The organism is Chitinophaga arvensicola (assembly GCF_900110835.1).
GTDB lineage: Bacteria > Bacteroidota > Bacteroidia > Chitinophagales > Chitinophagaceae > Chitinophaga > Chitinophaga arvensicola.
On sequence record NZ_FOJG01000001.1, the window covers coordinates 2,556,184 to 2,671,526 of the forward strand.

Sequence of the window (115,343 nt, forward strand, 5' to 3'; positions counted from 1 at the left end):
TTAGCAACTGGCCCTTTTGTCTTTCTGCATCTACGGTGCCCTTCAGTGTAATCTGTCCGTTGTTGGCGAATGCCGTATCCCGGCGGGCACCTTTGCTCAGGGTAAAATGGATCAGTTCCGCTTTTTCTGCGGATTCATTTCCACAGGCAATTTTAACGGTAAAAGGTTTTTCTGCCTGTGCCATCAGTTGTATGGGCGCCAGCGCCGTGATGGCGATGAGAATATGTTTTAACATGTTGCTGTTTTAATGAGTGGTGGTAACAGGTTGTACAAGTCGCGCCAGGTCCCAGAAAGCATTGAGGCCCCTGATATTGACGGCAATGACTTTACCCTGCGGATCGAGCAGGAAGTTGGAGGGAATAGAAGCTACGCCCCAGTCTTTCACTGTCTGGCTATCAAATCCTTTCAGATCGGATACCTGTGTCCAGGTAAGACCATCTTTCTGAATGGCTGCCAGCCACGCTTTCTGAGAGGCGGGTATATCCAGGGAGATACCGAGAATTTCAAAGCCACGGTCTTTCAGTTTGCGGTACGCAGCGGAGAGATTCGGGCTTTCTGCGCGGCAGGGAGCGCACCAGCTGGCCCAGAAATCTACCAGTACATATTTTCCCCGGTAGGATGACAGGGAGATGGATTTGCCGGTAGTATCCTGCATGATGAAATCCGGTGCTGTTTGCCCGATGCCTACATTGGCGGCGCCATGCAATAATGTACCCAGTTGTTGTACTTCTTCGTATTTGGTCAATGAAGGGGCGAGTGTTTTATACAGGCTGTCGGACAGGATGCCACCGAGTGTTTTGGCACGGTCTTTCAGTAACAGGTAACTCAGCCATGATGCGGGATGCGACAGAATTGTTCTTTTTACGGCGCCGTCGATGTCGTTGTTGGCGCTTACATCTGCCTTTACTGCTTCCATTTCGGCCTGCATATGCGAGCCGGTTACTTTCCCTTTGGAGAAAGGCAGGGGGTGGGTAATGGTGACGTGGGACGGTTCCAGGAAGAAACCCATGCTGCGGTCTTTCCAATCGGTAGAGCCACTTTTTATCAATTGCTCCAATGGAATATCATACCATTCTACATAGGCTTGTAAGCCGGGTTGTTCCATGGTTCCTTCGAAGTGATACCTGTTGTTGACCAGTTTTACACTGTCTTTTTTGATGCCTTTGCCGATGATGTATACGGTTCCTTTCAGCACGGAATCAGTTGCTATTGTTCCATCCAGTGTATATGTCATCTGCTGGCTGTAACCCTGTATAGAAAAGCCGATAGACAGCAGGGTGGGTAAGATGATTTTATAGTTCATGGTTTGTTTTTTATTTTATTTGCCGGAAGAGTCGGGTGATGGCATACCGTCGATGATGGTTTTAACCTGTATGCCCTGTTTACTTTTTTGTGCAGCGTTATCCATCAGGTTGTAGACAGCCAGTAGTGCTGGCGGGTTTTTGTATACACGTGCTACGTTGACCATCTGGTCAATACCAATCACGCTATGAGGATGCTTTTCCATATATTTCCTGATTACATGGAGTATGGTGGGCTGTGCATCCGGGTGGTAGATGGTGAGTGCTGCTGTTGGTTTCCGGTTTGCGTTCAGGGTGTCCAGCGCGGCGTTTTCCATCTTCACAAATTCCTGTAGTTCTTTGTTGAGTGGTGTACCTGCACGCTGGTCTTTCACTTTATCGCCCATTATATCCAGTTGGATATTGCCGGGTTCCAGGTAGAACAGCAGGGAGTAATCGCGGGGCTGGGCAAATACGATCACCTGGGCCATGATCCGTTCATCGAAGGCCGTGCCGCTGAAAGTGAAGTGACCGTTTTTTACGAAACCGGTATCTTTTTTTACCTGGTTGTCGGGGCCAATATAGTTGAATAGTACGCCGCAGTTTTCGGCCTGGGTGGTATTACCTGACAGGGTAAATTTTTTGCCCTGTGCCATCAGTGTCATGGGAAATAAGCCCAGTAACACGATCCAGTTTTTTTTCATCTGATGGGTGCTTTAAAGTATTTTAGATAGTTGTTGTTGCAGTGCTTCTCCCCGTAGATTGGAGGCGATGATCGTTCCATCTGGTCCGATGAGGAAATTTGCGGGAACGGAAGAGATGTTATACAGCAGGGCTGCTTTACTGTTCCACCATTTCAGATCGCTTACCTGTGGCCAGGTAAGTTGATCCCTGCTGATTACTTTCAGCCACAATGCTTTTGAATCGGGGCGATCCAGTGATACGCCGATGATTTCAAAATTTTTATCGTGGAATTTTTCATAGGCTGTTTTCAGGTTGGGCATTTCTGCCATGCAAGGGCCGCACCAGGTAGCCCAGAAATCGACCAGTACATATTTACCTTTGAAGTCGGAGAGGGAAACCATTTTGCCATTGGTGTCCGGCAAACGGAATGCCGGTGCAGGATTGCCTACAGTAGCGGTTTGCATGCCTTTCATCCGGTCGGCAATCTGCTGGCCTGTGGAAGATGATCTGAGTTTTGCCGATAAGAGGGAATATACGGAGTCGATAGATGCCGGCTTTTTATTGTGTACAGCATATTCATCCAGTGCGTCGAGTGCTACTGCACTACCCGGATGTTGTTTCGCAAAGCGGCGGATGACTTCCAGTCGCCGGTCTTCCATCACTATCTGTCCTGGTTCCTGCCCCGGCATATGCGCTCCGATCAGGCTGTTGAACACTTGGTTATAGCTGTTCAGATCGCGGTTCAGCGGGGTGCCGGATAGCGTGTAACCGTTACCAATCGTATCTTTTGTAATGATGATATTACCGGGTTCGAGATAGAAGATGACATTGGCCATCATATTGTTAGTGGCATCATAGGTGATGAGCTGCGCTTTTTGTCGTTCGTTGTTCACCTGGCCGCTGAAAGTCATTACCCCGTTTTTTGCATACAGGGAGTCCTTGTTTTGCCCGGCCGAGAGGCTATACCTGACGAGTAATGCCCGGTCTGTTTTATTGCCCATACCGGCCCGCAGGGTAAACGGTTTATCCTGTGCGTGGAGTGCCGAAAGGCCGAAGCAGCAGATGGCAAAGGCGCGCAATGTTTTTGTTGTGTGAAGTATCATAACAGGTTATTTTAAAGAATTAGTTTGTGAAAAGGCATGGCAATGGCGATATGGCCATAGCCATGCACTTTAGCTCATCTGTATATGGATATTGTTTATCTGTCCCTGTAGCCTACACTCACAATTTTACCAAAGCCTGTCCAGGAGTTGGTTTTAACCAGTGGTGCATTAATATCAGAGATGGTGAATAATTCAAGTTTTCCGTTACTGTCTTTCGCACCGGCAGGGTCATAGGAACCTACCAGCAATGATTTACTCCAGGTGATATAATTGGGTTTTCCATAGCGGGAGGAAATATGCGGGAAGGAGAGGTGGGTGATCAGGCTGTTGCCATAATCTGCCATCAGGATGCTCTTCTTCAGGTACATATCATATTCATACAATTTACCGCCCACACTGTAGAAGATGTAATTATGATCCGGGCTGGCGGCGAAGTTCGTAGCCTGGCCGATATCTGTTGCTGTCATCTCCTGGTAATAAGTCTGCGCCTGCCGCATCAGGAAGTTAAGCAGGTATACCTTTTGGGTGGCCGGGTCTTTCAATACCGCATAGGTATTAGGTTTAATACCTGCTTCCGCATAGTAGATACATTCCATATACAGCAGATCCAGGCCTGTCGGATAACCCAGTGCGGGGATGGCATCTGTTACAGTAACGGCGGATGGATTGGACACGGTCACAAATGTTTTCTTATCCATATTGTACAACAGGGAACTGGTACCATCGGTGGCTACATAGGGCGACACCCGGAAAGGCGTACCGGCTGTTTCGTATACATTTACCGGTGAATAACGGAAAGCATAACCGGCATTGGTAGAATAGCTATACATGTTTTTATCGGGTCCGTACATGTAGATCAGGTAGCTGTAAGCGCCGGTGGTGATGCCTGTTAACCTTGTAGCCACGAGGTTGGACGGAATATTTCCTACTACCAGGTAGCGGATATTGTAGGTATTATTCCAGGCAAATGTTTCCTGGTTCACGCGATTGGTGCCAGCAGCATTCAACACGAAAATACCGTAGTTCTGTGCCGCCACATTGGAGCCCACGTATGGCATACAGAGCACCTGGTAAGGCGTACCGTTCATGGGTACAGTGGAATTAACCCTGTTGAACACATCTGTATACTGGTTAAAAGTATTGGTCTTTTTTACGTAAGATAACATGTCCATCCGCGACTGGTTATTCACGTCACTCAATACCATGAAGCCTTCATATACTTCGGTGGAAACGGTAAGCGTGGTTTTCATGTGTACCATTACCCCGGTTTTTTTGTCGGTCACTTTATACATCAGCACATAGTTGCCGGGTGGCATGGTCACTTTCGCTGCCAGGTTCCGGGTGGTTGCCAGCAGGGAATCGTCGATGGTAGATACAGAGGAACTTTTGTGGTAACTCCACAGGTACGTATAAGCATCCTCTGCGGTTACGTTCTGCGTTGATCTGATATCAGGTGTTACCTTCAGGGTGTCATTGAAGAATACCGTATAGCCGTTTGCGGTATCAATATTTCCCAGCTGCACATTGTTGATATCGTGATAGCTATAGTTGCCGATATCCTTGTAGCAGGAGGATAAGAACAGGATAATGATGGCCAGGATCCCTGTATATTTAAATAGTTTGTTTGTCATAATGAACCATTTGGAAAATCAGGAAATTGATTATTGATAACTCGGCGCCATAACCATGAGCGTTCCGTCTTCGTCGTATACCGGGGTGCCGGCATTCTGTTGATCTTTCAGGTACCGGCTCATGCTGATGGCCCAGAATGCGCAGCGGGCGTTCAGGTTGAGATCATAGATGCCATTAATCACATAGTCTAAAGGCATACCGGCCACCTGGTTGAGCAGGCGGAGTTTTTTCACACTGAAAGTGCCGAAGTAGGTGCTATAGACGCCTGACCAGAAGCTTCCCTGGTTGAGTACATCTGAAATATTGATCTTGAAAGACAGGGCGTTGACGCCGGGAGCGCTGGCGATGTCTTTGAGCGCTATCTGAAAATTATTGTTGGCGTTGAGATTCAGTCTGAGCGACAGGGTATTGGTTTGTAAATCTTTGGTGCGGATCAGCTTTATGGAAAAGCTATCCACCAGTTTACCTGCACTCAGTACAAATTTGTCTGGTAATACAAAGTTTACGCCTGGTTTCGCCGTACTGGAAGGATCTACCGTCACCACAAATTCGCGGTCATTGTTTACCGGCACGCCTGTGATGGTAAACGGAATTTTAACGATGCTGTCGGTAACGCTGAGCGGACTGTAAGCGAAGGAGAAGTCCATGGTATCCAGTCGTACGTTGTTGCGTTTATAGAAGAAATAAATATTATCAGGCGCATTATAGGTCATTAATTGCTGCTTTTTGCAGGCGGCAAAAACGCCGGCTATCGCGAACAATATCAATATGTATATCGGCTTTTTCATTTGTCAGGTTTTAATTGTTAACGCGGAGAAGTTTCCGAAAGTGGCAGTGGTACTACATATACCGGCACAACGGTGGCGGTGGCACTGGTGCCGCTGGGTACCCTGGCGGCGTTGGTGCGTTTGTAGTAGAAAAATAGCTGTCCTTCTCCCCAGAATTCTTTCTGGTATTCCTTTGCTATTTCGGTGGATACATTTGCAGAAGATGCCAGTATGGGTAAACCACGATGGGTTCTTACGGTATCGAGCAAAGGAATGGCCAGTGCGGCATCGGTTTCCGCCAGGATATAATACAGTTCTGTTTTCCGGACCAGGGGCTGCACAAAACGCCAGGTTTTGGCAGGATCCGGAATATCCTTGAATTTATCGAACGACAGGAAGCCATTGGGGCTGCTGTTGAACCAGTAGTTATACCGGTAGTCATTTTTATTCGACTCAAAGATTTTATCCACTCCATTCGTATTCACGGTCATTACCTGTGTTGCCAGCAGGGTAGAACTGAAGATGGCGTTGTAGGTGGTATACATATTCTGGTTGTAGGAACCGAAAAGGATTTCTGGTGAGTATACCCTGTCAGGCGTATTGGCGGAAGTGATGGCGGCGTTGCTGGTCCACGGGAACCATTTTTCTCCCTGTGTCAGTACTGCCTGTGCAGCGTCATGTGCGGCGGCGTTATTTCCGGCCCACAGGTAGGCACGTGCCATCAGTGCTTTTACCGCATAGTAGTTCAGTCGTTGGTTCCGGAAACCGCTGTAAAAGTCCTGGGTATTATTAATGCCCTGGGTAATGACCGGATCGGCCGACAGCAATTGTTCTGCCCTGGTAAAATCTGCCAGCACACTATCCATGATCTGGTTGGCAGGGAGGATAGGCTGAGAAAGCCCGTTGGCTGTTGAGTAGTATGGGATGGCAATAGCGGTGGGTGATGCACTGTATACCGGGCCGAAAAGCCGCAGCAGGTCCAGGTGTACCATTGCACGGATGGCCAGTGCTTCCCCTTTCATCTGGCTGGCATGTGCAGCCGTCAGGGTACCTTCTTTCACCATACGGTCCATCTGCGGAATAAACTCATTCGCATAGAGAATGGTGCCGTAGGCTTTTTGCCATAATTGATCAAATGTAGGCTGTACGAGGCTGTTGGTATAGTTGTACTGACGCAGGTAAGTATAGTTGCTGGTACCGCCCAGGCTGGGCGGGGAGTAACGCTGTCCCAGTATTTCGATGGTGATGGTACTTAAATTACTGCCATATAAATTGGCGTCTGCGAGGTAATTGTAGATACCGTTCAATGCCTGTTGTGCTGCCCGTTCGTTGGTAAATACCTGGTCGCTCGTAAAAGAAGACTCCGGCTGCACGCTGAGATATTTCTTGCATCCTGTCATCAGTACGCCGGCAGTAAAGGCTGCAGTTAATATCGTGATTGACTTTATATTCATGTCAGGAACTTTTTAATTAAAAGGAAGCATTAACACTGAAAGAGGCTGTTCTGGCGAACGGATAGCTGGTACCTCTTTCTGTTTTGATACTTTCCAGCCAGAAGATATTGTTCAGGTAGCAATTCATACTTAGCGACTGCATCTTTATTTTCCTGATCCATCCTTTGCTTACGCGGTAGCCGAGGTTGAAGGATTCTCCGTTGAAATAGTTATCCTTTTCCACAAACCTGGACGACATCGGTGTGCTTGTGGTAGACGAGATCGCTTTGAACTGGCTGACATCACCGGGCTTCTGCCAGCGGTCATAAAGTGCGCGTTTGTCCTGGTTGTCGAGCAGGTTAGCCACATTTTCTACTTTCGTATATACGGCGCTGTTCAGTTTATATCCGCCCATGCTGTACCGGATGGCGGCGCCGAACAGGAAGTTTTTATAATTGAAGCTGGTGTTGATCACGCCCTGGATGGTGGGTCTGGTATTACCTACTCTTACTACCTGTGTGGGATCGTAGTTGAAGGTGAGCGAGCCATCTTTTTTCTGGAAGATTTCGCTTCCGGTGGCGGGGTCAATACCTCTTGATACTACGGCCCAGATATCATCCGGACTATAGCCATCTGCATACCTGGTGAGGCTGTTCAATGCGGCTTTGCCACCCCGGTTGCTTAAGCTGTCGCTTTTATTGTTCAGCAGGGCGAGGGAGTTGCCAAGTCCGCCGTAAGTACTTTTGTAAGCACTACCGGTTACGCCTATTGTCCACACGATATTCTTTTTCATGTTGTAAACAGGGGAGAAGCGGACATTGAATTCCCAGCCGTTGGTATTGAGATGACCGAGATTGATCACATAGTTGGAATTAACGCCGGCAGAGGAAGGCAGGGTACCGCTGGTACCGATGGCCATCGGATCGGTGAGTTTGGTGAAGTAGTCGACCGTACCACTGATCCGGCTATGAAAAAATCCGAAGTCGATACCATAACTTTCCTGGCGTGTTTTCTGCCATTCCAGGTTTGGGTTGCCGAGTGAAAGCATATTCAGTCCCTGTCCGAAATTGTTTTGTCCCTGTTGAAAAGAGAAGGTAGATACGGAGGTGAACTGGCCGAGATTTTCGTTGCCCGTAATACCGATGTTGCCTCTTATTTTCAGGAGACTGATCCAGCGTACTTCTTTCAGGAAGTTTTCGCGGTGCAGGTTCCAGCCGATACCACCGGAAGCAAAAGGTTTGAAGAGTTTATTGGAGCCGAATACGGAGGCGCCATCGAGGCGGTAGGTAGCATCCACCATGAAGCGGTTATCATATACATAGTTCACACTACCGAGGAAACCAACACTACGGGAGGTGGTAGTGAGCGCACTGGGGCGGCTGAAAGGTGTATACTGGAAAGCATAGGAAGGATTACCATTGGTGCCGTAGGGAAACCCTACTGCGGTGAATCCGGTACTCTCCGACCTGTTCTGCTGCATTTCCGTACGTCCGTTGGCGTTAATCTGGTGTTTTCCGGTCACTTTGGCCCAGGTAAGCATGAGGTTCATGCTGTAGGAAGTATTGGAGGTATGGGAGTTGGCATAGCTTCCTTTCTGCATGGCATCGGCGCCGTTGAACTGCGTGTTATCCGGCGGTATGAAAGTGATTTGATCTGAGGTGCCTTTTGCCAGTTGTAAGCCGCCTTGTATCCGGAAGTTGTTGTTGATCGTATAAATAGCCGCTACGTTATCATAGAAATTGAAATTGGGCGATTTATTGATACTGAACAGCGAGGCGTTATACAGTGGGTTTACCAGAGTGAGGCCGGTAGTGTCCAGGTATTTGGGAATGCTGCCGTCGTTGAGTCTTTTCAGGTAATACGGGCTGGCATTTACAAAGTCGGAGAAGTTGCCATAGGGGGAGGCCACGCCGTTTCCGCCGGATACGTTCATCTGGTTGGATACATTGATGCGGCTTTTGCGGTAGGTGAGATTGAAATTTCCGTTCCAGGCATTCCTGGAAGAGCCTTTCATGACGCCTTCCTGTGTGCCGTAAGAGGCGCCGGCGCTGAACATGAGATCGTTGTTTCCGCCGCTCAGCTGCATAGAGTGACGGTTGTTGAATCCCAGTCGCACCGGTTCACTGAGCCAGTAGGTATTCACGCCGGATTGTACGGCGGTCATTCTGGTGGCATAGCGTTGATCAGTATTCCATTGATCGTTTGGTTGCACGTATACGCCGGACAGTCTTTCAAATTCGAGCTTTTCTGCGGCGTTCATCATGTTATAGCTTCTCAGGTCGGGCATATCGAGGGAGAGATCTGCCGTATAGCTGACGCGTAACTGGCCGGCTACGGGGCGTTTGGTCTCTACCACTACCACACCATTCGATGCCTTGGCGCCATACAGGGCCGTGGAAGCTGCATCTTTCAGGATGGTAACAGAAGCCACACGATTCATGTCGAGGTCGTAAATGGCCTGTAAGGTACTTTCAAAGCCATCCAGGATAAAGAGCGGCTGATTGGGATCGGAACTGAACTGGCTGTTCAGGTCAGTATTGCTGACGCTGGTGCGTCCCCTGATTTCAAAGGAGGGCAGGGCGTTCGGATTGGAGCCCTGGGCGTTGTTGGGCACCTGTACAAAAGAAGGATCCAGTGTTTTCAGGCTTTCCAGGATATTCCTGTTGCCGATGGTTTTTAACTGGTCGCCGGTGAATACGGAAGCGGAGCCGGTGAAATCTTCTTTTCTGCGGGTGAACATACCGTTACGTATTTCCACATGTCCGAGTTCTGTTATTTTTCTTCTGAGCCTGGCGGCAAATTGGGTCTGGTTTGATTTTACGCTCACTTCTTCATTTTCAAATCCCAGGCTGCTGATGACGACGGTAAAGGGAGGGGATACATTTTCGAGGGTGACCATTCCTTTCTCGTTGGTGAGGGCGCCGCGTCTGCCGCCTTTGATAGCCACGGTGGCGCCTGGAACGGGGTATCCATCTTCCGACATCACGTTACCTGCCACGTTGGTCAGGTTGGCTGGTGGTGTATCCGCTGCCGGTTTACTGCGTGCGAAAAAGATGATATTCTGTCCATCCAGCCGGTAGTTCAGTGGCTGGCCGTCCATTACTTTCCGGAGGAAGTCTGCCAGCGTCATGTTGGTGGCTTTGATGGTAACGGGTTTGGTATCCTTTAGCAGGTTGTCGTTACCGAATACCGTATAGTTTGTCTGTTTTTTTATTTCCGCAAAAACTGTTTTCAGCGATGCTTCTTTTGCCGACCAGGTGATGGTTTGTGCGCCGGCCTGTTGTGTCCATCCCAGTAATGCTATTACCAGCAGTATGGCGAAGCGTTTCATCATTGGTTGAAATTTGTCCGGATTCCCTAAACGTTTGCGTAGGTACGGCAATAATTCGGCCCCGGCCTTCAGCCGGTTCACGGGAGGAATCATGTCCATTTACATAGCTTTTAAAAGCCGCCACTTTCTTTTCAGTGATGGCGGAGGTTCAGTTGATAAAAAAGGATACCTGCGTCCCCGCGGAGGACATATGTTCTCGAGATACTTTCCGTAAAAAAATGGATGTGGCGGATACCGGTATTATGGTAACACAATAAGTTTGTTGCCTTCTACTCTAAAATGCACGCCAGAATCGCTCAGAGCCGCTATAATGCCCGATAGATTCAAATCCCTGCGCAGTTCACCATAAAATGATACATCAGGTATAGCACCTTCGTACACGACCTCTATGTTGTACCATCTTTCCAGTTGCTGCATCACTTCTTCCAAACGCATATTTTCAAAATTGAAAAAGCCGTTTTTCCAGGCAACTACCTGGTTGATATTCACATTGTTGATCACATTGATGGAGGCGCCAACCTGGGCCTGTTGTCCCGGGCGTAAGGTGGCTTTCTGTGCGCCTTTACTTACCCGTACCGCTCCTTCGAGCAAGGTGGTTTTTATCTGCTGAGATCCGCTGCCATAGGCATTTACATCGAAATGTGTGCCCAGTACTTCTACTTCGGCGCGGTGATCTACGTCTACGATGAATGGCATTTCCGCCTGTTGGGCAACTTCAAAGTATACCTCTCCTGTTACGCTTACTTTACGTTGGTGGTCGTAAAAATAGTTAGGATAACGGATAGAACTACCCGCATTCATCCATACTTTGGTGCCGTCTGGTAAGGTTAGTTGAAACTGCCTGCCATTGGGCGTATTAACGGTATTATACACTACTGATCCCTGTGCCGCATTGGATGCATCATAACTGAGTTCCCCTTTTTTCAGGGTGAGCTTTGTACCGTTTTGTGAAGCAATTTCGCCATGCTTCACGGTATCGAGTACCAGTTGACTGCCATCTGCCAGGGTCAGGATAGCGCCCTGTTGTCCGGGGGGCATATCCAGCTTTGGTGTGGCAGACTGTGCAAGCCCGTTGCTCCGTGTAGCAGGATGGTTTTTAATAAAGGTGTAGGTGCCTGCTGTAATGAGTAAAGCTGCTGCAGCGGCGGCGGCCCAGTACCACCTGCGTTTTGCATGAATGGAAACCACCTGTTGCTGCGTGTTTCCGGAGCCGGTGATTTTGTCGGCCGATAAAATGGCGGCCAGGTGCTGACGGACAACAGGATCATCTTCCCGGATCTCCATGACCGGCAGGTTTTCCTGTAACCAGGCGTCCACGCCGGTTTCGGCGAGTGTAGTTTCGTCTTCTGTCTGCAATAATTCCAGTAATGCCGCTTTTTCCTCCGGCGTAATGGTTTTATTGACAAAACGATCTATTAAATATGTCAGTTGTTCATGCTTCATGTAAAAGAGAAACTAGTCCGGGTGCCTGTTCCAGGCGTCCTGTAATAATAAGATGCCTTCAAAAAGAAGTAGTACTATCAAATCGTTAAATTATTTTTAAAAGCACGATTACCGTCAGTGGTCCATACCCGGCGGCGACCAGGTGCTCCCGGATCATTTTCATTACCAGGAACAAAACATTTTTTACCGTTTGGGTAGACAGGGAAAGCTTTTCAGCGATTTCGGCAATTTTTAAGCCTTCATTCCGGCTTAGTTCATAAATCATTCGCCGTTGAGGAGAAAGATTGCTGACCACCGCACCGATGTGTTTCCGGATGTCTTCCAGGTGTGCGGCATCTGTAGGTAATTCCTGTGAGTGATCGGCGTGCAGGGTATCGGAATACCTGTTCAGACGGGCTTCGTAGCTGAGTTTTTTCCGGAGGCCCATGAGGTATTCGCGGTAGGCCACTTTATAGATCCAGGCATGGATGTTTTCAATTTCCGGCAAAGTTTCCCGGTTGAGCCAGACCTTTAAAAAAGCCTGCTGGAGGATATCATCTGCATCTACCTGGTCGCCCATATATTTCCCGACAATGGGTTTAAGGCGTCCATAATAATGCCGGTACAACGCTTCAAAGGCTTTTTCATCACCCTCCGAAATCCGCATCAGCAGCTCTTGTTCATTATGTAATTCGTTATTCAACGTATCAACTGATATTAGGCATAAACATTAAAAAGTGCGGCCATGTTCTTAAATAAAAACGGCATATGTTCTTTTTGTAATTGGTGTATATACGCTGGTGTATGATAATGGTTGCTGATGCCTAAATATAGGAATAGTAAATGATCCAAACAAAGAATGCAGGAGCGGAGGCCCCGCCGGAACGATGGAAGTCTTGTACTACAACCGTTTCCGGTAGGTAATGAAATAATAGGTCAGCGGTAGCAGGAAAGATATAAACACCACCGCCCATAGCCTTATTTCCTGTATGTCAAAAGAAGTGAGGCCTATGGCTATCCATACCGACAAAGGGAGGAAAAAAAACGATAAGCCGGAAAGCACGGCATTATTTCTTACGGTGTCCAACCTGTTGATAAAAATGGTGAGCGTGCACAGCGACATGATAAATGAACAAAATATTATCATAATATGTGCTAATCCGTAAAAGTCGCTTTTCCTGGCCTTCGGTGTCAGTTCTACTGCTTCCAGCCAGATAAGGGAGACGACGATGCTACAGATCAGGGTGGAGAGGAAAGTTTTGAAGACAATGTTTCTTAATGGACGCATATACAGTGGATAAGTTAACAGGAACAAAGGTAATCTGACTGACATTTATTTACACAGATAATTTTTCCTGGCAGATACGTTTTTTATTTTCCGTGCGGTGCTGATCATGGTTTGTCATAATACGATCTTTTCACTGCATTGCACTATCTCCCAAAAAAATCTTTTAAACATCTGAAAGAAAACAGATTATCTTTAGGGGACCAACCATTGTATCTATTATTATGTCCCAGTATGATATATACACAGATGAGCAATTGATTGCGCTGCTGAATGGCAGTGACGAAGCTGCTTTTACTGAAATCTATGATCGCTACTGGAACCAGCTTTATAAATCCGCCTGCCGCAAACAGGCAGATAAGGAGCAAGCCAAAGAAATTGTACACGATGTATTCCTGGATATATGGAAACGCCGGGAATCCTTAACCATCAGTCATTTACCTGCTTACCTGGAACAGGCCGTACGTTTCAGGTTAATCAATTATATCAACCGTAATAAGGTGCCGGCCTTTTTCGATTTATTCGAAACATTGCTCTTTTCCCCCTATGAGGCCGACCAGCTTTTAAAACAAAAGGATTTTGTAAAGCTGCTGGAAGGGTGGATAGACACCCTGCCGGAAACACAGCGCAGGATCTTTATCCAGTATTACCTGAAAGAACTGTCCGTAAAGGAAATAGCGGTGGAGATGAACCTTTCTCCCAAAACCGTCCAGAATAATTTAAGTCTTTCTCTCCGTCATTTGCGTACCCGCTTTGGTACTATCCTCACCATTTTGCATGTTTTTATAGGCTAAGAAAAAAAATATGGATTTTCCCGGGAAGATGCGTCCTTTTTTGTGACTATAGTAAAAAGGCGTTTTATGCAGCTTTCTGACTGGCACCAGAAATATTTGCTATCCATACTCAAGAAATACGAGGCAGGGCAGGCGAGCCCGGCTGAAGTGCGCTTTGTTGAAATGTATATGGATAGCCTGGATGATCTCAATAAAGAGGTACACAGTGGTGTGGACACCAGGGAGTTGCAGGCCGAAATAAAAGAACGGCTGTTGAAAAACATTCATCAGCCGGAGGAGAAAAGTCCGGAAATACCTGTTGTGAAAATAGTGCAGCAGCGCCCGCGTTCATCAAGGACGTGGATGGCAGCAGCAGCCATTTTTTTACTGTTGGCCGGTGCAGGCATGTATTGGTGGATGGAACACAGCAGCAACGTTGTTTCCCCGGTACTGGCCGCGAAACAGGACATTGCTCCGGGCAGCAATGGAGCGGTGCTGCATTTGTCGGATGGCAGTACCCTGGAGCTGGACAGTGCCGGCAACGGCACCGTGGCGGTACAGGGACAAGTGAAAGTGATAAAGGAAAACGGGATGATCAAATATGAGGGAAGCGCAAAGGAGACATTGTATAATGAGGTGACCACCGCCAATGGCAAACAGTGGCGGATGGTATTGCCCGATGGTAGCAATGTGTGGCTGAATGCAGCCAGTTCTATCAGGTATCCGCTCAGCTTTAACGGCAAAGAACGGGTAGTGGATATTACCGGTGAAGTGTATTTTGAAGTAGTGCATAACGACAAGCAACCTTTTAAAGTGCGTGCCGGCAAACAGGTGATTGAAGATATCGGTACCGCTTTTAACGTGAATGCCTATAGCGACGAACCTGTGCTGAAAACGACACTGATAGAAGGATTAATAAGAATTAACGGTACGCTCATGAAGCCCGGTGAACAGGCACAGACCAACGCCGGTCAGGAGCAGGTAACCGTAAGCAAAGTGGACAATGCCGCCGACGCCATGGCCTGGGTAAACGGGCAGCTATCATTGGAAAGTAACAACCTGCAGGCGTTGCTGAGAAAAATTGCACGATGGTATAATGTAGACATAAAAGTAGAGGGAGTACTACCGGAAACCGGCTTTATAGGTATGATAGACCGGAATGTATATTTATCTGATGTATTAAAAGCATTAACTGTTTACGGCGTGAACGCACGCCTGGAAAACCGGACACTGATCGTTTCCGCCAGGTAATTTTATTTATCAACCAAAAACTACTTCATATGACAACAGGATAGTTGTTAGGCCACCGGTATGCCTGTAAAAAAAGGCCGGAAGTGATTACGACTCACCCCCGGCTTGTTATTCAGGGTACCTTATCAACCAAATCTGCTAAAGGACTTCGTTTTCAAAAACCACCCGAACAAATCAAATTTATGAAACTTATTGGGAATGCCCCTGCGGGCAGGGGCGAATTATTGTCTCTTTTAATCTGGAAGATCATGCGGTTGACTATATTATTACTCATCGTCGCACTGCATCTGAGCGCTAAAACCTACTCTCAGTACATTACTATCAAAAAGGAAAACCTGACGATCAAGTATGTTCTTGGTGAAATAAAAAACCAGACCGGCTATTCCTTTATAGCCGATAATACTTTGCTGGAGAATAATATGGTACGTCATCTCGAACTGAAAAACGTTACCATGAGAGAAGCGCTGGATGCATGTTTCAATGGATTGCCTTACACTTATAGTATAGAAGATCACCTGATCGTTATCAGGCGCACACCAAGAACTATTTTCCCCTCCTTACCGCTGGAAATGCTGGCAGCGAGTATTATCCGTGGCCGTATTACCGACGAAAGCGGGAAAGCGCTGGCAGGTGTGAGCGTACGTGTGGAAGGACGTGCCATGGGTACCATTACCAATGAGAATGGAGAGTTTACACTTACAGGAGTAGCTGAAAACGCGGTATTAACCATTGGAAGCGTAGGCTATGAAACCCGTAGAATAAAACCGGAAGGCAAAACTTTTCTCAACATTTCTTTAAAAACAAAAACCAACCTGCTGGAGTCCGTGTCAGTAGTATCAACAGGCTATCAGACCATCTCAAAAGAACGCGCAACCGGTTCATTTGATGTGATCAGCAAATCGCAGCTCGAAAAACCAGCGGTGAATATTGCCCAACGCCTCATTGGTACTACCGCCGGCATGCAGGCAAAACTGGATGTAGACGGAAACCCTACTTTTGAAATCAGGGGAAAAACCAGTTTATATGCCAGCGCTGCGCCACTGGTGGTAGTAGATGGTTTTCCGCTCCAGGGCGATTTCAATTCGGTGAACCCTAACGATATAGAAAGCATCACCATCCTGAAGGATGCAGCGGCTGCCTCTATCTGGGGCGCACGCTCGGCCAACGGGGTGATTGTTGTTACCACCAAAAAATCAGCGCGCGGCGTTCCGCTTCGTGTGGAAGTAAATGCGTTTACCCGTATAGGTAGTAAATTCGACCTGGATTATGTAAATCCGCTGGCATCTTCTGCGGAGACGGTAGAATACGAGAAACTCACTTTTAACCGCTGGGGCGCCCAGGTTAATTCCGGTGACCTGGTTTCCAACTATGGAAAACAATGGTCGCAGGCCAGTATAGCGTTGAGTGAAAACTATCTCGGTTACCTGTCGAATGCCGACCGCGATGCCGTGCTGGAGAAACTGAAAACCCAGGATAACCGCTCCCAGATTTCAAAGCACCTGCTGGCAAATCCACTGGATCAGCAGTACAACCTGACCCTCTATGGAGGTACCCAACGGATGAGCAATGTGCTGTCGCTTTTATTCGGGAAAAAACAATCGAACTTTAAAGGGACAGAAGCCAATAACTACCTGTTTAATTACCGCACCAATGCCAGTGTATTTAAATGGCTGGACTTCAACGCCACTGCCATGGTACAGTACAATGATGCGCGTAACAACGGGGTATCACTGAGCGATATCCAGGGATTATCACCCTATGATATGCTGCTGAACCCCGATGGCTCCTATACCAATATCAGTCAGTATTACTGGCCTATACTTACCCGGTCGGTACCGATGAATAAATTTCCTTATGCCGACTGGAGCTACAACCCGATCCAGGAAGTAGCCAACCGGGATATCACCGCCAAACAGTTGAATGCCCGCATTCAGGCAGGGCTCACTTTCCGCCTGATGAAGGGGTTGTCGTTCGACAGTAAAATCCAGTATGAACTGTTTAATACCTTTAACCGTGGCTTGTATAACGACCAGACGTTTTATGTGAGAAGCAGGGTAAATACGGCTGCCAGCTGGAATCAGACTACGGGCGTTATCACGCCTAACCTGTCGAAAGGCAGCATCCTGACACAAAGCCGGAGCAAAACAGAATCGTATAATTTGCGGAACCAGTTGAATTTCAACCGCAGGTTCGGAAAACAGCATGAAATAAATGTGATTGCCGGTTCTGAGATTACCAACTTCGTTTCACAGACTTTTGGTAATCCTACTACCTATGGGTATAACGACCAGACCCTTACACTGGGCACCTTTCCTAACGGGCCCGGGGGTACGTTTTTCCCTATCAAAAACTGGCTCGGTAATAACCAGACATTTGCTTATTCCAATACCTTCACTTACCTGACTGACCGGTATTTTTCGCTGTATGCCAATGGCGCCTATACTTTCGCGAACAAATACACAGTGTCGGGAAGCTATCGTACCGATGCGTCCAACCTGATCACAGATGATCCGCAATATCGTTACGCGCCGTTCTGGTCGGCCGGTTTAGCCTGGCAGATACAGAAAGAACGTTTTATGTCGGGCATTTCCTGGATCGACTGGCTGAATGTACGACTGACCTACGGCTTTAATGGCAACGTAGACAGATCTACCGCTTTCCGTCCGCTGATCTCCACTACGGCTACGCCGGATCTGTATACGCAGGACTTTAAGGCATCTGTGTCCAGTTATGGTAATCCTACCTTGCGCTGGGAAAAAACGGGCACCTGGAATATCGGCGCCGACTATGCACTTTTTAATAATCAGCTGCACGGTAAAGTGGATGTGTACAATAAAATGGGAAGAGATCTGATCGCGGTATTGTCTATTCCTGCCGTGAATGGTACCACCTCCCAGCGGTTAAATAATGCAGAGATGAACAACCGTGGCATTGAGCTCACGGTAGGTACTAATCTCCGTATCAAAGGCAACGACATTGTATGGAGAGGAGACGTGAATTTTGCCTACAACAGGAATAAGATCACCAAGCTGTTTGTGGCTAACTATGCCGCCTCTACGCTTTATTCAGGTGGTAGCGGTGCCTACGTGGAAGGGAAAAATGCCAATACCCTCTGGAGCTTCGACTATGCAGGCGTGTACAATAAACAGCCTTATGTAAAGGGAGCCGGTAAAGATAAGTATGATTTCACCGGCTGGACGCCCGGCGACGGCCGCGATTATATGCTGGACATGGGCACACAGGTAGCGCCCTATACACTCGGCATGGTGAACTCCTTCAAGCTGTATGATTTTGATGTATCATTTATTGTGACGGGTAAATTCGGGCATGTGTTTAACCGCATGTCGTTTAATTATCCCGTACTCTGGGGATCCAGGGTGCTGCCGAATAATAAGCTGGGCGAAGTAATGAAAGGCGATCCTATGAAGATCGTACCGTTGCCCCAGAATGATGATGAACCTAAATTCTATTTCTGGGACCGCTTTTATCCCTACATGAGTTACCTGGCTGAAAATGCTTCGCATATACGCATGCAGGAAGTAAATGTTACCTATAACCTGAAACGCAGGCTGGCGTCGGCGCTGCACATCGGCGGACTGCAATTGTATGCGCAGGGCAACGACTTGTTTACCATTCTTGCCAACAACACCGGCGAAGATCCGGAATACCCGCTGGGAGGAATGAAACCGCAGCCCAAATTTACGTTCGGACTTAAATTAACGCTTTAAATCTGCCATCATGTTGATCAATAAAATATACCGCTTGTTGCCGGGCATGGCCATATTGACTTTCATTACTTCCTGTGATAAATACCTGGATCAGCAGCCCAGTAAAACTTCATCGCTGGTAGTAACTACTACCGCGCAATTAAGTGCGCTGCTGAATAATTATAACACCTTTTACCAGGAGGGCAACAGAACAGCTATTTACAGCACCGATGATGCAGATCTTCCCCTGGACCTGTATAATGCGCGTCCTTCCACATTCTCCATGGCACAGGTAGAATTTACCTTATGGGATATCAATTATCTGCCGGACGATGGCCGTGAATCTTTTTGGAGTGGAGAATACAGGAAGATCTTCAATGCCAACATGGCCCTTTCCTATGCAGATAAAGTAACAGGGACCGATGAAGAAAAGGCGGTGATAAAGGCAGATGCGCACTTTATAAGGGCCTATAGTTACTGGGAACTCGCCAATACCTATTGTTTGCCTTACACGGCCGCCAATAAGCAGGAAACCGGTTTGCCTTTAAAAGTGGGTACCGGCTTTGAAGAGCCGGTAGTGCGTCAGCCATTGGAGAAAGTATACGAGCTGATAGAATCAGACCTGGCCGAAGCGCTGAAAACACCTGTTATTTTATCGGCCACCGGAACACCCCGCCACTGGCGGGCCAGCAAAGCAGGCGTGAACGGTTTTGCCGCCCGCTATTACCTGAACCGGAATAACTACACAGAGGCACTCAAGTATGCCAACGCCGCTTTAGCAGAGTACAGCCAGCTGGTGGATTACAACACAGAAATGAAATATGGTATTGATGGGAAGGTGACGATCAATGCAGGTACCCCCACAGCTCAAACGGTGACCATCAAATACCCGTATACCCACAATAATCAGTCTGATATGACAGATATGATTGGCTGGAAGGAATTCCTGTACTTCAGGATGCTGTATCATGAGTCCTGGTGGTATATCCCCAGCAAGGCATTGCTGGATCTGTATGATCATGATCACGACCTGCGTTATGAGTATCATATCGTGGAAGACTACTCCTACGACCGTGGCCTGATCAAACCGGCGTATAGCTACCCGGGATACATTTTCTTTTATAAAGACAGGATCCCTTCCGGTCCTACCGTTGCTGAAATGTTGCTGATCAAGGCAGAATGCCTGGCGCGTAATGGTAGCGTGAGCGAGGCACTGACTGCCGTGAACACGTTGCGGGCAAAACGCCTGAAACCCGGTCCCTGGGTAAACCTGGTAGCTGCCGGTAAAGATGCTGTTATCAAAGTAATCCTGGAAGAGCGCCGTCGTGAATTGCCTTTTACACAACGCTGGTTCGACATCAGGCGGTTTAATAATAATGAGGATCCAAATGATGATGTAGTGCTCACGAGGAACTTCTACTCCTATACCAGTTCACAGGTATCCTCCGGGGAGCCCGCGAAAACGTACACCCTGCCGAAGAACAGCCGTCGTTTTGCCGCACCGCTTCCCCGCACGGAAATTATCTCCAGTAACGGTTTAATTGAACAAAATAAATACTAAACACGCATCCATATGATCTGTAAAAGAATAATAGCCATCCTGATCGGCGGACTTCCCGTTGTTCCGCTGGCAGCGCAGCAAAGTACACCCGGTTTGAATGAATTGAAAGCAGTGATCACAAAGTACCCGGATAGCCTGGGAGCGCATCAGGAGTATATCAAGGCATTCCGTAAAAGTATTCCCAATGCCTCTTTCCGGAATGGCGACTCTGTTGTTTCCCTGTTGAAAGGACAATATGCCCAATGGGCCAAACAATTTCCCCGGTCGGCCACGGTGCCTTTTGCTATAGGGGAAGCCTATGCAGACGCGGAAAGTCCGAAGGCCAAACCTTACCTGCTGAAGGCGGTGGAGTTGAATCCAAAACTGGCGGCGGCATGGAAAGACCTGTCGATCGATGCCGACCGCTGGGGAGATCAGACCGGCGCCAGGGAATACATGGGCAAAGCGTCTGCTGCTGATCCATCAGATCCGGGTTATGCTTTTTATTATGCCATGGATTTTGAACATATCGACGGGCAGAAATGGCGGTCCATGTTATACGACCTGGCTAAAAAGTTTCCGCAAAGTGAACGTGGCGCCCAGGGCTTATACTGGCTGGGAGCCAGGAGCCGGGATACTACGGAAAAGGTAAAAGTATATGAGCAACTGCGCAGTCTGTATCCGCCGGCCAAATTCAGCTGGTCGTCCGGCGGTATGGATGACCTCTTCAGTATTTACCTGAAAACAGCACCTGAGAAAGCAGCTGCACTGGCTACCGCGCTGAAAGGCCAGGAAGGCTGGGGCGCCAAGGATACGCTGGCAGGGAAGATCATTTCCGTCAATGCCTTTATACAACAAGGAAAATTCAAAGAAGCGGCAGATCTGCTGACAGGAATTAAATTGTCGCGCTACTCCCGTTTAAACACTTTCATTGCCTCGCTGAAAGCGCGTGCTGCTCATGGTTTGGGTAATACTGATGAAGCTTACAACAGTCTCGCCGCTATTTATGCAAAAGACCCTACCGATGATCTCTGGAAAGAACTGGAAGTATATGGCAAAGCGCAGGGTAAAGATGCGCAACAGATCGACAAAGATATCTGGCAGGTAAGGCAGCAGACGATTAAACCGGCTCCTCCTTTTGACCTGGGTTTGTATACTTCTTCCGGTACCGCTTCTCTGGAAAGCTATAAAGGGAAAGTAATACTGCTTACCTTCTGGTTTCCGGGTTGTGGCCCCTGCCGTGGTGAGTTCCCGTATTTCCAGAACGTGATCAATAAATTTAAAGGCCAGGATGTAGCTTATATCGGCATCAACGTATCGCCGGATCAGGATGATTATGTACTGCCGTTTATGAAAGGAACGGGCTATTCCTTCACGCCGTTGCGTGCTACCGACGATTGGGCCGCAAAGGTGTATAAAGTGCGGGGAGAGCCTACTAATTTCCTCATTGATCAGAACGGACAGCTGGTATTCACCGATTTCCGGATTGATGGCAGTAATGAGCGGACGCTGGAACTGATGATCAGTTCCGTGTTGAAGAGAAAATAAAAAAGCAAGCCGGCAACACAGGATGTTGCCGGCGCTGATAAAATGTTATTTCGCAGATAAGGCCGTTCCTTCAAAAACGATGCCCGGCCAGCCATGGAGCATAAACTGCCTGATATTCTGGTGATCGGTTCCGGTGGGTGTATTTAACACCGCCTGGTAGTGTTCCGCAAATAAGTAGAGGGTATCCTCCGCACTGAGTCGCTGCAGTTGTGCAAAAGAAAACACTTTGGCACTACCCTGGTTTTGTGATGCTTCATTGTAAGCATCTCCGTTTTTAAAGGCAGTGGGCTGATGTTGATAGTACGTTTCTATAAATTCAATCACATCTTTGAATGGGAGGGAGTTGTCTTTTAACTTTGCCATCAAAGTAATTACTTGTTCTTTCATCCGGCTATTATATGTTTGATATCAATAGAAGCGGGGCGGATATTATCTGCCCCGCTTTGTTTTACGCTGCAAAAATAGAGATTTAATCTTCCGGATAAACTTTAATCATATGATTGACAAAATGGGCTGCCTATAAAAAGGCAGCCCATTCTTTTAGTGCCGGGTATTTTTATGGTAATACGCGGTAGCCTCACTGATAAAAACAGCCATTTGCCGGCTAGGCAGGCCATCGGCTGTAACATCCGGTTTATCTGCTGCGTATAATTCACCCAGGGTTCTGAAGTATTCCAGTTTACCGGGTGCTATTTTTCCACCGGTTAGCCGGGTGATAATTTCATAACGCCGGGCAATACATTGTTGTACTTTTTCATGCTGAGGATCACCTATCAGCGTGGTGAGCCGGTTGGTGATGTTATTGAGTTCTGTCTGCATGGCTGCCATTTCCTGACTGCCCAGTGCCCGTAAGGTATCTTCTACTTCCAGGATCATATCTTTTCCCCATTTGGACATGGCTGCTGTGCGGCATTCCGCCACTTTTTCGACAGGCAGGCCTTCGTATAAATCCGCTGCTTGTAACATAGTGTTGTTTTTAAGTGTTACCAATGTTTTTTCAATGGTACCAATCAATGTGTTTATTCTTTCCTTCCGGGCCAACAGCGCTACCTTGTGTTCTTCCAGCGCCTGCATCAGATCAAATGCAGGATCGTCCAGTATGTCGCAGATCTCTTTCAATGGGAAATCCAGTTCCCGGTAGAAGAGGATCTGTTGCAAACGCAGCAGTTCTTTTTCGCCATACAGCCGATACCCGGCCCCGGTACGGACGGAAGGTTTGAGTAAGTCCATCTTGTCGTACAGGTGTAAGGTGCGCACGCTGACACCTGCCAGTTGAGACAGCTTTTTTACAGAATACTTGTTCATCGTTTGGATTTATACCTTATCGGAACAAATATAGGGTATGACCTAAGGTAAGAGTCAAGAGAAATGTCGGATTTTTTTTAAGATTTGTTGGAAAGCCTGTCTGCACGGCCTTACGAAGGCCACTGATCAAATAGCTCTTCCCGTCCGTTGAACTGTTGTTTAATAAACGTCAGCAGTGCTTCCCCTGCAAAGGTAACGGTACTTTCATAAGACCCGTAAATGATCCATTCATAATTGCGGTCGCAATAAACAGTTTCGTAACAATCGGGGTGAAACAGATTGATGTCAATCTCCGCATCCGTGCCATCTTCTGTGAGTTCCAGGAGGAGCGGGGCGGCATAGCTGCTGATAAAACTGATAATGGCCTGGTAGTCGTTTGCAGTAATATTCTTTTTGGCCAGGTATATTGTTTCCGTAGGGCACCTGTAATCCAGCGGGTCCCAGTAATCGCCGTCGTAGTTCCAGCGTTCCAGCAGCACCTGCCGTACTGCTGCCTGTTCGGCAGAGGGCAGTCGCCGGCGCCAGGGAAGTGGCGCTACCAATGCCAGTTCTGATGGCGTAATGGTGCTGATAAAGTGAATAAATTTGTCCCTTTCTTCCCGAATCGCATTTTGTTCAATATTATTTTCGTTGACCGTAAACGGGGAGGAGGCCGTATCGCCGATGTGGATCAGTGTTTCGCGGCATTGCTCCAGGTCCGGCCAGGTTTTGCCGGTCAGCATTTCCACTTCTCCCAGGATAGCTGACAGTACATTATACCGGGGGAACAGGTTATAATCATTATCGGTGTAGCTGTATTCCGGAAAGCTTTTTCCGGTGCGTTCCTTCACATACCGGGCAGACCAGTAATCGAAATGTTCTTTGCAGTATGTACGTGCGGCAGTAGTAAGCGCTTCAGCAGGACTCATGTAACTTTTTTTCTCAGAATAATGTTCCTGCGAAAATAGCATATTTGAAAATCCGGTGAATTATTTTTTGTCTATAATGCCGCGTTACGCATCCTGATCAGCGAAAAATTCAGGGTAGATCCTTTTACCGCTTCTGCCAGTTCTGTGATAGAAGGCATGAACCTTAATTCCACGTTCCGTTTCAGCATTTCCTCCATCACATTGTAAATGGGTCGTACGCGAAGGGGTGTTACGGGCATCATGGATACATAGTATCCTGCGCATTTATCAAAGAGAAAGAAGGTATCCGGTGGAAATTCATAACAGTAGATAATGGCCTGCTGGATAGTTTTTAACCAGGCAGATTCTACTGCTACTACATAGGTGGCGGTGCTGTTTCCCAGGAATTGCTCGCGGTCGGCCGGTGTGGTATCCGGGCCCGCATAAAAGGTAACCCTTGGGCAATTACGGGGTAGGAGATAATTGTGCAGCAATGTTTCCGATATGGCAAATACGGCTTTTCGAAGAATATGTCCCGGATAAAAGGTAGCGGGCCGGGGTTCAAATATTTTTATCTTCGGGTCATCGCTGATATGATATAGTCTTTCCATGTGCTACTACAATAAAAGATGGCAAACCATGCGGTTTGCCATCTTTCTAAAACTAAAATATTATTTAATCAGCCACATTTTTCCGTTTACATCGTCATTACCACCGTACTGGCTGCTGATAGCGGAGTTGTAATTGTCCTTGTTGTAGGTAATTTCATCCTGTGGGTATTCCCAGCGCAGCGGGATCTGGTTGCTGGCGGTACCAATACCTACGCCACCCTGACTGAATGCCGGGATGCCGGTTCTGCGCCAGTTGTAATAGGCTTCAAATCCGGAGTTCATAAAGAAGGATACATATTTCTGTGTTAGGATCTGTGTTAATCCTTTGGCAGGATCATAAGCTACATTAGGACCGGCGAGGAAAGCATTGATGTCTGCGGTAGCAGTACCCATGCTTGGTTTGGAGCCATCTACGTTACCGATGGTGAGCACCTGTCCCTGTTTTAAGCCGTACCAGTCCATAGAGGCATTGATGCCTTTTAAGTACCAGTCGGATGCACTTGCACCGGTGATCCATCCACGGTTGGCGGCTTCTGCAATATTGAAGCACATTTCGGAATAACCGATGAGGATATACGGTTCTGCGTTGGCGCCTGAAGAAGAAGACATATAACGGTTGTAGCTCAGGGAAGAATATTTACCGTCGGCAGAGAAGTTGGACATCAACCCTTGTGATTTGCCGTTGTCTTCTCCAACATAAGCGGTAAAGTCGCTCACCTGTTTGCCGGCAGTTAACTGGGCAGGGGCAGGAATGGCCAGCGTAAATACGCGTGGATCCTGGTAAGCAGCTGTTACGTTAAAGAAAGTCTGACTGATATTTTCACAGTTGTTGTAAGGTGCATTTCCGGAACGGTTCGGCGGATACAGGGTAATAGTGGTATAACGGTACACCATGTTATCACTGTTAGCCGTCATGATAGGGTATTTCACCGGATCGCCGATAATGGTGGCAAACTGTTGTTTGATGTTCAGGTCTGCATTGTCATCAGCTCTTTTGCTCATGCTGATCAGCACCCGTAAACGGTAGGTGTTGATCACTTTGCGCCACTGGAGGTAGGTAAGGCCAAAGATATCTCCGGTAGCATCTACTTTGGTAGCGCTATTGGCAGGAGAGATCAGGTTACCGAGCATGGTGTTGGCAGAGTCGAGCAAAATCAGGCTGTTCTTGTACACATCGTGCTGCTTGTCGTAGGTAGGTGTCAGTTTGTTGACATCGCCGGCGTCTGACATCGGGATATCGCCTACACGTTGCGACAACCAGATGAACGCATATGCTTTGAAAAATTTGCTTAATGCAAAGTATACGTTGGTATTGTTACCGTATTGTTTCAGCGCCTGTCCTTCCATCTGGGTACAATAGCGGATCATATCATAGGTATGATTGGTATTGGACCAGTTATAGGCATTGCTGCCGAAATAATAGGAATAGTTGGAAACGATATTCTGATTGAAGCGGTAAACAGGAGAAATTACCGGTTCTTCTTCCCGCATCAGGTTGGCCGTGAGGTGATTGAGCAACAGGGCCACCGGTATGGTGGAGTTTTCCGCAGATACGTTAGGATTGGACAGCAGGTCTCCTTTCTGACAGCCACTGATAGCAAGGACTATTACCAGTAAAGTGATAGTGATATATCTCATACAAATAAATTGAATAATTAGAAACTAAGGTTCACATTAAAGCCCATTCTTCTGGCTGTCATACTTTGCAGTACGCCGCCGTTACCCAGGGAGCGATCGGTATCGTTGTAACCGGAGGCAAACTGGTCCAGGTCGATGTCTTTGCTTTTAGAGAAATACAGCAGGTTTCTGCCTACCAGCGAGAAAGAAGCTGCCTTGATGAAGCGGTTACGCTGCAGGAATTTAGAAGGTAAACTATAACCGAGGGTTACTTCACGTAGTTTGGCAAAAGAGCGGTCTACCATCCAGTATTCATTTACGTTACCGATACCGGAAGAAACGAATGTTTGTACGGTAGTAGCTACGTCGTTGGGTGCAAACTGGATATCTTTCATGTTTACAATCTCGCCATTCTGATACACGGGAGTACCGGAAACGATTTTCACGCCTGGCGCAATGTAATGCCCGGTAGGCGCTACGGTACCGTTGTTGGTAGATTGCCAGTCGGCCAGTCTTGCCTTACCGAAATCACCGCTGGCACTTGCCAGTGCAGTACCACCGTTCATACCATCTTTGTATACTTCGTTGAAGATTTTACCACCAATGCGGCCATCTACCTGGAAGCTTAAAGAGAAGTTTTTGTAGGAGAACCTGTTAGTAAAACCGAAAGAGAAATCAGGGTTGGCGTATCCGAGCAATTTGTTGTTACCGATGTCTGATGGCGCTCTTAACGGCAAGCCACCGCTGTATACGATGTTACCGGAACCATCGTGTACAAAGCCGGGACCATAGATCGCATCGAGACGTTCGCCTTTTTTGTAGTTGTGGTTATTCAGGGTTACTGCCTGTTCATCGCCATAGATATCGTTGAGTGTTTCTTTGTAAGTGGCGTAGTTTACGGACAGATCCCAGTTCAGGCCTTTAGGATTTCTTAATGGCGCTGCATTCAGGGCAATTTCAAAACCTTTCTTTTTGGAAGTGATGGCATTTACGTTGTGCGCGCTGTAGCTGGTAGACGGCGCTACACCCAGTGCGAAGATCTGCGGACCATTCAGACTGGTGAAATAGGTGAAGTCGGCGCCTAAGCGGTTATTGAATAATCTCAGATCCAGACCGGCTTCGTAAGAAGAAACGGTGAAAGGTTTCAACGTAGGGTTGCTGATGGTGCTGGAGAAATCTGCCGAAGGCTGGTTATTATAATAGTTGGCCAGGCTGTATGCCATCTGGTTATTATAGGTAGGTCCGTCGTAAGAAGTATACAGATCAGTACCATAACCCAGCAAACCACTGTTGGTGCTTTTACCGGTGATCTGCGTAAACGCAGAAGCAGCAGTAGGAGAGGTAAGGGCTCCCTTCACGTTGGCGTAGGAACCGCGTACTTTCAGCAGGGAAATGAATTTTGGCAGGCTTACATAATCATTGATCACAGAACTCAGGGACACAGATGGGTAGTAGAAGGTATTATAACCATCTGCCAGTGTTGATACGTGATCTACACGACCGGTATGGGATAAGGTGAGGTAAGGACCATAAGTGACGTCAAAGGAGTAGAATCCGCTGTATACCTGCATTTTGGAATCCCAGGTATAGGAAGAATACTGCTCTTTTGAGTTGGTCAGCACATATACATTCGGAATGGCCAGTGCCTTGGTGGTACCCCATAATGAGTTATAGTTGAAAGAACGCATGCTACCACCGGCGAGTGCAGAGATATTGAATTTACCTACTTTTTTATCATAGTTAAGGATCAGGTCTGTGTTATTTTCAAACAGGTTACGACGATCTTCACGGTAGTCGCCGTACCAGCCGAAGTAGTACCATGGCGTGTAGGTGTTCAGGTTAGTACCGGCAGGTACCTGTTCTGTTCTCAGCTGGTTCCAGGTGGTGATCTGTGTGCGGAGGTTCAGGTTTAAGGCGTCATTGAATTTATAGGATGCTTTGATATAGCCGTTGATATCGGTTTTATCGTGGGAGCGCAACCATTTTTTTGCAATGAACCAGGCGCTGTTTTCACGTCCGTATTCCTGAGCGTAGGGGATCAGGTTAGGCACACCCTGTGGTCCTTTATAGATATCTTTCAGGTCGTTGATGTCGTAATCAGCGGAGCCATACACCTGGAACATATAGATGTAGGAGTTAGGACCGTAGTTTACATCGGGGATATTGGGAGAATATTGTTTGTTGATGTTGGCGCTGGCTTCGATCTTCAGTTTATCGGTGATCTTGTAACCGGCGTTGATGGCCAAAGTATAGGTATGCAGTTTGGTGTTGGGGTTCATCCCTTTCTGGTTCATGTTCGACAGCGAGATACGGATATCGGAGCGGTCGGTGGCGGTAGACAGGGAGATGTTGTTGTTATTGATTACACCGTCTTCCATGAATTTCTGGAAGTTGTCTTTACCGCGTGCAGTCCATGGCGTAGCGGTTCTTACATGCGAAACCGGATCGTAGGGACTGTCGTACTGTTTGATAGGCTGGCCTTCGAAACGTGGACCCCATTCCGGTAAGCGCTGCCCGTTGTCGTACAGCTGGTCGCCGTAGCTATATTTGAAAGTGGTACCACGGCCATATTCTTCCTGGATTTTAGGAAGGGCGAGAAATCCTTTTTCGAGCATGGTGCTGCTGTTTACATCTACCTGCCATCCTTTGCTGTCTTTCGTACCTCTTTTGGTAGTAATAACGATAGCACCGTTGATACCACGGAAGCCATATAAAGCGGCTGCATTGGCTCCTTTCAGGACGGAATAGGATTCAATATCATCGGGGTTGATATTCCAGGTATCGGAGTTGATGGGGGCGCCATCTACTACGAACAGGAGATCTTTACTGCCACGGAGCACGATTTCAGGACGGCCCAGCATTTCCGGGTTGGCGCCTACGGTCAAACCGGCTACTTTACCTGCGAGGGAGTTGATCGGGTTGGGATCACGGGCTTTTACGAGGTCGGCTCCTTTTACTTCCTGAACGGAGTAGCCTAGTCTTTTTGCTTCTTTACGGATACCCATTGCAGTTACCACTACTTCATCGAGGCGTTTGTTGTCTTCTTTTAATGTGATACTGAAGGAAGATTCACTTCCTGTATTTACCTCCTGGGGTAAATAGCCGACATAGGAAAAAACGAGGGTAGCGAAAGAGCCGCTTGTTTTGATAGAAAATTCTCCTCCTTCGTTGGTAAAGGCGCCGCCGGACTTTCCTTTCTCACGTACGCTTACCCCGGGAATAGCCACACCATCGGTGCCGGATACTTTCCCTTTTATTATTCTCTCCTGGGCAATGGCATTGCCTGCAATCAGGATAAGGGGCAGCCATAGCAAGAAAAGTGCCCTGCATTGAGTAAATAATCTCATTGTCATTTTGGTTTTTGGTAATAGTTTTTTTTAGGTACCGGCAGCAAAATTCAGAAGGCCGGAAAACTATTACGACAGTGCCAGATGGGAAGGACTACAATTCGTGCAAGCCATGCGGCGAAGACGTGTAGTACTTTCTGAGATATTTATAATCAATGAGTTAGGAAAAATAATCGTTGTTACGTAATTCTTACTGAATTGTTACCGGAATGTTTTGTTGGATTTCCTTACGATAGGCGGAAGGGGTAAGGCCGGTTATTTTTTTGAAATAACTATTGAAAGATGATTTGGAATTGAATCCACAATCATACGCCAATGATAAGATGTTCAGATCCAGGCCGGGCGCTTTCAGTTTGCTGATCGCTTCCTGGATCCTGTATTCATTAATAAAAGTGTAGAAGTTTTTATTGAAACGTTCGCTTAATAACTGGGTGATATGATGTTTGGGGATAGCTACCCGCTCAGAAAGATCTTCCAGGGAGATTTCGGGTTCCAGGTAGATCTTGCTTTTTTCCATAAAGCCACGGATAACGGCTTCATATTCATCCATCCGCTTTTCGTCGAGTGCTGATTTTTTGTATTGCTTATTGATGGTTAACTCAACAGTCGCGTTGGTTGACGAAATTTCCGGCGTATTCCGGAAAATATTCACTGTTTCCATCTTATAACGGAGAATCAGTACCAGGAAAACAATAAAGCAGCCGTAAGGTAATATCCACAAATTAAGATCCGATCTGCCTGTTTTCAGATAGTAAACGGCAACCCCTGCAAGACCCAGCGCCATAGCGGAAAGCAGCATCCTGATGATCACGGTCAGCAGCTTTTTTTTGAGAACGGCCGTGGGATCATCGGCGGCGTGTTTTTTTAACAGCCGCCACGATACCATGGGATAAATAATCAGCGATACAATGCTGAACCACTGATAGATATAGGAATAAGTATCGATAAAACGGGGCGAAATAGCACCCCGCAGATAGCCAAAGCTGTTGACGAAAAACACAAGCGTAAATAAAGGCAGCGGCGCCATATGCAACGCAATGGTTCTCCGGCTTACTTCAGGAGAAATAAGCATCCGCGTAAGCAGATAAAGTAATGGACCATATGCCGTACTAAAACCAGAGGCATTATTATTATAAAGGAAATTACTTTTTAAGACAACCAGCAGCGACAGCTTTATTCCGAGGTGAATCAGCAGAATAAACAGAAACGCATTGAGGGTTTTCTCAAAATTATCTTTTGGTCTCAGTATATTAAATAAATAGATCGCAACACAGGTCTGAAAGTTGACGCAAGACAGAATGACTATGCTCATCATACACAAAGAGAGTTGATGCGCTAATATAGGATTGCAATGTTACCGGCATCTTAAATAAAGATTAGAATTAGCACTATCGCCGTCCATTACCCACCGGGTAAACGATAGGGTAATGATTTCCAATACAATGAATGCTGCCGTGTCAGATCTGGTGATCTTTTGGAAGAATCATCAGCCGGGGAATCCTCACATGGGGAGGTTGTGACAGGATGAATTTTATGGTAGCTACAATGTCATCTGTGGTCAGTGGTTCGTGAATACCCATGGCTTCCCTTGGATGTACTTCCCAGTCTTTATGCAATTCCGTCATTACCAGTCCGGGTTCAATACAGGATACCTGTATATTACTTCCGGCGAGTTCCATACGCAGCGCTTCTGATAATGCTTCCATGGCATATTTGGTGGCAGCGTAGGCGCCTGCGGTGGGCCTTACTTTGGTACCGAGGATACTGGAGATATTAATGACATGTCCTGAGCCCTGTTGGCGGAAACGTTTCAGCAGTTTATACGTGAGGCGGAAGGTGGCGGTTACGTTTAGCTGGATCATTGCTGTTACCTGGTCTATATCGATGGCTTCAATGGCGCCGGTGGCAATAGTGCCGGCGCAGTTAAACAGGTAATCGCAGCGACCGAATGTTTCGTAAGTAAAGTTGTCTATGTGATCCTGGAAGGTGGGGTCGGTAAGATCCCCGGTGAGGATATGCACATTTTCTGCGGACAATTCCCGTAGCCGCTCTTCCCGCCGGGCGGTGGCGATAACGGTATATCCTTCTTTGCTCAGCGCCTGTGCAATGGCATAGCCAATTCCGCTGCTGGCGCCCGTTACCAGGCATATTTTATTGCTGTTGCTCATGAGTCATCTATTTGCAACAAGATAGTTATTTGCCGGAAAAAAGATGGCCCTTTCCATTTACGGAAAAGGCCATACTGATATGCCAGGGAGGATTATTTCTTTTCCGGTAAGGATACAAACCGTACACTGTTCTGACCACCCAGGTAAGTTTTTGAAGCTGCCTGTACGGAGGTGGTATTCACCGCGTCCAGTAACTTATTCATATCTGGTAATGCTTTCAGTGCTTCGTTGTTTTCCACTTTGCCGGTAATATATTGTAACCAGAATTCATTGCTTTCTATCTGTAATTCATATTGTTTCAGGTAGCCTGCTTTGAATTTCTGCAGTTCGTCGGTGGTAGCGCCTTTTGCGTGTAAGGCATCAATGTCCTGCTGTACGAGTCCTGCGAGGTGCTCCACGTGTTCAGGGGCACATCCGAAGGAAACGTTGATAGAATAACGCTGATCCGGTTCTTTTGACATGCTGCCCTGTACAGATGGGGTATATACTTCTCCGGCGTTTTCGCGGAGACTTGTCAGCAACCGGTATTCCAGGATTTCAGATAATGCCTGCAGTTGTAATTTATTATTGGTGTTGTAAACGCAGTCGCCGCTATACACCAGTAATACGGTGGCTTTATCTTCTTTTCCTTTGGCTACGGTTTTTATCAGGTTACCTTTTGGAAGCTGGGTATGGATTTTCACGGCTTTCTCGTTGCGGTGCAGCGATGGCAGTGCGCCCAGGTATTTTTCCAGCAGGGGGGTAATGCTATCAGTATTGAAGTTACCTACAAACACAAAGTTGGTCTGGGAGGCATCGGCAAACCGGTCGCGGTAAATATCGTAGGCTTTTTCCAGGCTGATGCTGTCGAGGCGGGCCAGTGTTGCCGGGCTGGTACGGTAGTGATATCCGCTCAGCACTGCGCCAACGGTATCTTTAAATACATTTCCCGGGTCGGTGTAGCGGTTAGTGATCTGTTGCCTGGATTGGGCCATGGCATTTTCAAACAGTACCGTGTCTTTACGGGGAGCAGTATAGCGCAGGTACACCAGTTGCAGGGCTGTTTCCAGGTCCTTGCTGCTGCTGCCGCCATTCACGCCTTGTCCGCGTCCGCCGATGTAGGCGCCTACGGCTACGGATTTACCATTCAGCATTTTTGACAGCTGAAGCGGGGAGAAGCCGGCCAGACCGGAGCCACCGATAATACCGGAGGCACTGGAGGCAGTAGGGAAATCTTCGTTCGGGTATTTATTGATACCACCCGGAGCGAAGGAGATAAACTGGATCTGGTCGTTTTTATAGGTAGTAGGTTTGAGCCATACTTTCACGCCATTGCTGAGGGTGAGTTGCTGTATGCCGAGTTCCGCGATTTTCTTACGGGCGACTACCTTTCCTGGTGCAGGTAAATTTTTCAGCAGTACCTGGTCGGTAGCGCTTTCCTTGTAGGGCTCGAAGTTGGTAGCGGCTACCTGTTTGAACCAGCTTTGAATGGTGGCGGAGTCAGGGAGACTGCCTTTATCTTTTTCTGGTGCTACGAGGAAAATATCACGGTTGTTATCCTGGATGTAGTCGTTGGCCACTTCTTTCAGGTCGTCCAGGCTGATACCCGGTAACGCATTTTTTACGAAATTGTATTCCCACTGGAATCCGGGAGCGGGTGTTCCCTGGAGGAACAGCTGCTGGTATTCAGATACATAACTGTTGGAAGGCACTTTGCTTTGTTCGCGGGAAGCGGCATCCAGGGAGGTCATGAAGCTGGTTTTGGCGCGGTCCAGTTCCGGTTGTGTAAATCCGAGACGTTTTACTTTTTCCACCTGTGACCAGCCGGCAGCAAAAGCTTCGGATAATTTACCCGGTTTAGCGGTAACGGAGAAAGAGAACTGGTCCAGGCCACCGAGCAGGTTACCGATACCGGCGTTCACACCCAGAAAAGGGGGATTGGCCTGCTGGCTTAACTCTCCGAGGCGGAAGGCGAGCATCTGGTTAAACAGTGACCGCTTCATGGAATTGAGGTAATCGGTAGTGGTTTGCAGCTTATCGGCGTTGTGCTTGATCAGCATCTCCAGTGCCACATTACTCACTTCCGCATCCGTAACGGTGAGGAACTGATTTTTGCCGGTGAGGGCTATTTTGTATTCAGGTCTGGGTCTTTCGTTGGCTGGATTTTTCAGGTCGGCAAATTGTTTGCGGATCTGTTGTTCCACTTTATTCACATCCACATCTCCCACAACGATGAGGGCCTGCAGGTTTGGACGGTACCAGTCCTGGTGAAAGCGGCGGATGGCCGAGGCGGGGAAGTGGTTCAGGATGCTATCGGTACCGATAGGATTCCGTTTGGTGTACCGGGAATAGTTCAGCGTCAGCGGAAAGGTTTGTTGCTGTAAACGCTCTCCAACACCTTTACGCAGACGTTTCTCTTCCAGGATCACTCCTCTTTCCTTATCGATATCATCTGTTTCCAGTAAGGCTTCATGTGCCCAGTCGCGCATAATATCCAGCCCACGGCTTACCATGGCGGGATCGTCGGTAGGGATGGGCAGCTGGTATACGGTTTCATCGAATCCCGTATAGGCGTTCAGGTCAGCCCCGAAGCGTACGCCTGCTTTCTGCAGGTAATCGATCAGTTCATTTTTTGGAAAATGAGTGGTGCCATTGAAGTTCATGTGTTCCATGAAGTGAGCCAGTCCCTGCTGGTCATCATCTTCGAGGATAGAACCTACTTTGTTGACCAGGTAAAACAATACCCGTTTGGCAGGTTCATTATTTTTGCGGATGTAGTAGGTGAAACCATTTGATAATTTACCGGTACGAACGGCAGTATCCAATGGGATCGGCTGGCCCGTACTTTGTGCCTGTGCGGTGCTTCCGGCTAAAGAAAGGCATAGTAACCCTGCCGTAGCCAGGTGACGATAATGCATGCTGGTTGGTTTTTTGTTGTAACAAGATTTGTCTGCGAATATATGCACTTATAGCATATCCAGTATTCCTTCATTTTCAATAATAATCATTCCCTGCCTATCCTGCGTAATACCTTTTTGCAGTAGATAAGTATACCGGGGTACGGTACCTTCCATGACGGTAGGCAGGAACTGGAACTGAATATGATCTCCTTCTGCTTTTAAGGCATCTCCCACTTCGAAAATATGTGTGGAAATAATGAAGAAACACTCCCTGAAAGCCGTGAATGCAGCGGTTACAGCCAGCGTGGCATCATAAGCGTCTTTTACATTGGTACCTTTAAATAATTCATCAAAGATGACGAAAAGCGATTTGCCGGCATCTACTTCCTCAGCTACTTTTTTTACCCTTAATACTTCCGCGTAAAAATGGCTGTATCCTTTATCAAGATCATCGGGCACGTTTACAGAAGAATAGATACCATCCAGTACGGAGAATTGCATTTCCGTGGCAGCAACGGGGAAACCCATATGTGCCAGGTACAGGAGGATACCGGACGCTTTCATCAGGGTAGATTTACCCGCCATGTTGGCGCCGGTGAGGAACAGTACATTACTGTTGCCGCTGAAGGAAAGGGAATTGGCTACTGCTTTGTCGAGCCCCGGGTGCCGTACACCGTGGGCGATCAGCAGGTTCTTTTCTTTAGGCAGGGCCGTGGCATAACAAAACCCTTTCTCCCTGCCTACATTCGCTACGGTGATGTATACTTCCATCTCGTAGGTATGTGCCAGCAAGGTTTTCAGCTGTTCCTGGAATACCTGTGCCAGCAGGTAATGCAGCCGGGCATTCTGGGTGAAGGTCCGGTTGCTTGTGTGGAGATGTTCCAGGCGTTTATCCCTGGTGATCTGCCGGGCGCTGTCGGCCCATTTCTGCCAGGGAGAGTTTTTATCCCGTCCTTCTTTTTCCAGCTGATGCAGCAAGGTAGTGCAGGTTTTCAATACCCCGATACAGGCATCGATGCTTTGCAACTGCAGGGAAAGTGAATCGTCTTTAACGGCGAGTGCGGTGAATTTTTTCCTGCTCATCTGCCAGAGGGCCATCGGGAAATTGCCGGCGCAGCCTTCGTCCAGGTAAGCTTCCATGTTCCCCAGTGCTTCTTCCTCAAAAGGAAAGCTTGCACGGTGGTCGCTGAAATAGCGGAAAGCGGCACTTCTGCTGTTGATCTGATCTGCGTCTGTCAGCGGATGCTGGAACATCTGGTCCAGCAGTTTTTGTCCTCCCCGGGTTTTTACCTGGTTAAAGAGACTGAAAACGGAGTAAGGATTGTATTTCCCCAACAGCGATAAATCATCGAGTGTCTGTTTGTCGGCAATAAAGCTCATGTGGTCTTCTTTACTGATTTTTTCCTGGTTAATATATCCAGGATACCTTCATTTTTTATAATTACCATTCCGTGCCTGTCGGAGGTGATACCGGTGGCCAGTTTATGCGTATACACCGGTTTGTTGCCTTCCATTAACGTTGGCAGATATACGAAGTTGATGTTGTTACATTTTTCCTTGAGTACGTCGCCGGCCTCAATGATGTGTGTAGAAACAATGAACATGCAGTTCTGCCTGCGTGCAATGGCGGATGTAATGGCAATGGTAGCTTCATATGCATCTTTTACATTGGTACCACGGAACAGTTCATCAAAAATAACGAACAGGTATTTGTCCCGGCTAAGTTCCCTGGCAATGGTTTTTATGCGCAATACTTCTGCATAAAAATGGCTGGCTCCCTGTGTGAGGTTGTCCGGCAGGTTGATGGTGGTAAAGATGCCGTCTCTCGTGGAGAATTCCATCTTTGCTGCCGGTACCGGAAACCCCATTTGTCCGAGGTACATGGCGATGCCCAGGGACTTCATGAAGGTAGATTTACCGGCCATGTTGGCGCCGGTGAGAAAAATGATATTGCTGGCGGGCGTAATGTTCAGGGTATTGACTACCGGCTTTGAGAGCGCGGGGTGGTAGAAATCTTCCAGTATTACCGTCTGTGCTTCTTTTTTCAGGGCTACCGGGAAACAGAATTTTTTCTCCCGCGCGGTGCGGGCAACAGACAGGTATACATCGGCCAGGTAGATGTGCCGCAACAGTTGCAGCACGATCTCCCGTTGCCGGAAGCGAAGTACTTTATCGTACTCCGCTACCTTGGCAAAGGAAAATTTCTGTTTGGTATGTTCCTGCAACAGGGGTTGTAGTTCCTGTGTGCGCAGTAACTGGTCAATAGCGGCCAGTTCTTTGCTGTAGGGAAGATCTGCCACCTGTTGACGGATACTGTCTGCAAATGACCGGGTGGCCTGCAATATATTGATCAGGCTGTGTACACCTTTTTCAATGGTTTTGAATTCCGTATCTGCGGCAATGAACTGATTGAGTTTTCTGCCCAGCGTGTGTTCCTCTTCATTCAGCCGGGTGCGCTCATCGGTATTCTGAAGATGCTGTTCGGCTGCATCAAACCATTCGCCTTCATAAGGGAAAGGAATTTCTTTCACTGAAAAGGCGCGGATGGTGGTGCTGCGTGCGTTGATCGCTGCTTCGTCCGACAGCGGATTCCGGAACATCTCTTCCAGTAGCTCAGATCCGCCACGGGTAAAGGTGCGGTTGAAGATGGTATACACAGAATCGCTTCCACCTTTTCCGAAAATGTTCAGATCATTCAGTGTTTGTTTATCGGTCATCAGACTCATACCTATACTGTTTTATTTTCTTCTTCTCCTGATGAGTAAAATGGTGCTTCCAATTAATAACAGTCCTGGGATGACACCTAATAATCCGTATCTCACCACTTTCAGACTTTCTTTGGTGATGTGGATTTCGTTGTCAGATCCGATCGGACGGTTTACGTCTACCGGTACATTGCCATAAGACAACCAGTGGAACATACCCGGGATCAGGGTGAAGTTGGCAGATCCGTAGTAACGGATAGGAGGCTTCATACCACCGTTGCTGATACAGTCGGCGTCGCCGATGATCATGATACGTTGTTCCTTGTTGCCTACTTTTTTAGATAATGCATAGGCCGTCACAAAGCTGTCTACTTTTTCTCCGGCAGCCATATCTACGGTAGCAGAATCATTTACGAAATCGATGGTCTTTGTTTCGTTCCATGTTTTCATGGTATCGGTTTGCAATACCGGAACAGCTTTAAAGCCTTTGTCTTCCGCAATCACAAGACCGGCAGATTTTACCATACCTACGTACTGGTGCTGGCGGATCATGTTACCAAAGAACGGAGCAATTTCTTTCGATGCTTCGGTAGGGCGGCAGATCACGGCGTTGGCAGCTACGTCCTGTTTAGGTTGTACCAGCTGACCAGGAACGGTTTTTACACCAAACTGAGAGATGAAGGATTCCATGATTTCAGAACCAGGCTTCAGGGTGATGACCAGGTTACCGCCATTGGCGATATAGGTATCCAGTTTCTTCCTGGAATTGGAATCCAGTGCCTGTTGCATATCGGAGATCACGATGATATCTACTTCTTTCGGGATCTGGTTGTTACCGGAGAGGTCCAGATCTTCTACATCACAGCCCTGGTTGGTCAGTGCATAGCGGAAAGTTTTAACGGAAGAAAACAGGGTGTAGTCCTTGATCCTGTCGCCTTCTATTTTCCTTTCACCTTGTCCCTGCAGGAAAGCAATTCTTGGCAGTTTCATGACCATGCGTTTGAACATGGCGGACACTTCTCCTTCGCTTGGGAATTTCACCATATCGTCGTAGATCCTCAGGAAAGCTTTCTGACCGTTGGCTCTTTCCACTACACGTACAAACACGTTGCCTTCGTCGGTAAGATTGATTTTCTTTTTGATTTCTGCAGGTGTCAGGAACATATCCAGATCCAGTTCTTTCAGTTCTGCTTCTTTCTTGGCTACTTCGGCGAGTGGAAGGTCTTTATAGATATTTTTAAGACGCGGGTTGTTGCTGGGTTCATCGTAGTAATAAACGTATTCCAGTTTTGTTTCCGGTTTGAAGCGGATGAATTGTTTCAGGCGCTGTTTGTCTTCGTTTACCTGTGAAGGGATACCGTTGTAGTATTCCCTGTCGAGCAGGTTTACGTAGGTGGTGATCGTCATACCGCCGTCCAGTTTGGCCATGATAGCCTGGCTGTTGGGGGTGAGGGTATTCCTTTTTGTTTCGGTGGCATCGTAGTAGGCCATGAAGATAGGGCGGGAAGTAGCGTATCCCAGCGCCATAGCGGCGATTACTACAAGGGCGTATTTGCTCCATACGGCAGAGAAGGAAGCATGGGTGCGGTTAGCCTGTAGTTTCTGCACACTCAGCGAGAGGAATAATACTACAACGATTAAGAAGTAGAGTACATCTTCGCTGCAGATGAGGCCCATGATCATTTCATTACAACGGCCGGAAATAGAGAGCCAGTAGGTGATGTCGCGTACAAAGGCGATATCCTGCCATACTTTGTCCATGTAGCTGAGGGTACCGAGTAATACCAGGGTGCCCAGTGCGGCTACTACCTGGTAGGAGGTAAGACTGGACATGAACAGTCCGATAGCAGAGTAGGCGCACATGAGCAGGTAAATACCCAGGAGGCCGGAGGCTACGGAAGACAGTTCAAAATGGTCCACGGTGATTAAGCCTACTACTACATATACCAGTAATACGCCGATCAGCAGGAAGCTGTAGATCATCATGGCAAGGAACTTACCACGGATAATCTGGGAGGAGGTAACGGGAGAGGAGTATAATAATTTGATAGAGCCGCTGCTCAGTTCACGGCTCATCAGTCCCATGGTGAGCAGTGGCATATAGAGATACAGGTAGCTTTGCACGGATGCGAGCAGCCCGCGTTGTCCGGAGAAGATACCGGCAGTGATAAACATGTTACCCCAACCTGTACGCTGTGCCTGCAGTACTTCTTTCAGGTGGTCTGCAAAAACCATCCCTGTCTGAAAGGCAAATACGACAAGGATCATCCAGGCGATGGGTGAATAGAACAAGGTGAATAATTCTGCCTTGGCGATCTTATAAATTCGTCTCATTTGATATTTTTTATCAGCTTTTTATTTGGTGTTTTTTTTCGACAACCGCGCAAATACGGCATCCAGAGAGCTTTTCTCAATGATCAGCTCCATGAGTCCCCAGCCTTTGCCTACGCTTATTTCAGCGATGCGTTGTGCTGTTTTCTTTTCTCCGTCGTAACCGAGTCTGAAGCGGGTAGGTGCAATCTGTTCGAGGGATCTGATACCTTCCTGTTTCAGGATTTCGTCGTGTGCAGGCGGGTTGTCCAGTTGTACCACCAGTGTATTGGGTTCGATGTAGTTGTCGAACATTTCCAGGGTGCCGGAGAAAACCATCTGACCTTCTTCGATCATTTTGATTTCTTTGCAGGTAGCCTGTACTTCGGTGAGGATGTGGGTAGACAATAATACGGAGCGGTCTGTGGCAATCTGTTTGATCAGGTTGCGTACTTCCACGATCTGGTTGGGATCGAGTCCGTTGGTAGGTTCATCCAGTACCACAAATTTCGGGTTATGAACAATGGCCTGGGCAATACCCACGCGTTGCTGATAACCACCCGACAGGTTGCGGAGCAGGCGATCGCGGAAGTGTGCCACGCCGCATCTTTCCAGTGCGTCCTGAACGGCATGTTTTACCTGTTTTTTTTCCACCATGCGTAGGTCGGCGCAGTAGGTGAGGTATTCTTCCACGGTGAAATCCTGGTACAGCGGCAGTTTCTGCGGCATGAAGCCGATATTGCGCTTTGCTTCTACGGGATTGTCTTTCAGGTTGATACCGTTGATAAAGACTTCTCCTTTCGACTGCTTTAATACCCCACAGATGATGTTCATGGTGGTAGATTTACCGGCGCCGTTGGAACCCAGCAGGCCAACAACACCCTGGCTGTGGATTTCAAGATTTATATCTCTGACCGCCCACTGGGAAGCGTAACGGTGAGACAGGTTTTCAACTTTTACGATGGCGTTTTCCATTCATTACAGATTGTTTAATAAAATAAAATAGCAGGTGTAAGCTTTGGCTTACACAATTATTGTTAGCGTGATGTGAGATGAAGAAGCGCTACTGATATACCTTTCGCCGGGGACAGGGCCCCGTGCGAAAGGTAAGGTCAAATGGAATCAGTAGGTGGCGTTGGCGATGGCGCGCACGTCGATGTTGTATTTCGTTTTGTAGTAATTTACCAGCAGATCAAATTTCTGTTTGATGAGCGGGTATTTCAGGAATGGTTCCATCTGGGCATCCGTTCTCATGGTAAGATTAGCCACAAAGCTGTTGAGATCATTTGTTTTTGCTGTTTGCCAGGAATAGGCGCCGTTGTACCATTCGTTGGTAGTAAGGTAAACCGGATCAAAGCCTGGTATAAATCCTCTCTGGCGGTAAGCTTCCTTATTATCTGCGTTGGACAAAGGCAAGGTAGGCGCTGCAGTGGGTGCGTAGTTGCTCAGTGTATAAAACGAAGCAGGTACGTCCAGTATTTTAGCGCTGACATAGTAATTCCAGATAGCAGATATAAAAATATTCTTTTTCGCTGTTTTCTGGGCGCCGGTCATCGTGCGCAGGGAGCTGTTCATGCCCGCAAAAGCGATGGCTTTACCAGTTACCTTATAGTCTGAGTACAGATACTCCCTGCCCGGAGGAAAACCTGGGCGGTATTGTTTGATGGTATCTGCCATCATTACGCGGTAGGGAATGCCCTGATTTTTCTTGAAATCATCCGGCAGGAATTTCAGCCAGATATCATCCAGGAAGTTGAGCATATCTCCTGCATAAGCGGGATTTCCCAATACGGCGGTATCCACTTTAGAAGCGCTGGAACCGGTGCTTTGTACCCATATAAAATCTTTCTGGGTAAATGAATAGAGGAAATAAGATCCGTATTTATTGTACAGCTGTTGAATTTTATCGTTTGCCTCCTGGGAAGCATTTCCTTGCGGTAATTTATAGTCTGCTTCAATTGGCACGGGAGCGCCAATGCTCACATCTTTTTTACAAGAGAATAACAATATGCTGGAAATACAGCCAATGAAAAGTATGTGCTTCATGTTATTGTTGTGTTATTGGTTTGATATTTACTGTCCGATTCTATCTCCTCCTTCTCCTGACGGATTTTGTGTCAGCTGAGGATTTCTCAGTAACAGGCTGGTCGGGAAAGGCAGGGTGTATGCCGGGTCGTTGTGCTGCAGGGTATATTGTAGCACAGCTTCTCCTACATCATTCTGGTAACGGTGAGAAATGGCGGGCATACCATAACGGCGCAGATCGAACCAACGGAACGCTTCGTAGCAGAACTCCTTCCGGCGTTCATCTCTTACCGCCTGCAACAGGATTGCTTTATCGGAGATGTTCACATCGGTGTACCCGATGATACGGTTACGGCGCAGTGTATTCAGGTCTGTCAGCGCATCGCCGAGTTTGCCCAGCTGCACGTTTGCTTCTGCCCTGTTGAGCAGTGCTTCGGATGAACGCATGGTTTGTGCCAGATCGGTACCAATCGTGAGTTTGGTAGCAAGCATTACGCCGCCATTCACCATTGAAAAGCCATATTTCAGCCTGATATCATTCGGATCAAATGTACTCAGGAAAGCAGCAGCAGGGGTATAGGTACTCTGGTTAGGCTGTGCGTTACCACCGTATATCCATTCCACTTCCTGGTTGTTGTAGTTGAGCCAGCGGCCGGTGGTGATGCTGGGCATGTTGGTCATGTCGATGATCACACCACCCTGGTCAAATACTTTATTGGCTTCTGCAGCCGCTTCCTGCCATTTTTCCATGAAGAGATATACTCTCGACAGCAGGATGTGAATAGCTGGCTGATTGATGTGGTAGTCTTTGCGTACAATCGGCAGTGGATCCATCAGCTGGGAAGCTTTATTCAGATCTGCTACGATGGTTTCATACACTTTGGCTACTGTTTCCCGCTGCATATATTCAGCAGAAACGCTGGAGTTCAGTTTTAACGGAACACCTAAGGCCTGTGGGTTATGGTTGTAAGGCTCTCCGTAAAGATTTACCAGTCTGAAATAATACAGGGCACGTACGGCCAATGCTTCTGCTTTCACCCTGTCTTTGTCGGGCTGGCTACCGATGGAGTTGTCCACATGATCCAATACCGCGTTGCATCCCATGATCCACTTATAAAATTTGGCATACGGACTGCTTCCGGGATCTTCATTGACCTTGTCGCCCATACCGTCTATGTCGGCTTGTCTGGGTTGCCAGGTGTAGCTCAGGAAATTGCGCCGGGCATCTGGTGTGCCTGCGATAGGTGAGTTACCATTGTCATATTCCAGGAACAGGTCCACATCATCGTCCATGTAATATACCATGCTGGCCGGTTCTTCGCTGGGCATGTAACCTGATCCCATCAGCAACTCCCGGAAATCGGTGGTTGTTTTAGGAATGATGTCTGTCTGTGATTTTTCTTCGAGCAGTTTCGAGCAGCTGCTGAAGCCAAGGAGGCCGGCAAGTGCGTATATCGGGAGTGTTTTAAATTTCATGCGCTTCAATGTTAGAATGTCATATTAAAAGATAATGACGCCATCCTGCGGGCAGGCCAGCCACCGGTTTCCGGATCGTATCCTCTCCATTTTTTGTCGAAGGCGATCAGGAATGGATTAGTCAGACTGGCAGATGTGCTCAAACGTTTTACATGTAAAGCTTTCAGCAGTTCTGGCTTGAATTCGTAGTTCAGAGACAGTTGGCGGCAACGGATAAATCCTGCGTCAGCTACCATGATATCCGATTGATTAAACAGGGAGTACGGCGTAACTGACGGTGAGTTCAGACCAGGCAGTTTAATGAGCATGGTGCTGTAATTTCCCGGAGGGATAGACGGGATATTGGTATTCTTTTCATCTCCTGGTTGTTTCCAGCGGTCGTTCAGCAGTCTTGGCACATTTTGCTCCGGTGTGGGAGCGCCTGTGTTGTTGTAGTATACCGGTATTCTTTTCTGGTTGCCGAATGCGGTGGCAAACTGTGCATACAGGGAGAAATTCTTATACCGGAACATGGTATTGAAACCTCCGGAAAAGTCAGGCTCCAGTTTACCTGATTTTACGAGATAATCCAGGTCGTTGGCGGTTGTTTTGATATCCAGTTTATTGAAAGTAGGACGTCCGTTTGTTTTGTCGAGACCAGCAAATGAATAGGAGTAGAAGGTAGAATAAGCCTGTCCGTTTACAATGGCGGAACCAGCCAGGTAGTCGTCCAGTGTGTTGATCCTTTGGTTTTGTTCTACCCTGTTGATGGCCTTTCCACCGTTTACAGAAAACTGCCAGGTGAAATTCTGGGTCCGGATCGGAATAACGCTGATCATCAGGTCGTAGCCGGAGTTTTCCATCAGGGATCCGAATACGGTAGCGGAGTTCATACCGGTTTCAAGTGGCACCTGCCTGGAGGCCAGTACGTTACTGCTTTTCTTAAACCAGTTGGCAGTAGCGCTCAGGCGGCCGTTCCACATGGAATAGTCCAGTCCGAGGTTCCAGGTTTTTGTTTTTTCCCAGCCCAGATCCGGGTAAGGCAGTGATTTGATACTGAGTATATATTGTTTGTACAGGTTGCTCAGACCGCCATCGGAGGCAATCAGGTAAGGAGATACAGCTTCCACTGCGTTTCCCTGGTAGCCATAGGAAGCGGATAAGTTAAATGAATTGAGCCATTTTACGGAGCTCAGAAATTTTTCGTTGGCTATGTTCCATCTCACACCGGCAGACCAGGTAGGCTGGAAGCGTTTGTTCTGATCCTGGCCAAAACGGTTGGAAGCGTCGAGTCTTCCGTTAAAGTTGACAATATAGCGGGAGTCAAATGCATATACTGCGGTGAAGTATTCACTGAGGTAGTTGCTCTCCTGGTTTACGATACGGGAGTTGATACGCATGTCTTCATACAGGTTACCGGTGGTACCCGCGATCACTGCAGGATTGGCAGGCACAGGTGCATAGCTTTCACCCCTGTAACGGAGATAGCCATACTGTGTATTGGCATTACCTTGCGACAGGGAGGATCTTGCTTCAATACCACCCTGGAGCGTCATGGAGTGACGCTGCTGGAACAGGTGGTTGTACACGAGGCTGTTCCGGAAGGTATAACCTTTATTGGTGGCATTTTCCAGTTGTGCGAGGCCACCGAAAGGCAGCTTGCTGGCCTGTTCTTCGATAGAGTTGGGTAATACGGAACCAAATTCATATCCTCTTTTCTGTGTGATGAAGTAGGATAATTCAGTAGCATATGACTTTACATTCGAAGAAGCGGTATTATAGGATAAGAGACCCTGGTATTCCAGTCCTCTCAGTAGTTTCAATTGTACATCCACTGTAGAGGAGAGGGTGGTAGTGGTGTTTTTACTACCGGTGTTGTTCAGCTCATTCTGAATATTGTACAGGTAGGTATTTTTACCGATAATGGCGTTGCTGCTTTCTCCTCTTTTGGAATGATAAAAGAGAGAGCCATCATCGTTATACATCGGGATGGTTCTGGCGGTGTTGTAGGCATAATCAAATGGATTTACGCCATAGGCAAAACCGTCTGTTTCGCGGATACTTCCATTCAACAATACGTTCACCGTTAAACGGTTACCAAAACGCAGGCTGGTATTGGAGGCAGCGGAAAAAGTACTGAGGTCATTTCCTTTCGCTTCGCCTTTCTGCTGTTGCATGTTAAAAGAGGTACGGTTGGAAATTTTATCTGTTCCGCCTGTGATGCTTACGCTATGGTTCTGGTTGAAGCTGTTACGGAAAAGTAATTTGAACCAGTCGGTGTTCTGATTTTCCAGTTTCCGGTATTTCTGCTGGTAGGTAGCGTAGTCGATCTGTTTGTTCTGCAGCTGTTGAATCAGGCCACCATAACCGATGGGCAGAATGTCTGACGTATAGCTTTCGCGACTTTGATATATGTCTTTGGAAAACTGCATCAGCTCCTGGGAGTTCATCAGGTCAAACATGCCATAGGTAGGCCTTTGACCAACCGAAAGGTTGGAGGTATAGGAAACGGACAACTGGCCGGCTTTGGCTTTCTTGGTAGTCAGTACAATAACACCGTTGGCCGCCTGTGAACCATAGATCGCCGTAGCGGAAGCATCTTTCAATACGGTGATGGTTTCAATGTCGTTTGGATTCAGCCAGGAAATAGCGTTGGAGGCAATCAACCGGAGTTCGGTCATATCGCCTGCCAGGGAACCGTTTCCATTTGGAATAGGCAGTGGATCACGTTGGATGATACCATCTACCACCCATACCGGTTCCTGGTTACCCAGGATGGTGGAAGTACCACGGATACGGATTTTAGGGGTAGAACCCACCTGGCCGGATTGTGTGATCACAGACATGCCCGGTACCACACCCTGCAGCATCTGGTCGATGCTGGTTTCGCCGGCTACCTTGATATCATCGGCTTTTACGGTGAAAATGGAACCTACATAGTTCTTTTTATTCATATTCATGTACCCGGTTACCACCACGTCGGTCATTTCCAGATCGCGTTTGTACAGGGTGATATTCATCACCAGGTTGTTGCCGTCGGATACCATCAGTGACCTGGACTGTGCTTTGTCGGGCGTAAAGGCGCTGTAGCCATTGTCGCTTTTCCGCACCACCACTTCCAGGGTTTCGTAGCCCAGCATGGAGATCAGGAGCACGGTATTTTCCGGCAGGTGATTGAAGTAAAAGGAACCATTCGCCAGTGTAATAGTACCATTCACGGTGTTTTTGATACGAACGGATACACCAGGCAGCGGTTCACCTGTAACCGACCTCACCATACCGGTAATGGAGTTGGGAGGGGCCGGAACAGCGCTGGTAGCCTTACGGGACAGTACGATGGTTTTGTCTTTGATCAGGTAAGTTACCGGCATGTCTTTCAGAACAATGTCCAGCAAGTCTTTCAACGGCATGTTGTTCGCAGACAGGGATACGCTGCGGGCATCGTTGATGGTATTGGTGTTGCTGAAAACGACGTACCCGGTTTGCTGTTTAATCTCAGCAAAAACTTTTTTAATAGGTATAGTTGTACCCGATAGCGTAACGTTTTGTGCATTTCCGGAGGCGCTTGCCTGCAAAATGGCGACAGTTAATAATACGGCGGTTAGTCTCATTGCCCGATAGATTTTGGTTAGGCGCTTGCATGTTCCCGTACGATCGGGAGGCCAATAGCATTTTTTTTGCATAAATTGCATGAGATTTGGTTGTGAATAAATGTGAATTGCAATAAAACCGTTTAGGAACCAACTGAGTCCAGTACACCGTCACGGCCGCAATCCGTGACGGTTTTTTAATGGTTGGTTACTGTTTATATATAGTTATAGCCGGACTGATTTTACAGCCCATCTTTCTTGTATTCCGGTGTGGTGTTGTTACTTATTTAATACAATCAGTTTACGTCCTTCTACTCTAAAGTCTACTTCTGTCCTTCTTAATATTTCCAGTAGATCTGTCAATGGGATCTGTCGGCTCATTTCTCCCATGAATTGTATGTTTGGTATACCGTTTTCGTATACCACGTCTATATTATACCAGCGTTCGAGCTGTCGCATTACCTCCTCCAGGTTAGCGCCTTCAAAGTTGAACAGGCCATTTTTCCAGGCCATTATTTTTTCAATTTCCGGGTCATTTAAGACCGTTATTTTTTCTTCTGGTGTATGAACGCCTATAGCGTTGCGGATCACCGCCTGTTGCCCCGGTTTAAGAATAACTCCGGCAGTATGCGTGGGCGATGGTATCCCTACTCTTACGCTTCCGTTCAGCAAAGTGGTTTGGATGGCGTTTTCATTTTCATAGGCATTTACGTTAAACAACGTGCCCAATACTTCTATAGAAGCTTTATTGTTATTGATAGTTACGCGGAAAGGAACGTCGACATCTTTTACTACGTCGAAACATACTTCTCCTGAAATTTCCACCCGGCGTTCATTGCCTGTAAAGGTAATAGGGTAGCGGATGGAGCTGGCTGCGTTTAACCATACGCGGGTACCATCAGGCAAAGTAAGCTGGAACTGGCGCCCTTTAGGCGTGGTCATTTTATTGTATTGTATTTCTGCTGTATTTTCTCCGGCCCCATCATATACCAGGTTACCATTGGATAACACTACGGAGGTACCGCTCTGGTGAGCCACTACGCCGCTGGCCATACTGTCGAGTACCACTTCCCGGCCATCTGCCAGGGTAAGAATGGCGCCCTGACTGCCGGGAGCAATGTTCATGGTTTGGGAGGCAACAATAGCAGGCTGCGTTTTTTTGTTATGTTTCATCCACAGCGAAACGCTTCCCCCGATAAGGAAGGCGGCAGCAGCTGCCCAGCCCCATTTACGTAAGAAATGAATGCGGTGAACCTGCGGCGCAGACGGCATCCCGAATTCGGGAATCTGCGCACTGATTTTTCGGGAAATCCTGTCGGTATCGTAAGCATAGAACCGCTTTACATTCGCTCTCAGTTGCTGCCGGTCGGTGATGGCAGCAAAAAGATCGCGGTTGTTACCGGATGCGTTGACCCACTCCTCTAATGCGATACGTTCCTCGTCATTCAGGCTGTCGTCCAGGTATTTGCCGATCAATCCGGCTATGTGGTGATTGTTCTCCGTCATGCTATACTACTAAAACAACTAACTCTTCTTTTTATACCGGTCTTCCTCAAAAAAATTTCAACGTTGTAGGATAGCTAACATGTAAACGAGCATGGGTAAGGAAAGCAGCTCGTTTTTTATAAGGGCGGTACGCAATAATGCCACGCCTTTTGCCTTTTGATTTAATACTGTCTGATAGGCCATCTGCAGTTCGGCCGCAATTTCAGGGGCGGTTTTTCCGTCTACCACCGACAAACGCACTACCTGCCGGCATTGTGGCGGCAGTTTTTCAATTTCCAGGGAAATGAGCTGCATGACTTCCGTCTTGATATAAGCATTTTCCACATCTATGGAAAAGCGTTCAGCGCCCATTTCTATTGAATGGTGAACGTCGTCGTGCCGTTTTTGTGCCTTGAGGTAATTGAGCGCCGCGTTTTTGGCGGCAGTAAAGAGGAAAGACTTTAACTGGCCCAGGGAAGGGAAATCTTCCTTTCTTTGAAATGCGTTGATAAAACACTCCGAAACAATGTCTTCCGCTGCCATGGTATCCATGATCAACTGCTCTGTGAAAAAACAGAGCGGCCGCTGGAACAAGGCATACACCTGATGCAGTGCTTTGCGCTCCCCCTGCTGAAAATAATCAATCAGCTCAATTTCCTCGTATGCTTCGTTCAATGACAATGCCTGGTTTTAGGTTCTGTTGGAAGCACAAACTATAGCAAAATTTTCAAAAGTTAAAATGCCATTGCTTAAATCGTTGAAAATTAGTGCTTTATGTTTTTTTAAAATGCCGGGGTACTGTATAAAGCCTACCTGATGAGTAGGATGCTGACAGTGGGTTCTATTCATTGTCAATGACAAAGATTCCTGAGCGGCAGGGAGCAACCGTAACCAACCTGTCTTGTAAGTAGCCCTTACAAAACAACCCGGAAAGAAAAGATTTTATAATTACTTTTAAGGCTATATTAGCTGAAATGCCAACGAGCTTGCACACCGAAAATGAGTTGGTCCAAAGAGTAGCGGCGGGTAATGAAGCTGCTTATAAAGAATTATTTACACGTTACTGGGACCAGATTTATTCCACTGCACTGATGTTTACCAAATCGCCGGAAATGTCCGAAGATATGGCACAGGAAGTATTTGCGCGGATCTGGGTAAAGCGGGAGAAGTTGAAGGAAGTGGTCCGTTTTGATGATTATCTCTTTATCACTGCCCGCAATTTAATCTTTGACCAGATGCGGCAGAAAGTATTTACCTACGAACATGGGGTATACCTGACCGAATATTTTAGTGATGCTGATCTCACTCCGGCCGATAATGTAGAATTAAAAGAGATGGAGAAAATTATCCAGCAGGGTATCAGTATCCTTCCTCCTCAACAACGCACTGCCTTTTGTCTCAGCCGTTTCCAGGGACTTAAACATGAAGAAATTGCCGCACAGATGGGTATTTCCAAAGAAAGCGTGAAAAGTCACATTGTACGGGCCATTGCCAGTTTACGCAAACACCTGGGCGATCATGCAGAACCCATGACGCTTTTTGTATGGATGCTGCTGATGCTGTAGATTCACAGGCTGGTGGTCTGTTTTGTAGCATTGCTGAACGCCCCGTCCCGAAGTAATAAAAAAATATTTTTTTTCCACTGCTCCCTGTTTCCTCCATTTTACGTCTTTATACTGATAAGGGTATTTTTTGCGTAAAATTACAATTGTCAAATGTACAATTATTAACAAGGGCGCAATTCTATAATAATGGCTATGACACCGGATTTTGAACAATTATTAACACGTTTCCTGGACGGAACTCTTTCCCCGGAAGAAGTACCCTTTTTCCTGGAAAGCGGAAATAAGCCAGCCAACCAGGAAGTGCTGCGTCAGGTGTTGATGGAGAAACTCCAGGGAAAAGCCTATACCGGATTATCCAATCCCGCCGATATTCACCAGCTGTTTGCGCAGATGATGGAAAGAGCGCAACCAGTCATCATTCCATTATCCAGGTACCAGCGCTATCGCCGCTGGGGCAGTGTGGCCGCTGCTGTGGTGCTGATCACGGCCGGCACGGCTTTCTTCCGGTGGCAGCAACATCACCGGAAAACGCCTGCACCGGCGCCCATTGTCGCAGCTGTGAAAAATACAGTGACCCCGGGTGGCAACAAAGCCATGCTTACCTTGTCAAATGGTACCACCATCCTGCTGGATAGCGCTGCTAACGGTACTTTGGCTATGCAAGGCAGCACCAGTGTCGTAAAACTTACGAATGGTCAGCTATCCTACCAGGGCAATGGCGTGGCCACCGCCGGTGAACTATTATATAATACTATGAGCACACCCCGGGGCGGACAATACCAGGTAACCCTCCCGGACGGCACGCGTGTATGGCTCAATGCTTCATCTTCCATCAGCTATCCTACTGCCTTCCCCGGCAGGGAAAGAAAAGTAACGGTGAAAGGAGAAGCCTATTTCGAAGTGGCACATAACGCACAACAACCTTTTAAAGTAGTGGTCAACGGCGTCGCAGTAGACGTATTGGGCACCCACTTTAATGTAAACGGATACGGTGATGAAGCCGCTACCAGGATTACCCTGCTGGAAGGGTCAGTAAAAATATCCAAAGGTCTCACTTCCGCCATGCTGAAACCCGGCCAGCAGGCACTGGTAGCCGGAAACGACAACATACAGTTCAACAACGGCGTGGAAGTGGAAGAAGCCGTGGCCTGGAAAAACGGCCTGTTCTGGTTTAACGGCGTAGACCTCCCCGGCATTATGCGCCAGCTTTCGAGGTGGTATGATATTGAGGTGGAATATGAAGGCGCCATTCCACAACGACATTTCACCGGGCACGTATTCCGGGATCTTAGTTTAACGGAAGTATTGAAAATATTAGAATTAAGCCACGTTCATTTCAGATTAGAAGGGAGAAAACTGATAGTAACACCATAATAATCATCCCGGCAAAAGTAGAATAGTAAGCCGTTTTATTTCATCAGCTGAAACAACAGGACAGCCGTGTTCGCGACACATCCCTGCCCAAACGTTTCAGACCCGCCTTGTATAAGAATAAGGGGGATGGAGATTCCTTTACTTATGTTTTATTAAAACAGTCCAACGTTATGTTTTTACACATCTTCTATCAACAAAAAAACAGTACTACCTCTCGCAAATGGTGCTGTTCCGGCCGTAAAAAAATGCAGTTTATGAAGATAACCAGCATGCTGTTGCTCGCTGCCTGTCTCCACGTCAGCGCCAGCGCCTTCAACCAGACCATCACGCTTTCTGAAAAGAAAGCTCCCCTGGAAAAGATTTTCCGGGAAATAAAAATACAAAGCGGCTACCTGTTTTTCTATGACCCCGACGTCATCAAAAAAGCATTACCGGTAGATATTAAAGTAGAAAAAGCGGCACTGGAAGATGTGCTCCGCATCTGCTTCAAAGATCAGCCGCTCGAATACACCATCTCCAATAAAGTCATTATCGTTAACTATAAAACGAACAAGCCGGACCCGGCTTCCACATTTCTGTCGCCCCCAATCGATATCAGGGGCCGGATTATGGATGAAGAGGGGAACGCGCTCCCCGGTGCTACCATTAAGCTTAAGGGAAACGACAAAGGCACCGCAACCGATGCCGGTGGAAATTTTGTGCTCCAGGTTCCTGATAACAAAGGTATCCTTGTTGTTTCCTTTATCGGTTATCAGACCAGGGAAGTGCCGGTAGGAGCGTCGCTGACCATCATCTTAAAACGGGAAGACACGAAAATAAATGATGTAGTAGTGATTGGTTATGGTACCCGCAAAAAGAGCGATCTCACCGGCTCCCTGTCTTATGTATCCAACAAGGACTTTGAGAACCAGCCGGTGACCCGCCTGGATCAGGCATTGCAGGGAAGAGCCACCGGTGTACAGGTAACCAGTGCTTCCGGTTCCCCCGGCGGTGATGTCCGCATCCGTATCCGTGGCGCCAATTCCCTCACGGGCGACAATAACCCGCTATATGTAGTGGATGGCTTTGTGGGCGCCGATTTTAATAACGTCAACACAGAAGACATCGCCTCCATCGTGGTACTGAAAGATGCCTCCTCCACCGCTATTTACGGTAGCCGTGGCGCCAACGGCGTAATCATCATCACCACCAAAAGCGGTAAAAGCGGTAAAATGCAGGTGAGCCTCCTGACCCGCCTCAGCGCTTCCAACGTGATCGGTACCTATAATACCATGAATGCAGCCGATTTCGCGGAAACCGTAAATGCCCGTGGACTGGCACTTACACCCGCCGGACAAACCTACACGCCCCGCTTCTCCGATGCAGAGATCCAGCAGTTCCGCCAGAAAGGCGGCACCAACTGGCAGGATGAAATATTCCGCACCGGTATGGGACAGGAATACCAACTGGGCTTCTCCGGAGGTACCGATAAAACCAATTACCTCATCAGCGGTAACTACCTGAACCAGGAAGGCATTATTCACAACTCAGATTTTAAACGCTATTCTGTCCGTTCCAATATCGCGTCGCAGATCTCTGATAAATTTTCGGTACGACTCAACTTCACGGGTATACGAAGAGAAAATCACAACACCAGCGGCACCGGCGCCAGGGGTGGCAGCCTTGGCCAGGCACTCGCCTGGGCGCCCACCACACCCGTGTACACGCCTAAAGGAACCTATACGATCAAGGATCCCACCAGTTCCATCTTCTCCAACCCTGTAGCGATCAATGAACAATCAGATAACCGCAACGACCGTACGAATATTAACCTGATCGGTGGTGCGCGTTACCAGTTCCTCCCGGAATTGTCATTGGATGTACAGGGTGGTATCAACTATACCAACGACCAGGCGAAAGGTTACGCTGGTCCGGCTATCACGGGCAATGTACCTTCCGCTTCCCGCAACTCCGGAGAAAATATCCTGGTACAGAATACCAATAACCTCACCTACAAAAAAACATTCAATAAGGATCATCAGCTGGAACTGACCACTGTATTGGAAACACAGCAGTTTAAAGGCACCGGTTTTAATGTGTCTGTAAATGGACTCACCTATCCGGATCAGACGTATAACAATATTGCGTTGTCGAAGTCGTCGCAGGTAGGTTCCGGTTACAGTGAATGGAGTTTGTTATCGCTGCTCGGCAGGGCCAACTATGCTTACAAAGACAAATACTTTTTATCAGGCTCTATACGCCGCGACGGCTCTTCCAAGTTCCGGGGTAAAAATAAATTCAGCACCTTTCCCTCTGCGGCAGTAGGCTGGAAGTTATCCGAAGAACCTTTCCTGAAAAACACCAACATTTTTAATAACCTGAAACTGAGAGGCAGCTGGGGTTTAACGGGGAACCAGGGGATTAATCCTTATGCTACCTATTCTGCCTATACCACCAACCTCGATGATGCAGGTACCGTTTTCAACGGCGCTTCCGGCAAAATTGTGTCGGGTATTGCACTGGGAAATCCCGGTAACCCCGAACTGAAATGGGAAACCACCGAGCAGATCAACGCCGGACTGGATGTTGAAATATTCCAGGGCGCCGTTACTTTCACCGCAGATTATTTTGTAAAGAAAACCCGCGACCTGCTGCTCAATCAGCCGGTACCCGGCTATCTCGGCGGTAACTTCATCCTCTCCAATATCGGTGATATGCGTAACACCGGCTGGGAGTTTTCAGTAGGAGTAAATGCGTTCTCAAAAAGAGAGTTTAACTGGAACAGTTCCTTCAACGTATCCTTTGTAAAAAATACGCTGGAAAGTCTGGGTGAGGGCCGTAAAGAAATATTGTTCAATGAATTTATCTTAAGACCCGGACAACCCATCGGCTCTTTCTTTGGCTACAAATACCTGGGTACCTACAAGCCCAATGAGGCAGCAGAAGCAGCAAAGTATAACCTCAAACCCGGAGACGCACATTACGATGACTTCAACAAAGATGGGGTGATCAGTGACAAAGATTACCAGATCATCGGTAATGCGTTACCCAAAACATCCCTGGGATGGAATAATACATTTACCTATAAAAACTTTGCGCTGAATGTGTTTGTACAAGGTTTGTTCGGACTGGATAAACTGAATTACTCCTATGCCTTTGGTATGTTGGGAAGTACAGATGCCAAAGAGATTCTTTTTGCGGATATTAAAAACCGCTACATCCCTGGTGTGAATGAAACATCTGATATCCCGGCTTTCAGCTCTGCGCCTACGAATACGCTGAACCAGAGTTCCCGTTTTGTGGAGAAGGCAGATTTCTTAAGATTGAAGAATCTGAGCCTGTCTTATGATATCAAAAAAACAGCGTTAAAAAATATCGCGGGTGTGAAAGTATTCCTGAGCGCTACCAACCTGTTGACGTTTACACGTTACCGTGGTATAGATCCGGAATCGAATTCCAACAATCAATCGGAAGGATTGAACTGGAGCGGATTTGTGGCAGATACAGAACAGGGAATAGATCAGGGAGCCTATCCCAATGCGAAGACTTATACCATAGGCGTCAACGTTATATTTTAATTTTTAAAAAAGATTATCATGAAGAAATATATGGTTTTTCTTTTTTGCATTCTGCTGACAGGATGCTCCAAATTCCTGGAAGAATCGCCGAAAGGTATTGTGCAGGGACCGGCGGCTATTGTGGATGTCACCGGCCTGGATGCCGCGCTCACCGGTTCATACAAAGGATTGACCCGTACCTGGGCCAGGGGTTTTCTCAACTCCAATACGCAGGGTTTTGCTATGGGGGGCGATGACCTGACTACCTTGTTTGGTGGTAATAAAGCAGATTTCCGGCAGATGGATCAATTTGCGGTAACTTCCGCCAATCCGAACATCGCCATGATCTGGGATGGATGTTATAAAACCATCCAGGGCGCCAATAATGTAATCGATAATGCACCCGGTATTCCCGGTGATCAGGCGCAGATAGACCAGATAGTAGGGGAAGCACATTTCCTGCGTGCATTGAGCTACTACTGGCTGGTGAGAGGCTGGGGCAATATTCCCCTTATCACAAAAATTGAATACGCCGTTACGCCTGAATTGCTCAACATGAAAAAATCAGCGCCGGCAGAAGTTTATAAAGTGATTGAAAGCGACCTGGTACTGGCAGAAAAGCTGGTAGGCGTTACCAAGCGTGATCCGGGAAGACCCAACAAAGGTACCGTAAAGGCCTTACTGGCAGATGTGTACCTGACGCAGGGAGGGTGGCCGATCAAGGACGTCAGCAAATATGCGCTGGCAGCCAGTAAAGCGAAAGAAGTAATTGATAACAAAGCCACTTATGATTTCAGCCTGGTAGACCTGGCCGTGTTATGGTCCGGCGATGTAAGTGCCATTGGTACGAAGGAAGAAGTGATGGCGCTGCATGCCAATGAAAACTACGGCGGTTCCACCAACTCCTTTACCGGTGCGGCTTCTGTTCCCCTGGAAGAAGGCGGCTGGGAAGATTTTCACTCAGAGATCAATTTCTTTAACAATTTCCCGGCAGGAAAAAGAAAGGATATTACTTTTCATACTATCTTCCGTAAGCAGGATGGAACGCTGGTGCCCTGGCAGAACAGTGCATCCAAACATCCTTACTATGGCAAGTTCCGGATCAAAGACAATGATCACTGGTATTCCTCTATGCCGGTACACCTGATCCGTTATGCGCATGTGTTGCTGATTTATGCAGAAGCACAGGCTCGGGCTACCGGCTCACCCGATGCAACGGCTTATGCGGCACTCAATGAAGTGCGTGGCCGTGCAGGTCTTGGTGAGGCCCCCGAAAATTTATCCGGTCCTGCTTTTGCCGATGCAGTAGTAGCAGAAAGAGCCTGGGAATTTGCCGGAGAAGGCACTACCCGCTGGTTTGATCTCGTGCGGCTGGAACAGGTAGAAGCCGCCAACGCCAATAAAAATGAGGCAGATCTTAAACCGATCGGCACTATTACTAAAGCTAATTACTGGTTCCCGGTACCATTGGGAGATGCCAGCATAAATCCAAATTTATAATCCCTTAAAAGGTGCCCGTCACCATCAATGTTCAGTATGATACCAGTACAACCATTTATCATTCGCTTATTGTTAGTCCTGACTATTCCGATACAACTCAGTGCACAGGAGAAATGGCCCGGTGGAAAAAAGGCCGCCATTGTGCTGACTTATGATGATGGCCTGGTATCACAACTGAATACGGCTATTCCACAGTTAAGGCAATCAACATTAACGGGCACCTTTTTCTTAACCGGCAATGTTACGGAAGACCAGATGCTGAGCTGGAGAGCCGCAGCAGCTGATGGTTTTGAACTGGCCAATCATACGTTGTATCATCCCTGTTCTAAAAAGATGTACGAAAATGCACCGCAGTATTACACGGAAAATTATGATGTAAATGCGATGCTGAAAGAGGCCGGTATGATGAATAAAATCCTGTTTGGTATAGATGGGAAAAGAAGTCGCACCTATGCCTTCCCCTGCAGTGAATCTGTTGTTGGCGGCGTTGATTATACACCTGCGTTAAAACAATCCGGTCTTGTGAAATATGCCCGCTCCGGCGGCGATATTCATTCTATCATCACCGATTTTTCCACGCTCGATTTGTATAAGATCCCGAGCTGGGGAGTGGTGAATAAGGAAGATGGAAAAGCGCTGATCAGCTTTGTGGAAGCAGCCACCGCAAAGGGTGGTCTTGGCATCTTTATGTTTCATGGGGTGGGTGGCGATTACCTGGACGTATCTGGCGCTGCGCATGAACAATTGCTGCAATACCTGGCCAGTCACCGGAAAGATATATGGGTAGCCACTTTCCAGGAAGTAATGGATTATGTAACCGCACAGCAAAAGCAGCAACGATAGTATTTATGATGAAAAGAATGGGTGTAATCGCGTGGATGATGTTCGCATCATTCCAGGTGTGTGCACAACAATACGGACGTGAATTATTCAATGCCCGGTGGCAATTTCACCTGGGCCATCTGCCGGGAGCTGAGGCTCCCGGCTTTAATGATGCTACCTGGCGCACGGTGAATGTACCGCACGACTATAGCATCGAAGGCGATTTTAATAGGCACCTGCCCAGCTGTAACAGCTATTTGCCAGGAGGCATTGGCTGGTACCGCAAATCGTTTGTGGTACCCACCACACAGGCCGGTAAAAAAGTACTCATCCAGTTTGATGGCGTATACAAAAACAGTGAGGTCTGGATCAATGGCCATTATCTCGGGAAACGCCCCAGCGGCTACGTGGCCTTTGAATACGATCTTACGCCGTGGATCCGTATCGGGGAAAAGAATACCATCGCCGTAAAAACGGATCATGAAGATCTCACTGATTCCGGCTGGTATACCGGCTCCGGAATTTACCGGAATGTTTTTTTGGTATACCGTTCTCCGGTACATATCAAAAGCGGTGGCCTCTTTGTGCATACACCGGAAGTATCTTACACAAAAGCACTGGTAACGGCCAGCGTGACAGTGCAAAATGAAAACACTACCGGTGATACTGTTGTCGTGATTACCAGTCTGCTCAACGCTGCCGGTGAAACAGTGGCTACCAACCGTCAGCAAATATTCCTTCCCGAAAAATCTGATCGGCTGCTTCATACAACACTGCCGGTTTCCTCTCCGCAGCTATGGTCTGTAGATACGCCTTATTTGTACACATTGCGTACTACCGTGAGCAGTCATGGAAAAATAACCGATCAGCAGGAAGTACGTACCGGTATCCGCCAGCTCCGCTTCGATGCCAGCCGGGGATTTTTTCTCAATGGAAAAAGTACCAAATTGAAAGGCGTATGTATGGTACATGATGCGGGCGTATTAGGTTCCGCTGTGCCGCGTAGTGTATGGGAAAGCCGCTTACGTACGCTGAAGGAAATGGGTTGTAATGCTATCCGCGCCTGTCATAATCCACATGCTACCGAGTTCCTGGATGTATGCGATGAGCAGGGCTTCCTGGTTATTGCAGAAGCGTTTGATGAATGGGCGTATCCCAAAACAAAATGGATCGACGGATGGAACCATACACAAAAAGTAAAGAACGGCTATTCGAAATATTTTCCGGAATGGGGCACTAGGGATCTGCAGGACCAGGTGCTGCGCGACCGTAATCATCCTTCCGTGATCATGTGGAGTATCGGGAATGAAATTGATTTTCCCAATGATCCCTATTCACATCCCAGCCTGGATAGCTTTGCCAATCCGCAGACCTTCGCCAGGTACCAATCCGCCAATCCGGATGCATCCGGTATGAAAGCGCTGGCAGAGAAGCTGGCCGCAGTGGTGCGTGCATTGGATACCACCCGCCCGGTTACTTCCGGGCTGGCATCGGCGTATATGTCTACCGAAGTGGGCTATGCCGGTGTACTCGATGTGACCGGCTATAACTACCAGGAAAACCTGTACGGACCTCATCATAAAAAACACCCCGGACAGATATTATACGGCAGCGAAACCGGTCATCGTTATGAATACTGGAAAGCCGTAACAGACAACGATTATGTAATGGGGCAGTTTTTATGGACCGGTTTTGAATACCTCGGTGAATCCTTTAAATGGCCGCAACGTCATAACCCCTTTGGCATTATCGACCTGGGCGGCTTTTTTAAAACAGAAGCGTATTTCCGCCAAAGTATATGGAGCGACAAGCCTATGGCCTGGATTGGCGCATGGGATACTACCGTGACCGAACCTACGCAATATTATCTCTGGGATCATCATAATGCGCTGCCGCATTGGAACTGGATGCCGGATAAAATGATCCGCATCAGTGGGTTTACCAACTGCGAATCCATGGAATTGTTTTTAAACGGGCAGTCGTTGGGCATACAACAAATGAGCAGCTTTCCGGATCATGTGATCACGTGGTATGTGCCGTATAAAAAGGGACAACTGAAAGCCATTGCCCGCAATGGTACCAAAGTGATGGCGGAATATGAATTAAACACTGCCGGCGCTCCGGCGAAACTCCGGGCCATTGTAGAACAACCGGTGCTAAAGGCCAATCAGCAGGACGTAGCATCCCTGGCGGTATATGTGGAAGACGATAAAAACAGGTGGGTATATCTCTCGGAAAATAAACTGACAGTAAACGTAACCGGCCCGGTGAAGTTACTTGGCCTGGAAAATGCCAATGCCAATGATACCAGCCGCTACGCCGGGAACAGTCATCATGCGTTCCGGGGAAGAATAAAAGTATATGTGCAGGCCCTCGGCAAACCGGGTCAGGCCAGGGTTACGATTTCTTCTCCTGGTCTGAAAACCGCAGTAGTACCATTGATCATCCAGTAAATAACGGACATGCATATACACAGACGAACTTTTATACAACAGGCCGGCCTGCTTACTACCGGCTTGTTCCTGGGGCCTTCCCTCAGTACAGGTAAACTGCCGGAAACCGGGTTGCAGCTGTGGACGTTAAAAGACGATCTTGCAAAAGACCTGGAAGGTACCATTAAAAAGATAGCCGCCGCCGGATATACTGACCTGGAAACGTTTGGCGGAGGAGATCAGTTTTTTGGGTTGTCACCTGTCAGCTTTAAACAGCTGCTGGACCGGCATAAGCTGCATTCCAGCAGTGGGCATTATTACTTCCCTGGCGACAACGAATCATTTGATACAGTTATCAATGGTTTTATAAAGGCCGCGAAAATACTGGGGCAAACATATATCGTAATACCATCATTGCCAGCGGCACTGTATAGTACCGCAGCCGGATGTAAAACTGCCGCTGTGCAACTTAACAGGGCGGGGCAATTATGTAAGGATGCCGGATTGCAACTGGCCTATCATAATCATGCGTTTGAATTTCAGCAGTTTGGTACGCAGACAGGCTATGATATTTTGTTGAAAGAAACAGCTGCCGGTTTAGTGAAGATGGAACTGGATTTGTACTTTGCCGTTAGCGCCGGTCTTGACCCCGTGGCGCTTTTCATGCAGGAACCAGAACGTTTTGTGATGTGGCATGTGAAAGATATGGATAAAATAAATCCTGCTTTGAATACAGAAGTAGGTAGCGGCAGCATCGACTTCAAACGCATTTTTTCTTATGCAAAGCTTGCCGGTGTGAAACGCTATTTTATTGAGCAGGAAAATTTTGCCATCGACCCTTATGTGAGTCTGAAGAAGAGTGCGCAATATTTTAAAACGGCTTTAATCAGATAGGCGATGAAAAAATGTTTTTTTACCATCCTGCTTTCTCAATGGCTATATACTTCAGCAGCGGCACAAACCATTCATCATACATCCGGTGATCTGCGTTTCGACTGGGAGCTGCCGTCGGATAAGGCTTCGCTCACGGTACTATCTACCGGTGCAGTGAACTGGAGAGGGAGTTTACTTCCTTCTTTCTGGATAAAAAATGTGCAGGGGCAATTGCAATATGTGAAGGCCCGCGCGGTGCCGGGCGATGCGGGCAGTGTTCATCTGGTACTCGATTCCCTGGGTACGGGTAAAATGGTGATAGAACAGACGTCCTGGGGTATCCGTGTCCGTGAGTTAACGCTAAGCTGGCGTTTGCCGGCGCCTGCTATTGTGGAAATGTATATCGGCGCCTCCATGCCACCGGCAACTGCGGTAAATGTAAAACCCGTGTGGGACCGCCCGTTTTTACCGGACTGGCAATCGCTGGGTTATTGTTTACCTGGTGCCAAAGCCGGTACCGTACAAAGTTATTTCCGCATGTGGGACTTCGGGCAATCGGATATTGCATTGGGTAATTTCGGTCCTTCGATGAGTAGTCCCTATGGCGCTGCGTTTCCCCGGCCAGTATTGTTTACGGCTATGGGAGAAGGAAAAGGCTGGATCAGCATCGGTGCCGGCGATATTCCGGACGGCGCTATGAGTCTGAGTATGAGAGCTGCACGGGGCTGTTTCCGCTACCTCTATCGTGAAGATCTGTGGGGAGCATCGCCAACGGCTACACGTAGCTGGAATGATCTGTTACGCATTACCATCGATACCACAGCCTATGCTGCCTTTGGAAAATATTATGGATCTTTCCCGGTATCTCCGGAAAAGAAAACCATTACCCCCGTATCTGTCTGGAATACCTGGGGCATGTGGCGTAAACGAAAATACCCGATTCCTCCCATTGCTGATTTTACGAGCCAGGTGCAAAGCGAGATGATGGTGTTGGATGATCCCTGGGAAACGTCGCAGGGCTCTGGTCAGCCGGATCTGCAACGCTTTCCAGATTTCTTTGCAGACGTGGCGTATGCCCGCAGTAAGGGATTGGGGATAGGTGTGTGGGAAACATTGGGCTGGATCAAAGATACCGCTGCTGCCGGCATCACCCGCAACGATCTGGTACTTGATATTCATGGGGAGCCCTGCCTGGGCAACTGGAACTTTGACCCTACCGGGGAAGCCTGGTATTGCCTGGATATCAGTTCTCCGCGCGCCCGTGCTTTTGTGCAGGAGCGCACCCGCAAAACCATGCAGTTGCTACAGCCGGGGTTGATCAAACTCGACTTCGGCTATGGCTTGCCTAATCCCAATATGGGCGTGCCGGTGAATCCGTTGTACAGGGGCGAACGTTATTCCTATGAATTGGTGCGCCTCATCAGCGAAGCGGCCAAAAGTGTGAATCCCGATGTAGTGATATTGTATTATGGTATCAGTCCATTGTGGGTACCTGTAATGGATATGGTATCGCTGGACGACCAGGGAGATCTCTGGTACGATACGCGGCAGGGACACCAGGAGTGGAGTATCTGGGCGTCGCTGTTATCGCAGCAGGGAGTGGGCCTTAGCGGCTCATCTTCCTACGACTGGCTCACCGACGACGAAGTATTGATGAATACGGTGATTCTCGGTACACCCGGCGCCGTGTTGCCTTCCGAACTGGATAACGGAAAGCCCGTACCGGCGCAGTTTCAGAACCGCCGCTGGGCCGTGAATAAATGGTACCGCCGTACTGTACTATGGGAACCGCTATGGCTGAACAGTTATACCGGCGGTGTAGATGGCCCGCCGCAACTCCGTTGCTGGGGCAGGCTGGAGCATAAACAACTCACGGCATTAACGCTGCACGAAAATGCGGATAAGAACCTGAAAGGCAGTCCGGCCGAAGGGATCCGCTGGACGGGTAACTGGAGCCTTATTTCACAGGATGATAACGCGATAACGGCTACGCATACACTGGCGGTTATTCCTTTCAGTGCCGGTACTATTACTTTGCCTTATGCACAAAAGCCTTTGAAGGTTACGGCGCAGGGGATGAATGGGGTGATTAGCAATGCTGGCTGGAGCTGGAAGAACGGCCTGCTGACTTTAAATGTAACACCCGCGCAACTGGCTCAACTGGGTGGCTTCCTGGTAACGACAAAATAATTGTGTGTGTTCAGAATACAAGAAAGGCAGTCATCATTACGATGACTGCCTTCTTTCTTTAACACTACTTACTTATTTACCACAACGGGTTCTGTGCAATTTTCGGTGATATGAATACTTCTCCCTGCGGGATCGGGTAGAGGTACATCTTTGGTTCAAACACCCTTTGCTCTACTACTACCGGCGTGTATTTGAAAGAGCCGTTGGTATTTCTTGTGATGCCCATTCCGCGTAAAGGCGCACCCAGGTAAGCGGGGCCCTGCATCCATCTGCGTACATCCCAGCCACGGTGATCTTCAAAGGCAAATTCCACCCTGCGCTCGTTGCGGATTCTTTCGCGCATATCGGCTTGCGACAGGCCGGAAGGCAAAGGCGGCATGTTTACGCCCCAGCGGGATCTTACGGCATTTACATACTGCTCAATATCCGGATGTCCGGGACTGGATTCATTCAGGGCTTCAGCATAGTTCAGGTATACTTCTGCCAGGCGGATCAGGATCCAGCTGTGTACACTTGCCCGGTTCTGCAACAGGTCGGTGTATTCGCTCAAATACTTTTTCAGATAGTAGCCTGTTTTGGTAGCCAGTGGAATACCTTTACCATCGCGGCCTCCCGCCCATATTTCCACGCTGCGGCTTTTATACCAGGTGTTGTTGGTAATGATACTGTGTTCCAGTCTTGGATCGCGGTTGGCATATGGATTGGCCGCATGGGCAGGATTGTTCCAGTCGAATTTGGTACCGTCTGCCATTTCGTAAGCGTCTACCAAGTTCTGTGAAGGCGTGGTACCGCTTTCTCCAAAATCAAATCCTACGGGATAATTGGCTTTTTCAAATTCATTGTTATCGCCATTGCGCCGGGTGAAAATAATTTCCGCAATGTTGTAGCTATTGAACATATTCCGGTAATCCCAATAGAGATAGTAACCGGAACCTTGCAGGTCGATCACTGCTTTGGCAGCGGCAGCAGCGGCGGCCCATCTGGCAGCACGGTTGCCGCCCGGCAAAGAAATCAGTTCAGCATGACCATAACCACCTGCCCAGGTGGGCGTATTAAACAGATCGCTGGCAGCATACAATAACGCCCGGCTTTTTAATGCCAGCGCAGCGCCTTTGGTGGCCCTGCCCAGGTCTGCATCGGCATATACTACCGGTAATCCCAGGGCTGCACTGTCGCACTCATTGGTGACATACTGAATACATTCTGCGAGCGTATTGCGGCTCACATTTTTGAAATCATCTTCGGCAGATAACGCCTTTGTCAGGATCGGGACGCCACCATAGCGTTTGATCAGTTCAAAGTAAAAGAAGGCGCGCAAAAACCTCGATTCATATTTCCAGCGGGCTATTTCTGCTGTCCTTGTTTTATATACCTGCTGTTGTGATGGATCAGGATCCAGTTTATATACATCCAGGTCGATGCTATCGGAAGCAGCGAGGAACTGGTTGGCTTTGCGGATGGCTTTGTAGTATTTAGACCAGGCATTGTCAGGATTGTCGAATGCATTCCAGGAGCCGTTGTTGAAACGATGTATGGCCGCATTTTCTTCTGTATGCTCTGCTTCATCCGTGGCAGAGGCCATCATGGCACGGTCTATATACAGGAAGCCTTCCGGCAGTTCTGCATACAAGGCTGCCTGCCGGTAACCGGTGTATTGATAGGAAGAGGTAACTTGTTTTTGGGTGAGATTGGTGATCACTTCCCGGTCCAGTTTTTCACAGGCCGTTAATAGCGTGCCTGTCATAAAAAGGAGCGTATATATCTTGCTTTTCATCCGTTCAGATTTAAGGATTTAAAATTCAATTCTCAGGCCTGCGGAAAAAGTACGCATCGCAGGATACCCTACAGATAAGCTTTCCGGATCGATGTCTCCTTCGATATCATCAATGGAAAACAGGTTGGTACCATTTACAAATACCCGCGCCAGGTTCATCTTCGCTTTGCTCATCAGGGAAGCGGGCAATGAATAGCCCAGCTCCAGGCTGCGGAGTTTCAGGTAGCTGCCGTTGCGTTGCCAGAAACTGGAATAGCGGTAGTTGTTCAGGTTATTCTGGGAAGATAACCGGGGATAAGTAGCGGTACCGGCAGTGGCAGGCGTCCATCTGTTCTCCGCCATCGAAGGGGCGGAGCCGTTGTTCTGGAAGGCATAGTAATTGGAGCCGAGTGTGACGGTGCTACCGTTTACACCCTGGAAGAAAATATCGAGATCAAATCTCCTGAAACGGGCATTGGTATGCAGGGTATAGGTAAGCGTGGGCAGATAGGGCTTACCGATCGGGAACGCATCATTCTGGTCGATTACGTTATCGCCGTTCTGATCTTTGTATTTGATATCACCAGGCTGCACCGGGGTAAAGATCTGCTTCGGACTTTTATCTACATCTGCCTGGTCTTTGAAAAAGCCGATGGCTTCCAGTCCGAATGGCTGTCCTACGGAATGACCGCTGTAATACAGGTAGGCATTCTGTTGTACGGCTTCTGCATTGTACACCACTTTGTTTTTGGCATAAGTGGCGCTGGCTTCAGCCATCCATTGTATGCCTGCTGTGGGTTTGCTGGTGTACGACAGCAATGCTTCCAGTCCTTTGTTGTTCATCTTACCTACATTCAGCATCGGCAGATCCACGCCCATGTATTGCGGCAACGTATAGTAAGGCCGCGCCAGGATATGACGGCGGTCATTTTTGAATACATCCGCGGTAAAGCGCCAGCGTTCGCCGAAGGCTGCTTCGACGCCCACATTTATTTTCTGTTCTTTTTCCCAAGTCACATCCGGGTTGGCGGGCACACCTTCCGCCAGGCCGCCGGTACCGGTATTGGCTGTACCAAAGTAGGGGGAATTGATGAATGGGTACAATTGATCAAACATAAACCGTTGTCCGCCGATGAGGTCATTTCCTGTAAGTCCGTATGAACCGCGTATTTTCAGGAAAGTGATAGCCCGGCTGTGTTGCAGGAAGTTTTCATTGGAAACAATCCAACCGGCGCTTACGGCAGGGAAAGCACCGAAGCGGCTGCCTTTGGGGAAGTTTTCGGAACCCATATACGACATAGTGAATTCGCCGATATACTTACGGTTATTGGCATACGTAATTCTGGTACCGCCATTCACATGTTTGTAGGGAAGATTGTTGCCGCTGATGCTGTAGCTATCCTGGTTGTACATGGCCATGGCGGTGATTTCATGGATACCAAACGTTCTGTTGTAGTTCAGGAAGCCCTGCAACGCATAGTTCCGCCACTGATCGGAGCGGCTTTCATCACCCTGCAGGGAAGTCTTTTGGCCGAAGCGGGTATATACGGTATCTCCATTGTTATTTCTGCTGATGGAGAAGCGTTCATACTGTGCGGTTTTATTGGAGTAGCTGTTGAAATAATTATTGGCAGCTATCGCGGCGGAAACGCTGAGTCCTTTTGTAATAAAATCCAGTTGCTGTGTTAAGCGCAGTGAGGATTGTATGGTACGGCCGTTGGACGTATAGGAACCATTCTGCAGCATATTTCCGAGGGGATTGGCATAAAGGGCATTACCACCAAAGCTGCCATTGGGCTGATATACCGGGAAGGCATTGGGCGGAATAGCCGCCATGAGGCCGAATAAGGAACCGGTGGTGTTACCGGCCGGATTGGCCTTGTCTTCCACTGTTCCGCCGAGCGTGATAAAAGCCGTCAGTGTTTTATTCAGGTCAATATCCACATTGGATCGGAAGTTATACCGGTTGAATTTTGAATTGCTGCTTTCTTCGTTGATATCGCCGGCTTTGATGAGCATACCCTGACTGCTGATAGCATTCAGCGCCGCAAAATAGCGCACTGCTTTTTTACCACCGCTGAAGTTCAGGTGATAGTTGCTCATGGGGGCGGAGTTACGCAACACCTGTTTGTACCAGTTTACATCCGGGTGAAAATAAGGATCGTTGCCCTGCTGATAAGCTGCAAGGTCTGCATCGGTATACAGTGCCGGCTTGCCATCATTCTGCAGTGCTTCATTATACAGGCGGGCGTAGTCGTAGGCGTTGACCATTTTGGGGAGGGCAACGGGCTTATTAAAGCCGTATTGCGCACCAAAACTTACCTGCAATTGTCCTTCCTGTCCTCTTTTGGTGGTAATGAGGATCACGCCATTGGCGGCCCTGCTGCCATAGAGGGCGGTAGCGGCGGCATCTTTCAGTACTGTTACGCTGGCTATTTCATCGGGTACCAGTTGCTCGAAGTTGCTTTCAAAGCCATCTACCATTACGAGTACTTTGGTGCTTTCGCTGCCAAAGGTATTAACGCCCCTGATATAAAGGGAAGGGGAGTTGACACCGGGTTCGGTATTGCCTTGCAGTACCGTAAGACCGCGTAGTCTGCCGGTCATGGTATTAGCGAGATTGGTGTTAAAGGATTTTCTCAGTTCCGTTCCTTTTACCGAAGACACGGCCCCGGTAACCATCCACGCAGGCTGTGTGCCATAGGCGATGTTCACGCTGGCTGCTTTGGCGGTAGTGGTGGAATCGGTGACGGGAGACTGTGCAGCAGCATATACACCACATCCGGCACTGAGCAGCAGGGTGGAGATAGTACGTATAATCATCTGGTTCATAAAATGCTTTTAAACGAAAAAAAATGTGATTCCCTTACCATCCGGGGTTTTGCACGAGGTAGCCTTTGTTTACTTCCCACAGAATGAATGGGTGCAGGTACATCTTCGGCAGGAAACTGCGTACTTCGAAAATGTAAGGCTCGTAATGGATCTCGCTGCTGGCCGGTATAGTGGCGAGTTTTAATCCCCAGAAATTGCCTTTCATCACCCCATCTTCTTCTGCAATTTTCCAACGGCGGATATCCCAGAAGCGATGATCTTCAAAAGCCAGTTCTATGTCGCGTTCGTTGTGTACGCGTTTCCTGAAATCGTCTTTGCTCAAACCTTTTGGCAAATCGGGCATACCGGAACGGCGACGGATCTTGTTCACCGCATCATAAGCTGCATCTACCGGACCTTCTGCTTCATTCAATGCTTCTGCATAGTTGAGGTAAGCTTCCGCCAGGCGGAACAGCTGCCAGCTGGGGATTTGGGCTGCACCATTGTGCAGGTCGGAAGGAATCAGTTTATGCATCCAGTGACCAATACTGTTACCGATACAGTTAAACACCGGTGTTTCCACATTCCAGTAGGAATTGTGATAGGCAATGGTTTGTTTAAAGCGGGGATCCAGTTCATCATATTTTTTAAAGAGGTCGTTGCCACCATTGGCATTCCAGGTTTGTGGCGTACCATCTTTCTTTTCGTATTTGCGTACCAGGTTAAAGGTAGCCTGTAAGCCACCCCAGCCCGGGTTCGCAATGGTATTGGGTTTCATTACCGCCCAGGGAATATCCCACGGATAACGGGTACCAAACGATTTATTGGCGAGTATAATTTCTTCATTGTCGTTGGTAGACCATTCGTATTTATAATTGACATCAACGCCTTTGTCGTCTATCAGTTTACAGTTACCCGAGGGCGCCCAGTCAAGCACCGCTTTAGCAGCATCTGCGGCCAGTTTCCAGCGATTCGCATCATAGTTGCCATAGCAGATCAGCTTATTGTTTTCTCCCAGTGGCATATAAGGCGTGGCGGTGTTAAACAGAGGACTGGCAGCGTATAGCAGTGCTTTTGATTTCAGCATCAGTGCAGCGCCTTTGGTAACACGGCCCCGCATGGTGGAAGGGTAGGTAGGCGGTAATGCGCCGGCGGCTTCGGTACAATCGTTCACAATAAAGTTCACACATTCTTCGATGGTATTCCGGCTGATCTTCAGTTCTTCCGATAACTGGAAGCGCTTATTCACAATAGGTACGCCACCATAGCGTTTCAGCATCTCAAAGTAATTGAGCGCCCGCACAAATTTCGCTTCTGCGATTACCTGTTCGCGGTACGACTCCTGCAGCCCCGGTACTTCACCGATGCGTTCCATCATGATATTACAGATGCGGATGGCGGTCCACCGCAGGTAGAAACGGTAATCTTCCAGGTTCACAATATCGCTGGCGGTGATGCTGGCCGAATTCCAATATTGGGAAGTGAGCCAGGCTACTGCGTACTCGCCCTCATCGGTGGCACCGGCAGAAATGTCCAGGCTGATGGATTCCGTGAGTGATTTATCATCCGTACAGAACCCGTGATGGATACCATGGCGGTACATACTGGCGATATAGGTTTCCAGCTGGGTGGGAGAGGAGAAGATGGTATTTTCGGTAACGTCTACGCCGGGGGCTTTATCCAGGAAGTTTTTCTTACAGGAGAAAGTGAAGGTTCCGAGTATGACGAATATACAGACTATGCGTATTTTTTTCATCCGTGAAATTTTTAACTGTTGATAAAGAAGGATGCGGTGATCAGCTCCATCATCAGAATTTTACATTCAAACCCACGTTCACTGTTTTTACCAGCGGGTAAGGTTCTGTATTGTTAATGTTGTTGGGACTTTCAGGATCAACGCCCGGATCCAGTTTACTCCAGGTAAACAGGTTGTTGGCATTCAGGTACAAGCGTACACTGCTCATGCCTATCCGCTTCAACGCCGCTGCGGCGAAGGAATAACCCAGTTCAATATTTTTGAGACGGATATAGCTGGCATCGCGGATCCAGTAGGTAGATTCTTTGTAATTATGTTTCTGTGTTTCTCCACCTAAGGATAAGTGCGGGAAATTGATCGGTTCACCTTTGGCATAACGTTCTTCGCTCCAGCTGGTCAGCAGGTATTCGTTGGCGCCTTTGTTCTGCTCCATACCGGTCATGGCCGACCAGGGCATCTGCAGACTTACATTGGTAGCACCGAGGAATAACACGGAGCAGTCGAAGCCTTTGTAACTGCCGCCAAAAGAGAGGCCCAGCATAGTTTCGGGGAAGTTGGAATAACCGATCGGTACGGCATCTTCTTCACTGATTCTGCCATCTCCATTAATATCTTTATAACGGATATCGCCGGGCTGGATCTTATTATTATTCCATTGTGATACCGGGCGTTTCGGATCATTGACTTCTTCCCAGGTGTTATACAGTCCTTCTGCAATCAAACCGAAGTACTGCCCCACGCGGTGGCCGGTACGTTGCTGATACGGCATGGCCTGCGGGATTTCATCCATATAGATGATCTTGTTTTTAGCAAACGTGAAAGTGGATTTCACCCAATAGTTCACCGGGCCGGCCTGGTCGTTAAAGGAGATGTCGCCATCGATACCCCGGTTCTGCATCTTCCCGAAATTGTAAGGCGGGAAAATGGCCCCCGTAACGGTAGGAACGGTTTGTTTCACTGCCAGGATGTTTTCCCTGTTTTCATTGAACCAGTCGGCCGTAATTTTAATTTTATCTCTCCAGAGAGATATCTCTATACCGATGTCTTTTTTCACCGCTCTTTCCCAGGTCAGGTCGCCATTGCCGAGTGCGCCTTCTACAGCAGTGTTATAGGCTGCGTAGTTAACGCCGCTTTCACCGAAGTAATAGCCGGGATTGTTGGAGTAGGTGTAAGAAGTTGGGCGGTACAGGAACCGTGCGTTATTCAGTTTATCATTTCCTACTTGTCCGTAGGAGCCTCTTATTTTCAGGAAGGTGATGAGATCATTTTTCGGAAAGAAGGATTCCATGGAGGGAATCCAGCCCAGTGAATAGGCCGGGAAGAATCCAAAGCGATTGCCTTCTGCAAAGTTTTCGGTACCGTTGTAACCGATGTTGTATTCGGCAAGGTACCTGTTTTTATACGCGTAGGTAATACGGCCTACTACGCCCTGGTAGCCATTGGGCACCAGGTAGGCCAGGTTGGGATCAAACAGTTTGGTTTGATTATACAGCAACAAACCGGTTACATTATGATCGCCAAACTGACGGTTGTAATCCAGTCCGACTTCTGCATACGTGCGCCTGTTTTTGGAAATGGCTTCGCTGAAACCAAACGGATTATCGAGTCCTTGTGGAATATACACGAGACTGTTGTCCGGTAATCTTTTAGCGAGATAGGTCACCAGTCCTTTCTGATAGGTATCCAGTTTACTGTTATAGTTCTGGTACGCTACTTTACCATGTGCAGAAAGTCCTTTCGTGATAAAATCAAGGTCATAATCTACCCGTACAGTTCCATTCAGATAATTCCGGAACTCTTTGGTATAACCGGCACCCAGCATGATGTTGATGGGATTCACCGGGCCGGGCATATTCAGGGTAACGATCTTATTATCTACTACACCGGGAGAATATAATGGGTTGGCGTCTGAAATACCCTGGAAAATACGGTTGGTATTCCAGTTGGCGCCGCGCCTGTTTTCTGATTGGGAAGAGAGGTCCAGTGCAATTTTCAGGCGTTTGGTTACTTCAAAGTTGAAGTTGGAACGAAAGTTATAGCGTTTGAATTTGATCTGTGCATCCCATCCCGGGGAGAGGCTGGTATTGTTGAACAGTGCTTCCTGGTTAAACAGACCGCCGGACACAAAGTATTTCACTTTTTCTGTTCCGCCGCTGATGGTCAGGTTTTGCTGTGTTTGCAGTGATGCTTTTTTGAGCAGTACATCATACCAGTTGGTATTGGGAAACAGTACCGGATCTTCTCCGGATGCATATTTTCTGATGGCTTCATCCGAGTAGGTTGGCTCATAGGTACTGTTGGTGATATAAGAGTCGTATTTTTTAGCCGCGTTGTAGGAGCGTGCATAATCTGCGCTGCTCATAGGTTTGCGCAGACCGGTGAACCTGTTGATGGCCGCATTGGAAGTGAGGCCGAGTTGTGGCTTTCCTTCTTTACCACGTTTGGTAGTGATGAGCAATACCCCGTTAGCGCCTCTTACGCCATATATGGCAGTGGAGGAAGCATCTTTCAGGATAGAGACGCTTTCTATTTCATTGGGGTCGATGTTGTTGTAGTTGGTCACTTCAATACCATCTACCATGATGAGTGGTTCCTGGGAACCGGTGAAAGTGCCTACGCCCCTGATGCGCAGGGTGCTCTGATCATTACCGGGTTCTCCGCTGGATTGCCGGGCAAGTAATCCGGACATGCGGCCTGCAAGGGAGTTGCTGATATTGGCTACCGGTGATTGTAGCAGGTCTTTGGTAGTAACGGAAGAGATGGCGCCGGTAACGGATACTTTTTTCTGCGTACCAAAACCGATGACTACTACTTCGCCCAACTTCTCCAGTTGGTCTTCCAGGGTTACGTTCAGGGTACTGTTGTTACCTGGTGATATTTCCTGGCTGATATATCCCATATAGGTAAATACCAGTACGGCGTCTTTGCCGGGAACTTTGATACTGAACTTTCCCTGTTCATTGGTGATGGCCGCCATGGGGTGATTTTTCACCTTGATACTGACACCGGGCAGCGATACGCCTTTTGTATCTTTTACGGTACCGGTAATGGTGATCTCCTGCCGGACATTACCGGCGGCAGTTTCCGGAGATAGCGGAAGCGTGTTCGGATCGCCCGCCCTTGCCTGCACCGCGAGGCAGGAAGCAATTAATAAAAGTGGTAAATAATTTTTCATAACTCAGATCATTTAGGCTTTCTTCATACGTTGATGTGTGGACATAAAGACAAAAAGTTGCCCTGCCGTACGCAGGTATATTGCGTACGGCGGCTGTTTTGGTTGACAGTAGCCTGGAAGGCGTACTGTTTATTTACTCATGACAATAAACGTGGGACTTTCGCCGACCGTTAGCGTAATGGATTTGCTGTCGGTCTGTTCCCATTTTGGTTCGGATGCCGCCGAGGCGGTAGTGGCCATAGCTACTACACGGGAAGGTTTTCCCGGTAAACCGGTTAATGTGACCAGTGCTTCTTTTGGCTGGTAGCCTTCTTTTTCCTGTGTTTTAGTGCCGGTGGGCGACCAGGCTACCCATATCCGGTTGCCGGGTGTATCGCCCTGTTCAAATTCATATACAAACAGTTTTCCGGATTCATTTTTCACTATGCGGTTGAAGCGGTAATTACCCAGCATTTCATACAATTGTTTGGTGGCCCAGAAAGACATTTTCGGTTCAAACTTCCGGGTTAGTCCGGATGCAGCATGAAAGCCGGCTTCATTGTCGTCGTTGAAAAAGAAGAGGTAAGCCCGTTCTACATCCCTGGTAGCAAAGAGCAGGAAGGAACGTACAATGTATTGTGCCTGTTGCAGATCGGTATTCCCCTGCCAGTCCAGTTTCAGTGCCCAGTCTTTCCGGTGTACCATTGCATCCGGTGTACATGCATCATATCCGAATTCAGTGACCCATATTTTTTTTCCGGGAGCATGCTGATCGCGCCAGGCGATAGATTCATCCACTACCTTGAAATAAGCCAGGGAGCTGTCTTCCGGATAACTTCTGTTCCACGAATTTTTCGACGTGGCAGACGTGGGCATAGTGGCATAAGTATGAATATTAATTACGTCATACAGTGGCAGAATATCTTTATCGCCATAAATGCTGCCTACATACTGGGAGTAGTCATCGGCGGCGCGTGCGTGTACAGTGGGTGTTACAATCAGGGCACGTGGATCGCCTTTGCGGATGCCGCTGGCCATTTGTTTAAAGATGGTGCGGAAGGCGGCGGAATCTACGCGCTTGCCGGGTTCATTATCTATTTCAAAAGAGGTAGCGAGTTTTTCGGTGCCGGATGGACCGTAATAGGCTGCCATGGCTTTGCCGTAGTCATACGTCCATGCTTCCTGCCCTTTCCATATCTCGACCAGGTTAGACTGGTCTGCGCCGAATTTGCCAAACTGGATACAGATATCGGTTTCGAATCCACCCTGTTTCCACGGGCCATACACTTCATTCTTCCAGTTGATATTGTTGGCGGTTTGAGGAATCGTTAGCGGATCCCCCAGGTTTTTTACATCCCAGTCTACATTATGATAGTTGCGTACCAGCCGGCATACCTGGCCGTATAGTTCGGGTTTAAAATGATAGTGTCCGTTGATGGCCATGAAATCGCGGAATAGTGGCCTGTTGGAAGCAGGAGCTGCATTGCTGGCGGGAGGAGCCTCATTTGCACAATGTGTAAAAGTCATCGTGACCAGGAGACAAATACCCGGTAAAAGTAATTTCACGAGCGTCTGAATTTAGAAGTTTATAAAAGTAAAATGAGTTACAACGATGAACGATCACTGGTACAGGCTATCCATTGGCGGATGGCCATTTTTTTTGACGTGGTTTATGTTTTGGCACAGGCGATAGCATATGATGTATCACCAGATACTCACTTTTTTTATAATGGAATGCAATCTGTTTTTACTTTGGCTACTCTTGTAAACGTGGACGGCAGCTGTGGTTGTTACGATTATACGGACGCTATTCTACAGTATTTTGATAACTCAATGACCTAAAGATAGTAGAAATACTTTTATTATTGTGTTTTTGACAATTATTATTTTCAGTAGATAAAATTGCAATCGATCGTTCCTTTTTTTGAGGTGGTATGCGTGACCATTTAAAGCAGGTAATAACCGTCCGGATAAAAAAAGGGCCGACCAGTAATGATCAGCCCTGTTGCATCACTCTCTCCGTAAATGACGTTAATGCACGTTCAGACGGATATTTTTTACGATAGAATCCTGGCGGTCCCTGTTGGCATTGGATGCCAGGAACGTAGCGTCGTAAGCGCCAGGAGACGTGTAGATGTATTTGTAGGGAAACTTGCTCATGTTTTCACCGATGTTTTTGATCGGAATACCCCAGTCGGGTGTTACTTTTTTCAGATCCAGGGGTCCCATGATGGCCCAGGCTTCTGCATTTTGCGTGGCCTGATCTGCGGCAGCAGCGCCGGTGATCACTAAAGATGTACCGGCGGTTACTACCCAGTTGTAATTGTTCACTACTTTATAAGATACCCAACCAGGGCTATACGTAGTAGCGCCATAATTTGTAATGGCGGTATTCCCTGCATTTAAGTTGGCAATGAGATAGGTGGTACTGTCTGCAAGTGTGTTATTGACATTTAATCCGGTGATGGTCCATTTGTTTTGTTTGGAGCCGCTCACAGAGGTATATTTAAACGCAATGTATACCGGTTTGTCGCCGATTTGATCGGTGAGGTCTACCGGGCCGGAAGCCAGTGCAGCACCGGTAGATAGTGTAGCCCTGTCCGTTATATCCTTCCAGTTGGCGGCAGCGATATTGGAAAGGGTGGTAGTGTTGCTGGTATCAATGCCTTTGAAATCGGCAGATATCATCAATTGCAGGGAGTTGGTTTGTGTGCCATTGGCTCTGGCGCTGGTAAACCGCAATACGGGTGTACCTGCTGCCGCTGTACGGTTGCGGTAGGCATAACGGTTGCCGGGCAAACCGGAGTAAAAGGTGATGAAATCCGGGTTACCGGTCAGGTTAAACCGGATGGTATCTGCGGTAGCATAAGTACCGGCGCCGGCACTGGCATCAAAAGATAAACTTTTAAGTTTAATGTCTTTATTGCAGGCGGCTAACAATAAGCCCGAAACAGCCGTGAATAATATATTGTGAAAACGCATACATCAGATTTAAGATAGAATAATAAATTACCAGCCCGGATTTTGTACAGCAGCCTTATTAACGGTCATCTCTGAACTCGGAATGGGATACAGTACATTCCTTTCCGATACATTGTTGCCCGCATTGGCGCCATAGGCATAGGTGCCGTTATACGCCTTGAACTCCGCTGCTACTGCTTTCATAGTAGGGATAAAGATGCCCCAGCGGATCAGGTCCGCCCGTCTCATCGCTTCAAAGCACAACTCCCTGGATCGTTCGTCCTGTATAGCCTGTTGAAATGCCTGTTTGCCAAGTCCGGGTGTGAGATCAGCATCTGCACTGGCGGCAGTTACCGGCAAGCCATAGCCTCTTCTGCGCACCATATTGATGGCATCATAAGCCACGGCAGTGGGGCCATTTACCTGGTTCTCCGCTTCCGCCAGCATCAGTAATACATCTGCATAACGGAGAAGCGGGAAGTTGGCGCCATTATAGTTTTTATCCTTTGGGGTGAGTGTTTCGTAGGTTCTCCGCCATTTTGCGGCAGCACGGTCATATATTTTATTATCCGCAAAATAGGTACGCGCACCTGCGGCAGTATAAGAGAATGCTCCGATGGCCCAGTTTTTCCGTAAATCCCCTTTTCCATATAATTTATACAAACGTTCTGTTATACGGATGGTACCATAGCAGTAGCCGGAGTCGGCATAGTTAGCTGCCGTATAGCCGATCCCGATATCGTTTCCAACGCGGCCATTGGCTACATAGCCATCTGCCCGGTTACCTTTTTCTTCCGCTTCCCACATCGTTTCACGCACGTCATATTTATCCTGCATCTCGTTAACGAACACCTGGCTGAAACCACTGTTGTTGTCGCCATCCGGCGCTACGGCCTGTGTGATCAGGGAATGTTCACCGGATGCTTTTACTTTCGACGCCCATTTCAGCGCTTCCGCATATTTGCTGTTGTCGAGCAAAGGATAACCGGCCATCGTTAAGCATACCCTCGCCAGGATGCCGGCTATGGTGGTTTTGCTTATCCGGCTGCTGTATCCCAGCTCCGTAGATGTATATACGTTTCCTTCTGCCGTTTGCATGTCCTGGATGATCTGCGCATATACTTCCTTCGCAGGCGTACGTGGCCGGCTGATATTTTTGGGAGAAGAAGTGGGCGTGATCTGTAAAGGCACATCCCCGAAGTTGCTTACCAGCAGGAAGTAATAATAGCCTCTCATAAACAAGGCTTCACCCAGGATGGCTTTCCGCTTCGTTTCATCCATCGGCGCCACGTTGATATTGGCGATCAGGAGGTTGGCACGTTCAATGCCGGCATACAACTGCGACCAGAGATTATTCACAGCAGGCTCCGTATAATCATAGTTATACACCCACACCCCCGTAGTAGCAGAAGCTACCGCCCGGAAACTTTCATCTGTACCGGTACCCAGCGTAAAGAACAACGCATCGCCATACAGGGCGGAACTGCCCAAAGGCTGATACACTCCTGCCAGCGCGCTCATCACTTTGCTTTCTGAATTGTAATACGCATCCGGTGTGAGAAAATCAGTTGGTGTGGTGCTGAGGAATTTTTTGCAGCTCACCATAGAAAAGGCCAACAGGATACTGCTATATAAGAAGAGATGTTTCATATCAAAAATGCTTTAATGAATTAAAAGGATACATTGGCGCCAAAGGTGATGGTTCTGGCCCTGGGATAGGCGGAGTAGTCGAAACCAGGCGTCAGTACGGAATTATAGGTGTTCACTTCCGGATCCATGCCGCTGTATTTTGTCCACGTGAAAACATTCTGCGCCGCTGCGTAGATGCGTAAACGTGTGATCTTTGCCTGTTTCAGCAACGAGGCAGGAAGACTATACCCCAATGCCAGTGTTTTTAAACGCAGGAATGAACCATCTTCCACGGTACGGGAAGAATAGCCGCCACCATAGAATCCATTGGTTCTATAGAGGTCTGTATTGGTGTTGGTGGGCGTCCATCTTTTTTCATAGCTGGCAAACTGGTTGAAGTAGGTGCGGTTGAAAATATTTCCTTCAAACAACAGGCGGTTTACATTCAGTACGTCATTACCATAAGACCACTGGAAAAAAACATTCAGGTCAAATTGTTTGTAGGTAAAGCTGTTGTTGAAGCCTCCGGTATGAATCGGCAGGCCACGACCTATCACCGTATAATCGGAGGCATTCACTACGCCGTCGCCGTTGATATCGCGGTAACGGATGTCTCCTGGCTTAATATTGTTACGGGTATTACCATTGGTTGGTACATTATCTTTCAGGATATAGGTACCATTGGTGGCTTTGTTGAAGTCGCTATACTGGTATACGCCATCCCAGATATAGCCGTACATATTGCCCAGCGGCATTCCTATCTTGGAAATGTAAGCGGGCAATGACGACCAGTTGTTATCCCAGGCAATGGAAGAAGTGATGGCTTCCTGTCCTTCGGTGAGCGATAATACCTTGCTCTGGTTAAACGAAATATTGAAGCTGGTATTCCAGGTAAAATTTTTCTGTTGTACCGGCATTGCGCTGATGGTAAGTTCCAGGCCCTGGTTCTGCATACTGCCGATGTTCTTATAGGCGGCATTGTAGCCGGTAGAAGTAGGCATGGCGGCATTCAGTAACAGGTCATTCGTTTTCTTTTTATAAACATCTGCGGTGAGTGATAACCGGTTTCGGAAGAAACTCAGGTCGATCCCGGCGTTGAACTGCGAAGTTGTTTCCCATTTCAGATCCGGATTGGAAATGGTGAGTGGAATAATACTGCTCTGGTAATTGTTGTTAAACACATAGGTGTTGCCCAGCGGCAAGCCGAAGGTAGAGAGGTAGGCGAAATCATTCACGCGGTTGTTGCCGGTGAGACCATAGCTCAGGCGTAATTTACCATCGGAAAGAAAGGAGAGGGGTTTCAGGAAATTTTCATCGGAGAAGCGCCATGCCACAGCACCGGATGGAAAGTAGGCCCATCTGTTGGCTTCCGAAAATTTGGAAGAGGCATCCGCGCGATAAGATAATGTTAGTAAGTATTTCGATTTATAATTGTAATTCACTCTTCCCAGGAAGGATAACATGTTCCACTGGGAACTGGCTGCACGGGTGGCATTGGGCAAAGGCGAACCTTCTTCCAGTCCGCTGAGGCCCAGGCTTTCATTGGGCAGGTTAAAGGCACCAAAGCCATAGGTGGAGGTTTTTCCGCCCTGTTCGGTCATACCGGCTACTACGCTAAACGTATGATCGTTGTTGATCTTTTTATTCCAGCTCAGTGTATTTTCATTCAGCCAGGAATCGTTGCTGATAAAGCTGATAGCACCATTGGGGCCGTAACTGGCGCCCCAGGTGGTTCTTTTATTGCCATACAGGGTATTGGAATTATTCAGTGATTCAGTACGTACGGCACTGTTGTTCACGCCACCGGTTACACGTAGCACCAGTTCGGGCATGATCAGGTATTCTACATACGCATTGGCAGAAAGGATCTTTGAGATATTTCTTCTCACTAAATTCTGCTGGTTAATAATGGGATTGATGCGGTAGTCGGAGGTAAGATCCACAGAAGGATCAAACAATTCATCTTCCAGACCGGTGCCGTTTTTCGGAGAAGTGAGCGGAGCGGAGCCGAATACGCTGTACAGCAAAGTGGTAGCGGCATTGTTGCCGGATTCCGAAGGACTGATACCAGAGCGCAACAGGTAGCTGTAGTTGGTATTGATACCTGCTTTCAACCTGGTATTGATCTGCTGGTCGAGATTGATCCGGCCCTGGTATCTTTTATAACTGGAGTTGATGATCGTACCATCCTGGTTAAATGCAGACCCGGATATCAGGTAACGGGTCATGTTATTACCGCCGGATAAGGAAAGGCTGTTGTTGTAGATGGGTGCTGCACGGAACATCATGGATTGCCAGTCGATACCCGGATAGGATTTATAGCTATCCAGTGTTTTGCCATTACTGAGGTATACGCCGGTAGGGCTGGTGGTATCGGTGGTATTGCCATCCCTTTCAATCTGGTATTTCACAAATTCATAGGGCGTCATCATATCCATGGTTTTCAGGTTTTCCTGCCATCCCAGTGAGGTGGTGAAGTTGACCACCGGTTTGCCCACGTTTCCCTTTTTGGTAGTGACGAGGATCACGCCATTGGCGCCCCGGGCGCCGTAGATAGCTGTTGCGGATGCATCTTTCAATACTTCAATGGCTTCTATTTCATCCGGGTTGATATTGTTGTTGTCGGGGTTTTCAATAGGAAAACCGTCGATGACAAACAGGGGGGAATTATCCTGTGAAATAGAGTTGTTTCCCCTGATGACGATGTTCACGGTGGAACCGGGCTGGCCGTCAACGGAACTGACCTGTACACCGGCTACACGTCCGGCAAGAAATTCTTCAAAGGAGCGTACGGGCGCCTTGGTGGCATCTTTCACATTTACTTTTTCCACGGATCCGGTAAGGTCTTTTTTCTTCACGGTACCATATCCCACTACCATCACGTCGTTCAGGTTGGAGGCAATGGGCGACATTTCCACCGACATTGATAATGATTCTCCTTTTTTATAACTATAGTTATTGATTACTTTTTTACTGAACCCGATATAGGAGAAGGTAAGGGTATAGGTGTTTTCTTCTAATGTTTTGAACGTGAAAATGCCATTCTCTGTTGTAATGGTGTTGGCTTTGAATTTATCGGTCCGGTTGCTGATTTCAACAGACACGCCAGGTAAGGGTGTTCCTTTTTCATCCGTTACCAGCCCTTTGATAGCGGATTTATCCTGCGACCAGGCCTGTTGTGATAGTAGTAAGAGCAGCAGCCAGCAGCTACGGTAAAGGAGTGGTAATGTTTTACTCATGTCAGTTGTTTTTGGATAATAGAGCGCCGCTTCCTTGTGAAAGGAAGAATGATATTGTTTGTTAAGTTGTTTAGTTGGACCGGATCAGGTAACCTGCCGCCGTGGAATCGACCCGCAGGTCATTTAAACTGGTCAGCATTCCCAATATTTCGTCCAGTGACTTTGTGATTTTGATATTCCCCGTGTATTTGCGTTTTGACAGTTTTAAAGTTGGTGCATACTGTATGGAAGTCTGGTATTGTGCACTCAGTGTATGTAATACCGTTACCAATGGTGTATTGTTAAAGTGGAAGATGCTGTCTTCCAGTACTACGGATCCTTCCGCAGCAGTGGCAGCAGGCGCCGTTGCAGCAATCACTGTTTTCTCAGGCTTGAGCTGTTGCATATGGCTGTCGAAGCTGAAATCGTTGCCTGGCAACATAACGATTGACTGCTGTTTGCTATTTACTGCGATACTACCCGATAACAGTTGCACGCGGCTGAAAGCGGAGCTGTCGTACGCCGTGATCCGGAAAACGGTTCCCAGTACGGCGGTACTAAACCGTTTGGTATTCACGGTGAAAGGATGATGTGCGTCTTTGGCTACTTCGAACAACGCTTCTCCGTTTAGGCGGATCTCCCTGCCCTGTTGTGGCCAGGGCATTTTCAGGTGAATGGACGTATGAGGCGATACGGTAATGACAGAGCCATCGGCCAGTTGGTACCGTTGTTTATCTTTAGAGAGATTGGTAATCAGGGAGTCTTTAATGGCTGCCACCGGCTGCGCGGGGCCTTCGTTTGTGGCCATTGGCATCTGATGTGCGGATGATCTGAACAGGAGGTAAGCCAGGATGATCAGTCCGGTGGCGGCTGCTGCTACCTGCCAGCCCCTATGGGTTGCCAGTTTCCGGATGATACCATTAGCGGCAGGCGGGGTGATCAGCTTTTGTTGCTGCTCCCATACTTCCCGTTTCATGGTGTTGCGGATGATATGTAGGGTAGCAGCTTCTTCGGCAGACAAATCATTGCCCATCTTATCCAGCCATCTGAATAAAAGGTCCACTTCCTGCGGGGTGCAAAGCCCCTTCCGGTATTTTTTGATGAGAGTATAAAGCTCTTGTTGTGATGATTGTTGATGCACGCCAAACTGGTTTGTACATCATTAGTCGTTTCTCACATCGTGGATAACCATTCCTTTTTCCGGTTAATAATTTGGTAACATCAGAGCAACATGGTGGGGAAGCTGTTTTTTAACTGCGACTTCAATCTGTTGGCAGCAATATTCAGTTGGTTACGGATCGTTTGTTTGGATTTCGAAGAGGCAAAGGCAATTTCGTCTACTGATAAAGCCTCTATGTAATGCAGACGGAATACGGTTCTTAGCTGCTCTGGCAGCTGACTGAAGCAGTGATTGAATTTTTCCAGTTCTTCTTTAAATAAAATCGGCTCATACGCATCTCCCGACTCCAGGGAATGTTGCATGGCCTTAAATAATATAGTATGCTTTTCTCTTACGTGTTTTTTGCGAAGGAAATCAATGACACGGTATTTGAGTAAAGACATCAGGAATGCTTCGGTATTATCGGGTACAGGGAAAGAAGCCCGGTTCTGCCATAGTTGCGTAAAGTACTCCTGCAGGAGGTCTTTGCAATCGTCATAATCCTGTATTACCTGGTAGCTATAGTTGAATAATTTGTCCCAGTGTTTTTCATAAATCTGTTGATAAGCTGATGCCATCCCGCGTTGAAAACCGGCCCAGTCATCTCTTTCCTCCAAAATATCTTTATTCATGGCAAGAATGATATTTAAAGATCAAAACGGTTGTAAATTAGGTTGTTAATAAAGATAATTGAATTTATCTTTTTGTTAAGGAATGTTGGAGGGACGGTTTATTTTGTATATAAAATACAAAGCGCCCGTGAAAACGGGCGCTGTCATTTCATCGTTACGCAAACTCATTTTACTGAATTCCATGTTATCTATTACGCGAAATATTTACTGTAGCAGCCATTCCAGCTTATACATATGATGATACGAATCGTAAGCTATTAAATCGCTTTCCTGGTGGAAATTTGTATCCAGCTTATCTGCCCAGGAAGCCCGTTCCGGGAAAGCCTGTTTTAAATTCCAGCTCGTCAGTTCATGTACCGGTCCGTCACCAGCCGAAAAGTAGTACCGGAAAGTATCCGCCGGAAATGCTTTCCCGGACGACATCACTTTTCTTTTATATAATAGTAACTGCGCGTTCCTGTTCAGGATCTCGTAGTAGTCATGACCTATCAGCCGGAATGTTTTTCCGGCGGTAAGTGCTACTGCAAATACGGAATCCCTGGAAACATGCTGCGTCGCAGCATCCGATTGCACGCTCAGATATGCTTTCCGTGTATGCAGTTTAATGCTGCCACTGCCATAGAGATGATGGCCCAGGTAATCAGATAAAGAAAGATAAAGGCCATCTGTTTGTTGACGACCAAAACCGGTCATCGCCGGGAACAACATACCTATGACAAGGAAGGTTGTTAAGAACTGTTTCATGATGTATGATAATTTATACTTCCCGTTTGCAATTGGAATGCCTTTTATTTTTTCGGGAGAAGAAGTGCCGGAATCTGTTATCAGCAGCAGGTTTACAGCGTATGCATCTCCCGGGGAAAATAAATACCGGGTATGTCAGAATGGGAAAATAAGTCAGATTGAAACAGGCCTGCACCAATATGATTCATTTTCTCATTCTGATATACTTTTTTTACCGTGCTACAACCCGGTGCGCGAACCTTTTAACCGATAGAATGTTTAGTGGATAAGGCTTTTACAGATTGGTATCCGGAATTTACAAGGCAGGCACACAATTGGAAAAGCTATTTACCAAATTGTATAAACGAGCCAAAACATGAAACGAAGATTACTAACGTCGCTTATCCTGACTTTGTCCCTGTCGTATGGATATGCGCAACAAGACACCGCCGCCGGTAAAAACCAACCTGTAACTGTAGATGGATCTAACGGAAGAAGCTTACCCTCTCCACTTTCATCGCCTCCTTTTCCCAGCGGGGAATGGGTAGGTAGCCCGCTCATCGGTGTTCCTGCTGATGCGCCGGATTATCCGCTGACGAAATTATTAGGCCTTGCCAAAAGTAAAAGCCGTATTAAAATTTATGGCTGGATCGATATCGGCGGAAATTTCAGTACCTCCAAAAATTCGAATGCACCTACTTCCTATAACCTGGTACCCAACCGCGTAGTGCTGGATCAGGCCATCCTGCGCATTGAAAGACAACCGAACACTATTCAGAAAGATCATGCCGACTGGGGTTTTGTGGTAGATAATATTTACGGTACCGACTACCGCTATACACTCGCAAAAGGCATCTTCAGTGATCAGTTGCTGAAGAAGAATAACTTATACGGCTACGATCCCACACAGGTATACGGTATGCTGTACCTGCCCAAAGTGGCCGATGGCCTGTTGATTAAAGTAGGTCGCTTTATTTCTCCGGCCGATATCGAAGCACAATGGGCGCCGGATAATTACCTGTATTCGCACTCGCTGATGTTTACAGTAGATCCGTATACCTTCACGGGTGTACATGCTACGCTGCGACTGAATGAGCACTGGCAGCTTGCCGTAGGTGCACATGCCGGTAATGATATGGCTCCGTGGAGCAGCTCTGCCAGCCTCAATGGCCTGGCTATGGTACGCTGGGTGTCGTCCAACAACCGGAACTCCCTGTATGGTGGTATCAACTCTTTAGGAAAAGGATACTATAAAGATGCGCACGACAATCTGCAGATGATCGTAGCTACCTGGGGACATAAATTCAGTGAGAAAGTACATATGAATACCGAAGCGTATTACATCTGGCAGCACGATGCAGCAGTAGGTGGTACCGCTATTGAAGGCCCCGGAAAAGATTGGTACATGGGTACGGGTTTAGGCAACACTATTCCTGGTATCGCTTCTGCAGTAGGTCTGGTGAACTATTTCCAGATCCAGTTATCACCGAAAAAAGATTACCTCTCTATCCGGAATGACTTCCTGAACGATCCGCAGGGCAACCGTACAGGTTTTACGACGATGTATACCAGTCATACGATCGGATGGGTACATCACTTTAATAACCTGATCAGGATCAGACCTGAACTGAGATACGAAAAAGCGTGGAGAAACGACGCTACCCCATATGATAACGGAACACACAACGACCAGTTTACAGCAGCCATGGATCTGATTGTGCGGTTCTGATAAATTCGTTTGATTTTTAAATTATAGGTTTAGACAACTGCGGGTAATTCTTTACCAGGCAGTTTTTTTTTATAATACCATTTTATATTCTTCCATTTTCCGGTAGAGGGTAGATAACCCGATATTGAGTAGTCTGGCGGCTTTCGACTTATTCCCGTTTACATAGTCCATCACCCATTGTATATGCAACTTTTCAATAACCGCCAGGTCGAACGTGCCTGCCTTCTGTTTTACCGGACTTTTATGCAGTTTGAATTCGAGGGGGAGTGCTTCCATGGTGAGGGTATTACCGGTGCAGATGATCACGGCCCTTTCCATAATATTTTTCAGTTCCCGTATATTGCCGCGCCATTCGTGCAGCTTCAGGTGTTCTATAAACTCCCGGCTCATGCTAAACACGGGCTTGTTGGTTTTATTGGCAAACAGTTGCAGGTAATGTTCCGCAAATAAAGGGATATCCTCGCTTCTTTCCCGCAGGGCAGGTAACTCAATGGTAAATACATTGAGGCGGTAGTAGAGGTCTTCCCGGAAACGTCCCTGCTCAATTTCCTGTTCCAGTTTCCGGTTGGTGGCGGCAATAATACGTATATCCACTTTCGTTACCCTGGTATCGCCTACTTTGATAAATTCGCTGGTTTCCAGCACCCGCAGGAGTTTGGCCTGGAGGTCCAGCGGCATTTCACCGATCTCGTCGAGGAAAAGTGTGCCCTGGTGGGCTTCTTCAATCAATCCTTTTTTGTTTTTCACTGCACCGGTAAAAGCGCCGGCTTTATAACCAAATATTTCACTTTCGAGGATATCTTTACCGATAGCGCTGCAGTTGATGGCGAGGAAATCTTTGCCTGCGCGGTGACTGGCGTGGTGAATGGCCTGTGCAAACATTTCCTTGCCGGAGCCGGTTTCACCGAGCAGCAGTACGGCCGCATCACTGGGAGCGGCTTTCATGGCCAGTTCCTTGGCTTCGCGGATCACGGCAGAAGTACCCAGCAGTGCATCAAACGATGCATAGTTGTTGCTGATCTTTGTTTGCAGATGTGCTACGCGGTTTTGCAGCTGCACTTTTTCCAAAGCCCGGTGCAGTAACGGAATGATGCGGGCATTGTCATTTCCTTTGGTCAGGTAATCGAAGGCGCCGTTCTTGATGGCGCGTACACTGTCGGCGATATTTCCATAGGCTGTTAATAGGATGATTTCGCCGGGTAGCTGTTTTTCCCGCAGGTAAGTGACGAGGTCGATACCGTTGCCATCGGGCAGCATAATATCGCTGAGCACTACGTCGATGGATTCTGTATGCAGCAGTTGCCGCGCCGCTTTCAGGGTATCGCATTCCAGGATGCGGAAGCCTTCCAGCGTGATAATACGTTTTAATAACTGGCGAAGTTTTTCTTCGTCTTCCACTAATAGGATGGTGCCGTTAGTCATGTTCTGGTGTGTTAAAGTTGAAATAATTTAATTCCGGAGATTCGGTATCGATAAAACTTTCATTTGTGTAAAATCCAGTAGTTCGCTGCTGATCTGTAAAATGCGTTCCACGTCGTCGTTGATGCTCTCCAGCAGTTCCTGCTGGCTTTGCAGCAAGGTGCCGGTCCGTTCATCCGCCAGTAAGCTGATACTCATTTTCATGGCGGCAATGGGTGTTTTCAGTTCATGCGAGGCCGTCGCAATAAATTTTGTTTTGGCGGCCGCCAGTTCTTCGAAAGCGCTCACATCACGCAGCACAACCACTGCGCCCTGGGCGTTGCTGATCACTTCTTTTATGAAAACAGCGGATCCGATCCGCAGTTCCTGGTGTGCCGGATGTTCGTATATGGATGCCAGTAATGCCGCCCGTGCATTGGCTTGCGGGCCGCACAGGCGCATCACCACTTCATTCATAAACAGGATATGCTGTTGGGTATCATAACAGATAATACCATCATTCATCTGGTTGATGATGGTTTCAATCCGTGTTTTTTCCATTTTGATTTTTTCCAGGTTGCTGTTTTCGTATTCGTGCAGTTTTTCCGCCATTACATTAAACACGGCGGCGAGTTCTCCGAATTCATCCCGGCGGCGGATGTGAATCCTGGTGTTGTACTTTTTATCGGCAATCTGCCGGATGCCCGCAATCAGCTGGTGAATAGGCTGGGTGATGATATGCGGGTAACTGAAAATAAACAGGATGGATACACTGAGCAGGACGAGTGTGCTCACAGACAAAGTAAGAATAGCCCTGGAAGCGGCGGCAGAAGACATATCGTTTTTCCGGATAATGGCCTGCTGGTTAATCCCCGAGATCTGGAGGATCACATGCCGGAGTTCTCCGGATAGTTGTGCATTGCCGGGCTGCTGCCGGAGTTGTTGTACGAGAGATGCGGCCCGCGTAGTAGCGGCGCCTTCTCCGGGCTCTGTTACATTCTGTTCCTGTAGCAACAGGTTTTGTTTTAATATGTCCAGTTGTACCGGTTGTGTTTCCAGCGCCAGCAGCATGTTGTTGGAAAACATAATGGAACGGATATTTTGACGGAGAATCAGGCGTACATCCCCATTCAAACGATAGATCTGGTAAATGCCCTGCATACTGATGGCGAGGGTCATGATGAACAGGAAGATCAGCCCCAGTGAAAATTTCGTCTTTAGTTTTAGCGACATGAGTATTTGAATTGAATGGATGTACAGGGAAACAGACCAAACGGATGCCATGTCGTTTTATGGAGGGGTTTAAAATGCAAGCGTTTGATAATGTGTTGTTTGTATAATTCTTGAAAGAAGTGTTCCGGGAACAGGTATGTCAAAATGGGAGGGTGTTTTTCATTTTGGTATACTACCGGGTGCATGCAGACCGGGAGTTAATCATCCGGTAAAAATATTTTTTTAGCGTTCACTAGTTCAATATCTCCTGCTGCGTGTTCTTTTTAGGTTAGACATTACTTCATAGCCAAAATTGTTATGCTGCTTAGAAAGAATTACTGCCTGCTGAAGGGGATATTTGTATTACTGTGTATGGCTTCCGCCTATGGGTGCAACGACCTGCGGAATACCGCTCCGGGAGGCAGGGAGCTGCCGGAGAGAAGCAAGTTACCGGACAATCACTTTCCCGATCTGGGAGGAGATGCGGAGTTTGCCGGCAAAACAAACAGCGTCGTTGCGTTTCCGTTTCAAACCAGTTTATTGACCGCTACTACAGCTGGCAGAGAACAGGCATTTACCTGTATTAATTTACCCAATACCGCTTACGATACCATTGCCGCTAACCTGATTGATCATTACCGGCTGCTGGCTGGTACGCTGATCAGCAGGTGGGCAGAGAAGAATACAGGTGTAGTACTGGATTTGCGTAGTAATGGAACAAATATTAAACAGACCAGTTACCTGGTCAGCACCGGTGCAAAAAGTTTCCCGGTGGTGATTGTATGGGACGAGGCTGCGGAAGACCGTGCCGCCAGGTACCTGAAGGTAATGGAAATTGTGCCGGGCATACAGGCGCAGGGAGAAGCTTTGGTATCAGATAATTTCCCGGATCTGTTACCATCTTCCGAAAAGAACAAACGGGATAAATTAGAAGATATGCAACCAGGTAAGTACTTTTGAGGCAAACCAATCATCCGACGTAGGATCCCCCTGAATTTATTATCAACATCAACCAGTATTCAGTAATGAAACGCTATGCTTATATCCCACTGGTGACAGTGATGGCTTCCTGTGCCGTATGGAAGGGTGGGAACAAAAAATCGGGAAAGGCCGCTGTCGCAGCAGCTACTCCTGTAGAAACGACAGGCAAAAATGGGATTAAACCTTATTCCAGTGTGGTCACAAAAGAGATGATCTCCCAGCCGGGTCTTTTTACTGTACATAGTACAAAAGAATTGGATACTATACTTTTTGAAGTAGGTAAACCCTTACTGAATAAGGATATCCTGGTGATCAACCGGATATGGAGAATAACGGGTAAAACAAGAATGCATGGTGGAGAAGAACTCTCCAACAAAACTATTTTCTTTGAAAAAGGACCCAATGAAACCATCCTGATCCGCTATAACCAGGTATTCGCGGATGCGGATTCCACAGACGCTATTTACCGTGCGGTGAAAAATGCCAACCTGCCCCCGGTAGTGGGTACATTTCCTATCAAAGCTTATGGTAAGGACTCCGCCAGCTACGTGATTGATGTAACCAGCTTTTTAAAACAGGCGGATAACTTTCTGAATGACGCAGAAGGAAGTGAAATCAATAAAAGGCTGAAAGTAGCCACCATGAGGGATCATGAGGTGTCATCTATCCGGGCTTACCCTTCCAATGTAGAAATTTCCATCAGTAAAAATGGGAATACTGAACCAACACCTATAGACGCCGGCAGCCCCGCTACACTGGAAACCAACAGCTCTTTTATAGCGCTGCCGGAAGTTCCTATGCAGCGACGTTACTTCGATGAGCGCGTAGGTTTCTTTACCGACTATGTTTACCTGTATGGAGATGCGCAGCAGAAAATGAAACTGCAGCCATTTATTCAGCGTTGGAGAATAGCCCCAAAGCCGGAAGATATGGAGCGTTATAAAAGAGGGGAACTGGTGGAACCGGAGAAACCCATCCTGATTTATATAGATCCGGCTACGCCTAAGCAATGGCGTAAATACCTGATCCTCGGCGTGAACGACTGGCAGGCTGCATTTGAGCAGGCAGGGTTTAAAAATGCTATCTCCGCAAAAGAATGGCCGGAAAATGATACCACCATGCACCTGGAAGATGTGCGGTACTCTGTACTCAATTATTTTGCATCGCCGGTATCCAATGCCTATGGCCCCAATACACATGACCCACGCAGCGGTGAGATTATACAAACGCATATCGGCTGGTATCACAACGTGATGAACCTGGTGTACAACTGGTACATGATCCAGGCTGGTGCCAATGATCCGCAGGTACGCAAGCCAAAACTGGACGAAGCACTGATGGGACAACTGATCCGCTTTGTATCCAGTCATGAAGTTGGCCATACGCTTGGTTTACGCCACAACTTCGGCAGTAGCAGCCAGACACCGGTGGATAGCTTACGTAATGCCGCCTTCCTCCGCAAATACGGCCATACGGCCAGTATCATGGACTATGCACGGTTTAATTATGTAGCACAGCCGGAAGACAGCATCCCGCAGGAACTCTTATTCCCCCGTATTGGAGACTACGATAAATGGGCCATTGAATGGGGCTACAAAATAACCGGAGCGACCACACCGGAAGCAGATCAAAAGATACTTGAAAAGGAGACCAACAGCCGACTGGCAGCCAATCACCGCCTCTGGTTCGGAGATGGGGAAACCCGCATGGGAGATCCCCGGTGCCAATCAGAAGACTTAGGTGATGACAATATCAAAGCCAATACTTTGGGCCTGAAAAATATCAGGCGTCTTATGGAACACCTGCCGGAATGGACTTACGAGGAAGATGGCCAGTACGAAACTATGAAGGGAGTATATGGTGAAATAGAACTCACCTACCTCCGGTTGATCAGTCATGTGGCCAATAACCTGGCCGGCGTATACTATACCATCGGATCAGACGGTGATACAACCGCCTCTTACATACCTGTGCCGAAAGAAAAGCAGATCGCTGCCATGGAATTTATTAACCGGGAATTATTTACCACACCTCTCTGGTTGCTGAATCCCAGGGTATATGATATAGCGAGGAATGCTGCCACCAGAGATGTAATAGAGGATATACAGATCAAGGGGGTGCAGGTACTTTTAAACCCGGTAAGGTTGAACTATCTCATGAGTAATGCCCGTCGTTTTGGAAAGGATAAAGTGATGGGGACAGAAGAATTTCTGCCATTGCTGCGAACAGGTATCTGGAGTGATCTTACGGGCAAAGAAGTGATAGTGGATGCTTACCATCGCAATATGCAGCGCACTTATCTCGGATCCTTGTTTTCCATCACAAGGGAAGGTACCGGTTCCAATGATACAGAGTGTATTTCCGTAGCCAGTGCAGAAATCAGGGAAGTGGCTGCCATGGTGACTAAAGCGTTGCCGCGTACAAAAGACGTAATGACGAAAGCGCATCTGACAGATCTGCAGCAGCGGATTAAAAGGCTGTCGGAGATTAAATAAATAAATCAACAGGCGGGTATGGGAAATCCGCTCTGTTGTGACAATTGAAAAGCCGGGCAATGGCGCGGGCTTTCTGTGAACAATAGCTTATCAACTGTAGTATTAAAACAACCAACATCTAAACTGTGAGTAGCATGATTCATTTGCATCATCAACTATCCCGGAACTTTCGCCACAACAAAGGAGGCTTTAAGCTGGCCGGTTACCTGCTTTCAGGACTGCTTTTCCTGCATGGTGCTTTATTGGCGCAAACGGTGAATCTTTCCGTCAGGAATGCACCTTTAGAAAAAGTTTGTAAAGAGATAGAAAAACAGACGGGTTATTATTTCGTATACGGCGCCAACCTGAAGGCATCAGGGAAGTCTGTCAGCGTGGATTTAAAAGACGCCCCTGTTGGAAAGGCGCTCAGTAAAGTATTTGAAGGATCTTCTTTTCAGTATGAAGTGATTGATAAGGTGATCTCCGTAAATACCAGCGCTCCTAAAAAGCAGCAGGAAGCGTCTGCTCCGGTTCCGGATACCATGAGCATCGATGGGGTGGTGTATGGATCGAATGCTTTACTGCTGGAGAATGCCACGGTGCGCACGTTACAATCAAAAAAACTGGTACTCACCAATGCCAGTGGAAAATTTCATCTGAAAGGGGTTTACCATGGTGAAATACTGGCAGTTTCCTATATGGGCTATCAGCAGCAGCAAATGATTATCAGGGATGATAAACTAGTAGCTATTTTTCTGAAGCCGGCCGAAAACCAGTTGGACAATGTGGTGGTGAGAGCATATGGTAAAACGAGTACCCGTTTTGCTACCGGAAGTATCAGTACCGTTACTGCAAAAGAGCTGGCCAATCAGCCGGTATTGAATCCTATGGTGGCTTTGCAGGGTAAGGTACCGGGATTGGTGATTACTACTGCCGGTGGTTCTCCCAGTGCCCCGATAAAAATTGAAATACGCGGGAGAAATTCCCTTAATGGAAAAATTCCTGCCAGCCCTTTGGTAATAGTAGACGGCGTGCCTTTAATGGTGGCAGATCTTAAAGTGCCCGGATCGATGACCAGGGATGGTTCTGCTCCCTATTCTGCCGGGCTGGATCAGTCAGCAGTGACACAGGGGGTTAGTCCTTTTTTCGGGATCAATCCCAATGATATTGAATCTATCACGGTACTGAAAGATGCAGATGCGACTGCTATTTACGGGAGCCGTGGCTCAAACGGCGTAATCCTCATCAATACCAAAACAGGTAAAATAGGAACACCCATTTTCACTGCCGCGGTTTCTCAGGGGATCACGAAGGTAACCCGGTTCTTTGATATGCTGAATACGACCGACTATCTGCAGATGCGTCGGGAAGCCTTTTTAAACGATGGTCTTGTGCCTTCTACTAACCCGGCATCAAAAGACTATGCAGAGGATATGGCGGCATGGGACCCCAATCGCAATGTGGATTGGCAGAAACTGGTATTCGGTGGTACCGGCAAATATACTTCCGTGAATGCCGACTATTCGGGTGGTACCAGGCAAACAACATTCCGCGTTGCCGGTAACTATAACAAAACAAGCGATATTACTAATCTGAGCGGAGGAGATCAGGCGGCTGGTATTTCCATGAATATTAATAACAACAGCAGCAATGATAAGTTAAGAGTCGGCATGACGGCATCCTATATCTATACCCAATCAGATGTGGTGTCATTTCCTTTCAGTATTGCCTCGCTGGCTCCTAATGCACCCGGCATATACGATGAAACCGGCAGCCCGAATTTTAAGGGATATATGGGCAAGACAGCTTATCCTTTCTCCGCTATGTTAATGCCCACCAACAGCCAAACAAACCGGCTGAACAGTAACTTCACGATCTCTTATAACATCCTGAAAGGATTGACCCTGGATCTGAATATGGGTTATGGCCGCTCCGATAATAATTCACTGGGACTGAAGCCGATGGCAGCGCAGCAGCAAAGACCAGGATCCGCCCCTATTTACGGCACCCGGAATGTAGGACGCACGCTGGTGAATAACCTGATCGCAGAACCTAAGATTTCCTATAATACCACCATTGGGCAGGGAAGTCTGAATATAATGACAGGTGCTACCTACCAATCAAATACTACCAGTGGTCTTACAACTGTGGGGGATCTTTATACTTCTGATGATATGCTCGGCTCTTTGAGTTTTGCCCCGAGGCTGAACACCAGTGAAGGCATTGCTCAGTACAAATATGCAGGTGTATTCGGAAGAATAGAATATAATCTCCAACAGAAATACATGCTCAGTTTAACAGGCAGAAGAGATGGCAGTAGCAGGTTCGGACCAGGGAAGCAATTCGGCAACTTTGGTTCCATAGGCGGAGCGTGGATCATGAGCGAAGAATCATGGGCACACCTGGTATTACCCAAAGCCATCAGTACATGGAAACTACGTGCCAGTTATGGTCTTACCGGTAGTGATGGAGTAGGTGATTATCAATACCTGGAACAATGGGCTAACCCGCTTAGCGGCAATAACTATGTACTCGAAAAATATATGGGTATCACCCCTCTTTTTCAGCAGCTGCAACCAAACGACCAGTTTCATTGGGAAACCAATAAGAAACTTTCGGCGGCGCTCGAAATGGGTTTGCTCAAGGACAGGCTTAATGTAATGGTAGAATGGTACCGGAACAGATGTGATAATCAGCTGATCGGGCTTCCCACAGGCTTGTTTACCGGTTTTAACTCGGTGACCATGAACTCTCCGGCCAATGTGCAGAATACCGGTTGGGAGATTTACATCGGTGGAGATATTATCAGGAATCAGAACTGGAACTGGTCTGCCAGTTTTAATACCAATATTGTCAACAATAAACTGCTTTCTTATCCGGACCTGGAGCGGTCTCCTTATGCAGCAAAATACAAGGTTGGATATTCCATCAACAACGACTATGTATATCATTTTATAGGAATTGATCCGCAAACAGGAATACCGTTATTCTTTGATCAGAACAAGGACGGCAAAATTACCTACAATGCTGCCGTGCCGGCAGGTACTGCCGACGATGACCGGGTAACCCCCATCAGCACTGTTCCGCCGTTCTATGGTGGTTTCAGTACTTCCCTGAGATACAAAAGTTTTGGTATGACCGCAAATTTCTACTATAAGAAATTTGATGCCTTCACGGGATATGGCAGTAATATGGGGACGGCCACAAATGTGTCTTACCAGGAGTTCAATGGACGATGGACGCATCCCGGTCAGGTAGGGGCTACTTCTCCCAAAGTTTCCCTGGATCCCGAGGGCACATACGCCTATCTGGATATTTCAGACCGTAAGTATACGAGGGTAAATATGTTCCGGGCGCAAAGTTTACAGGCTTTCTGGAAAGTTCCCCTGAAATGGATCATGCGTACAAAAATGAAAGAGGTTTCCCTGAACGTAGCTACCAATAATCTTTTCCTGATCACTGACTATGTAGGGATAGATCCGGAGATACCCTACAGCAGTGGCCGTATGCCACCTACCCGTACCGTGACCATAGGTGTTAACTGTAAATTCTAAGACCAAAAGAACTATTCAAATGCATATTTATAAAAGTCGTATCAGTATATTTTTTTTAACAGGACTGTTACCCGCTTTATTGCTGTTGACGGGTTGTTCAAAACTGATTGAGGTAAACCGCCCTTCCAATACAGTAGGAAACGATGTGATATTTAAAACAGACGAAAGAGCGGTTACCGCGCTCATGACTGTGTATGCGCAAATGATCAATTATAATTCAGGTATCAGCCTATCCAATGGAGCACTACCTGTTTTTACGGGTCTGATGTCTGATGAATATGTGAAAAATTCCAGCAGTGCAGATGAGCAGGATAAAATGCTGGAGGAATTTTATAAAAATGTGATCACCCGTACGAATACAATACCCGATATATCTTTCTGGAATAATGGGTACGAGGTTATCTTTTCTGCCAATGCCGTTATTGAAGGGGTAGCTGCTTCCGGTTCCCCTGCACTGACCGCCCGGACCAGGGATCTGTTAAACGGCGAAGCGAAACTGGTGAGAGCTTTCCAACACTTTTACCTGGCAAATTTGTATGGCGATATTCCCATAGTGCTCACCACAGATATTAATCAGACCCGCACCTTGTCGAGAAGGCTTGTGAGTGAAGTGTATCAGCAGGTTGAAAAAGACCTGAAAGATGCATTCCTGTTGTTGCCTGCCGATTACAGCGCCGCCGGCAATACCCGGTACCGCCCCAATAAATGGGTAGCTGCCGCCCTATTGGCCAGGTTGTACCTTTATGAAAAAAATTACCCCGCAGCAGCAGAACAGGCTGGTCTTGTTATTAACAACGGATTGTATAAACTGTTACCTCCGGCCAATGTTTTTATGATCAACAGCGAGGAATGTTTGTGGCAGCTGGAGCATCCTACGCGTGGAAATGCTGCTCCGGAAGAAGTGAACTTTTTTACGCCGGCTATGCAGTACAATAAGGTGCCGGAGGATTATAAAATGTTTTTTACCGACCCTGAGATGTTTGCCTATTTTAGCACCAGCGGACAGATGATCCCCAGATGCCCAATGACACAGGCACTTATCAATGCTTTTGAAACCGGTGATGAGCGTAAAGCTGCGTGGACCGATACCGTACCTGTTCCGGTAGCACCTCCCTATAACGGGAATGGCTATCGCTTTTCCCATAAAACCGAAAATATTAATCTCGACGGTACCTTATCGCCAAGTGCCTATACAGTGATGCGCCTCGCCGAAATGTACCTTATCCGCGCAGAAGCGCTCGCACAACAGGGAACAGACCTGGCCGGCGCTACGGCCGATCTGAATAAGATCCGCAACAGGGCAGGTTTACCCGATCTGGAAACAGGTTCCCGCGAACAGCTGCTGGCAGCCGTTGCCCAGGAAAGACGCGTAGAATTCTTCGGCGAATGGGGGCACCGCTGGTTCGATCTGAAACGTACCGGGAAAGCTACAGAGACACTCCGTGTGATCACGGAGAAACAACCCTGGTCAAACGATCACCTGTTATTACCACTTCCTCAGATAGAGTTGATCAACAACCCTATGCTGAAACAGAACCCGGGGTATTAATGTTGAACAGCGTGCAGCTGCCCGGCTGCACGCTGTTCACATCTGCCAATAAAAAAACATTCGGGAAAATCAGTCGGTAGACTAGTTCAATTTTATACCCGCCGTGTTTTATCTCCAACCATCCAACGTAGGGTCCCGATTTATTTTATTATCAAAATCATTTAGTACTCACTAATGAAACGCTATGCTTACATTCCGCTTGTGACAGTGATGGCCTCCTGTGCTGTGTTCAAGAGTGGAAACAAAAAATCGAAAAAGACAGCTGCTGCTACACCGGCTGCAGCGCCGGTGAAAGCAACGCCAGCTCCGGGAAAGAATGGTATCAAACCCTATAGCAGCGTGATCACCAAAGACCTGATCACAAAACAGGGACTTTTTACCGTGCATAACACGAAGGAACTGGACAGCATCTTCTTTGAAATCGGAGATACCCTGCTGGGACGTGATATCCTGGTGGTAAACCGCATCCGCAAAGCCCCCGGTATGACAGGCGCCTATCCCGGCGAAGAACTGGATAACAACACCGTGGTATTTGAGAAAGGCCCGAATGAAACCCTCCGCGTGCGCCTGAAACTGGTGATCAGTGATGCCGATTCTACCAACGCCATTTATCGCGCGGTAACCGCCTCCAATCTCAACCCCATAGTAGCTACCTTTCCTATCAAGGCGTATGGTAAAGACTCAGCCAGCTACGTGATCGATGTAAGCAAGTTCCTGCGGGAACCGGCTAACTTTGTGAACTCCGGTGATGGCCACGCTGCCCTGAAAAGAGCGATGGACGTGAAAACCATGAAAGACCTGGAGGTACAATCCATCATGACTTTCCCCGCCAATATAGAAATTGCCATATCCAAGAATGGTACTGCCAGGCTTCCTGCCTTCGCAGGTGGTATTCCCGCCAGCCTTGAAACCAATACCTCTTTCATCGCATTACCAAAAGTGCCGATGCAGCGAAGATATGCCGATGAACGCGTAGGCTATTTTGCAGACGTATTCACCGAATACGGCGATACGCAGCAGAAAGCACAACAGCGTAAATTCATTAACCGCTGGAAACTGGAACCAAAGCCGCAGGATCTGGAACGTTACAAAAGAGGAGAACTGGTGGAACCAGCCAACCCGATTGTACTGTACATCGATCCGGCTACACCCAAACAATGGCGCAAATACCTGATCCTCGGTGTGAACGACTGGCAGGCCGCCTTTGAACAGGCAGGGTTTAAAAATGCCATCTCCGCAAAAGAATGGCCGGAAAATGATACGACCATGCATATGGAAGATGTCCGCTATTCCTTCATCAACTACTTTGCTTCCGAAATCAGCAACGCATACGGACCTAATACACACGATCCCCGTAGCGGCGAAATTATACAGACACATATCGGCTGGTACCACAACGTAATGCAACTGCTGCACGACTGGTACATGGTGCAGGCGGGTCCCAACGATCCGAAAGCCCGCATGGCTAAATTTGATGATGAACTGATGGGGCAACTGATCCGCTTCGTTTCCAGCCATGAAATAGGACATACCCTGGGCCTGCGTCATAACTTCGGGAGCAGCAGCCAGACGCCGGTAGATAGTCTCCGTAACATCGCTTACCTGCGCAAACATGGCCATACTGCCAGCATTATGGACTATGCCCGTTTCAACTACGTAGCACAACCGGAAGATCATATCCCGCAGGAACTGCTGTTTCCACGTATTGGTGAATACGACAAATGGGCCATCGAATGGGGCTACAAATTTATCGGCGCCTCCACTGCGGAAGAAGATAAAAAGATCATGGGTAAAATGATTTCCAATCGCCTCGCCGCCAATAACCTGCTCTGGTTCGGCGATGGGGAAAGCCGCCAGAATGATGCCCGTTGCCAGACAGAAGATCTGGGCGACGATGCTGCTAAAGCGAGCAGCCTCGGCATCAAAAACCTGAAACGCGTGATGGACAACCTCAGCTCCTGGAGCTTTGAAGAAGGCGGTCAGCAACAACAGCTGAAAGCCATGTTCACCCAGGTAGAACAACAATATCACCGTTACCTGGTACACGTTGCCAAGAACATTGCGGCCATCAATTATACCATCCGTGAAGACGGCGATGCACGCCCGGCTTATACACCTTCGCCCAAAGCCAAACAGGTAGCGGCCGTGGAGTTCTTCAACAAAGAAGTATTTACCACACCCACCTGGCTGAGAGATCCCAAAGTGATCGACAAAATAAAAGGTCCGGATGAACTGAATGGGGTGGAAGAAATGCAGGTAAATTCCGTGAACAGTTTACTCGATGCCAAAAGGCTCAATTACCTGATGGTGCTCGAACGTCGCTTTGGTACCGATAAAACACTGGGCATTGAGCAATACCTGACCCTGTTGCGCAAAGGTATCTGGAGTGACCTGAATGGCGGCTCCGTGAAAATTGATGCCAACAGTCGTAATATGCAGAAAGCCTACTTAGGCGCACTCTACAAAATTACCCGCGACGCCAAACCGGAAATCAGCGAATCAGAAGCTTCCGGCATTGCCAGCGCAGAAATCCGTACCGTTACTGCTATGATCAGAAAAGCAATTCCGCAGGCGGCAGATGCGTTGACAAAAGCACACCTGATGGCACTGGAGGAGAAGATCCAGCTGTTGTCAAAGAATTTGTAAGTATCCCCTTGATAACTATCCACTTTTAGACAGAAGGTCATCTCTTAAAAAGAGATGGCCTTCCGTTTTTAAGATGCTGTCAATGTACGGTATTGTTTTTCGTTAGCGGCATCCATATCAATAAGCATTTCAACTGCGATGTTGATATTTTCCCTTTCCTCTTTGCCTGCTTTTTTCAAAGCAGTAACCAGCGTTTTAATGGCTGCTTTATCATCTTCCTTATATTCCCGGAGTCGCCTGGCCAGCGCTATTGCTTTTTGTAGAGGCGTCAGGTTAGCATTATCGTATGCCTCATAGTTTTTTTGATCAGCTTCACCGGATTGGATTACGATGATTCCATTTCCCGATATATCTGTGAGCGTAAACCTGGTCTGACCTGTTTTAAATCTCGTGATCCTTGGCAAACCGGTAGCGGGTACTTTCCCCAGATAAGCCTTCATTGCCTGTGTAAACTGCTGGTGTACTGCGGCAACATCTGAAACGATCAATAAGTTGATGCAATAATTGTTGTGAATATCCAGCCGCTTTTCTTGCCGGAAGTGAAGTTGCCAGTCGTTTTTTACCATCACCGCGTAAGGATATGGTTTTTCCTGGCGATAGGTGTTTTTGAAATCAAGTGCTTTCCAGAACAATAAAGTTTCGTCGAAGTCAGAACAAGGTAATACCGGAATCATAACTGGGGGCATATGTGGGTTTATTTATTACAAAGATAGTAGTCGGGAAGCATTTGTTTAAATACGAAAGGATCAAAAAAGAACTCTCCGTTAAGCTAACGGAAGCGGATATACCAATGTTCAATTATTTACTAGCCGCCTGGAAAGATAAAGGTGTTGCCATTAGTATTGAATACCTGCTGGCCGGCAGAAAAAAGACGCCGGACACCTGGCAGATAACACCATGAAAAAGGCCTCCTGCAATAGGAGGCCTTTGGAGATTTTATCCTTTCATCTGCCACGACTTCGTTTTCGTAAATGCCCGTAATCCCTGGTGCGACAACGTAGCACCAAAGCCCGAATGCTTCCGGCCGGCCCATGGTAACCCCGCCGTTACCCGGTCGCAACAGTTCCAGTAACCCGTACCGGAATTCACCTGGGAAAGGATCTTTTCCGCCCGTTCCCGGCTGCTGGAATATACTGAGGCGGTAAGCCCATACTCGGTATCATTCATCAGGTTGATGGCTTCCTCATCGCTGCTCACTTTCATAATCCCGATCACCGGACCAAAACTTTCTTCCTGCATAATCTTCATCTTGTTATCCACATCAGTGAGCACCGTAGGTTCAAAATAGGCGCCTTCATGTTTAATGATATGTCCGCCCAGTAATAATTTTGCGCCTTTAGCACGGGCTTCCAGCACCTGGGCTTCCAGTATTTTCAAATGGCTGGGTCTTGTGACAGCGCCAAAGTAAACACCTTCGTCTGTAGGAAGGCCCAGCTTCCATGATTTTACGGTTTTTACAAACGCATCGATGTATTCATCATACACTTTTTCGTGTACGTATATACGTTCTACCGCGCAGCAACTCTGACCATTGTTGTAAAAAGCACCATCTGCAGTAGCAGCGGCAACGGCAGCAATGTCTTCAATATCTTCGGCTACATACAACGGATCTTTTCCCCCCAGTTCCAGCTGACAAGGCACCATTTTAGGCGCTACTTTTTCATAGATATATTTACCAGTGGCGTAGGAGCCGGTAAAGAAGTAGCCGTCGAAATCCAGTTTCAGTAATATTTCGCCCACCTCTTTGGCGCCGGTTACCACACGGAATGCATTCTGGTCCACCCCGGCGTAATACAGCAGTTTTTCTATTTCCAGGCCGGTAAGACACGCATATTCTGATGGTTTGTACAGTACCACGTTGCCCGCCAGCAGCGCAGGAATAAACACATTCACGCCTACCAGGTAAGGATAGTTCCAGGCGGAAATATTACAGATGATGCCCAGTGGCTCGTAAGAGATTTTCTCTTTTAATTCGTCGGTATTAGTGACCCACTCATCCGAGAGGTATTTCTCTGCGTTGTCCAGCATCCACTGTATCCTTGTTCTGGCGCCGTTGATTTCATTGCGTGATTGCTGTAACGGCTTGCCTGTTTCAGAAGTAAGTATGGCGGCGAGTTTTTCTATTTTCTTTTCCAGCTGCTGGCTGAAGCGTGCAATGGCTTTTATCCGCTCTGCCAATGGCACTTTCGACCAGTTCTTTAATCCCATTTTCAACAGCGACAGCTTATCTATAATCTGTCCTTCATGTTCATCCCGGAGGATGGAAAGCACTTGCCCGGTGCCAGGATTGAAAAGTCTCATATCGTATAGTTTCTTACAGCTTGAAGAAATTGTTTTTTTATCTGTTGTGAAAGCGGGTTGCTTTCTTTCTCCGGCATTCTTTCCGGATGCCATTGTACACAAAGCATAAATCCTTTGTTGGTTTTATCTTTGAACTCAATGCCCTCAATCATTTCATCGGGACTGTCGGCTGTAGCGCTCACCATCAGGTTGTGGCCCAGGTTTTCCGGTGGAATGCCCTGGTGATGGGCGCTGTTTACCTGCCCGTGTTCAATACCGGTGATATTGTAAAGTAAGGAATCCTTCCGGATATTAACGCCGTGGATCTTATCGGCCGCTTCTTTTTTATGTACTTTATTGGCGGTTTCGCCCATGTCTTCGTACACTTTTCCGCCTTCCAGGATATTGATATACTGTAATCCCCTGCAAATACCCAGTACAGGTGTTTGCCGCTGTTGTGAGTAATCGTAGATCTTTTTTTCAAAAGCATCCCGTTCGGGTAAGAATTCCGCCGGCTGATGCGGGTAAGGCACCTGCCCACCGTACAAGGAAGGAATTACATCTATGCCGCCGGTGAGTACGAAGCCGTCACAGGTGTAGATGTCGTCCGCGTTGTTGGTCAGAAAGGAGAGGATCACCACTTCCAGGTCATCACCCAGGTCTTCGGGGGTGAACCACTTTTCATAGTTCGGGAAACTGGCTTCCGTGTAGCTGATCCCTATCTTTTTCTTCATGTCTATAGCGCATTTAGGTACAACTGTCTGAAATCTTCCCGGCTTACCGGTTTGGGATTATTGGGATGTGCAAAATCTGCCAGTGCCAGGTCTGCCAGGGTTTCCACATGTTCTGATTTTACACCGATATCGCTCAGGTGATGCGGAATATTTACTTTCGAATTTAAGTCGAAGAGATATTGCACAACGGCTTCCCCGGTTTCTTCTTTCAGTTCCAGGGTTCTGGCGATACGGCGGAATTTTTCTTCAAAGCCGGCTATGTTAAATTGCATGCCATAAGGAATATTTACGGCGTTGGCCAGCCCATGATGGGTGTCCAGCAGCGACGAGAGCGGGTGTGCGAGGGAATGCACCACTCCCAATCCCTTCTGGAAAGCAATGGCGCCCATCATAGATGCCATCAGCATGTTGCTCCTGCTTTCTATATCCGGGTTGTTGGTCGCTTTTTCCAGTGAATTTTTTATGAGATAGATCCCTTCCAGGGCAATGCCATCACACAAGGGATGTGGATTCTTTGCCAGGAATGCTTCCATGTTATGCGTGAGTGCATCCATGCCCGTAGCCGCTGTGATAAAGGGCGGAAGTTCCATGGTAAGTAACGGATCTGCAAATACTATTTTCGCCATCAGTTTCGGTGAAAACAGGATTTTTTTCTGATGCGTTTCATCGTCGGCAATAATGGCACTTCTGCCAACTTCACTGCCGGTGCCGGCAGTAGTGGGTACCGTAATAAAATGAGGTACATCGTTTGTTACATAAATATCACCGCCAATCAGGTCATCGTATTTGAAGAGGTCTTCCCGGTGATGTACCCGCAGTACGATGGCCCTGGCTACATCCAGTGCGGCGCCACCGCCAATGCCAATGATGCTGTCGCGATCCGTGGCGTCCCATAGATCGGTGCCTTTATACACGTCACTTTTTACCGGGTTCTTGTGAATGTCGCTGAATACTTCCACCGACAGGGAATGCGCCTGCAAGTCCTGTACAATCTTTTTAAAAAAGGATAGTCCTGCTATCACCGGATCGGTCACGATCATCGGACGTGATAAGCCGTTCTTTTGCAGGTAGGCAGGTAATTCACTGATCACACCTGCACCGAAACGGATCGTAGTAGGAAAATTATACTGAAATGCCATATACTGCTGCTTAAATGATTTCAAAATATCTTTTCAATTCCCAGTCGGTCACCGCTTTGGCGTATTGCCGCCATTCCCATTCCCTGGTCAACGTGAAATGCTCCACAAAGTCTTCTCCGAATAATTCTTTCGCTAATGCGGAGGTCTTCATTTGCTGTGTGGCCACATGAAGGTTCTGTGGTAATACACCATTCGACGTGTCTTTGTACCCATTGCCGGTGGTCATTTCTTTTTCGAGCGACAATTTATTTTTTACGCCATACAGTCCTGCTGCCAGGCAGGCGGCTAATGCGAGGTAAGGATTGGTATCTGATCCCACCACCCGTGTTTCCAGCCGGGAGGCTTTTACATGGCCTGGAAGCGCCCTGAGCGCCACGGTTCTGTTATCGATGCCCCAGGTGAGTGTGGTGGGTGCCCAGGCGCCTTCTACCAATCGTTTGTAGCTGTTGATCGTAGGCGCTATCATCGGTAAAATAAAAGGCAGGCAATACAATTGCCCGGCGATATAACTTTTCATAATGCCACTCATTTTGTGTTCGTCGGTATCATCATGAAATAAATTCTTTTTGCTGTCGGCGTCCCATAGGCTTTGATGCACATGTCCGCTGCAACCAGGCAAACTTTCATGGATTTTGGCCATGAAAGTAGCCATTACACCATGTTTATAGGCAATTTCCTTTACGGCTGTTTTAAATAGTACGGCCTGATCTGCGGCCTGTAGAATGGGACCGTATTTAATAGCTGCTTCATACACACCCGGTCCTGTTTCGGTGTGTAATCCCTCTACCGGGATATCAAATTTTACGAGCTGTTCAAACAGACTGCTCATGTATTCATTCTTTAACGCACTGCGCAGGATGGAATAACCAAACATACCTGGCGATAAAGGCGTGAGATCACGGAAGTTTTTCTCATGGGCCGTATCCGGTGTTTCTGTAAAGTTAAACCATTCAAATTCCTGTGAGAAATAAGGCACATATCCCTGTTGGGTAGCATCTGCCAGCACTTTCTTCAGTAGCTGCCTGGGACAGGCATACACCGCCGTGTTATCCGGGAGTACAAAATCTCCCAGGAAAAAAGGGACATTATTTTCCCAGGGAATTTTACGGAAGGTAGACAGGTCAATTTTTACCTGTGCATCCGGGTAACCGGTATGCCAGCCGGTAAATTTTACGTTGTCATATACCGTATCGCCCATGTCCCAGCCAAAGGTAACATCGCAGAAGCCCAGTTTGCTTTCCATCACGGACACCAGCTTTTCCGCTGCAATGTATTTACCTCTCAATACGCCGTCAATATCTGCTACCGCCACTTTCACCTTACCCGACGGATGATTTTTTACATACGTTAATATTTCGGAAGTTGTCATGTGTGAGCCGGTTTAAAAATTTTGTACAACAAAAAGGAAACAGCCAGCAGGGAGAAATAGATCAGGCCCAGTTCCAGGTTATACAGGAACATGGCAATAATAGATACGGTGGCTATCGCCAATGAAATTACAGGAAATGCCGGATAAAAAGCCACGCGGAACGGGCGCGGTAAATCTGGTTCTCTTTTTCTCAGGATGATAATAGACACCATGGAAATGATATACAGGGTAAGCGCTCCAAACACCGATACCACGATGATTTCGGCCGTTTTCCCGGAAAGCAGCGCCAGTATTCCGATCACCATATTACCAAGTAAAGCATTCGCGGGTGTATGAAAGCGGGAAGAAATTTTTCCGAGGAAGGGAGGGAGATTGTGTACCCGTCCCATTTCAAAGGTAGAGCGTCCTGCTGCCAGGATCAACCCATGAAACGATGCTACCAGCCCGAATAAACCTACCGTGATCAGCAGGTGATACATGGGATGGTTGCTTCCGGTGATCTTCGCCAATGCCAGTGGTAATGGCGAATCGGAGGTTTCCCCGCTGATGCCGTTTTTATATACAATGGTTTCCCAGCCAGCAATACCGGTAGCGGAAACAAATATTAAAATACAGAGAATGGCCAGTGTAAGAATAGCCCATCCAAAACCTTTACTGATGTCGCGCTGCGGATTTTTGGTTTCTTCTGCTACGTTGGCAATGCCCTCAATGCCCAGGAAAAACCAGATGGCAAAAGGAATAGCGGCAAAGGCGCCACCCCAGCCATTCGGGAAGGCATTGCTGGTAAGGTGCACGGCCTGGAATTTCGGCAGTGATAAACCGGCAAACAGCAACAGTTCTCCCACGGCGAAAATGGTGACGATCACTTCAAAGGATGCTGCGGCTTTTACACCATAAACATTCAGCGCGGTAAAAATAAAGTAGATGGCAATGGCGCTGGTGAGGATAGGTACCTGGGGGAAGAAGGCGTTGAAATAGGCGCCTATGGCGAAAGCGATGGCAGGAGGCGCCAGGATAAATTCAATCACCTGGGCGATACCGGCAATAAAGCCGATATTTTTTCCCATTGCCCTGTTTGCGTAGTCAAAAACTCCTCCTGCTTTGGGGATGGCGCAGGCCAGTTCTGCATAACTAAAGGTAAACGTTACATACATCACCATAATCACCCCGGTGGCGATGGCCATTCCTCCGGTGCCGCCCTTTTCAAGGCCAAGATTCCAACCAAAATACATACCTGAAATAACGTACCCTACTCCAAGTCCCCACAACATAAAGGGAGTCAGTGTTTTCTTTAAGCCCTTGTTTTGTGTCATTTGAAAGATCTCTATTGCGTGTATCTGTAATATAACATAAAATAAAATATTATTTTACTACCGCTTTTCGTAAAAAATAATAACCGGCTACCGGCTATCTTTGAACAAACATCGGGCAATGACACTCATCGCAAACGGACGCATATGGATTGAAACAGAGGAAGGCCCCTTCCTGGGTTACGGCCGAATGGAGTTATTACAGAAAATCAGTGAACTGGGATCTTTGAGAAAAGCGGCAACCGCTATGAAGATTTCCTACCGCCAGGCCTGGGATTTTGTGGACCAAATGAATAAACGCACCAGCCAGCCGCTGGTGATATTTGAGAGAGGAGGGAAGAACGGAGGTGGCGCGCTGCTCACCCCCGAAGGTATTCATGCCATGCAGCTGTTTGAAGAACTGAACAGCGCTTTCCAGGATTTCCTTGCTGTGAGGGCATCGAAACTGAATAAGCGGAAATAGCTAGTCTTTTGCAAATCGTACAGTCATCGTCGTTACCTCCCAGATCCATCTCGCCGGTTTCTTTTCACCAGGCACCACGATCCGGAAAGGTCCTTTCCCATCGGGCAACGGCTTTCCATCTACCTGGTCGGCCAGGATCACCACGCGGTCTGTAAAGGCGGCATCCAGTTCCGCCAGTGAAAACAATACTTCATATCCATCGCCCGATTTCACCAGCAGGTATTTCGCCATATTTTCACCTCTCAGCTGCGCACCCAGCGTAACGCCGGCCTGTTGCAGGATATCGGTAACCGGCACACCGGAATAACGATGTGTTTTACCATCGCGGTCTGCGGCTGTCACTTCCGTTTTTTTCATTTTGGCGATATCGGCCACACTCAGTTTTAAAGGCGTGGTCACTTCCCCTTCCACGGAAATAGTTTGCCCAAAAGCTGTGGTAGCCATGAAGGCACTGATCAGTAAACCGGCTGCGAGTTTGTATAACATATTGTTTAATTGAAAGGATTGGAGAAATTCGGATTGTTGATGAATGACGAGTCGGTAAGCAGGTGTAAAAACGCAATGATATCTTTTTGTTCCCGTTTTGTAAGCCGCAGGGAATTGCCGCCAGCTTCGTTGGACGTTTGCCGTAATACAGGGCTGAGTGATGCGCTGCTCACGATATGCTCACTGTAATGATCCAGTACTTCCTCCAGGCTGTTGAACCGGCCATCGTGCATATAAGGCGCTGTTAATGCAATATTGCGCAACGTGGGTACCCGGAACCGGCCACGGTCGGCCGCTACGCCGGTCTGTTTTTCCCGCCCGGCATCCCTGGGCAGACTATCCAGCCCGTTGTTGTGATATAGTTCTATGTAGAACTTCGGTCCGCCATGACAATGTGTACAGTTGGCGCCACGGATCTTCTTTTCCGGCGCAGGCGCTGTGGAAAATAATTGCAGCCCTCTCAATGCGGCGCTATCTGGCTGATAGCGTCCTTCCAGGTATTGATCATACCGCGAATCAGCGGAAATCAAGGTCCGTTCAAATTGTGCCAGCGCTTTGGTGATCCGGTCGCCGCTGATCTGATCGCTGCCAAACGCTGCGTTGAAAAGACCGGGATATAGCGTTGACTGCTGTAACTTCTGAGCGGCTACTTCCAGTGGCTGCCCCATTTCATGCGGGGCTGTGAGCGGCGTTATGGCTTGCAGCTCCAGTCCGGGGGCACGTCCATCCCAGAAGAAATTGCGTACCCAGAGCAGGTTTACGAGCGACATGGCATTGCGGTCCGTAGGTACATCGTCTACACCGGTGCTGAAAGTTTTCCCGTCTGTAAAAGCACGCTGTTGCTCATGACAGGTGCCGCAGGAAATTTTATTCCCGGCCGACAGCTGTTTTTCGTAAAACAGCAGCCGGCCTAAATAAACGCCTTCTTTCGTCAGCGGGTTATCTGCGGGCGTATTGATCCGGTGGCCAAAACTGGCGGGATATTCCAGCACATAAGGCTGCGGGGCATAGGATACCCTGCCGCTTAAGAAGGAAAGGGCCAACACACCGGACCATATGAGCCACCAGCATTTTTTCATCTCCCTAAAAATAGGAATAATTGAATAACACCCTGGCAAAGTAATTCCGGCCCTGCTCGGGATAACCTTCTGTGAGCATGTAATTTTTGTCGAAAATATTATTAACACCACCCTGCACTTTCAGCCAGTTGGTGACCTTCACGGTAACACTGGCATTTAACAGGAAGAAACCCGGTACCGAAGTACCATAACTGGTGCTGTAACGGTCGGCATTGTACTCTCCGCTGAGCAATCCGTCGAACCGTGAAATATGATACTGAAGCCAGCCCATCGCTTTATGCTCCGGCACATCGGTAAAATGGAGGTTAGGATTATCGAGGTTCTTACGCTTGATAAAGGTATAATTGGCGCCGGCGGTGAAGTCGGTGGTCACGTGCCAGGTAATGGCGGCTTCTGCTCCGTAAAAGGCCGCCCTGCCTTTGTTCTGCGATTGCGACAACCATTGTTTTTTAGTAGTATCATACACTACGTTGTTCACCTGCTGGATCACATCCTGGATACGGTTGTAAAAAAGACCTCCATCCAGCGTGATGTTATGCAGCTGCGTATCATGGTATTGCAGTCCGAAATTCAGCGTGTTCTCGGGGGGCAGGTCAGGATTGGGAATAGCGGTACCCAGTTTATAGGAGTAGCGGTCCTTGATGGTGGCAAAGCGGGTCATACGGTCTACCGATAAGGTTAATCCGCGATTGTTGTTAAACGCATACCCCAGTTTTAACTGTGCATTCAATGCTGCGCTGTTGTTGGAGGGGAAGTCGGTGATGGCTTTCGTCTGACTGTTATAATTCTGTGCGCTCAGACTCTGGCGGTAGTTGAAGGCAGCGCCACCTTCGAGCGACCAGTGCGTGTCAAATTCGTGCCGGTCTGTAACGCCTGCGGAAAAGGTATTATCCGCCACTTTTCTCTCCGGTTCACCTTCGTTATGTTCACGGTGTACATCCTGTTTGAAGTGTACGGCAGCTTTCAGGCTATTGGCAGCCGACAGCGTGTAGCCGTATTCGATATTGCCACCAAACGTATAGTCATTATAGTTACTGGTAAAGGCATAGGGCTTTTTCTGCGTGGTGTAGGTCGCATCATCGAAGCTTTTCAGCACGTTGATAAAGCGGTCGAAGAACAGCCTTGATTTCAGGTAGCTTTTCGTGTTCAGCGTGCTGTTCGAAAGGAAGTAGATGCTTTCCTTGTTCCACTTCGGCCACTGCCAGTACCGGGGGCTTTTATAGAGTGAATTCAGTGTATCCGTTCCCGTATATACCGGTGTACCTTTGGTACCTTCCTGGTGGGAGAAGCCGATGGCCAGTTCATTCTTCTCATTGGGCGTATATCCCAGCTTGAAACCATAGCGCCAGTCGTTGTTATAGGAGTTATCCCGTTTACCCCCATCTTCCGTTTTTGTACTTTTAAAATCGTTGGACAGGTTATAATAATCGCGCTGGTATCTCGATAAATCCGCCTGCAGGTAGAATTTTTTCATCCGGCTGCCGATGTTGATGGCTTCCTCATGGCCACCACTGAGCCATCCGGCGGAGGCATTTACTTCCAGCCCATGTACCGGTTTTGAGGAGATGAGATTGATAACGCCCCCCATGGTGTTAGGACCGTACAACACAGAAGCTCCTCCTTTTTCCACTACTATTTTAGATAGATTGAAAGTGGTGAACCGCGCCAGATCTACGTATCCGTCGTAGGGTACATATACCGGCACGCCGTCAATAAAAACGGGTGTTTGCCGGAGATCGAAGCCCCGGAGATAGATCATGGATTCGTTCCGGGGACCAACGTTCGACTGGCTGATACCTGGCAGGAGGTTCAGTGCAGTAGATACATTTAGCCGGTGAAACTGCCGGAGCTGTTCCATGGAAACCGTACTGGCAGAGTCGGAGCGGTGTGCATAAGAAACCACTTCTCCCAGGGTAAATACCCGGCTGCTGTCTTTCTGAATTTGTGCAGACAATTGTGTCGTAAGGCCCATTAATAGTGCTGCGGCCAATAGTTTTCTTTGCATAAGGGATGCGTTGTTCATTTTTTTGAATAACGGTGATCAATAGCTAACCTGGTACTGCAAGGGCAAAGACACGGAGCCGGAAAGGAAAGCGGAAATAAATGAATGGTCGTTTGGGTGTATGGTTGATTTGCAGGGCAATATTAATACAAAAATGGGAAAAGTTAACTGGTTTAGTAGGGTTTAGGTGATTTTAGATAGTAGTTCCTTACCGGTGGCGTCAGGAAAATGTGCGGATGCCACCGGTTCCCATCAAACGGAAGTAAAGCTGTGTAACGGTGATACACGCAAGGAACGCCAGGATAGTCCACCGGATTAAGTTAAGATAAACAGGATAGTTTTGCGCTTTCTCCATCTATATAGCTATTATTACGCTCAGAATACAAGTTAATCGCTTTTTATGAACATCCGTATACCAAAAATAGCGGGGATCGCTATGGCCGTCATTTTCTCCGGGCAGATCCTCTTTCACCTCCTGATCATCACGAAAGTGCTGCCCTATTCCATTGTATGGGGAGGGAAGTTGCGTACGCCTATGGAGATGTACCGGCTGGAAGCGATCGCAGTGTTGATGAATGTATGCTTTCTGCTCATTGTACTCGGGAAAAGAAAGGTGATGAAGCTGCCGGCTAATCAGCTGGTGCTGACCATTTCGCTATGGGTGATGTGTGTCCTGTTTTTTGTGAATACCCTCGGTAACCTCATCTCCGTGAATAAATGGGAGCAGCTCATTTTTACACCAATGACGATTATCCTGTGTATCTGCTCGGCGGTACTGGCACGGACGAGGTAATTCATGGAAAATGGATGAACAGATTACGGGAATTCATGCTTAAATTACATGGGAATAAACCGATGCTTAGATGAAAACTGGAAAAACACTCCCCACCGCCATTACCATCTTCGGCGCCAAAGGGGATCTGACTAAAAGAAAACTGATTCCCGCCCTTTATAACCTGTATACCGACAAACACCTGCCGCCCGTATTCACCATTACCTGTGTGGATTTCCTGCCGGAAGACGAAGCCGCCTTCAAGCTGGATCTCCTCGATGGTATCAATACGTTTAGCCGTAACGGTAAGGCAGATGAGAAGGAATGGGAAGGATTTGCCAAACATATCAGCTACCTGCAGGGCGATTTCCTGAAAGCCGACACCTACAACGCCCTCAAGGCTAAACTGGACGGCTTTGAGAAAATAAACAAGAAAAACGCTACCCACATTTTTTACTTTGCAGTAGCGCCCCGGTTCATAGAAATTATTGCAGACGCCTTATATAAACATAAACTTTGCCTGCGCGAAGAACTGGATCGTATCGTGGTGGAAAAACCTTTTGGCACTGACCTGGACACCGCCAAAAAGCTCAACCGTTTTCTCACCAAACGCTTTGCGGAGCAACAGATCTACCGCATTGACCACTACCTGGGTAAGGAAGCCGTACAGAACATTATGGCCTTCCGTTTCGCCAACTACGTATTTGAACCACTATGGAACAAAGACTTCGTAGACCACGTTCAGATCAGCGTGGCCGAAGAAGTGGGCGTGGGCAAACGCGGCGGCTACTATGATGGCGCCGGCGCCCTGCGCGACATGGTGCAGAATCACCTGTTACAGCTGTTGTGTATTGTGGCGATGGATTGTCCGAAGTTCTACAAGTCAGAACTGATCCGCGACTCCAAAACCAAAGTACTGAAAGATATACGGCCCTACACACCGGCACAGGTATTTAAAAACGTGATCCGTGGGCAGTATACCGCCGGCAATGTACATGGTACACCCCGTTTGTCGTACCGCAAAGAAGAACACGTACAACCCGCCTCCAACACCGAAACGTTTGTGGCCGCGCGGCTGTTCATCGACAACGACCGCTGGAAAGGTGTTCCTTTCTTTTTACGCACCGGTAAGTCGATGCCGGTACAATCGTCCGTGATCGTAGTACAGTTCAAGGATGCTCCAAATAAGATCTTCAAAGATGATATTACGCCCAACCGCCTGATCATCAGCATTCAACCGGAACTGGAAATCAGCCTGCTGTTTGAAAGTAAAGTGCCCGGCCTGAAAATGAAACTGAAACCGGTGGAAATGGACTTCACCTACCAGGAATCCTACACAGAAACAATTCCGGAAGCATATGAAGCTTTGCTGCTGGATGTGCTGGATGGCAATACCACACTCTTTATGAGGGCCGACCAGGTAGAAGCTGCCTGGAAAGTAGTGATGCCGATAGTAGATGCCTGGAAGAAATATCCTGCCAAACAATTACACCTGTATAAAGCGGGTACCTGGGGGCCTTCTGCGGCTACGGATATATTGAAGCCGTATGCGAAAGACTGGTTCCGGTTATCGGCGAGGGGGGAGAGTATAAAGTAAATAAATAGTACCGGACTGCTCTTTTGGGGTGGTCCGGTGCATACAACGACCGTGCTGCTTCCAAAATCCAAAAGTTCTGCACAGCTGTTAATCCGATGTATAGCTATGAAATTTACAAATATTATCAATAGTATAGGGTTTTCTATTGCCTGCATCTTGACTTCGTGTGAAGAACGAGGACAGACAGCACTGGTATTTAACGGAAATAAAGAGCGCTTTACAAGAGCAGCCAATCTTAAAAGTTTTCTTATCAAAAGAGTACCTACCTGTTACTCATTTATATTCACCTATACAGGTAAACAGTTTTGGCAACAATGTGATTCCATTAAACCTAATCCTGATATTCCAGTAACTTTTCTTAATGTTGATGACGCCGATTTTCTACAGGATTTAATGTATGATTGTGATTTAAGGTATATAAAATACAGCCCAGGTACAGTACAATTTATTTTTAGAGGCAATGATCCCGATCGAATTGTAAAAACAGATTCAAGCTTTCATGATTTTCAAGCTTTTCAGTTAGATAGTTTATTTTACCTGATTCCTTACAATGAAAAAAAACCTGAATAAACAGTGTTATGGTCAGTCGTTTAAAAGGGGCTGATCTTGAAAGATCAGCCCCTACAGGTCACGGCGTATACGTCACATTACTACCATACAAAATATTCGACACCCCCGAAAAATACACATGTTTATCCGTGCTGGTAAGATTATACCACAGATACACGCCATAACCATTGTTCTTCGTTTGCGTAGCCAGTGAATTCGCGGTGCTCTGACTGGTACTCTGAATATCCACTGCTGCGGGGCCTAACTGGCTTTTTGTTAAACCGGCTACGTTAGGTACGGAATAGCTACCGTAGATCGCATTCCAGCTGTAGTTAGCAAAATCTCCCACTTTTTTACCACCCCAGGAAAGCCGCGATGCTGCCGGGCCGTAGTAGTAGAAAGAAATAATTTTTGACGGCATCAGTTTTCGCAATTCATCTACGAGCATCACGAAGGAACTGTCGTTGGGCTGTGTGGTGCCGTTGTTGCCATAGTCAGCATACTCGTCGTCAAAATCAATACCGTCGAGGTTGTATTGCGTAACAGCGTTGCTGAGTTGTTGTGCAAATGCGCGGGCGGCAGTGCGGCTGGTAAAATTGCAGAAGCCGGCGCCCTGGTGATTACCGAGGATTGACAGCAACACTTTCATGCCTTTGTTCTGGAGGGGAACGATCTGTGTGGCCCTGTTGGTCAGTACATTGGCTACATTTGGATTGTTGTAGAGCACAGCAGTGTGCGTGGTGGTGTTGTAGTTGATATTGGCGGCAAAGATGATGGCAATATCAAATAGTTGCTGGCCGCCGGTGGTAAGCGTGTATTTGCCGGTATTCAGCAGGGAATTGCTGTTTACTTCCACATAGCAAACGGAGATACCGCCGGTTTTAGTGACGGATTGTACACTGGCGCCGGTGGCAGCAGTTTTGCCCGCGTTAAGGGCATCGATAGCGGTTTGTTTTTCTTTCTGACAGGCGGTGTTGAAAAGGAGGATCGCACACGCCGTTCCTGCGGCCAGTAGCCGCAAGGGGTGAAATTGTGTTTTCATAACAGAATGTTTAGAGGATTAAGAATCCGGGTTCAAATTTTGGTTACGGGTTTTCCAGTCTGGTGGCTCTTATAACAAACGATGCGCAGGTTAACTTCAGATATCGTGATAAATCCGGTGGCTGGAAACTGCCAGCCACCGGAGAAATGTATACTTTTATTGACGGGTATCCCACCAGAGTGGAGTACCGCCATTGTCTGGTCCGTTTAACAGTTTCACCGCATCTGCAACAGTAGCAGGGTTGGTGTTGTATTCATTCTGTGGGAACGGCAGTCTGCGGATCTGCAGATCAGTAGAAATGGTATTCCCGCTTTTGTTGTTTACAACAGGGAACAGTTTAGGATAACCGGTACGGCGGAATTCCGTCCATGCTTCCTGACCTTCGGGGAACATCGCCATCCATTTCTGGGTGATCACACGTTCCAGTTTTTGTGCCGGAGAAGCCGCCTCATTCCATTTAATGGTAATGGGGTTTTTGATGGTGAAATTATTATCCTTGTTTTTGGGATCTACGTAAGTAGCTACTACGCTGGTATCATTGTTTAGATAACCTGGTGCGCTTACCTGCCACTGTGCCATAGAAGTGTTTACACCCTGTTCGTACAGTTGTTGCGCACTACCGCCGGCGTTGTTCCAGCCGTTTAATGCGGCTTCTGCCCGCAGGAAATATACTTCTGCAGCAGTCATTACCTGCATGGATGTTTTCAGGTTAAAGGCAGGGTTGGCGCCATCTTCCGTATTCAGGGAAGAATAAGTCTGATATTTAGGCTTATCTACCTGGCTACCGATGCGGATGCCTACATATTTACCTTTCAGCGCAGGATCTGCATCTGTGGCCTTATCCATATAACGGGAAACGCGCGGATCGTTATAGCCTGTCAGGTAACACTGTATGGAGGCGCCGATACGGATGTCTGCCCAGTTCTTTGCAATGAACACCAGTGGATTGGTAAAATCTCCCAATACTTTTACGGTCATGTTATCGGCATTATCGGTAATAATACCGCCGTTGGCCGGATCCAGCGCTTTTTCTGCTTCCGATTTGGCCAGTGCGGCAGCAGCCGGAACTTTAGAAATATGCATTGCCAGGCGTAAACGCAGAGAGTTGGTGTAACGCAGCCACTGTGCAAAATTGCCGCTGTATACTACATCGAAACCGGAGAAGTCGAATGGTAATGCAGCGCCTCCGTTGATCTGTGCACGCAGACTTGCTGCTGCATTGTCCAACTGCAGGAAAAATTGTTTGTAAATATCCTGCTGGCTATCATACGGAACAGTAGAACCACCTTCACCTACATGGCTATACGGAATAGGACCGTAAATGTCTGTTACGCGGCTCATGGCAGTTACCTGCACTACCTGTGCCACGGCCCATACGGCCGGGAAGTTCTTGTCGATACCGCTTTTCTGCAGTTTTGCTACAGGCGACATTACATTCAGATAACCTACTTTATAGGCTTCCCCATTCCAGCCAGGTACCAGGCCATAGTTGGTATTGTTGGAACTGCTGAATGGATTTGGCGTCATAAAATAGCCGGAAAAGCAATCTGCATTCAGGTTTTGCTGTACCTGGTAGGAGTTGGGATCTCCACCACCGGAAAAGTTGAGGATGGACATCTGTGCGGATTTGAGATACAATCCGAGAGAGTTGAAATCCGGTCCCAGCTGACCATCGGTGACGCCTGTATTATCTGTATTATAAAGTTCAAAGTTTTTGGTACATGCACTCATCCCGGTTACCAGGGCGGCAGCGGCCACCAGCAAACCAGATCTGTAACGCTTCATGTTATTATTCAGTTTCATCGTTTTCAGTTTTGCGGTAAATGATTAGAAAGTGGCATTTAAAGTCAGACCATAACTACGGCTGGCTGGTAACATAAATACATCCACTCCGCTAAGTCCGTTGGAGGTAGACATGGTCTGCTCCGGATCAAATGGTGCTTTCTTTGAGAAGTAGAACAGGTTACGGCCGGTGGCAGATACCTTTAATGCTTTCACCACATTGCTTTTCAGCGGAATGGTATAACCCAGGGCCGCTTCTCTCAATCTTATAGTGGTAGCGCTGTACATATATTCGCCGGAAGCGCCGGTTCTGCCGCCTACTACATCGTACCATTTCTGGGCATCTACTTTCGTAACTGCCTGTCCGTTTTCGTCAACACCATTTACAGTAACACCACCTGCATCGCGGGCGGCGCCGGATGCAGCAGATACGCCATAGCCATCCATCAGGGACTGGGTTACAGACATTACCTGTCCGCCGAATTTGCCGTCGATCAGGAAGGATAAAGTGAAGTTGTTGAAAGCGAAATTGTTGCTCCAGCCGAGCTGCCATTTGGTATTGGCATTACCCAGGTATTGCATCTGGCCATCTGCCAGGGAAGGCGCACCATTGCTGATAATTACCCGGCCCTGGTTATCACGTTTTAACACAGTACCATAAATGTCGCCAAAGGAACCACCCACTTTAAACTGGGAAGCATAGTTGGCGCCGGTGCCGTCGCCGGTCAGACTGAAACGGTCTACAAACGGCGACAGGGAAATAATCCTGTTATCGTTTACGGCGTAGTTCAGTGCTGTATTCCATTTCAGTTTGGTATTTCTCAGCACATCATAACGGATCATTGCTTCTACGCCCTGGTTCTGGATATTACCTGCATTGATGAAGTAGGTATTATACAAGGTGGCATTCGGTGCCGCAATTTCCATGGTCTGGTTAGTGGTATTGGTCTTGTAGTAAGTCAGGTCTA

General features: G+C 47.7%; 78 protein-coding genes (2 of these 78 only partly in view). 24 read left to right on the forward strand and 54 right to left on the reverse strand.

The features are described 5' to 3' along the window. The 11 genes from BMW79_RS10725 to BMW79_RS10775 all read right to left on the reverse strand — a co-directional run. Positions 1-235 carry the start of a redoxin domain-containing protein gene (locus tag BMW79_RS10725; protein ID WP_089894360.1) on the reverse strand. 1,832 nt of this gene lie to the left of the window's left edge, so the window shows 235 of its 2,067 coding nt (coding positions 1-235); it begins with the start codon at positions 233-235; its stop codon lies beyond the left edge, outside the window. A 9-nt stretch (positions 236-244) separates the two neighbouring features. Beyond that, positions 245-1,303, reverse strand: coding sequence for a TlpA disulfide reductase family protein (locus tag BMW79_RS10730; RefSeq protein ID WP_218150300.1), 1,059 nt, complete (start codon positions 1,301-1,303; stop codon positions 245-247). 15 nt (positions 1,304-1,318) lie between these two features. Continuing rightward, positions 1,319-1,984 carry a DUF4369 domain-containing protein gene (locus BMW79_RS10735; RefSeq protein ID WP_089894364.1) on the reverse strand — a complete coding sequence of 222 codons (666 nt, stop codon included), beginning with the start codon at positions 1,982-1,984 and terminating at the stop codon, positions 1,319-1,321. Between the two features lie 12 nt (positions 1,985-1,996). Continuing rightward, positions 1,997-3,067 carry a TlpA disulfide reductase family protein gene (locus tag BMW79_RS10740; RefSeq protein WP_089894367.1) on the reverse strand — a complete coding sequence of 357 codons (1,071 nt, stop codon included), beginning with the start codon at positions 3,065-3,067 and terminating at the stop codon, positions 1,997-1,999. A gap of 95 nt (positions 3,068-3,162) precedes the next feature. Further along, on the reverse strand, positions 3,163-4,698 hold the full coding sequence (locus BMW79_RS10745; protein WP_089894371.1) for a PKD-like family lipoprotein: 1,536 nt from the start codon (positions 4,696-4,698) through the stop codon (positions 3,163-3,165). A gap of 30 nt (positions 4,699-4,728) precedes the next feature. Further along, positions 4,729-5,487 carry a DUF4843 domain-containing protein gene (locus BMW79_RS10750; protein WP_089894374.1) on the reverse strand — a complete coding sequence of 253 codons (759 nt, stop codon included), beginning with the start codon at positions 5,485-5,487 and terminating at the stop codon, positions 4,729-4,731. A gap of 17 nt (positions 5,488-5,504) precedes the next feature. Beyond that, positions 5,505-6,920 carry a RagB/SusD family nutrient uptake outer membrane protein gene (locus BMW79_RS10755; protein ID WP_089894378.1) on the reverse strand — a complete coding sequence of 472 codons (1,416 nt, stop codon included), beginning with the start codon at positions 6,918-6,920 and terminating at the stop codon, positions 5,505-5,507. Positions 6,921-6,936: 16 nt separating this feature from the next. Next, the gene (locus BMW79_RS10760) at positions 6,937-10,233 is read right to left on the reverse strand and encodes a SusC/RagA family TonB-linked outer membrane protein (RefSeq protein ID WP_177192113.1); all 3,297 of its coding nucleotides are present in this window, start codon (positions 10,231-10,233) and stop codon (positions 6,937-6,939) included. Positions 10,234-10,470: 237 nt separating this feature from the next. After that, positions 10,471-11,673, reverse strand: coding sequence for a FecR family protein (locus BMW79_RS10765; RefSeq protein ID WP_089894383.1), 1,203 nt, complete (start codon positions 11,671-11,673; stop codon positions 10,471-10,473). A gap of 85 nt (positions 11,674-11,758) precedes the next feature. Further along, positions 11,759-12,355, reverse strand: a complete 597-nt coding sequence (locus BMW79_RS10770) for an RNA polymerase sigma factor (protein WP_089894387.1) — start codon at positions 12,353-12,355, stop codon at positions 11,759-11,761. Between the two features lie 198 nt (positions 12,356-12,553). Beyond that, positions 12,554-12,940, reverse strand: coding sequence for a hypothetical protein (locus BMW79_RS10775; protein ID WP_143059124.1), 387 nt, complete (start codon positions 12,938-12,940; stop codon positions 12,554-12,556). Positions 12,941-13,161: 221 nt separating this feature from the next. Here BMW79_RS10775 and BMW79_RS10780 point away from each other — a divergent pair, with 221 nt between their 5' ends. The 5 genes from BMW79_RS10780 to BMW79_RS10800 all read left to right on the forward strand — a co-directional run bounded on the left by BMW79_RS10780 (position 13,162) and on the right by BMW79_RS10800 (position 21,756). Beyond that, the gene (locus BMW79_RS10780) at positions 13,162-13,731 is read left to right on the forward strand and encodes an RNA polymerase sigma factor (RefSeq protein ID WP_089894392.1); all 570 of its coding nucleotides are present in this window, start codon (positions 13,162-13,164) and stop codon (positions 13,729-13,731) included. A 66-nt stretch (positions 13,732-13,797) separates the two neighbouring features. Next, the gene (locus BMW79_RS10785; RefSeq protein WP_089894395.1) at positions 13,798-14,961 is read left to right on the forward strand and encodes a FecR family protein; all 1,164 of its coding nucleotides are present in this window, start codon (positions 13,798-13,800) and stop codon (positions 14,959-14,961) included. A 182-nt stretch (positions 14,962-15,143) separates the two neighbouring features. Beyond that, complete coding sequence (locus BMW79_RS10790; RefSeq protein WP_089894398.1) at positions 15,144-18,689, forward strand: SusC/RagA family TonB-linked outer membrane protein; 3,546 nt, start codon at positions 15,144-15,146, stop codon at positions 18,687-18,689. Between the two features lie 10 nt (positions 18,690-18,699). Continuing rightward, entirely contained in the window at positions 18,700-20,229 is a 1,530-nt protein-coding gene (locus tag BMW79_RS10795) for a RagB/SusD family nutrient uptake outer membrane protein (protein ID WP_089894402.1), read from the forward strand. Positions 20,230-20,241: 12 nt separating this feature from the next. Beyond that, a complete protein-coding gene (locus BMW79_RS10800; protein ID WP_089894405.1) occupies positions 20,242-21,756 on the forward strand; it encodes a TlpA disulfide reductase family protein in 1,515 nt (504 codons plus the stop codon). Positions 21,757-21,801: 45 nt separating this feature from the next. Here the strand turns inward: BMW79_RS10800 and BMW79_RS10805 are convergent, their stop codons facing one another. The 18 genes from BMW79_RS10805 to BMW79_RS10890 all read right to left on the reverse strand — a co-directional run bounded on the left by BMW79_RS10805 (position 21,802) and on the right by BMW79_RS10890 (position 48,815). Then, entirely contained in the window at positions 21,802-22,143 is a 342-nt protein-coding gene (locus BMW79_RS10805) for a HopJ type III effector protein (protein WP_089894406.1), read from the reverse strand. A 153-nt stretch (positions 22,144-22,296) separates the two neighbouring features. Next, positions 22,297-23,061 carry a MerR family transcriptional regulator gene (locus tag BMW79_RS10810; RefSeq protein WP_089894408.1) on the reverse strand — a complete coding sequence of 255 codons (765 nt, stop codon included), beginning with the start codon at positions 23,059-23,061 and terminating at the stop codon, positions 22,297-22,299. Between the two features lie 110 nt (positions 23,062-23,171). Beyond that, positions 23,172-23,969 carry a hypothetical protein gene (locus BMW79_RS10815; RefSeq protein ID WP_143059125.1) on the reverse strand — a complete coding sequence of 266 codons (798 nt, stop codon included), beginning with the start codon at positions 23,967-23,969 and terminating at the stop codon, positions 23,172-23,174. A 71-nt stretch (positions 23,970-24,040) separates the two neighbouring features. After that, positions 24,041-24,559: a DUF6886 family protein gene (locus BMW79_RS10820; protein WP_089894415.1), complete on the reverse strand. Its 519-nt coding sequence runs from the start codon at positions 24,557-24,559 to the stop codon at positions 24,041-24,043. 60 nt (positions 24,560-24,619) lie between these two features. Beyond that, on the reverse strand, positions 24,620-26,197 hold the full coding sequence (locus BMW79_RS10825; RefSeq protein WP_089894418.1) for a SusD/RagB family nutrient-binding outer membrane lipoprotein: 1,578 nt from the start codon (positions 26,195-26,197) through the stop codon (positions 24,620-24,622). Positions 26,198-26,214: 17 nt separating this feature from the next. Beyond that, positions 26,215-29,523 (reverse strand): SusC/RagA family TonB-linked outer membrane protein, encoded by a 3,309-nt coding sequence (locus BMW79_RS10830; protein ID WP_177192114.1) that lies wholly within the window; start codon positions 29,521-29,523, stop codon positions 26,215-26,217. A gap of 190 nt (positions 29,524-29,713) precedes the next feature. Continuing rightward, positions 29,714-30,595: a helix-turn-helix domain-containing protein gene (locus BMW79_RS10835; protein WP_177192115.1), complete on the reverse strand. Its 882-nt coding sequence runs from the start codon at positions 30,593-30,595 to the stop codon at positions 29,714-29,716. A 385-nt stretch (positions 30,596-30,980) separates the two neighbouring features. After that, complete coding sequence (locus BMW79_RS10840) at positions 30,981-31,691, reverse strand: SDR family oxidoreductase (RefSeq protein ID WP_089894427.1); 711 nt, start codon at positions 31,689-31,691, stop codon at positions 30,981-30,983. A gap of 92 nt (positions 31,692-31,783) precedes the next feature. Beyond that, entirely contained in the window at positions 31,784-34,588 is a 2,805-nt protein-coding gene (locus BMW79_RS10845; protein ID WP_089894431.1) for a M16 family metallopeptidase, read from the reverse strand. A 48-nt stretch (positions 34,589-34,636) separates the two neighbouring features. Continuing rightward, the gene (locus tag BMW79_RS10850) at positions 34,637-35,950 is read right to left on the reverse strand and encodes a MutS-related protein (protein WP_089894434.1); all 1,314 of its coding nucleotides are present in this window, start codon (positions 35,948-35,950) and stop codon (positions 34,637-34,639) included. Further along, entirely contained in the window at positions 35,947-37,296 is a 1,350-nt protein-coding gene (locus BMW79_RS10855) for a MutS-related protein (RefSeq protein ID WP_089894437.1), read from the reverse strand. Before BMW79_RS10855 ends, BMW79_RS10850 begins: the two co-directional genes overlap by 4 nt. A gap of 12 nt (positions 37,297-37,308) precedes the next feature. After that, the gene (locus tag BMW79_RS10860; RefSeq protein ID WP_089894441.1) at positions 37,309-39,609 is read right to left on the reverse strand and encodes a Gldg family protein; all 2,301 of its coding nucleotides are present in this window, start codon (positions 39,607-39,609) and stop codon (positions 37,309-37,311) included. A 21-nt stretch (positions 39,610-39,630) separates the two neighbouring features. Further along, positions 39,631-40,560 carry an ABC transporter ATP-binding protein gene (locus tag BMW79_RS10865; RefSeq protein WP_089894444.1) on the reverse strand — a complete coding sequence of 310 codons (930 nt, stop codon included), beginning with the start codon at positions 40,558-40,560 and terminating at the stop codon, positions 39,631-39,633. A 147-nt stretch (positions 40,561-40,707) separates the two neighbouring features. Beyond that, a complete protein-coding gene (locus BMW79_RS10870; protein ID WP_089894447.1) occupies positions 40,708-41,631 on the reverse strand; it encodes a hypothetical protein in 924 nt (307 codons plus the stop codon). 27 nt (positions 41,632-41,658) lie between these two features. Continuing rightward, positions 41,659-43,086: a RagB/SusD family nutrient uptake outer membrane protein gene (locus BMW79_RS10875; RefSeq protein WP_089894450.1), complete on the reverse strand. Its 1,428-nt coding sequence runs from the start codon at positions 43,084-43,086 to the stop codon at positions 41,659-41,661. 11 nt (positions 43,087-43,097) lie between these two features. Next, on the reverse strand, positions 43,098-46,676 hold the full coding sequence (locus BMW79_RS10880) for a SusC/RagA family TonB-linked outer membrane protein (protein ID WP_089894453.1): 3,579 nt from the start codon (positions 46,674-46,676) through the stop codon (positions 43,098-43,100). A 258-nt stretch (positions 46,677-46,934) separates the two neighbouring features. After that, positions 46,935-48,161, reverse strand: a complete 1,227-nt coding sequence (locus BMW79_RS10885) for a FecR family protein (protein WP_089894456.1) — start codon at positions 48,159-48,161, stop codon at positions 46,935-46,937. A gap of 57 nt (positions 48,162-48,218) precedes the next feature. After that, a complete protein-coding gene (locus tag BMW79_RS10890; RefSeq protein WP_177192116.1) occupies positions 48,219-48,815 on the reverse strand; it encodes an RNA polymerase sigma factor in 597 nt (198 codons plus the stop codon). A 299-nt stretch (positions 48,816-49,114) separates the two neighbouring features. On the opposite strand from BMW79_RS10890, the gene BMW79_RS10895 reads away from it, so the two are divergent. From BMW79_RS10895 to BMW79_RS10930, 8 genes are all read left to right on the forward strand, one after another. Then, positions 49,115-49,705, forward strand: coding sequence for an RNA polymerase sigma factor (locus tag BMW79_RS10895; protein WP_089894462.1), 591 nt, complete (start codon positions 49,115-49,117; stop codon positions 49,703-49,705). A 186-nt stretch (positions 49,706-49,891) separates the two neighbouring features. Beyond that, positions 49,892-51,079, forward strand: coding sequence for a DUF4751 family protein (locus BMW79_RS10900; protein ID WP_089894465.1), 1,188 nt, complete (start codon positions 49,892-49,894; stop codon positions 51,077-51,079). A gap of 254 nt (positions 51,080-51,333) precedes the next feature. Continuing rightward, a complete protein-coding gene (locus BMW79_RS10905) occupies positions 51,334-54,636 on the forward strand; it encodes a TonB-dependent receptor (RefSeq protein WP_177192117.1) in 3,303 nt (1,100 codons plus the stop codon). An 18-nt stretch (positions 54,637-54,654) separates the two neighbouring features. Then, positions 54,655-56,115, forward strand: a complete 1,461-nt coding sequence (locus BMW79_RS10910) for a RagB/SusD family nutrient uptake outer membrane protein (protein ID WP_089894470.1) — start codon at positions 54,655-54,657, stop codon at positions 56,113-56,115. A 36-nt stretch (positions 56,116-56,151) separates the two neighbouring features. Continuing rightward, positions 56,152-56,958 (forward strand): polysaccharide deacetylase family protein, encoded by an 807-nt coding sequence (locus BMW79_RS10915; protein ID WP_177192118.1) that lies wholly within the window; start codon positions 56,152-56,154, stop codon positions 56,956-56,958. 5 nt (positions 56,959-56,963) lie between these two features. Then, positions 56,964-59,390, forward strand: a complete 2,427-nt coding sequence (locus tag BMW79_RS10920) for a sugar-binding domain-containing protein (protein WP_177192119.1) — start codon at positions 56,964-56,966, stop codon at positions 59,388-59,390. A gap of 9 nt (positions 59,391-59,399) precedes the next feature. After that, on the forward strand, positions 59,400-60,263 hold the full coding sequence (locus BMW79_RS10925; protein ID WP_089894476.1) for a sugar phosphate isomerase/epimerase family protein: 864 nt from the start codon (positions 59,400-59,402) through the stop codon (positions 60,261-60,263). A 3-nt stretch (positions 60,264-60,266) separates the two neighbouring features. Next, positions 60,267-62,432 carry an alpha-amylase family protein gene (locus BMW79_RS10930; protein ID WP_089894479.1) on the forward strand — a complete coding sequence of 722 codons (2,166 nt, stop codon included), beginning with the start codon at positions 60,267-60,269 and terminating at the stop codon, positions 62,430-62,432. A 76-nt stretch (positions 62,433-62,508) separates the two neighbouring features. Here BMW79_RS10930 and BMW79_RS10935 read toward each other — a convergent pair whose 3' ends face one another. The 11 genes from BMW79_RS10935 to BMW79_RS10990 all read right to left on the reverse strand — a co-directional run bounded on the left by BMW79_RS10935 (position 62,509) and on the right by BMW79_RS10990 (position 82,249). Then, positions 62,509-64,206: a RagB/SusD family nutrient uptake outer membrane protein gene (locus BMW79_RS10935; RefSeq protein WP_089894482.1), complete on the reverse strand. Its 1,698-nt coding sequence runs from the start codon at positions 64,204-64,206 to the stop codon at positions 62,509-62,511. A gap of 18 nt (positions 64,207-64,224) precedes the next feature. Further along, entirely contained in the window at positions 64,225-67,017 is a 2,793-nt protein-coding gene (locus tag BMW79_RS10940) for a SusC/RagA family TonB-linked outer membrane protein (protein ID WP_089894485.1), read from the reverse strand. A 34-nt stretch (positions 67,018-67,051) separates the two neighbouring features. Beyond that, positions 67,052-68,752 (reverse strand): RagB/SusD family nutrient uptake outer membrane protein, encoded by a 1,701-nt coding sequence (locus BMW79_RS10945; RefSeq protein ID WP_089894490.1) that lies wholly within the window; start codon positions 68,750-68,752, stop codon positions 67,052-67,054. A gap of 52 nt (positions 68,753-68,804) precedes the next feature. Next, the gene (locus BMW79_RS10950) at positions 68,805-71,927 is read right to left on the reverse strand and encodes a SusC/RagA family TonB-linked outer membrane protein (protein WP_089894493.1); all 3,123 of its coding nucleotides are present in this window, start codon (positions 71,925-71,927) and stop codon (positions 68,805-68,807) included. A gap of 129 nt (positions 71,928-72,056) precedes the next feature. Continuing rightward, positions 72,057-73,472, reverse strand: a complete 1,416-nt coding sequence (locus BMW79_RS10955) for a hypothetical protein (RefSeq protein ID WP_143059126.1) — start codon at positions 73,470-73,472, stop codon at positions 72,057-72,059. 465 nt (positions 73,473-73,937) lie between these two features. Next, positions 73,938-74,888, reverse strand: coding sequence for a DUF5017 domain-containing protein (locus BMW79_RS10965; protein WP_089894502.1), 951 nt, complete (start codon positions 74,886-74,888; stop codon positions 73,938-73,940). 27 nt (positions 74,889-74,915) lie between these two features. Then, a complete protein-coding gene (locus BMW79_RS10970; RefSeq protein WP_089894505.1) occupies positions 74,916-76,517 on the reverse strand; it encodes a RagB/SusD family nutrient uptake outer membrane protein in 1,602 nt (533 codons plus the stop codon). A gap of 20 nt (positions 76,518-76,537) precedes the next feature. Beyond that, positions 76,538-79,735 (reverse strand): SusC/RagA family TonB-linked outer membrane protein, encoded by a 3,198-nt coding sequence (locus BMW79_RS10975; protein WP_089894508.1) that lies wholly within the window; start codon positions 79,733-79,735, stop codon positions 76,538-76,540. Between the two features lie 70 nt (positions 79,736-79,805). Continuing rightward, the gene (locus tag BMW79_RS10980) at positions 79,806-80,855 is read right to left on the reverse strand and encodes a FecR family protein (protein ID WP_143059127.1); all 1,050 of its coding nucleotides are present in this window, start codon (positions 80,853-80,855) and stop codon (positions 79,806-79,808) included. A gap of 80 nt (positions 80,856-80,935) precedes the next feature. Then, the gene (locus tag BMW79_RS10985) at positions 80,936-81,505 is read right to left on the reverse strand and encodes an RNA polymerase sigma factor (protein ID WP_089894514.1); all 570 of its coding nucleotides are present in this window, start codon (positions 81,503-81,505) and stop codon (positions 80,936-80,938) included. A gap of 204 nt (positions 81,506-81,709) precedes the next feature. Continuing rightward, positions 81,710-82,249 (reverse strand): hypothetical protein, encoded by a 540-nt coding sequence (locus BMW79_RS10990; protein WP_089894518.1) that lies wholly within the window; start codon positions 82,247-82,249, stop codon positions 81,710-81,712. A gap of 355 nt (positions 82,250-82,604) precedes the next feature. Between BMW79_RS10990 and BMW79_RS11000 the strand changes: the two genes are divergently transcribed. Further along, positions 82,605-83,957: an outer membrane beta-barrel protein gene (locus tag BMW79_RS11000; protein WP_089894524.1), complete on the forward strand. Its 1,353-nt coding sequence runs from the start codon at positions 82,605-82,607 to the stop codon at positions 83,955-83,957. A gap of 69 nt (positions 83,958-84,026) precedes the next feature. Here BMW79_RS11000 and BMW79_RS11005 read toward each other — a convergent pair whose 3' ends face one another. After that, complete coding sequence (locus tag BMW79_RS11005) at positions 84,027-85,379, reverse strand: sigma-54-dependent transcriptional regulator (protein WP_089894527.1); 1,353 nt, start codon at positions 85,377-85,379, stop codon at positions 84,027-84,029. A 27-nt stretch (positions 85,380-85,406) separates the two neighbouring features. Further along, positions 85,407-86,588, reverse strand: coding sequence for a histidine kinase dimerization/phospho-acceptor domain-containing protein (locus BMW79_RS11010; protein WP_177192120.1), 1,182 nt, complete (start codon positions 86,586-86,588; stop codon positions 85,407-85,409). Positions 86,589-86,885: 297 nt separating this feature from the next. Here BMW79_RS11010 and BMW79_RS11015 point away from each other — a divergent pair, with 297 nt between their 5' ends. From BMW79_RS11015 to BMW79_RS11035, 5 genes are all read left to right on the forward strand, one after another. Further along, complete coding sequence (locus BMW79_RS11015) at positions 86,886-87,527, forward strand: hypothetical protein (RefSeq protein ID WP_089894533.1); 642 nt, start codon at positions 86,886-86,888, stop codon at positions 87,525-87,527. A gap of 65 nt (positions 87,528-87,592) precedes the next feature. Further along, complete coding sequence (locus BMW79_RS11020; protein ID WP_089894536.1) at positions 87,593-90,043, forward strand: zinc-dependent metalloprotease; 2,451 nt, start codon at positions 87,593-87,595, stop codon at positions 90,041-90,043. Positions 90,044-90,177: 134 nt separating this feature from the next. Beyond that, complete coding sequence (locus BMW79_RS11025; protein WP_089894539.1) at positions 90,178-93,576, forward strand: SusC/RagA family TonB-linked outer membrane protein; 3,399 nt, start codon at positions 90,178-90,180, stop codon at positions 93,574-93,576. Positions 93,577-93,595: 19 nt separating this feature from the next. Beyond that, a complete protein-coding gene (locus BMW79_RS11030; RefSeq protein WP_089894542.1) occupies positions 93,596-95,125 on the forward strand; it encodes a RagB/SusD family nutrient uptake outer membrane protein in 1,530 nt (509 codons plus the stop codon). 174 nt (positions 95,126-95,299) lie between these two features. Continuing rightward, on the forward strand, positions 95,300-97,771 hold the full coding sequence (locus BMW79_RS11035; RefSeq protein ID WP_089894545.1) for a zinc-dependent metalloprotease: 2,472 nt from the start codon (positions 95,300-95,302) through the stop codon (positions 97,769-97,771). Between the two features lie 68 nt (positions 97,772-97,839). Here BMW79_RS11035 and BMW79_RS11040 read toward each other — a convergent pair whose 3' ends face one another. Further along, positions 97,840-98,457 carry a VOC family protein gene (locus BMW79_RS11040; RefSeq protein ID WP_143059128.1) on the reverse strand — a complete coding sequence of 206 codons (618 nt, stop codon included), beginning with the start codon at positions 98,455-98,457 and terminating at the stop codon, positions 97,840-97,842. A gap of 2 nt (positions 98,458-98,459) precedes the next feature. Here BMW79_RS11040 and BMW79_RS33725 point away from each other — a divergent pair, with 2 nt between their 5' ends. Beyond that, positions 98,460-98,672, forward strand: a complete 213-nt coding sequence (locus tag BMW79_RS33725; protein WP_143059129.1) for a hypothetical protein — start codon at positions 98,460-98,462, stop codon at positions 98,670-98,672. Between the two features lie 35 nt (positions 98,673-98,707). Here BMW79_RS33725 and BMW79_RS11045 read toward each other — a convergent pair whose 3' ends face one another. The 5 genes from BMW79_RS11045 to eat are packed head-to-tail and all read right to left on the reverse strand — an operon-like array spanning position 98,708 to position 104,606. After that, positions 98,708-100,072, reverse strand: coding sequence for an aldehyde dehydrogenase family protein (locus BMW79_RS11045; protein WP_089894553.1), 1,365 nt, complete (start codon positions 100,070-100,072; stop codon positions 98,708-98,710). Continuing rightward, positions 100,069-100,785: a gamma-glutamyl-gamma-aminobutyrate hydrolase family protein gene (locus tag BMW79_RS11050; RefSeq protein WP_089894556.1), complete on the reverse strand. Its 717-nt coding sequence runs from the start codon at positions 100,783-100,785 to the stop codon at positions 100,069-100,071. The genes BMW79_RS11045 and BMW79_RS11050 overlap by 4 nt, the downstream gene beginning before the upstream one ends. A gap of 2 nt (positions 100,786-100,787) precedes the next feature. Continuing rightward, positions 100,788-101,924 (reverse strand): iron-containing alcohol dehydrogenase, encoded by a 1,137-nt coding sequence (locus BMW79_RS11055; protein WP_089896861.1) that lies wholly within the window; start codon positions 101,922-101,924, stop codon positions 100,788-100,790. A 10-nt stretch (positions 101,925-101,934) separates the two neighbouring features. Further along, positions 101,935-103,293 carry a glutamine synthetase family protein gene (locus BMW79_RS11060; protein ID WP_089894558.1) on the reverse strand — a complete coding sequence of 453 codons (1,359 nt, stop codon included), beginning with the start codon at positions 103,291-103,293 and terminating at the stop codon, positions 101,935-101,937. Then, positions 103,290-104,606, reverse strand: a complete 1,317-nt coding sequence (eat, locus tag BMW79_RS11065) for an ethanolamine permease (RefSeq protein ID WP_089894561.1) — start codon at positions 104,604-104,606, stop codon at positions 103,290-103,292. Before eat ends, BMW79_RS11060 begins: the two co-directional genes overlap by 4 nt. Before the next feature lie 118 nt (positions 104,607-104,724). On the opposite strand from eat, the gene BMW79_RS11070 reads away from it, so the two are divergent. Next, the gene (locus BMW79_RS11070; RefSeq protein ID WP_089894564.1) at positions 104,725-105,066 is read left to right on the forward strand and encodes a winged helix-turn-helix domain-containing protein; all 342 of its coding nucleotides are present in this window, start codon (positions 104,725-104,727) and stop codon (positions 105,064-105,066) included. On the opposite strand, the gene BMW79_RS11075 is transcribed toward BMW79_RS11070, so the two are convergent. From BMW79_RS11075 to BMW79_RS11085, 3 genes are read right to left on the reverse strand one after another with little or no spacing between them, the layout of a single operon-like run. After that, positions 105,067-105,552, reverse strand: a complete 486-nt coding sequence (locus BMW79_RS11075) for a molybdopterin-dependent oxidoreductase (protein ID WP_089894567.1) — start codon at positions 105,550-105,552, stop codon at positions 105,067-105,069. A gap of 5 nt (positions 105,553-105,557) precedes the next feature. Then, positions 105,558-106,631, reverse strand: a complete 1,074-nt coding sequence (locus BMW79_RS11080; protein WP_089894570.1) for a cytochrome-c peroxidase — start codon at positions 106,629-106,631, stop codon at positions 105,558-105,560. Positions 106,632-106,635: 4 nt separating this feature from the next. Further along, positions 106,636-108,636, reverse strand: a complete 2,001-nt coding sequence (locus BMW79_RS11085) for a TonB-dependent receptor plug domain-containing protein (RefSeq protein ID WP_177192121.1) — start codon at positions 108,634-108,636, stop codon at positions 106,636-106,638. A gap of 397 nt (positions 108,637-109,033) precedes the next feature. On the opposite strand from BMW79_RS11085, the gene BMW79_RS11090 reads away from it, so the two are divergent. From BMW79_RS11090 to BMW79_RS11100, 3 genes are all read left to right on the forward strand, one after another. Then, entirely contained in the window at positions 109,034-109,426 is a 393-nt protein-coding gene (locus BMW79_RS11090) for a hypothetical protein (protein ID WP_143059130.1), read from the forward strand. 70 nt (positions 109,427-109,496) lie between these two features. Further along, positions 109,497-111,002 (forward strand): glucose-6-phosphate dehydrogenase, encoded by a 1,506-nt coding sequence (gene zwf / locus BMW79_RS11095; RefSeq protein WP_089894578.1) that lies wholly within the window; start codon positions 109,497-109,499, stop codon positions 111,000-111,002. A gap of 105 nt (positions 111,003-111,107) precedes the next feature. Then, on the forward strand, positions 111,108-111,572 hold the full coding sequence (locus tag BMW79_RS11100) for a hypothetical protein (RefSeq protein WP_089894581.1): 465 nt from the start codon (positions 111,108-111,110) through the stop codon (positions 111,570-111,572). A 58-nt stretch (positions 111,573-111,630) separates the two neighbouring features. On the opposite strand, the gene BMW79_RS11105 is transcribed toward BMW79_RS11100, so the two are convergent. The 3 genes from BMW79_RS11105 to BMW79_RS11115 form a co-directional block, all read right to left on the reverse strand. After that, on the reverse strand, positions 111,631-112,593 hold the full coding sequence (locus BMW79_RS11105) for an endo-beta-N-acetylglucosaminidase H (protein WP_089894585.1): 963 nt from the start codon (positions 112,591-112,593) through the stop codon (positions 111,631-111,633). Between the two features lie 156 nt (positions 112,594-112,749). After that, on the reverse strand, positions 112,750-114,396 hold the full coding sequence (locus BMW79_RS11110; RefSeq protein WP_089894587.1) for a SusD/RagB family nutrient-binding outer membrane lipoprotein: 1,647 nt from the start codon (positions 114,394-114,396) through the stop codon (positions 112,750-112,752). Between the two features lie 24 nt (positions 114,397-114,420). Further along, positions 114,421-115,343, reverse strand: partial view of a SusC/RagA family TonB-linked outer membrane protein gene (locus BMW79_RS11115; protein ID WP_089894592.1) — the 3' portion only. It continues 2,359 nt past the right edge of the window; the window shows 923 of its 3,282 coding nt (coding positions 2,360-3,282); its start codon lies beyond the right edge, outside the window; the stop codon is at positions 114,421-114,423.

Coding starts and splice junctions, on each gene's coding strand:
- BMW79_RS10820 (WP_089894415.1), bottom strand. CDS start 24,559: ATGGAAAGACTATATCATATCAGCGATGACCCGAAGATAAAAATATTT.
- BMW79_RS10775 (WP_143059124.1), bottom strand. CDS start 12,940: ATGCGTCCATTAAGAAACATTGTCTTCAAAACTTTCCTCTCCACCCTG.
- BMW79_RS11075 (WP_089894567.1), bottom strand. CDS start 105,552: ATGTTATACAAACTCGCAGCCGGTTTACTGATCAGTGCCTTCATGGCT.
- BMW79_RS10925 (WP_089894476.1), top strand. CDS start 59,400: ATGCATATACACAGACGAACTTTTATACAACAGGCCGGCCTGCTTACT.
- BMW79_RS10740 (WP_089894367.1), bottom strand. CDS start 3,067: ATGATACTTCACACAACAAAAACATTGCGCGCCTTTGCCATCTGCTGC.
- BMW79_RS10875 (WP_089894450.1), bottom strand. CDS start 43,086: ATGAAATTTAAAACACTCCCGATATACGCACTTGCCGGCCTCCTTGGC.
- BMW79_RS10905 (WP_177192117.1), top strand. CDS start 51,334: ATGAAGATAACCAGCATGCTGTTGCTCGCTGCCTGTCTCCACGTCAGC.
- BMW79_RS10910 (WP_089894470.1), top strand. CDS start 54,655: ATGAAGAAATATATGGTTTTTCTTTTTTGCATTCTGCTGACAGGATGC.
- BMW79_RS11035 (WP_089894545.1), top strand. CDS start 95,300: ATGAAACGCTATGCTTACATTCCGCTTGTGACAGTGATGGCCTCCTGT.
- BMW79_RS11020 (WP_089894536.1), top strand. CDS start 87,593: ATGAAACGCTATGCTTATATCCCACTGGTGACAGTGATGGCTTCCTGT.
- BMW79_RS11045 (WP_089894553.1), bottom strand. CDS start 100,072: ATGAGACTTTTCAATCCTGGCACCGGGCAAGTGCTTTCCATCCTCCGG.
- BMW79_RS10800 (WP_089894405.1), top strand. CDS start 20,242: ATGATCTGTAAAAGAATAATAGCCATCCTGATCGGCGGACTTCCCGTT.
- BMW79_RS10880 (WP_089894453.1), bottom strand. CDS start 46,676: ATGAGACTAACCGCCGTATTATTAACTGTCGCCATTTTGCAGGCAAGC.
- BMW79_RS10985 (WP_089894514.1), bottom strand. CDS start 81,505: ATGAATAAAGATATTTTGGAGGAAAGAGATGACTGGGCCGGTTTTCAA.
- BMW79_RS10785 (WP_089894395.1), top strand. CDS start 13,798: ATGCAGCTTTCTGACTGGCACCAGAAATATTTGCTATCCATACTCAAG.
- BMW79_RS10940 (WP_089894485.1), bottom strand. CDS start 67,017: ATGAACCAGATGATTATACGTACTATCTCCACCCTGCTGCTCAGTGCC.
- BMW79_RS11025 (WP_089894539.1), top strand. CDS start 90,178: ATGATTCATTTGCATCATCAACTATCCCGGAACTTTCGCCACAACAAA.
- BMW79_RS10780 (WP_089894392.1), top strand. CDS start 13,162: ATGTCCCAGTATGATATATACACAGATGAGCAATTGATTGCGCTGCTG.
- BMW79_RS10895 (WP_089894462.1), top strand. CDS start 49,115: ATGCCAACGAGCTTGCACACCGAAAATGAGTTGGTCCAAAGAGTAGCG.
- BMW79_RS10810 (WP_089894408.1), bottom strand. CDS start 23,061: ATGAACAAGTATTCTGTAAAAAAGCTGTCTCAACTGGCAGGTGTCAGC.
- BMW79_RS11100 (WP_089894581.1), top strand. CDS start 111,108: ATGAAATTTACAAATATTATCAATAGTATAGGGTTTTCTATTGCCTGC.
- BMW79_RS10975 (WP_089894508.1), bottom strand. CDS start 79,735: ATGAGTAAAACATTACCACTCCTTTACCGTAGCTGCTGGCTGCTGCTC.
- BMW79_RS10965 (WP_089894502.1), bottom strand. CDS start 74,888: ATGCGTTTTCACAATATATTATTCACGGCTGTTTCGGGCTTATTGTTA.
- BMW79_RS11085 (WP_177192121.1), bottom strand. CDS start 108,636: ATGCAAAGAAAACTATTGGCCGCAGCACTATTAATGGGCCTTACGACA.
- BMW79_RS10815 (WP_143059125.1), bottom strand. CDS start 23,969: ATGAGTCCTGCTGAAGCGCTTACTACTGCCGCACGTACATACTGCAAA.
- BMW79_RS10885 (WP_089894456.1), bottom strand. CDS start 48,161: ATGACGGAGAACAATCACCACATAGCCGGATTGATCGGCAAATACCTG.
- BMW79_RS10900 (WP_089894465.1), top strand. CDS start 49,892: ATGGCTATGACACCGGATTTTGAACAATTATTAACACGTTTCCTGGAC.
- BMW79_RS11055 (WP_089896861.1), bottom strand. CDS start 101,924: ATGGCATTTCAGTATAATTTTCCTACTACGATCCGTTTCGGTGCAGGT.
- BMW79_RS11015 (WP_089894533.1), top strand. CDS start 86,886: ATGCTGCTTAGAAAGAATTACTGCCTGCTGAAGGGGATATTTGTATTA.
- BMW79_RS10850 (WP_089894434.1), bottom strand. CDS start 35,950: ATGAGCTTTATTGCCGACAAACAGACACTCGATGATTTATCGCTGTTG.
- BMW79_RS10735 (WP_089894364.1), bottom strand. CDS start 1,984: ATGAAAAAAAACTGGATCGTGTTACTGGGCTTATTTCCCATGACACTG.
- BMW79_RS10990 (WP_089894518.1), bottom strand. CDS start 82,249: ATGAAACAGTTCTTAACAACCTTCCTTGTCATAGGTATGTTGTTCCCG.
- BMW79_RS10805 (WP_089894406.1), bottom strand. CDS start 22,143: ATGAAAGAACAAGTAATTACTTTGATGGCAAAGTTAAAAGACAACTCC.
- BMW79_RS10755 (WP_089894378.1), bottom strand. CDS start 6,920: ATGAATATAAAGTCAATCACGATATTAACTGCAGCCTTTACTGCCGGC.
- BMW79_RS10970 (WP_089894505.1), bottom strand. CDS start 76,517: ATGAAACATCTCTTCTTATATAGCAGTATCCTGTTGGCCTTTTCTATG.
- BMW79_RS11030 (WP_089894542.1), top strand. CDS start 93,596: ATGCATATTTATAAAAGTCGTATCAGTATATTTTTTTTAACAGGACTG.
- BMW79_RS10840 (WP_089894427.1), bottom strand. CDS start 31,691: ATGAGCAACAGCAATAAAATATGCCTGGTAACGGGCGCCAGCAGCGGA.
- BMW79_RS10870 (WP_089894447.1), bottom strand. CDS start 41,631: ATGAAGCACATACTTTTCATTGGCTGTATTTCCAGCATATTGTTATTC.
- BMW79_RS10750 (WP_089894374.1), bottom strand. CDS start 5,487: ATGAAAAAGCCGATATACATATTGATATTGTTCGCGATAGCCGGCGTT.
- BMW79_RS10830 (WP_177192114.1), bottom strand. CDS start 29,523: ATGAGATTATTTACTCAATGCAGGGCACTTTTCTTGCTATGGCTGCCC.
- BMW79_RS10945 (WP_089894490.1), bottom strand. CDS start 68,752: ATGAAAAAAATACGCATAGTCTGTATATTCGTCATACTCGGAACCTTC.
- BMW79_RS10790 (WP_089894398.1), top strand. CDS start 15,144: ATGAAACTTATTGGGAATGCCCCTGCGGGCAGGGGCGAATTATTGTCT.
- BMW79_RS10825 (WP_089894418.1), bottom strand. CDS start 26,197: ATGAGATATATCACTATCACTTTACTGGTAATAGTCCTTGCTATCAGT.
- BMW79_RS10760 (WP_177192113.1), bottom strand. CDS start 10,233: ATGATGAAACGCTTCGCCATACTGCTGGTAATAGCATTACTGGGATGG.
- BMW79_RS10920 (WP_177192119.1), top strand. CDS start 56,964: ATGATGAAAAGAATGGGTGTAATCGCGTGGATGATGTTCGCATCATTC.
- BMW79_RS11000 (WP_089894524.1), top strand. CDS start 82,605: ATGAAACGAAGATTACTAACGTCGCTTATCCTGACTTTGTCCCTGTCG.
- BMW79_RS11105 (WP_089894585.1), bottom strand. CDS start 112,593: ATGAAAACACAATTTCACCCCTTGCGGCTACTGGCCGCAGGAACGGCG.
- BMW79_RS11070 (WP_089894564.1), top strand. CDS start 104,725: ATGACACTCATCGCAAACGGACGCATATGGATTGAAACAGAGGAAGGC.
- BMW79_RS10745 (WP_089894371.1), bottom strand. CDS start 4,698: ATGACAAACAAACTATTTAAATATACAGGGATCCTGGCCATCATTATC.
- BMW79_RS11050 (WP_089894556.1), bottom strand. CDS start 100,785: ATGAAGAAAAAGATAGGGATCAGCTACACGGAAGCCAGTTTCCCGAAC.
- BMW79_RS11090 (WP_143059130.1), top strand. CDS start 109,034: ATGAACATCCGTATACCAAAAATAGCGGGGATCGCTATGGCCGTCATT.
- BMW79_RS10845 (WP_089894431.1), bottom strand. CDS start 34,588: ATGCATTATCGTCACCTGGCTACGGCAGGGTTACTATGCCTTTCTTTA.
- BMW79_RS11110 (WP_089894587.1), bottom strand. CDS start 114,396: ATGAAACTGAATAATAACATGAAGCGTTACAGATCTGGTTTGCTGGTG.
- BMW79_RS11080 (WP_089894570.1), bottom strand. CDS start 106,631: ATGAAAAAATGCTGGTGGCTCATATGGTCCGGTGTGTTGGCCCTTTCC.
- BMW79_RS11010 (WP_177192120.1), bottom strand. CDS start 86,588: ATGTCGCTAAAACTAAAGACGAAATTTTCACTGGGGCTGATCTTCCTG.
- eat (WP_089894561.1), bottom strand. CDS start 104,606: ATGACACAAAACAAGGGCTTAAAGAAAACACTGACTCCCTTTATGTTG.
- BMW79_RS11060 (WP_089894558.1), bottom strand. CDS start 103,293: ATGACAACTTCCGAAATATTAACGTATGTAAAAAATCATCCGTCGGGT.
- BMW79_RS10795 (WP_089894402.1), top strand. CDS start 18,700: ATGTTGATCAATAAAATATACCGCTTGTTGCCGGGCATGGCCATATTG.
- BMW79_RS10730 (WP_218150300.1), bottom strand. CDS start 1,303: ATGAACTATAAAATCATCTTACCCACCCTGCTGTCTATCGGCTTTTCT.
- BMW79_RS10855 (WP_089894437.1), bottom strand. CDS start 37,296: ATGAGTCTGATGACCGATAAACAAACACTGAATGATCTGAACATTTTC.
- BMW79_RS10930 (WP_089894479.1), top strand. CDS start 60,267: ATGAAAAAATGTTTTTTTACCATCCTGCTTTCTCAATGGCTATATACT.
- BMW79_RS10935 (WP_089894482.1), bottom strand. CDS start 64,206: ATGAAAAGCAAGATATATACGCTCCTTTTTATGACAGGCACGCTATTA.
- BMW79_RS11040 (WP_143059128.1), bottom strand. CDS start 98,457: ATGCCCCCAGTTATGATTCCGGTATTACCTTGTTCTGACTTCGACGAA.
- BMW79_RS10915 (WP_177192118.1), top strand. CDS start 56,152: ATGATACCAGTACAACCATTTATCATTCGCTTATTGTTAGTCCTGACT.
- zwf (WP_089894578.1), top strand. CDS start 109,497: ATGAAAACTGGAAAAACACTCCCCACCGCCATTACCATCTTCGGCGCC.
- BMW79_RS10860 (WP_089894441.1), bottom strand. CDS start 39,609: ATGAGACGAATTTATAAGATCGCCAAGGCAGAATTATTCACCTTGTTC.
- BMW79_RS10835 (WP_177192115.1), bottom strand. CDS start 30,595: ATGCTTATTTCTCCTGAAGTAAGCCGGAGAACCATTGCGTTGCATATG.
- BMW79_RS10865 (WP_089894444.1), bottom strand. CDS start 40,560: ATGGAAAACGCCATCGTAAAAGTTGAAAACCTGTCTCACCGTTACGCT.
- BMW79_RS10765 (WP_089894383.1), bottom strand. CDS start 11,673: ATGAAGCATGAACAACTGACATATTTAATAGATCGTTTTGTCAATAAA.
- BMW79_RS10950 (WP_089894493.1), bottom strand. CDS start 71,927: ATGAAAAATTATTTACCACTTTTATTAATTGCTTCCTGCCTCGCGGTG.
- BMW79_RS11005 (WP_089894527.1), bottom strand. CDS start 85,379: ATGACTAACGGCACCATCCTATTAGTGGAAGACGAAGAAAAACTTCGC.